Origin of the sequence: Psychrobacter proteolyticus, assembly GCF_038155145.1 — a bacterium.
In the GTDB taxonomy this organism is placed as follows: domain Bacteria; phylum Pseudomonadota; class Gammaproteobacteria; order Pseudomonadales; family Moraxellaceae; genus Psychrobacter; species Psychrobacter proteolyticus_B.
Genome location: NZ_JBAKAY010000008.1, coordinates 57,672 through 158,804, shown reverse-complemented (window position 1 = coordinate 158,804; position 101,133 = coordinate 57,672). Strand labels below are relative to the sequence as shown.

Here is a 101,133-nt window from a genome sequence, read left to right as displayed (position 1 = left end):
CAGGTCGTGGTACTGTAGTAACAGGCCGTGTTGAATCTGGTATCGTTAAAGTTGGCGACGAGATCGAAATCGTTGGTATCCGTGACACTCAAAAAACCACCTGTACTGGTGTAGAGATGTTCCGTAAACTGCTTGACGAAGGTCGTGCAGGCGAAAACTGTGGCGTACTACTACGTGGTACTAAGCGTGAAGACGTACAACGTGGCCAAGTACTAGCTAAGCCAGGTTCAATCACTCCTCACACCAAGTTTGACGCTGAAGTATATGTATTGTCAAAAGAAGAGGGTGGTCGTCATACACCATTCCTAAACGGCTATCGTCCACAGTTCTACTTCCGTACTACTGACGTAACTGGCGCAATCCAATTACAAGACGGTACTGAAATGGTAATGCCTGGTGATAACGTTGAGATGGGCGTAGAGCTTATCCACCCAATCGCTATGGACAAAGGTCTTCGCTTCGCTATTCGTGAAGGCGGCCGTACTGTAGGCGCTGGTGTTGTTGCTAACGTATTGAACTAACCCTTAAGTCTCAGTAATGAGCTTATGAATTAGTCATAAAAAGGCCATCCTATCTAGGGTGGCCTTTTTTTTGTGGGAGAATGTGAATCATTACTAGAAATAGAATAATAGCTTTAGCGAAACAATAACTCACGATATGTGAGATAGAGATAATTATTTGTTAGATAGCATATTGTAATCTACGGCATAGCTTGTTATATTATCGCTGCACTTAACGCTAGCAGTTATTTTAGATTGCGGCAGTGCGAAATCAGGTAAAATTAATAATTTTACCGTCTAGGGCTTGCATTCTATGCTAAATATTGTATAATGCTGTCCTTTACACCCATAGGCGATTGGCTCAATTGGTAGAGCATCGGTCTCCAAAACCGAGGGTTGTAGGTTCGAGTCCTACATCGCCTGCCATCTTCTTATCACATCTTTGTTGTACCCCACCATCTCCGAAGCGAGTTCTTTATGAGCAATGATCAAGATAACCTCGAGACTAAGTTATCTGATGCCAAGGCGGTTGCTGGTGGAATGCTGTCTAAAAATAAGCATGTTTCAGCTAGCGGTACTACTGCTGTTGAAGTGGCTAAGACTGGCTCAATAAAAGATTTGATTTTGTGGCTACTTGCTGCAGCTGTATTAATCGGTGCGACTCTAGTAAATCAATACTTACCAGGCTATTGGCAACCTGCCAACGACGTTTGGGTACGTATTGGTATTATTGTCGCACTTGTTGTATTTGCATTAGTCTGTTTGGCGTTAACGCATCAAGGCCGTGCTTTTAAAATATTATTAAAAGATGCTGCCGTTGAGCTTCGCCGAGTGACATGGCCAGGTAAAGACGAAACCTTTCAATATACATGGCAAGTGATTGTCGTGATTGCGATTGCTGGTTTCTTTATTTGGTTATTGGATAACTTTTTTAATTGGTTCGTTGGTATCTTTATCGGTTAATAGCACGTATTAGTGACTATTAGCCAGACATTTATTCATAACGACTTATTTATAATGATCAGGAGCGTGATATGCGTTGGTATATTGTCCAAGCGTTTTCAGGATATGAAAAACAAGTACAACGTTCATTAACTGATCGTATTAACCGTAGTGACTTCGCTGAGTCATTCGGTGATGTATTGGTTCCTACTGAAGAAGTCGTCGAAATGAAAGACGGCAAAAAACGTAAGAGTGAGCGTAAGTTCTTTCCTGGATATGTATTGATCCAGATGGAGATGAACGATAATACTTGGCACATCGTAAAAGATTGCCCACGTATTATGGGCTTCATCGGTGGTACGCCTGAGATGCCTGCACCGATTACGCAAGTAGAAGCTGATCGCATTTTAAACCGTTTGAACCAGACTGAAACTGACCCACGTCCTAAGACTCTATTTGAGCCAGGCGAAGAGTTATTGGTCATCGATGGTCCATTTACTGACTTTAAAGGGTTGGTAGAAAAAGTGGATTATGAGAAGTCTAAACTACATCTAACGGTAAACGTATTTAATCGACCTACACAGGTTGAGCTTGAATTTAGTAAAGTTGAAAAACTAGACTAAACGAGCAAAAAATTCATCAACCGGGGAGCTGTTAGTCAATTAGGTATATACCACGTTGATTTGGCGCTATTACCCATTTAGGAGAGTATCATGGCTAAGAAGATTGATGGTTACATCAAACTGCAAGTGCCTGCAGGCAAAGCAAATCCTTCACCACCTATTGGTCCAGCTTTGGGTCAAAAAGGCGTGAACATCATGGCGTTCTGTAAAGAATTTAACGCTGCGACCTCAGGCCAAGAGCCAGGTCTACCGATCCCAACTGAGATCACAGTATACAGCGACAAATCTTTTACCTTCATCATGAAGTCACCACCAGCTGCATACTTACTACGTAAGGCTGCTGGTATTGCTAAAGGTTCAGGTACACCGAACACTGCTAAAGTTGGTAAAGTTGACCGTGCACAACTAGAAGACATCGTTAAGACTAAGAATGCAGATTTAACTGCTGCTGATCTTGACGCTGCTGTCCGTACCATCGCTGGTACTGCACGTTCAATGGGTATTACCGTGGAGGGTGTATAATGTCTAAGCTAACCAAACGTCAAAAAGAAATCCAAAGCCGTATTGATAACGAAAAACAGTACACTATTGAAGAAGCGGTTCAAATCCTAAACGATTTGCCAGCGCTAAAATTCAAAGAGTCTATCGATATCGCAGTAAACTTGGGCGTTGACCCACGTAAATCTGATCAAGTAGTTCGTGGTGCAACTAACCTACCTGCTGGTACTGGTAAAACCAAACGCGTTGCTGTATTCGCTCAAGGCGCTGCTGCTGAAGCCGCTAAAGAAGCTGGTGCAGACATCGTTGGTTTTGAAGACCTAGCAGAGCAAATCAAAGCCGGTAACATGGACTTTGATGTTGTTATCGCAGCTCCAGATGCAATGCGTGTTGTTGGTCAATTAGGTACTATCCTAGGCCCACGTGGTCTAATGCCTAACCCTAAAGTTGGTACGGTAACGCCAAACGTTGCTGAAGCTGTGACTAATGCGAAAGCTGGTCAGGCTCAGTACCGTGTTGATAAAGCTGGTATCATCCATGCAACTATCGGCCAAGTTGGTTTCACTGCTGATCAAATCGAGCAAAACGCGCAAGCGATTCTTTCTGATCTAAAGCGTGCTAAGCCTGCTACTTCTAAAGGTACTTTCATTAAGAAAATTACCTTGTCTAGCACGATGGGTCCAGGTCTAACGATCGACGCCGTTCCTTATCGTACTGCTAAATAATTAAAGTTTTTATCTTCAAATATTTTGAGTGATAAACACAAACAGTTTTTAAAGAATTAGGTCAGCGTAGTATTTGCTACGCTGTCTAAGACCGTAGGTAGAGAGTAGTTTATAGTCATAGTTAGCGATCTTCGGATAGTTGCTTATGATAATAAGTCACTTTTGTTAATCGACGACAGATGAAAATCTTAGTTGTCCTACGCAGACGGTGGCCCACACAGTTTAAGACACGAGCGAATAGGGCGATAGGATTATTTATAACCTTCAAACTATTACTCAACGTCATTCTGATAACGGTGCCGTAATCAGTCGTTACCAGTAGATGCTTTTATTATTAATTGAACCCACTGGTAATGTGTCGTATCAAGTCAGTCTTAGCTTACAGTTTGAGCGCATAAAAACCTTGTTTTTGGCACTTTTATTATAAGTCGATTGATAAGATTAAAGGAGTCAACTTATGGCATTAACGCTAGAACAAAAACAACAAGTTGTGGCTGAAGTGTCTGAAGTTGCTGCTAATGCTTACTCAGCAGTAGCTGCCGAATATCACGGTATTGGTGTTGCACAGCTTACTAAGCTGCGCGAACAAGCTCGTGATAAAGGTGTCGTTTTGAAAGTGGTAAAAAATACACTAGCAAAACGCGCTTTTGAAGGCACTAAGTTTGAGAGCATGTCAGACCGTATGACTGGTCCACTACTTTTGGCTTTCTCTATGGAAGATTTGGGATCTGCTGCTCGAGTCGTTTTCGACTTCAGCAAAGATAACAAAGCTTTAGAGACCAAATTAGTATCAGTCGGTGGTGAAGTTTATGGTCCAGAAGAGCTAGAGCGCGTATCGAAGCTACCAACTCGCGACGAAGCAATCTCTATCTTGATGGCTACTATGAATGCACCAGTGACCAAGCTTGTCCAGACTATGAACGCTGTTCCTGGCAAGTTCGTTCGCACTGTAGCGGCAATCAAAGACGCAAAAGAAGCTGCTTAATTGCTTGTTTTAACGTAACTTTAACATCGCTAATTTTGGTTGCACTTTATTGTCACATTAGGCAAGCAATCAAGGCGATATTAGAATCAATTAATTTTTATCAGATAACGGAGAGTTCTCATGGCACTATCTAAAGATGACGTGTTAAATGCAATCGCTGAAATGTCAGTAATGGATATCGTTGAGTTAATCAGCGACATGGAAGAAAAATTCGGCGTAACAGCTGCTGTTGCTGCTGCACCTGCTGCTGCTGGTCCTGCTGCTGCTGCTGCTGAAGAAAAAGACGAGTTTGACGTAGTTCTTGCCAGTTTTGGTGAGAAGAAAGTTGGCGTAATTAAAGCCGTACGTGAAGCTACTGGTCTTGGCCTAAAAGAAGCGAAAGATTTGGTTGAAAGCGCTCCAGCTCCAATCAAAGAAGGCGCATCTAAAGCTGAAGCTGAAGAGTTGAAAAAGAAACTTGAAGAAGCTGGTGCAACTGTTGAACTAAAATAAGTTTAACACTGTACGAAAAAAAGCTGGTAATGCCTTGCATTGCCAGCTTTTTTTTACTATAATTCGTAGCTTGACCTTTTGTGTCTGCCAACATACGTATGCAACATCACGGTGGATACCCATCAAAAGGACAGACGATATACATGCAAGCACACATGCCAGTTTTTGAAATCAGTTAATATGAGCTAAACGTCTGTAGATGTTTGGCATTTTTTTGTGTCTGCATGCTTTCCTATCAACACTATAGTTTATACTGATTCTAAAAGTTATAGTTACCCCGATTATTAATCCTGAAAAAAGCGGTATTCTTAAAAAAGCTGTTGATCATAAGTTGCCTACTTGGTGTGGCATGACTGTCGATATTTAGTCTCATAGACAGTTTGTATGTGTAGGGAACATAGTTCGGTAATAAGTAGTCTAGATGGCAAGTGGTATGGATGCAATCTTAATAGACATTATTTCCCAGCAGTGTATTTGTAAAGTAAGCCGGATAGGCAATGTGTTATAGATTATATAATATTGAATTTTTTGGTTGTAACAGTCATATAGACTGATTCACTTACCATGAATCTAGCAAGCAACGATGAGATTAAGTGAAGTGTGCTAGGTAAGCACTGAAGAGTAAAGTAGTAATTGACAGAAAAGACATGAACTGAACACGAAGACCCGTTTTATATTATCGTTTACGTCGCTACGTTTGCATCGTATTTATGCATACTGGCCACGCTTTTAATTTGTTTCCACGTTTACTGTAAGGACTCTCGATGGCATATTCTTATACTGAAAAAAAGCGTATTCGCAAAAGTTTTGCTGAATTGCCCACTGTAATGGACATTCCCTATTTACTGTCTATTCAAGTAGATTCTTACGAGCAATTTTTGCAAGAGCACAAAAAGCCAAAAGCTCGTGAGAATACTGGTTTGCAAGCTGCGTATTCCTCTATTTTCCCAATTGAGAGTCACTCTGGTAACGCAGAGCTACAATTTGTTGAGTACTATTTAGGCACGCCTGAATTTGATGAGCGTGAGTGTATCTTACGTGGTTCAACGTTTGCTGCGCCTATGCGTGTCAAAATCCGTTTGATCATCAAAGACAAAGACAGCAAAGACAAAGATAGCAAAGCTGCTATCAAAGATATCCGTGAGCAAAGCGTTTACATGGGCGAGATGCCTTTGATGACTGCTAACGGTACTTTTATTATCAATGGTACTGAGCGTGTTATCGTATCTCAGCTACATCGTTCACCTGGTGTGTTCTTTGACCATGATAAAGGTAAGTCGCATTCAAGTGGTAAAGTGCTTTATAACGCACGTATTATCCCTTACCGTGGTTCATGGTTAGACTTTGAATTTGATGCAAAAGATTTAGTATTTGCTCGTATTGACCGTCGCCGTAAGCTACTTGCTTCAATCATTCTACGCGCACTTGGTCTAACAACTTCTGAAATCCTAGATTTATTCTTTGATAAAGTTGCTGTTTATAAAGGCGAAGAGACGTTTGAGATTGATTTAGTTGCTGATCGTCTACGTGGCGAAATGGCTCAGTTCGATATCGTATCACCTGAAGGTGACGTTATCGTCGAGCAGGGCAAACGCATCAACGCACGCCGTATCCGTCAGCTTGAAGAAGCAGGTATGACGAAGATTGCTGTTCCTGATGAGTATCTATATGAGCGTATTTTAGCAGAAGATATTGTCGTTAACGACGAAATCATCGCTAAAGCAAACACGCCAATCGACCACGAGTTATTGGTTAAATTGAACTCATTTGAAGCCAGTGGTGCTATCAAAGAGTTCAGCATTCTATTCACGAACGATATCGACCAAGGTAGTTATATTGCCGATACGCTACGTGCTGATAGTACCTCAAGCCGTGAAGAAGCGTTGATCGAAATCTACAAAGTAATGCGTCCAGGTGAGCCACCAACGGTTGAAACTGCTGAAAAACTGTTTGAGAGCATGTTCTTTAATGCAGATCGTTATGACTTATCAAACGTCGGTCGTATGAAATTCAACCGTCGTCTTGGTTTAGAATTTGATAATACTGATGATCCTGATATCCAGCGCGAACGCAGTGTATTGACTAACGATGATATCGTTAACGTTCTAAAAGAACTTATCGAGATTCGTAATGGTCGCGGTGATGTCGATGATATTGACCATCTTGGTAACCGTCGTATTCGTTCAGTAGGCGAAATGGCAGAAAACCAATTCCGTGTTGGTCTAGTACGTGTTGAGCGTGCCGTAAAAGAGCGTTTAAGCTCAGCAGAATCAGACAACTTGTCACCACAAGATTTGATTAACTCTAAGCCAGTAGCGGCCGCAGTTAAAGAATTCTTTGGTTCAAGCCAGTTGTCACAGTTTATGGATCAGAACAACCCGTTGTCTGAAGTTACCCATAAGCGCCGTGTATCAGCGTTAGGACCTGGTGGTCTAACTCGTGAACGTGCAGGCTTTGAAGTACGTGACGTACATGATACGCATTATGGCCGTGTATGTCCTATTGAGACTCCTGAAGGTCCAAACATTGGTCTGATCAACTCACTAGCAACATTTGCTAAAACCAACAGCTTTGGCTTCTTAGAAACGCCTTATCGCCGTGTGGTTGATGGTAAAGTTACTGACGTTATTGAGTATTTATCAGCAATCGAAGAAGTAGGTACTGTCATTGCACAGGCTGATTCTCCGATGACTGAAGATGGCGCGTTATCTGACGAGATGGTCAGTGTGCGTAGCTATGGTGAATTTGTTCGTATGCCGCCAGAAAAAGTGACGCATATGGATGTATCACCAAGTCAGGTAGTATCGGTTGCAGCAGGTCTGATTCCGTTCCTAGAGCATGATGATGCTAACCGTGCCTTGATGGGCTCGAACATGCAGCGTCAGGCTGTTCCTACGCTACGTGCTGATAAGCCGTTAGTAGGTACTGGTATGGAGCGTCACGTTGCTCGTGACTCTGGTGTTTGTGTTATCGCTAAGCGTGGCGGTGTGATTGAAGATGTTGATGCATCACGTATCGTTGTTCGTGTAAACGAAGACGAGATGACTGCTGGTGAAGCGGGTATCGATATCTATAACTTGATCAAATACACGCGCTCTAACCAAAACACTTGTATCAACCAACGTATCATCGTTAACCAAGGTGACGAGATTGCTTTGGGTGATATCTTGGCTGATGGTCCTTCAACGGATCTTGGTGAGCTAGCATTAGGTCAGAATATCCGCATTGCATTTATGCCGTGGAATGGTTACAACTTCGAAGATTCAATCTTGTTATCTGAAAAAGTAGTTAAAGAAGATCGTTTCACTACTATTCATATCCAAGAATTGACTTGTGTGGCTCGTGATACCAAGCTAGGTACAGAAGAGATCACTGCTGATATTCCAAACGTTGGTGAAGCAGCATTATCAAGTCTTGATGAAGCAGGTATCGTCTATATCGGTGCTGAAGTTGACGCTGGTGATATTCTAGTTGGTAAAGTGACGCCAAAAGGTGAAACGCAACTAACGCCAGAAGAGAAACTACTACGGGCTATCTTTGGCGAAAAAGCGGCTGACGTGAAAGACACCTCACTACGCGTACCAACTTCAAGTAAAGGTACGGTTATTGATGTACAGGTCTTCACCCGTGATGGCGTTGAAAAAGACGCACGCGCAAGAGCGATTGAAAAATCGCAGCTTGATAGCTATCGCAAAGATTTGAAAGAAGAGCTACGTATCTTTGAAGAAGCAGCACGTGGTCGTATTGGTAATCTATTAGATGGCCAAAAAGTCAGCGGCGGTGCTGGTCTAAAAGCTGGTACGGTTATGGCCTTGGCTGATATGAAAGATATGAGCCTTGAGACATTGCTTGATATTCAGCCAGTTGAAGAAGAAATCTCTGAACGTCTAACGCAAATCGCTGATTACTTGGTTGATAAGCAAAAAGACATCGATGTGAAGTTTGCTGAGAAAAAACGCAAATTGACTGCTGGTGATGACTTGCAACATGGCGTACAAAAAATCGTTAAAGTATATCTAGCGGTTAAGCGTCGTATTCAGCCTGGTGATAAGATGGCTGGTCGTCATGGTAACAAAGGTGTTGTATCGCGCATCATGCCAGTTGAAGACATGCCTTATGATGAAAATGGTAATACCGTTGACATCGTATTGAACCCACTTGGTGTACCATCTCGTATGAACATCGGTCAGGTTCTAGAGACGCATTTGGGTATGGCAGCGAAAGGATTGGGCGAGAAGATTGACGGTATGCTCAAATCTCAAGCAGCAATCAAAGAGCTACGTGACTTCTTGGACAAAATCTACAACCAAGTAGGCGGTGAGCAAGTTGATCTTGATAGCTTGAGTGATGATGACATCATGGCGCTAGCAGACAACTTACGTGGCGGTGTACCGATGGGCACAGCAGTATTTGACGGCGCAAGAGAAAGCCAAGTTAAAGACCTGTTAGAGCTTGCTGGTATGGATCGCGATGGTCAACAGACGTTATATGATGGTCGTACAGGTCAGAAGTTTGACCGTAAAGTAACCGTTGGTTACATGTACATGCTCAAGCTTAACCATTTGGTTGATGACAAAATGCATGCGCGTTCAACAGGTTCTTATTCTCTAGTAACGCAGCAGCCATTGGGTGGTAAAGCTCAGTTTGGTGGTCAGCGCTTCGGTGAGATGGAAGTATGGGCACTAGAAGCATACGGCGCGACTTACACGTTGCAAGAAATGCTAACGGTGAAGTCGGATGACGTTGAAGGCCGTACTCGTATGTACAAAAACATCGTTGATGGTGAGCAGTATATGGATCCAGGCATGCCTGAGTCGTTCAACGTACTGACCAAAGAAATCAAATCACTGGGTATTAATATTGAGTTAAAACAAAGCAACTAGCCCGTTGTTTAACTTAGTTGTCCACTAAAGGCAGTCTGCTTTATTGCTGCTGCTTTTAGTGATTTGTCTCAACCCTATTCATTGCCTTCATTCATCTTATCTGCGTCAATGGTACGCTGTCAGATGATTATAAAGATAACGGAGAAGCAACTTGAAAGATTTACTCGATATCATGCAAAGCCCTACCGGCAACGGTAACCAAGAGTTTGATAGCATTCAAATTACTTTAGCCTCACCTGACGTCATTAAGTCATGGTCGCACGGCGAAGTCAAAAAGCCTGAAACCATCAACTATCGCACGTTCAAGCCTGAGCGTGATGGTCTTTTTTGTGCCAAAATCTTTGGCCCGGTAAAAGACTTCGAATGTTTATGTGGTAAATATAAGCGCCGTAAGTTCCAAGGCGTTATTTGTGAAAAATGTGGTGTTGAAGTTACCACTGCTAAAGTTCGTCGTGACCGTATGGGTCATATCGACCTAGCCAGTCCTGTGGCGCATATTTGGTTCCTAAAATCATTACCGAGCCGCATCGGTCTATTGCTAGACATGACGCTCCGTGATATCGAGCGCGTTCTATATTTTGAAAGCTACATCGTTACTGAGCCTGGTCTAACTAGCTTAGAAAAATACCAGTTGCTTGATGACGAAGATTATTACAAAGCGCTTGAAGAGTTTGGTGACGAATTCACAGCCAAGATGGGTGCTGAAGCAGTTCAAGACCTATTAAAAGACATTGATATCGATCTTGAAATTGATGAGCTACGTGAAGCGATTCCACAAACTGGTTCTGAGACTAAGCTTAAGAAGATGTCTAAGCGTCTCAAATTATTAGAAGCATTCCGTGATTCTAATAACAAGCCTGAGTGGATGGTAATGAACATCTTGCCAGTACTACCACCAGATTTGCGTCCTCTAGTACCGCTAGAAGGCGGCCGTTTTGCGACGTCAGATCTAAACGATCTATATCGCCGTGTGATCAACCGTAACAACCGTCTTAAGCGTCTGCTTGAGCTAAGCGCACCTGACATCATCGTGCGTAACGAAAAACGTATGTTGCAAGAGTCAGTAGATGCGTTGCTTGATAACGGTCGTCGCGGTCGTGCCATCACTGGTAGTAACAAGCGTCCATTGAAATCTTTGGCAGATATGATCAAAGGTAAGCAAGGTCGTTTCCGTCAGAACTTACTTGGTAAGCGTGTCGATTACTCTGGTCGTTCGGTTATCGTTGTAGGTCCAACACTACGTCTACATCAGTGTGGTCTACCTAAGAAAATGGCACTAGAATTATTCAAGCCATTTACTTATAACAAATTATTATCTCATGGTTTAGCGACTACGATTAAAGCTGCCAAAAAGATGGTAGAGCGTGAAGAGCCACAAGTGTGGGATATGCTGGCCATGGTTATCCGTGAGCATCCAGTACTTCTTAACCGTGCGCCAACACTTCACCGTTTGGGTCTACAGGCATTTGAGCCAGTACTGATCGAAGGTAAAGCAATCCAGTTGCATCCGCTTGTTTGTACCGCATTCAACGCCGATTTCGATGGTGACCAAATGGCTGTTCACGTGCCATTGACGCTAGAAGCGCAGCTTGAATCACGTGCCTTGATGATGTCTACCAACAACATCTTGTCACCTGCGAACGGTGATCCGATCATCGTACCATCTCAGGATGTTGTACTAGGTCTATATTACATCAGTCGCTCGTCTATTAATGCCAAAGGCGAGAGCATGATTTTTGCTACCGTTAATGAAGCATTGCGTGCAATTGGTTCAAATGATCTACATGTAAACGCCAAGATCAAAGTACGTGTTACTGAGACGCAAATTGACGAAGATGGTAACGAGACCAAAGAAATCAGTATCAAAGATACGGTTGCTGGTCGTCTACTTATCTGGAACATCATGCCTAAAGGTATGACGTTTGATGAGTGTAACCAAGAGATGACGAAGAAAAACATCTCTCGTTTGATCAACTCTTGCTACCGTAAAGTTGGCGTAAAAGAAAGTGTTATGTTTGCTGACCAATTGATGTATCTTGGTTTTGCTCAAGCAACACTATCTGGCGTGTCTATCGGTATCGACGACATGGTCATTCCACCACTTAAAAAGCAAATCATCGAAGTGGCAGAAGGCGAAGTTCGCGAAATCGAAGATCAGTTCGAGCAAGGTTTCGTAACTGCTGGTGAGCGCTATAACAAAGTAGTTGATATCTGGTCACGTACCAATGACAAAGTCGCTAAGGCGATGATGGACAACTTGGCAACAGATAAAGTTATCAATGCACAAGGTGAAGAAGACGAGCAGAAGTCATTCAACTCTATCTTTATCATGTCAGATTCTGGTGCTCGTGGTAGTGCGGCACAGATTCGTCAGTTGGCAGGTATGCGTGGTTTGATGGCGAAACCAGATGGCTCAATTATTGAGACACCGATTAAAGCTAACTTCCGTGAAGGTTTGACCGTACTACAGTACTTCATCTCAACTCACGGTGCACGTAAAGGTCTAGCGGATACAGCACTGAAAACAGCTAACTCGGGTTACCTAACTCGTCGTCTAGTTGATGTGGCACAAGATTTGGTTATCACTAGCGATGATTGTGGTACTGAAGAAGGCTTACTCATGAAACCACATATCCAAGGTGGTGAAATCATTGAGAAGCTAGGTGAGCTAGTACTGGGTCGTGTGACTGCTCGTGACGTTACTTATAATGACGATGCTGATAAAGTATTGATTCCAGCTGGTACATTGATCGATGAGTACTGGGTTAACGTCCTTGATAACAACGCAATCGATGATATCTGGGTACGTTCAGTAATTACGTGTGATATCGAACATGGCGTATGTTCACAGTGTTATGGTCGTGACCTTGCACGTGGTCATAAAGTGAATATCGGCGAATCAGTCGGTGTTATGGCAGCTCAGTCTATCGGTGAGCCAGGTACTCAGTTAACCATGCGTACGTTCCACGTGGGCGGGGCAGCGAGCTCAGCCTCTGTAGACAACAGCATCTCTGTACGTAATGCTGGTCAAGCGCACTTTGAAAACATGAAAACAGTACAGCATACCGATGGTCACTTAGTCATCGTATCGCGTTCAGCTGAAATCGCATTGACCGATGAGCTTGGCCGTGAGCGTGAGCGCTATAAAGTACCGTACGGTTCAAGCGTACTTGTGAAAAACGAAGAGCAGGTTGAAGGCGGTCAAACTATCGCTAAGTGGGATCCACATACGCATCCAATCATCACAGAATTTGCTGGTACAGCACGCTTCAGTGACATCACTGACGGTATGACTGCAACAGTAAAAGTTGATGATGCGACTGGTATGAGCTCATTTGAGATTCTAGCCACTCGTGACCGTTCAAGTTCAGCAAAAGACTTACGTCCTGCGATTATCTTGAACACTGACGAAGGCAAAGAAGTAGTTTACTTCCTACCAGCTGAAACTATCATCCGCGTGAGCGATGGTGAAAAAGTAGCAGCAGGTTCGATTCTAGGCCGTGTACCACAAGCGTCTTCTGGTACGAAAGATATTACCGGTGGTCTACCACGTGTTGCTGACTTGTTCGAAGCACGTCGTCCAAAAGATCACGCCATTATGGCAGAAATGACTGGTGTGGTAAGCTTTGGTAAAGAGACTAAAGGTAAGAACCGCTTCATTATTACTAATGAAGATGGTGAAGTACATGAAGAGCTAATCCCGAAATGGCGTCAAATCAACGTCTTTGAAAACGAGACGGTAGCACGTGGTGAAGTGATCGCTGATGGTCCACAGAACCCACATGATATCTTGCGTTTGAAAGGTCAGACTGCACTTGCTGATTATATCGTCAACGAAGTACAGGACGTTTATCGCTTGCAGGGCGTAAAAATCAACGATAAGCACATCGAAGTTATCATTCGTCAGATGTTGCGTAAAGTTGAAATCACTGATGGTGGCGATTCAAGCCACTTCAAAGGTGATCAGGTCGAGTATGCAGATATCAAAGCATTGAATGCGAAGCTAGAAGCGGAAGATAAATTCCCAGTACAGTTTGAGCGTCAATTACTAGGTATCACCAAAGCAAGTCTGGCAACTGAAAGCTTTATCTCAGCGGCTTCTTTCCAGGAAACAACCCGTGTACTAACTGCGGCTGCTGTGACTGGTAAAGTAGATGAACTACGTGGTCTGAAAGAAAACGTGGTTGTTGGTCGCTTGATTCCTGCAGGTACTGGTCTTGCTTATCATAAAGCACGCAAAGCAAAAGCAGATCAGAAGCTACAAGATAAAGATTTGAATGCAGCGTTTGATATGACTGCAAGCACTGATAGCAAAGACTTTGCAAGCTTCGATGAAGCATTTGCTCAAGAGTTAAATCAAGATAATTAATCGTATTAAGTATTCTGATTCATTCTTAATTTGATAAAAAAGCCAGCCTAAGTTGCTGGCTTTTTTGTGCGTATAAAAAACTAAGAAAGGCATGGTGCTATTATCTAAAAAAATAGTACACTGGAAATAGGCTCTAATTCACTACTTATAAAAGGATAATTAGCAAATGGCAGGTAAAACTCGCGTCGCCAAATATCAAGCAGATCGAACCAATCAAAAGTTATATTTCTGTCGTTTATCTTGCCAATCTGCAGGAAGTACCAATGATAAGCAGTTATACCAAGCACACTGTGAAACTGCTATTTTTCACTTGCATGGTGCTTTATTGGCATTCATTCAGGAGCTCGGTCATTTCTATAGCCTAAATATGACGGCGCCAACTTTGCTCGATATTGAGCAAGGACTGAGCGAGCGAACCCAAATATCTCCTGAGATTCAGCGTTTGCAGCAATTACAGCAGCAAGGTTTTATCGCCAATATAGAACGTGCTTATCATCGTTGTCTTTATGCAGTACCGCCAGATACTATCGTCGATGAAGCGCTAAGCAGTCATTCAGCGTCGCCAGACTTGATTGTCAATGTTGTCACCTTATCCAATCAATGGCTGCCTGATGAGACCACAATACGAGAATGGCGCAATCAGCTTTTAGAGCTGATTGAACAACTGCGTGCAGGTATGGTCGAGTTCTAATAGGAAGTACACTAGCAAATTTATTCTTTGATCGCTATTTATTGAACCACTTGAAAGGATGATTAAGTAGGGTAGATCATAATCTATAACGCATAAAAAAGGCTTATTCAATCATTACTGAATAAGCCTTTTCTTATTAACTAAGAATTGTCTTGTTTGTTACTCTGGCATCGGTGGCATACTTTCAACGGGTGTCACTGTTAATGGGTTTTCCGGTACGCTGTCATCACTACGATTGCTACTTGGTTTCGTTGATGGTGGAGTGCTCGTCTCCTCAGTAGGCTCTGGAACCGAAGGCTTACGCTGCTGGGTTTGAGTCTTGACTGGCTTGGCTGATTTATTTGCATCATCGTTAACTAGGATGCCATCATCAGTCATCTCTATGATGCTTTGCTGTTGTTTTCTGGATTTTGAGCGGTTATTGATGGATACCCACTGGCTTGGCGTGTCTTTCAGCTGTGCTTTCATAAAGTCCATCCAGACTGGCAGCGCTGCCACACCACCATATTCACGGCGGCCCATAGTAGATGGTTGATCGAATCCCATCCATACTACTGTTGCATTGGTAGGATGAAATCCTGCAAACCATGCATCTTTGGCCTGATTGGTGGTACCAGTTTTGCCACCGATATCATCACGTCCTAATGCCTTTGCTCTTACCGCTGTACCGCGTTGGACTACGTCGCGTAGTATATCGGCCATCTCAAAAGCCACTCTAGGTTGCAGTATACGCGGTGCTTGTTTGGCTCTTACATATTGTACGGCAGGTGCTTTCAGGCGGTCTGATTGTGGACCTGCGTTATATACCTTTAAATCAAGCTCTTTATCTGTTGTTTCGCTATCATCATTACTTTTCGATGATGAATTATCAGCGGTTATTTCATTAGAACTATCATCAAGCGCTTCAGTTGACTTCTCATACTCTTCAACTAAGCTGCTATTAACTTTTTCAAGTTTCTCGTTAAAGCATAGTGCACACGCTTGACGTGGATTTGCCTGAAACAACAGCTCGTTTTTATAATTGTAAATTTGTTCAATAAAGTAAGGTTGGACACGATGACCACCATTCGCGAAGGTTGAGTAAGCCGTGGCCATTTGTAATGGTGTGGCTTGTCCTGCTCCAAGTGCTAATGACAAGGTTGTTGGTAGCTTTTCTTTATCAAGACCGAATTCATCTAATAGGTTGCGCGTACTTGAGATACCGATAGCTTGTAACAAGCGAATAGATACGAGGTTACGCGACAAATATAAACCACGACGTAAAGTGATATCACCTAAGAAACGTTCATCAGAGTTTTTAGGTTTCCAGTCACCTACTTGGATAGCTTTATCAGACACTATAGTATCTGGGCGATAACCTTTTTCTAAAGCGGCCGTATAAACAAGCGGTTTAATGGTTGAGCCAGGTTGACGCCAGCCTTGTAGAGCGCGGTTGAATTTACTGTGGTTAAAATCAAAGCCACCAACCAATGCATTTACAGCACCAGTCTCTGGATTCAACGAAACCAAACTGCCTTGGATTTTAGGTATTTGACCTAATTGCCAGTTGCCATTTGAAGTAGGTATTACACGAACGATATCATTTTTCTTAACAACTTGACTGGCATTGCTAGGGTAATAACCAATACGGTCAGCAGAAATATATTTTCGTGCCCATTTCATACTAGACCAATTAACGGTCACTTCTTCACCAGATTGTAGAACTGCGTCAAAACTACGAGAATTGACTTTAGTCACTTTGGCAGGAGACATATTGCTGTAACGTCGGAAGTTTTCGAGAGGCTCATCATTTGCTTCAGCCCCGCGCCAACCATGGCGATGCTCGTAGGCAATTAATCCTGTTACTACTGCTGCTTCTGCATCTGTTTGCGCTTTACTATCTACTGTGAGACGTACGCGCCAGCCACCGTGCATGACTTGATCGCCGTAACGTTCGACTAAAGAAGCTCGCGTCATTTCTGCCAAATAAGGCATATTTACATCGAGCTTTTCTTTATATAGGTTGATACCTATAGGAGAGTTGACCGCTTCATCGTACTGAGCTTTGGTAATATAGCCAAGCTCGTGCATACGTCCAACAATCCAGTTACGGCGAGTCAATGCGCGGCTAGGATTGGCAACAGGGTTATACTTAGAAGGGGCTTTTGGTAGACCTGCTAACATCGCCATTTCAGCAATAGTTAGATTGTCTAATGACTTACTATAATATTTTTTGGCCGCAGCGCGGATGCCATAGGCGCCTTCACCCAGATAGATCTTATTGACATATAGTGTCAAGATGTCATTTTTGCTCAGTTCGTCTTCGATCTTCCGCGCCAAAAACAACTCTGTTAGTTTGCGGTTTAAAGTACGTTCTGGACTTAAGAAATAGTTTTTAGCGACCTGCATCGTAATGGTAGAGCCACCGGTTTGACCATCGTCATCAGTGACTGCTTCGGTGACAGCGCGACCAAGACCTTTAATACTAATTCCGCTATGCTGAAAGAAAGAAGCATCTTCGGCTGCTAAAAAGGCATGAGTTAAATCTTCAGGAATCTCATCAAAACTAACTGGTAACGATAAACGATTGCCATATTGGCCGATTAATTTATCATCACTACTATAAATCTGTAATGGCATTTCTAGTTTGGCTGTTTTAATTTCTTGCGTACTAGGTAGGGTTGGTGACAAATACATTGCCATCCCATAGAAACCAATAGGTACAGCAAGTGCTAGAACAACTGCCAATGCTAGGCAAGCGATAAAAAGTCCCACTAAAAAACGAATGAGACGAGCGGTAGCATTTTTCTTGGCCATAATAAGACTTATTAGTTAGAATTTGTAGCAGACAATATTATTATACCTTGAACAAAATGAGCAGGTAATAATAAATGTGTAAGTTAGCCTTAATATATTTTTAAATGCTTGAATCTATCAATTAAGTAAAGTATTGTATTCAATTATTACAAATAACTATCAGATTGTACACTTAATATAAGGTATAGAGTTTGTGAGGCTATTTACTTCGAAAAGTCGACATTTGATTGGTGTGGATATTTGTGCCACCTCAGTAAAGTTGGTTGACATACAGCGCCAACAAGGCATGTTCCACCTAAAATCTTATGGTATTGAAAGGCTACCAGAAGGTGTCGTCATTGATAAGCTTCTAGCAGATACAGAGGCAGTTGGCAACATTATAACGAGTCTGGCAAAACGTTGCCAGGTATCGGGTAGTAGTGCTGCAACTGCGGTCTCAGGGTCTGCAGTGATCACTAAAATCATTGATATGGATATGGCACTTAGCGATGTTGAGCGTGAGGCTCAGATACGTCTAGATGCTGACCAATATGTGCCTTATCCATTAGAAGATGTCAACTTAGACTTTGAAGTATTAGGACCATCTTTGGTCAGCGAAGATATGGTTCAGGTATTGCTTGCTGCTTCTCGCTCGGAAAATGTTGACCAACGCGTAGATGCTTTAACGTTTGGTGGGATGCAAACAAAAGTCATGGATATCGAATCGCATGCAATTGAGCGTGCGTTTGGATTGATGGTGGATAGTCTCCCAAATGTACCAGAACTGGTGGCTTTGATAGACATAGGTCATAATCAAACTACTTTATATATCGCCAAAAATGGTGAGTTTATCTATAGTCGGGAACAGTTGTTTGGAGGTGTTCAATTAACAGAAGCCATACAAAACCGCTATGGCTTATCGGCACAAGAGGCGACACTGAGTAAGCGCGAGCGCACATTGCCTGATGATTATTATCCTGAAGTACTGACACCCTTTATAGAAAACACTATTCAGCAAATCACTCGCTCTCTACAGTTTTACTTCTCATCAAGCCAATATAGCAGCATCGATCATGTGGTGCTCGCAGGGGGAAGTAGTTCCATTGCAGGTCTCGCTGGTATGGCACAACAAAAGCTAGGTGTAACTGTCAGTGTTGCTAATCCATTTACTAATATGACTATTGCACCAAATATTGATAATGAGCAATTGGCTATTGATGCTCCAAGTTTAATGGCTGCATGCGGTCTTGCGTTGAGGAGCTTTGACTAATGGCTCGTATTAACCTTTTACCTTGGCGACAAGAAGAACGTGAACGTCGCAACAAAGAGTTCATCACTTTAGTAGTTGCAGTTACGTTGCTAACTTTATTGGCAGCCTTTGCTTCATGGAGTTATTTTAACAATGAGCTTGATGAACAGCTTGATGCCAACGCTTTGATCGAACAAGAAAACACTCGCTTAGACACAGCGTTGACTGAAATTGATAGTTTAGAACAGCGTCGTGACGATATTATTTCACGTATGCAAGTCATTCAAGACTTGCAGGGACGACGTCCTGTCCCTGTACGCCTATGGGATGATCTTGCTAAAGCTATTCCACCAGCGCTATATCTAAATAACCTTAAACGTGAAGGCGATGTCTTAACTTTAACAGGTTTAGCAGATAATCCAAATATTGTATCAAGCTTAATCCGTAACCTTGATAGTAGCAAATGGATGGGTAACTCAGCAGTAAGTAACATTCAACAGAATATTACCGCTTATCAAGCTGCACCAGCTCTCAATAATACAGTTGAGACAGGTGAACAGCCACGTCCTGTGTATCCTGAAGACAGTTACGTACAGTTTATAGTGACGACTAAAGTCCAGTCAGAGACACCTAACCCTGATGACGCTGATACTAGTGCTAGTCTTGGAGGTGAGTTATGAAGCTTATCCGTAAAAAAAGCCTCACTAAAACCAAAAAATCTGCTTTAAAACCAAAAAAGCAATTTGATTTAAATGAGTTTCGCCGTAGCTTTGAGTCGTTAGATTCAGAAAATTATGGCAGTTGGCCATTACCAGTAAAAGTGACAGTAATTGGCCTTATTATTATCTTTATCGCAGCTTTGTCATGGGCCTTACCGATTAGCAGCAAAATTGATGCAATTAATGCTGCTGAGGCTCAACAACGAACCTTACTTGATAGCTATCGTGAAAAAGAGTCGCGCGCTCGTCATTTAAAAGCTTATCAGGCGCAAGTGGTTCAAATGGAAACTGAGTTTAATACTTTATTAGATCAGTTGCCAAAAGATACTCGTGTGTCAGAATTGGTAGAAGGCATAAACATGACAGGCGTTGGTAGTAATATCCGTTTTCAAGATATTTCAGTAGAGCCTGAGATTGAAAATGAATTCTTTATTGAGCAACCAATACGTATTGCTGCGTTAGGTGAATATCATCAGTTTGGCAGCTTTATTAGTGGTCTTGCCGCACTTCCTCGAATTATTACGATGCATGATTTTGAAGTCAGTAACCCGCAGCCTACTTTGGATGTTTTACCAGAGCTTAACTTAGTCTTGCAAACTAAGACTTATCGCTCTAAAGAAGCGGCTCCTGAAGGTGATGAAGCCGTTGCTACTGATGCAAACGCAGGAGGCAACTAATGAGTATTCAAAAAATGCCCATGCTATTGGCTTTAAGTATTGCTGTTTTATCTATGACAGGGTGTAGTGACCGTATAGGTATGGCAGAGCAGGCAATGACCGATATCCGTAATCAGCCTGCACAGCCTATTGAGCCGCCACCCAAAGCTGAACTAGTAGAGGATTTTGTTTATAGCGCTAGTTCGCAGCGTAGTCCTTTTTTACCGCCAAGCTTGGTCAGTGTGCAAGGGGCTAGAACCTCTATTGAAGGTGTACGTCCTGATATTAACAGAATAAAAGAACCACTTGAGAAGTACGAACTGTCGCAACTGATTTTTCGAGGTGTAGTAATTTCGCCTGAAGGTCAGCGATATGCGTTAGTACAACGTCCCGACGGTTCAGTTGCCAGTGTTAAAGTAGGCGATTATCTTGGAATGAACGACGGCCGTATTGTTGAAATCACGCCGACCCAGATTAACTTGATTGAAATTGTGCCAGATAGCCGCGCAGGGTTTGTAGAAAAACCCCAGTCGCTGGTATCCCCTATAAGCTAAGTCGGCAGATTTTTTGAGGAATAAATAATGACAGTACGCAATAACAAGGTAATGATGATGAGCAACCGCGTTTCTTCTGCTTTTGCTATTTCAGCACTGGCAGTCAGTATGGTGGCTGTGACTAATAGTGCTTATGCTGCACAGCGCATTGATAGTGTTTCTGTAGTACAGACTGCACCTGCAGTGACTCAAATGCGTTTGGGATTTACAGGATTGCCAGTATTGCCTGCAGCCTATCAGCTTGATGATCCTAGTCGCTTAGTCCTAGATTTCGAACAAGTACAGAATGGGCTTGCTAGCCGCTTCAACGAATATAACGTCGGTGCAATCAATGATGTGACTACGCTAAGTAGCGATAGTACCACACGTCTCATTGTCGGTTTAAAAGAGTCAGGAAACTATACGACAGCGATTGAAGGCAATGATTTATTACTGACAATTACTGATCCTAATCGTCCAGTTATTACTAGCGACCCGATTCAAGATGTACTTAATAACAATAATAGTATGACAACGACCGCAGTCGTTACGCCTATTGTTGAGACCTCTACTGTACCAGTGGCACCTGTACGTACTACGAGCAAGGCAGTAGTAAAAAATGAAGTGCCAGCTGATACGATGGTAGTGAGAGTAAACCCACTATTAAATCCGCAACTCGCTGCTTCACAGGTAAGCAAACAGTATAGCTATGATGGACTAAGTGCAGTCAATTTTTCGGCAGGTAGTGATGGAGGTGGCAATGTAAGTGTTGTACTTGCTAACGAAGCCATCCCAGTAGATGTACAGCGCCAAGGTAAAAAGCTTGTCATACGTTTGACTGGTAGCACAGTTCCGAGAAATTTATTACGTCGTTTGAATATTAATAGTGGTCTTGTTGATAGTGTTGATACTAAGAATCAGGGTCAAAACGGTGTCGTCACCATCAATATGACGGATGACTACGAGTATCAGGCTTATCAATCAGGTAACCAGTTAAATATCAGTATCAAGAAACCTGAATTGTTACGTGAGCCAACGCTTGAAGAAAGAGTCTATAGTGGCGAACCCTTATCGATGGAGTTCCAAGATGTTGAGATCCGTAGTGTCTTAGATATTTTGGCACAGTTTACTGAGATGAATATCGTTGCGAGTGATTCTGTTGCTGGCAACATCACTTTGCGTTTGATCAATGTTCCTTGGGATCAAGCGCTTGATATTATCTTGAAAAGTAAAAATCTTGGCAAACGTGAAAATGGTAATGTGATTTTGGTTGCGCCTTCTACTGAACTTGCTGAGCAAGAGGCTCGCGAGCTTGAAGCGCAGCAAGCTGTTGATTCGTATGCGCCTTTACGCAATGAATATATTCGTCTGAACTACGCGAAAGCACAAGATGTATTGACTCTTATTTCTCAAGGCAGTGGATCATCTAGTAATAGCGGCAATAACTCCAACAGTGCTGACGATAACAATACGTTATTATCTAATCGTGGTACGGTAACGATTGATGAACGCACCAATACTTTGATTATTAAAGACGTGGCTGACAGCATTGAAAATATCCACAAACTAATCAGTAAAATTGATATTCCTGTTCGCCAAGTTATGATCGAAGCACGTATCGTTAGCGCGTCTGATACCTTTAGTAAAGAAATTGGTGTACGTTGGGGTATATTATCAAACGGTGCAGCCAACAACCGTAGTTTATTGGTTGGTGGTAGCGATCAAACCCTATGGGATCTAAAAGATTTCGATGTAGAAACAACGACGGTCAATGGTCAAACAGTTTCTTATCCTTCGTATGACATTAGTCGTCCTGATAACTTAAACGTCGACTTAGGCGTTTCCAACCCAGCAGGTAGTATCGCTTTTGGTTTGCTCAGTATGTCTGATGTAATGCTTGATCTTGAGTTGTCAGCGCTACAAGCGGATAACCGTGGTGAAGTTATTTCTACACCAAAGATTCTGACCGCGGATAAGCAGACAGCGAAGGTTTCTTCTGGTACTCAGATTGCTTATCAAGAAGCCTCAGCAAGTGGTGCAACAACGACTAGCTTCAAAGAGGCTGCGTTAAGTTTAGAGGCTACACCAAATATAACGCCAGATGGTAAAATTGGTTTAAAGTTGGTAATCACAAATGGTACTCCGACTATTATTAATAGTCAGGTTGCAATTTCTCAGGATTCTATTTCAACCAACGTCATTATTGAAGATGGTCAAACTGTCGTGTTAGGTGGAGTTTTCAAGAACCGTACCAATAACGAAGTAACTAAGGTCCCTTTCTTAGGTGATTTGCCTTATATCGGTCGTGCCTTCCGTAAAGATGTACGAAGCAACACTAAAGAAGAGCTACTTATCTTTGTGACTCCAAAGCTTATTAATGATGGTACTAGCCGTATTAACTGATTTAGTTTTTTTAATCTTTCATTGAAAAAGCAAGCCATAGTGCTTGCTTTTTTTATGCGCGAAATTAGTGGTTTTAGCGTTGCAATATTTATGTAGGCACTGATGAATGGTGTGCTCTAAATTTTACTCACAATAATCACGGCTCATTACTAGCCAGAATAACAATGACGTTGTATCATACCTAATTTAGCTGAGTAAGTATTATGGGGCAGGAATTACCGTCGGTGTTTTTAGTGGGTCCGATGGGAGCAGGGAAGACGACAATCGGAAAACTGCTTGCCAAGCAGTTAGGTCGCACTTTTGTAGACAGTGATTGGTATATTGAATCGCAGACGGGTGCCGACATTGCTTGGATATTTGCCAAAGAAGGTGAGGCAGGTTTCCGTGAGCGTGAAACGCGTGCCATTGATGAATTGACCCAAAACTCTCAAATCGTATTAGCGACCGGTGGCGGTGCAGTCATGTGTGCTGAAAACCGAGAGTTCCTAAAACAGCGTGGCATCGTCGTTTATCTTAATGCACCTGTCGAGGTGCAGCTGGCACGTACCTCTAAAGACAAGTCTCGACCATTATTACAGCAGCCTAATCCTAGAAAAATATTGCAAGAGTTATACAGTGCGCGCGATCCACTCTATCGCCAAGTCGCCCATATTATTATGCCTACTGGTCACACGTACCCACGCCATATGGTCAATCAATTGATGCAGCAGCTAGAATCATTCGTCGATTGCACTACGGACTCATCGGCGCACCAAGAAGACGAGTAATAGACTGGCAACTACGATTGATATGCAGACTCAATTACTTTTACCTCATTAGAAATGCTTTAGGAGTATCACATGGTAATGCCGTTTCATGATGGCCTAATAGTTCATACGCAAAGTCATGATTATCCTATTGTCATTACTGAAAAATCTACGACTGAACATAGCAGTATGGCGAAGCAAATCGCGCCTTATGTCAGTGGTCGTCAGGTTTTGATCGTCACTAATGACACTGTGGCACCTTTATACTTAAAAGTATTAGAAGATGAGCTAGCAGAGCAGTTTGTGGTAAAGGTGTGCGTACTGCCAGATGGCGAACAATACAAAAATCAGGCAAGTATTGATCAGATTTATGATGCGCTAATGACAGAACACTTCAATCGTGATGTGACACTTATTGCCCTTGGCGGTGGTGTAATCGGAGATATGACTGGCTTTGCTGCTGCCAGTTTTATGCGCGGTGTCAATTTTATTCAAATTCCAACGACGCTATTGTCACAAGTGGATTCTAGTGTTGGTGGTAAAACAGGTATCAATCATCCGCAAGGTAAGAATATGATTGGTGCTTTTTGGCAGCCGCAAATGGTGCTTGCTGATATGAGTACGCTTAAGACACTACCTGCACGTGAGCTATCGGCTGGAGTAGCTGAGATTATTAAATATGCCCTTATCATGGATGAGGCGTTTCTAACGTGGCTTGAGGCAAACTTGCCTGCAATGATGGCGCTTGATTTGCCAGTACTTGGTGAAGCTGTAAAGCGCTGCTGTCAATACAAAGCCGATGTAGTGGCACAAGACGAAAGAGAGTCAGGTGTGCGCGCGTTATTGAACTTTGGTCATACTTTTGGTCATGTGATTGAAACGCATGAAGGCTATGGCAATTGGTTGCATGGCGAAGCAGTGGCGGCTGGTATGGTACAAGCAGCTGAGCTATCGCAAAAAATTGGCTGGTTAACTGATGATGAAGTTGTACGTATTAAACGTGTTTTAGAATTGGCAAACTTACCTATTACGCCACCAGCTATCGATGTATACACTGCTTTAGATTTAATGGGACACGATAAAAAAGTGAAACACGGACAAATCCGCCTAATTTTGTTAAAATCAATAGGCGATGCGGTAATGACTAATGAGTTTGACGGCGAACTATTGCATGAAGTTTTGTCAAAACATAGCGCGTAATATCTCATAAATTATCGCTTATATATTTATACTAAAATCTCGTACTTATAGCCGACTGGTTAGCTGTACCTCTGTTTGAATAAGCATTTATATCATGCTGTAAAACATGTGTTTACCAAGGACCGCCTCATGGCAACATCAAAAACAAAAACGCGTACTGCTAGCCAATCATACAGTCGTCAAGCACTGATTTGGCTAATAGTGACTCTACTTTTAGGGGTAGTCACAGCGTTAGTATGGATGTTTAGTCAAACGCCAGCCATGGGTGCCAAAATTGAGAATGCACCAATATCAGCGCCAGAGATTTTGAATGAAGAGTTTGAGCAACCACTAAAAGTTGAATCGCTGCATGAGTTAGATACGGATGTGCAACCGATTAATTTTGATGCAACGATTCGAGATTTGCGCGATTATCCGGACGAGTTCAAAGACAAGCGTTATCTGCTAGCTAATAAAGGCAAGTGGACTGTTCAAGTAATGAATGTCGCTGAAAATGATGTGATTGTTAGTTACTTAGAAGGCCGTCAAGATCGTGATAAATTTGCTTATTTCCGTTATCTTGATGATGAAAAACAAGTCCGTTATATGCTGACTTATGGGATTATGAGTAGCCCGCAAGAAGCAGTAGGAGCCGCAAAGCTAATAGACTTTAAGTTACCTACAAACGTACGTGTACTGCCAGAAGAGATTAATCGGTATGTCAGTATCATTGATAATTATGAGCGTCCTGATCCAGTAAAAGATTTGAGTACAAAACGTACACGTGCCGTCGATTTAAAACCTACCAAGCGTGAAGTGCCTGCTCGTTTGCAAGAAGAAGCTGATGACGCCGCTGCTCAAGCAGCTAGTGCTAACAGTAATCGAGGTAACCAAGAAAGCGCTAATGGTAGCAGTCCTCAAGAGAGTATTCGTCAGTCGGTAGATACCTCTGCCACGTTATCTGTTAGCGAAGAGCGTACAGTTGGTGGTGAGACGCAGACAATATCTGAAGCATCGCCAAAAGACGAAAACAACGCAAATAAGCCCGCGCTAGAAAACAAAAAGCCTGCGGCACCGGCGGAGAACGCTACTAGTAAGAAGCCACCAGTCGTGCCAACGCCTAAGCCCCCTAGTAGCATAAACAACAATTCAAATGCTAATGGCAAAAGTGCTAACGCTAATCCTCCCAAAAATAATAGCGACAGTATAAAAGCGCTAATAGAAGACAAGAGTAATTAGTTTTTGTCTGATTAATTTAACCCACTAGCTATTTGGTTAGTGGGTTTTTTTAGCACTATACAAAATAGTTTTATCGTCACAGTAAGCGGCAAGCTACTATTGCTAGGTATTATCAAAGCCTTTTGCTAACTGTCATTTATATGGTTTACATTAAAATTTTAATAGCAGTTTTATTTGTCTTATAACCAATAGTAATAAGTCCTCTTACAATTTATGGCTGATGAATCGATAGAAAAGACTAGATTTTTCGACAATCATTAACTAATATAACTGTGGGCGACGTTCTGTATAGTTATCGTAAAAAATGTCTATTTAACAACTATTTAGTGGTTTTTTCGTAGTTTTTAGGGTTCTTTACTAAATATTATTGTCTCAAGCGCGGTTACTTACTATCCATAATAAGGTTATCGTAAGTGACGCAACCTCTCTTATTGTCACTCTTTTTAGGGTAAACAAAGTGCTTGAATACAGAGCGTCAGATATTCAAGATAAACAAGTGCACCGTTATTAAGTTGTTGTATGCTTAGCTCTAAATGCTAGACATGACAACATAACAAATAATGCTTAAATGAATGGCATTAGATATCACTGATTGAGTAACTGGCATTTAGGGGTGTAGATTCTCCCGTTGCCAAGGGCTGCTACTTACTATCTTTTGATACACGGACCATATGTCAAGACATCAGCTAATGACCAGGAGGGTCAAGGGTTTTACTTTCTCTTAGAGTATGATGTCTATCGAGCATTGCACTATTTGCCAATTCAAACACACGAATATCCACTATCAGCCCGTTCTGCTTACGGGTACCAACTTATACTCCGCATTGGAAATGTAAGTTGCCCGTCTACTTAAAAGGACAAGCTATGTCAATGATTTCCTCACAAACACACCTGGCCACGCCAGATGATTTTTCTGATAATTGCGGTTTTGGCCTAATTGCTCATATTGAGGGTGAAGCGAGCCATGATTTGGTAAAAACTGCCATTCATAGTTTAAGTTGTATGACACATCGCGGCGGTGTTGCTGCTGACGGTAGAACTGGTGATGGTTGTGGCTTACTATTAGCGACGCCTACCGATTTCTTTAAACAGATTGCTGATGAGCAGCAATTTGCCATTACGGACAACTTTGCTGTCGGTATGGTGTTCGTTAATTTAGATAGCGATAAAGCCACGCATAGCCAGCAAGTGTTAAGCGATGAGATTACAGCCCAAGGATTAGAAGTGGCTGGCTGGCGTGATGTACCACTTGACTTGAGTATTGTTGGTGAGATTGGTCGCGAGACATTGCCAGACTTTAAGCAAGTGTTCGTTAATGCGCCAGATGACTTAGCAGCTGATGATTTCAACCGTAAGCTGTTTGTTGCACGTAAAAAAGCAGAGCAGCGTTTGACGGATGATGAGCTATTTTACGTCTGTTCATTGAGTTGTCAGACCATTATTTATAAAGGCTTGGTAATGCCTTCAGACTTACCAGCGTTTTTCTTGGATTTGCAAGATGAGCGTTTGGCCTCACATATCGTAGTCTTCCATCAGCGTTTCTCAACCAATACGTTACCGCGCTGGCCACTGGCACAGCCATTCCGTTATCTTGCGCACAACGGTGAGTTAAATACCATTACAGGAAACCGCAACTGGTCTAAAGCCCGTACGCCAAAGCTAAAATCAGACAAACTGCCTAACTTGAATGAGCTGACACCACTTGTAAATAGTACAGGTTCAGATTCATCTAGCTTAGATAACATGCTCGAAGTGCTTATGTCTGGCGGTATGAACCTGTTCCATGCAATGTCTATCTTGGTACCACCAGCGTGGCAGAATGTTGATAGCATGGATATGGATTTGCGTGCATTCTATGAGTTTTACTCACAGCATATGGAAGCGTGGGACGGTCCAGCAGGTCTAGTCATTCAAGATGGACGCTATGCGGTCTGTATGCTCGATAGAAACGGTCTGCGCCCATCACGTTGGGTAACCACTAAGAACGGCTATATTACTGTTGCATCAGAAGTAGGCGTTTGGGATTACGAGCCGCAAGATGTATTGGCAAAAGGTCGCGTTGGACCTGGTCAAATGCTGGTTATTGATACGTTGACTGGTCAAATTTTAGATACGACAGCTATTGCAACTTTACTAAAAACGGCGCATCCATATCGTAAATGGTTGCGTGAAGAAGCGACGCGTGTCCGTGATGATGAGCGTCTAGAAGAAACGTTGGCGACGCAAGCGTGCCGCGGTGATAAGCTCAAAGCGCTACAAAAGATGTATCACATCACCAATGAAGAGCGCACAGAAATCATTCGCCCTAATGCTGAAAATGGTCAAGAACCAGTCGGCTCAATGGGTGACGATACGCCAATGGCTGTACTGTCGCAGCAAATTCGCCATGTCGGTGACTTCTTCCGTCAGCAGTTTGCACAGGTGACCAATCCGCCAATCGATCCATTACGTGAATCAATCGTGATGTCGTTGCAGACTTGTTTAGGCGCTGAGACTAATGTATTCGCACCATCTGCGAGAGATGCTCATCGTATTATTTTGTCATCGCCAGTATTGTCAGCTAGCAAAATGCAGCAGCTTGAAACTTTGGATGATCCAGCGTTCAAGATGGCACGCATTGATCTGAATTATGACCGTACTCTAGAGCTATCTGATGCTATCGTCGCTATTTGTGAGCAAGTGGCAGATAACATTCGCTCAGGTAATACGTTGATTGTCTTATCTGATAAAGATATCGATGCAGACAAAGTACCAGCCAACGCTATTATGGTGACTGGCGCTGTGCATCATTATCTAATCGCGCAAGGTATCCGTACCGACGCTAATTTAATCATTGAGACAGGTCTTGCCCGTGACTCGCATCAAATAGCAGTATTGATTGGCTTTGGTGCGACTTGTGTGTATCCATATCTGGCATACGATGTCATTGATGATTTGGTTGCGACTGGTGAGCTACTTGGTGATCCGATTCAAGCTCGTGTTAATTTCCGCAAAGGCTTAGATAAAGGTTTATTAAAAATCTTATCAAAAATGGGTATCTCTACCATTGTTTCTTATCGCGGCGCGCAGTTGTTTGAAGCGGTTGGCCTATCAGAAGAAGTGGTCAGTTTATGCTTTAAAGGCGTACAAAGCCGTATTAAAGGCGCTACCTTCGCAGACCTTGCCGCTGATCAAGCCCAATTGGCTGCCAATGCGTTTAAACGACGCGCTCCTCTAGATCAGGGCGGTCTGCTTAAGTTCGTCTTCAACAAAGAATACCATGCCTTTAACCCTGATGTGATTAATAGCCTGCATACTGCGGTACGTACAGGTGATTACGATAATTACCGTAATTATGCCGATCTAGTTAATAGCCGTCCGGTCGCTACTTTGCGTGATTTGTTGCAACTGAAAACTGACAACAGTATCGATGTCAATGAAGTGGAAGATATCTCTGAAATCTTGACGCGTTTTGACTCAGCTGGCATGTCACTAGGCGCGCTATCTCCTGAAGCGCATGAGTCGATTGCGATGGCTATGAATACCATCGGTGGTCGTTCAAACTCTGGTGAAGGCGGTGAAGATCCTGCACGTTATGGCACATTGCGCAACTCAAAGATTAAGCAAGTTGCCTCTGGTCGTTTCGGGGTCACACCTGCCTACCTTCGTTCCGCTGAAGTCATGCAGATTAAAGTAGCCCAAGGGGCCAAGCCTGGTGAAGGTGGACAGCTACCTGGTGGTAAAGTCAACGCGCTGATTGCACGTTTACGTTATTCAGTACCAGGTGTGACCTTGATTTCACCGCCGCCGCATCATGATATTTATTCTATCGAAGATTTGGCACAGCTGATTTTTGATTTAAAACAAGTCAATCCAGATGCATTGGTATCGGTTAAATTGGTCTCACGTCCAGGTGTTGGTACGATCGCGACAGGCGTTGCAAAAGCCTACGCCGACTTGATTACTATCTCAGGTTATGACGGTGGTACAGCAGCGTCTCCGCTATCATCTATCCACCATGCAGGCTCGCCATGGGAGCTAGGTTTGGCTGAGACTCATCAGTCTCTACGAGTGAATGGGTTACGTGATAAGGTACGTGTCCAGACTGACGGTGGTCTAAAAACAGGGCTAGATGTAGTAAAAGCTGCTATCTTAGGTGCAGAGAGCTTTGGCTTTGGTACCACGCCAATGATTGCAGTTGGTTGTAAGTACCTACGTATTTGCCATTTAAACAACTGTCCGACAGGTGTTGCTACTCAAAAAGCCAAGCTGCGTGATGAGCATTTCATTGGTGAAGCAGAAATGTTGATTAACTTCTTTAAGTTTGTCGCAACTGAGACGCGTGAATGGTTGGCAGCGCTAGGTGTTCGTAGTATGGAGGAGCTGGTCGGTCGTACTGACTTGCTCGATATCTTAGAAGGTAATACGGACAAGCAGCGTCATCTTGATTTAACGCCATTGCTATTTAGTCACCCAGCCAGTGTGGGCAAAGCCCAAACTTGTCAGGTTGAGCGTAATGAGCCGTTTGATAAAGGCTTGCTTGCTGAGCAGATGATTAGCGATATGCTTGTGAACATTCGCAAAGGGGCAGGCGGCGATTATAGCTATTTCGTTGGTAACTGTGACCGCTCTATTGGTGCTCGTATTTCTGGTGAGATTGCGCAAGTTTGGGGCAACCTTGGCATGAGCGATATGCCAATTAAGCTTCGTTTAACTGGTACCGCAGGGCAAAGTCTAGGCGTGTGGAACGCTGGCGGCCTAAATATCGAGCTTGAAGGCGACGCCAATGACTATGTAGGCAAAGGTATGGCAGGCGGTGAGATTGTGATTTATCCGCCAAAAGACTCAAACTTTGTAGCACAAGAAACGGCCATCATCGGTAATACCTGTCTCTATGGTGCAACTGGCGGTAAGCTATACGCTGCCGGTACAGCAGGTGAGCGTTTTGGCGTCCGTAACTCTGGCGCACATGCAGTCATCGAAGGCACAGGCGACCATTGCTGTGAATATATGACTGGCGGTATCGTCACGATTCTTGGCCGTACTGGACTTAACTTCGGTGCTGGTATGACGGGTGGTTTTGCGTATGTACTCGATATGGAAGGCGACTTCTTTGACCGTTGCAACCATGAGCTAATCGATCTAAACCGTATTTCAAGCGAGCAGACAGAAGAGCATCGCATTCATTTGCAACAAGTGATTGAAGCTCATGTAGATAAAACAGGCAGTGCATGGGGTCAGACAATTCTGAACGACTTTGAGCACTATGTTCGTAAGTTCTATTTGGTTAAGCCAAAAGCGGCGAACATTGCAAGCCTTCTTAAAACTACCATGGCTGACCCACAATAGCCGATACGTAACTGTCTATCGTATCAATGGAATGCATTGATGGATTGTATTGATGGATCGGCAGTCGCTTTAATCAGGTTAGCCAGCGTTCCGTTTTTAGAGACGTTTTAACTCACAGGTTTTCAGCAGGTACGTGACAGCAGCGATATATGTCTTAAATTTTAGACAAAAAACATCGCTGACTGTCGCCACCCACTGCAAAAGAGCCTTATATAAAAGAGATAGCACCATGGCAAAACGCTTAGAAAATAACTTCCAGTTTTTAGATGTACCGAGATTTGATCCAACCAAAAAAGACATTGCAACACGTTCAACAGAGTTTGTTGAAATTTATAAGCCTTTCGAAAACGAAGCTGTTGCTCAGCAAGCGCATCGTTGTCTTGAGTGTGGTAACCCTTACTGCGAGTGGAAATGTCCAGTACACAACTATATCCCTAACTGGCTAAAACTGGCCACAGAAGGTCAGATATTTCAGGCAGCTGAATTGTGCCACCGTACCAATACCTTGCCTGAAGTATGCGGACGAGTTTGCCCGCAAGATCGTCTGTGTGAAGGCGCCTGTACGTTGAATGATGGTTTTGGTGCAGTGACCATTGGTAATGTCGAAAAATATATCAACGATACCGCGTTTGCACTTGGCTGGCGTCCAGATATGTCGGAAGTCGTTTGGACAGATAAAAAAGTCGCTATCATTGGCGCAGGACCAGCAGGTCTGGGTTGTGCGGATATCTTGGTCAGAAATGGTGTCAAACCAGTCGTCTTTGATAAGCGCCCTGAAATTGGTGGCTTACTGACATTCGGTATCCCTGAGTTCAAAATGGAAAAAGATGTCATGCGCAATCGCCGTGTGATCTTTGAAGACATGGGTATCGAATTCCGTTTAGAGACAGAGATTGGTACAGACGTCACCATTGATGAGCTATTGGCTGACTATGACGCGGTATTTATGGGTATGGGTACTTACACCTATATGCGCGGCGGCTTTGCTGGTGAAGAGCTGACAGGCGTCTATGATGCACTAGATTACCTGATTGCCAACGTGAACCGTTGCAATGACTGGGAAAAAGACGCTGAAGAGTACATCGACTTTAAAGGTAAAAAGGTGGTGGTACTTGGTGGCGGCGATACAGCAATGGACTGTAACCGTACCAGTATCCGTCAAGGCGCCGACAAAGTAGTTTGTGCTTATCGCCGTGACGAAGAAAACATGCCAGGTTCACGCCGTGAAGTGGTCAATGCTCGCGAGGAAGGCGTTGAGTTCTTATTCAATCGTCAGCCAACCGAAATCATCGGCTTAAACGGTAAAGTTAACGGCGTAAAGGTCGTTACTACTCAGCTGGGTGCACCAGACAACCGTGGTCGTCAACGCCCTGAGCCAATTCCTAATTCTGAAGAGATCATCCCATGTGATGCAGTCATCATGGCCTTTGGTTTTAGACCAAGTCCTGCTGATTGGTTCGAGTCTCAGCAAGTGGGGATGGACAGCTCTGGTCGCGTATTAGCAGCCGAAAAGCAAACCTTCAAATTCCAGACTCAAAATCCTAAAATCTTCGCTGGTGGCGATATGGTGCGCGGTTCTGACTTGGTTGTGACCGCGATTTGGGAAGGTCGTGAAGCTGCGGAAGGTATTTTAGACTACCTAGAAGTATAATACGCTAGCGCAATAGACTATTACTCATTAATACTGACGCAGATCTTGATACGTAATTCGATGAGTCATTTGGTTAATAATCTTCAATAGCGTAGATTTCAATATAGTGTGCTAGGATATTTTTTATAACGCCTTTTACCTGTGAATAATAGGTAAAAGGCGTTATTTTTTGCCCGTCATTTTGCTGATAGAATATCAACTTATACTTACCGCTAGTTATTGAGCTTTTTTAATAATCCTTTACTAAAATGTCTCACTTAAATATTCCATCCGAAAAGAGTAGCCTTGCGTGAAATCCACCCTTTATCAGCGTATCACTGCTCCATTTGTCGAACCCTATGTTCGCTACCAACATGCAGATATCCTACATGCCACACGCCTAGGCACGGCTGTGATATTGGCCCTATTGGTCAATAAAATCACCAACCTTCCGCACGGTGAATGGACGACTATTACCGTATTTATCATTCTAGGGTTATTGCAATACCAAGGCGCTATTTATACCAAGGCAAAAGAGCGCGTGATCGGTACTTTGTTAGGTATCGGTACTGCGCTTGGGGTGTTATGGTTTAATCAAAATGCAGGTGCATGGCTATGGGTGGACTATGCGCTTATTGGTCTGCTCAGTGGCATTATTGGCTATCTAGCCGTCAGACAGCTCGGGTATACAGGACTGTTAACGGGTATCACTATGTTGATGATTGTCTCTGATTTAGGTAATAATAGCATTGGTCAAGATGGTATCTACCGCGCATTAAATATCTTACTGGGGACAGGCGTTTCGGTAGCAGTAACGCTGATTTTGCCGCTCAAATCAACGTTGATGTGGCGATTTTTATTGAGTAGCAATCTTGACGCGTGTAGTAGCCTCTACGCTGGCGTAGGTCATCATATTGACGCAACGGATGGAGTAGTGGACGATTCTGTTCAAAAGCTAAACCCAGTGGCTTTTCCTGTTAAGGAAGTACCCGTTGATAGAGCATTAGTCACAGCGTTACAGCAGATCAATAAACGCTTGCTAGCCGTGCGACCCCATATCGCGGCGACAGCCAGTGAGTCAGGTATTGAAAAGGAAACGCTAGAGACGATTCAACGTACCCACCGTAATATTATTGGGACGATTGATCTACTGTTAAGTGCGGCACCGCGCTTGGCAAATATCGAAATTGATGAAGAAAACCATGTTTTATTGGTACATTATCAGCATGAGCTAACCCAAGCGATGCAACACATGGCAGCGGTATTACGTAGTCCAAGTGATGAAGTATTCCGACCTATTACACGTATTGCCGTCTCAGAGTATCCAAGCGTACAGCACCTAGCGTTTGAGTGGCAGGGCTATTTTTGGTTGACACAAACCTTGCAGACTCAGTTGCAGCAGATGAGCGATTTACTACAAACATCGAAGCTGCATTGGTTTGCTGCATCCGGTCTAGGCTATCAACGCCGCGAGCAGCGCCGAATGAAAGAGCAGGGCGGCGAGACGGATTTGCATTTATAACGTAAAAAAACGCTGACCATTTAGGATCAGCGTTTTTATTTTTCAAAGACTACTTTATTTTAAAGTGCTACATCAAAACTATTAACGACCAGTCTTTAGCTTATCCCAGTACTGTTGATACACTTGTAACGCCTCATCGCCTACATCTTCTTGGAACTCAGCTTTTGCTAATACCTCTTTAGAAGGATAAATCGTTGGATTGTTTTGGACGCTCTCATCCATCAGCTCACGCGCTGCTATGTTTGGTGATGCGTAGCCAATCTCTTCGCTGACGATTTTTGCATTTTCAGGACGCAATAAGTAATCAATAAATTTATGTGCTGCATCAACTTGCTTGGCATTTTTTGGAATGACAAAGTTGTCCATCCATAAGATAGCACCTTCGCTTGGATACTTATAAACTAAGCTAGTCAAACCTTCGTCATTGGCCATGACTGCCTCGCCATTCCATGTCATACCAAGCGCAGTCTCACCTTCGATATATGGCATACGCGTCGCATCAGAGTTAAAGGTTTTGACGTTTGGCATCAACGTGGTGAGCTTATCGTAAGCGGCTTCGATTTCGTCAGGATTGCTACTATTACCTGAATAGCCAAGGGTCAGCAGTGCCATACCAAATACTTCACGCACGTCATTGGTCAGCATCACCTGACCTTTATACTTAGGATCCCATAGGTCATTCCAGCTATTGACAGTTTTCGGATCGACACTGTCACCGTTAATGGCTAAACCTGTGCTGCCCCACATATAAGGGATAGAGTATTTGTTATCAGGATCAACTTTGGTATTAGTAAATGAGGTGTCAAGGTTTTTAAAATTGCTCAGTTTTGATTTGTCTAGCTCTTGTAGTAGTCCTTCTTTCGCCATTTTTTCGACATAATAAGTCGATGGAATCGCTAAGTCATACTGACTAGAATCATCCAATAGTTTGAGCTTGGCATACATCGCTTCGTTAGAGTCAAATGTGGTGTAATTAACTGAGATGCCAGTTTCTTCTTCAAAACCATCTAAAATCTCTTGCGGCATATATTCTGACCAGTTGTAAAGGTTCAGCGTCTCATTACTCGCCGCAGCACTGCCATCCGCTGCATTGTCAGAGTTGCTACAACTGGCAAGTACCAAGCCGACAGCCGCTGCTAACAATGCTTTTGGCACTATGCGACTGACACTAGCCGAGGTGTGAGTAGTTGGATGGGACGATGATAAATGGGTCAAAATATCTCTCCTAAATAAAGATAATGCAAATTAGAAAAATTCAATAAAAAAGCCAAAAAGATAAAAGCCTGACATGGCCAATAAAACTATTATGGTCATTAGTTTATACAATTTAAAGGGTTGTTATTAGGGCAATACTTAATAATACTAATAAAAATAGCCAGTTGGGCTAATGAGATGAGTAGCAAAACTAACTTAATGACAGCTAATTTTGGGTAGGATTGCTAGCGAGCTGCTAACGTCGAATCGAAAAAAGATGGTATATAACCATGCTATGATTGGCGCAGACCGAAGTATGACGAACATCATCTAAGCAGATATCAGCCTTTGGCTCTAAGACACCAACCATACCATAATAATAAGGGATACAGCACAATGACCGAAAGTACCTCAACTCAAAACACCTTGAATAAAAACCACTCAGTTATACCAGCATTGCTTAAGGATAAAGTCGCCATAGTCACTGGTGCCAGTCGTGGGCTTGGTGCACAGATTGCACAGCAAATGGCAGAAGCAGGTGCTATCGTTTGCGTCAACTACCTTAACAGTAAACAGGCTGCTGAGGCGGTAGTGGCTGATATCATCGCGACAGGCGGTCAAGCATTTGCTTATCAGGCGGATGTGTCCGAGCTTGAGCAAGTACAAGCAATGGCAACTGAAGTCATCACTCGTCATGGACGTATTGATATACTGGTCAATAATGCCTTGCCAAATTATCAGTTCAATCCAAGCGCTGCGTACACCAGTATTGAGACCGTAAAGTGGACGCATTTTTCACAACAAATGGAAGGTATTGTTAAAGGAGCAGTCAATACAGTACAAGCGGTGTTGCCGCAAATGAAAGCGCAGCAAGTAGGTAAGATCATCAATATCTCGACCAATCTTGTCTACAACCCAGTGGTTACCTATTATGATTACACCACGGCTAAATCAGCGTTGATTGGACTGACTCGCAACCTAGCAAGCGAGCTTGGACAGTATGGTATTCGGGTTAATTTGCTGGCAGGTGGATTATTAAAAACTACCGATGCAAGCAGCTTAACCACTGAAGAGGTATTTGACTATATCGCGACTACGACTCCGCTGCGCCAAGCGACTTCGGTAGCTGACTTTGCCAATTCAGTATTGCTCATGGCATCTGATTTGAGCATGGCTATTACTGGACAATCTATCGCCGTCGATGGTGGATTGACTATGCCTTAACTGATGCCTTAACTGATGCCTTAACGCTATATTAAATTTGTAGAAGAAAAAATGATCGCCAAGGTATTGGAGTCATCACCGCTACAGTTTTTATTTGAGTCGTCTATATAAAATTAGACCATAATAAAAAGCCCTTACTAATCGGTTAGTAAGGGCTTTTTTTAAATGAACGTTAATTAGATGAACATTAATGACTTTATGTGCCTGAACAGTCTTACGACTTCATTGCTAACTGATTAAGCACGGTTTGAATACCATATTCTTCAATCGTTCCAGTAACGAAGTTAGCGCGTTCTATTAAAGCTGGCTGTGCATCTCCCATGGCCACAGCAAACCCAACCAAGTCGAACATTTCTAAGTCATTCATACCATCACCGAATGCCATACATTCGCTTGCATCTACCGCATAGTACTCGCATACATCTTTGATACCGCGCGCTTTTGATGCCTCTGCTGGCAATATATCGGCACCAATCTGATGCCAATGTACCAGCTTTAAATCATACTGAGCAAAGTCGATGTCTTGCATTTTTTCTTGCTGATTGTTAAAAAATACCGAGCACTGATAGACGGTATTTGATTTGTAGTACTCAGGATCAAGGATCGAATTGGGTGTGACCGCATTGAACTCGCGTAAACGTTCATTTTCATCTGACCAAGCGATATGAGTGGCAGAGTCAAACTTATGAATCAAATCACTTTGCTGACACAGGCGTACGATTTTATCTGTCTGTTCAGCCGTTAACGGGTAGTGGCTGATTAGGCCGCTTTTATCAAAACTATATTGTCCATTCATACAAATAATAGCGTCCAATATATCTGCATCAAGCAACGCTAGAATGTCTTCAGGCAATATGGCTTTAGAACGACCAGTCGAAATCACTAGTTTAATATCGGTATCTGCAAGCTGCTCAAGCGTCGCTTTATTGTGTTCAGCGATGATGCCGTTACGGCTCAAGGTATCATCGATGTCAAAAAAGATGATTTTGGGGGTCGAAATCTTAGTAGTTATACTTTCTTTGGCAATCTTATCTTCGATAAACATGATGATCCTATTATTTTTAGTCGTGTAGATACAATGATTCAGATACTACTACAACATACCCAATCAGATAAATACCTATCGAGTAACCTATGATGCTACAAATACGCTTATTGAGACAGTATTTGCATATAGCCTGTAGAACCGCTCATTGCTTGTCCAGAGGATTAACAAAAATGCTAAACGATATGATTAACTTAACCGTGTCTATTTATTATAAAGTTATATTCAATTATCAAAATTAATCTACGAAATAAGAAGGTCTATCCTTATTAATGCATCGGCTACCTAAAGGAACAAGCATGAACTTTTTCACCTTAAAATCGGTTACAGTTTTGGCAACAGTGGCTTTATCTGCTAACGCTTTTGCAATGGATGTTAACTTTAATGATGCTGCTTGGGATGGCAAGAAAATCCCTGAGGGGCAGCAATGTCTAAACTATGACGGTAAAAGTCCAGCCACGCCTAGCATGACTGTCTCAAACATTCCGGCAGGCACGGAGAGCTTGGTGTTCGTCTACAACGATGTAAGCAACAAACGTATGCAACATGGTGGACATGGTATCGTGGAGTTCGCATTACCAGAGGGTGCTACGAGCGCAGAAGTGCCACGAGTATTTGGTCATACTTACGAAGTACCAGTAGGTATTGAGATGGTTGCAGAATACCGTAACCGTAAAGGTGAGGCGGGCGGTGCATATAAGCCGCCTTGCTCTGGCGGCAAGAACCATCTGTATACGGTAGATGTACAAGCATGGCAAGGCGACTCGGTACTTGCTGAAACAACCGTTGAGATGGGACGGTATTGATACGTTAGCTATTCAATTAATATGCAACAATTAGTATGCAACAATTAGTATGCAACAATTAGTATGCAATAAAGTCGTCTATACAAAACTGTTTATACATAGCATAGACGGCTTTTTATTGAAGGTAGGTTGTGTTTTATATACCTATAAATACGCTAACTTAATAAACATGATAGACCCTGATAAATGCTTGTAGAGTTTAGTCTATAAGTAAACATGACTTAGTCGTATAAGTGCGTTGAGGCAGGGCTATAGGAGAATATAGATTAGGCTTGTTAACTATTAGAATAATGCCAAGATACTGAACGTGACAACTTTGTAGTATAATTTTACTACTATGGATATCGGTATGCTATATCATTGAAACTTCTATGTTATAAATCTAAAAAAATCATAGCAAATGATAAAAAACGTTATTAATTATACTTTATCTTAAAGTATACCTTGATTTGAATGAATTTATTATAAATAAGGTTTCTTATGAACATAACGACAAGCCAACCTTCAGAAGATAGAAAAAGGCATGGCGAGCATATTTTTATCCACATGACATATATCGCCAAAAATGTCGATCTAGATTCTGGGATTGAGCTGACTCGCGCACTTGAGTACTGGCGCAGATATTTTGAAGAAAACGATATCGTTTCAGCTTTAGTTATTAGTGAAGGTTATTTCGTTCAAAGTTTTCAAGGAACAAGACCTGCTATCAATACTGCCTTGGAAAAAATACTTGACGAGCATTCCACCATTGTCCCTAATATTGTGAATATAGAGGAAATAGAATCGCGCCAATGGAATGGGTTTTTAGTTAAACATCTAACCTCAAGCGTTGAAGATGAAGAGCATGCCCTAAAGAATTTTTCAGCAGGCTCTGACTACAATCCTTATCTAATGAAAAGCTCTCAGATTGAAAGCTTTTTGAAAGCGGTATTTGAAGATGCTGAATCTAATTAATTTTAAATGAGTGGCATTTATTTCTTGAATATTTGCCTCTTATAGTTGTTAGTAGCACTTGCCCTAGCTAGAATAGAAAAGCCGTCCATACGTTTGTATAGGCGGCTTTTTATTGAAAGCAAGTTAGCAGTATCGGTACAGGATGTTTTCTTAGCAATTGGACAGAATATTGGCGGATGTTCATAAGTGACTATTCATACCTGACTCTTGCAGGATTTAACTACTAAAAATTACCTAGTGATATCTGTTTTTGTCATGTTATTTTAAGGTATGAATGATAAGAAACTGGTCAATTACCAAGAGTTTTATTGATTATACTTTATGATAAAGTGTATATTAATTTATATACCTATTATATAAATGGATTTTCTTATGCAAATAACGACAAGTCAAACTTCAGAAAATAGGAAAAGACATGGCGAGCATCTGCTGATTAGCCTAACGTATATCGGTAAAAATATCGAAATGAAAACAGGTATAGAGTTGACTCGTGCTCTTGAACAGTGGCGAAGATACTTTGAGGAAAGTGGGTTAGTTGCAGCGCTTGTGATCAATGACGGTTACTTTGTTCAAAACATTCAAGGTTCAAGACCAGCGGTCAACGCTGCTCTAGCGAAGATAATTGATGAGCATTTCAAGATTATTCCTAATGTTGTAAAGGTGGAAGAGATAGAAGCGCTTCGGTGGGATGGGTTTGTAACCAAACACCTGACGGAAAGTGCCGAAGATGAGGAGTATGCCTTAAAAAGTTTCTCAGCAGGGTTTGATTTCAATCCTTATCTAATGAAAAGTACTCAGATTGAAAGCTTTTTGACAGCGATATTTGAAGATGGTTAATTCAGAAATTATAAATGCGTAGTATGCGCTCAGTATAAAGGCCATCTGCTCTAACCAGCATAAAAAAGCCGTCTATAAAGTATCTTTTGATTTAGATAATTTTTCATAAATAAGGTTTCTTATGCAGATCACTACCAGCCAACTTTTAGAAGATAGAAAAAGACAGGGTGAGCATATCATGCTCAGCCTAACGTATATTGGCAGAAATAGTGACAGTAATAATGGAATAGGGTTGGCTCGTCTGCTTGAGCAATGGCGAAGAAATAATGAAAAAAGTGGTGTAACCTCAGCGCTTGTCGTGAATGACAATTACTTTATTCAAAACATTGAAGGTCCAAGACCTCTTATCAATGAAATACTAGTAAAATTGATCAGTGAGTACTCTTACCTAGTACCCCATCTCAATGAGATTGAGGAAATAGAAGAACGTAGGTGGGATGGTTTTTTAATAAAATATTTAACATCAAGTGCAGAAGACGAAGCATATACCCTAAAAAGCTTCTCGGCAGGTGCTGACTTTAATCCGTATCTAATGAAAAGCACTCAGATTACAAGCTTCCTAAAAGCGATCTTTGAGGATGCTGTATCTAATAAGTCTTAAATAATTTCTATATTCTGATTGGCGTAAAAAAGCCGCCTACACATTGTGTATGGGCGGCTTTTTGATAGGAGCTGTTTAATTTTATCAGCTAAATTTTGAACTAGGATTTCTAAAATTTAACTAGTCAAACTAGCCAACTTCAACACTCGTCACATTCTGAAAGCCTCTTGGCAACTGACCACCACGATTACCGCGAACACCCGTATAGTTAGCCAAATCATTTGGCTTGAGTGTCACATGGCGTTTGCCAGCAGTGATGACAAGACTGTCTTGCTGACTAAGTGGTGTGATAGCGAGTACCTCTTCACCGTCTTTCAACTTAATAAGTTTGTTCCCTTTACCGCGAGCCTGTTCAGGCAAATCATCAAGAGCAAATATCAGTAGATACCCTGCATTGGTCGCGACAGCAACATGATCAGGTGTCACACGCACATTGCTATTTTCACCTTCGGTATTAGCGGCCGTCTCTACTGGCGCATCGATACGTGCAACAGGGAGCAGTCGACTGTCAGTTGCTAGGTTAATGACGTTTTTACCAGCTTTTTGATTGCTATCGAGGTTGCCAATGGTATTGATAAAACCATAACCTGCTGAACTAGCAAGGATAATACGTTGCTCGTTATCACCCGTTAATAGCTGCTCAAAGCTAGCGCCTGCTGGCGGCTTTAACACACTGGTTAGCGGATCACCTTGACCACGCGCAGACGCTAAATTATGCGCATCGATACTGTAACTGCGTCCAGTGCTGTCGAGCACGTAGATTCGCTCGTTAGATTTGCCGCGCACGTGTGCTTGATAGCTGTCACCTGAGCGGTAACTCATACCAGCAGCATCGACATCATGACCTTTAGCGGCTCGAATCCAACCCGCTTTTGATAGGATGGCAGTGACCGGCTCACTTGGTACGAGATCTGACTCTTTTAATGCCTGTGCTTCTTCACGCTCTGCTAATGGCGATACACGCTCATTGCCATGTTCTTTCATATCGGCGGTAAGCTCATCGATCATCAGATTAGTTAGACTGTTTGGATTATCTAAGTACTCTTGAATGATGGCACGTTCGGCAGCGAGTTCATCTTGCTCGCGGCGTAGCTCAATCTCTTCTAATTTTGCCAACTGACGCAGACGAATATCCAAGATAGCATTGGCCTGAATGTCAGTCAGGTCATAGTCCTGCATCAAGGTCGCTTTTGGATCATCCTCTTCACGAATGATGCGAATCACTTCATCAATATTTAGATAAGCAATCAGCAAGCCTGCCAAAATATGCAAGCGCTTATCGATTTTATCGAGACGATATTGCAAGCGACGTGTGACCACCGAGCGGCGACAGATTAACCATTCTTCCAAGACTTCCTTTAAGTTTTTCACCTGCGGCTTACCATTTAAGCCAATCATATTCATATTGACGCGGTAATTGCTCTCTAGGTCAGTACTGGCAAACAGGTGACTCATGACACGATCGACATCGACTCGTGTTGAGCGCAACTCAAGGACGATACGACAAGCGTTTTCGTGATCTGATTCATCGTGAATATCGGTCACCCAAGGCAGCTTCTTATCGGTCATAAGCTTGGCGATTTGCTCTTGGATTTTGTTGCCTGACACTTGGTAAGGCAGCGCATCGATAATGACGAGGTTTTTTTCTTTAGAGTCAACATGAAAGGTGGCGCGCATCTTATAACTGCCACGTCCAGTCTCGTACATCGCTTGCAAATCTTTTTTACTAGTGATGATTTCCGCTGGTGTCGGTAGATCAGGTGCGGGTATCGATTGGGTAAGTTGCTTAACCGACAACTCTGGGTTTTTGAGCAAACGAATGGCCGCGCGTACCACTTCATTAAGGTTATGCGGTGGAATATCGGTTGCCATACCGACCGCGATACCTGTCGTACCGTTTAATAAAATATTAGGCAGGCGGGCAGGTAAGGTCGTTGGTTCTTGCATCGTACCATCGAAGTTATCTTGCCAATCGACCGTGCCTTGTCCCAATTCTGCAAGCAACGTATTGGCATAAGCTGACATTTTGGCTTCGGTATAACGCATCGCAGCAAAGGATTTTGGATCATCTGGGCTACCCCAGTTACCTTGACCAGTGATGAGCGGATAGCGATAACTGAACGGCTGTGCCATCAGTACCATTGCCTCGTAACAAGCGCTATCACCATGCGGATGATATTTACCCAATACGTCACCGACCGTACGTGCAGATTTCTTCGCCTTAGCAGAAGACTTTAGCCCAAGCTCGCTCATGGCATAGACGATGCGACGTTGGACAGGTTTTAGACCGTCAGCAATATTTGGCAACGCCCGATCCATGATGACGTACATGGCATAGTTGAGATAGGCCTGCTCGGTGAACTCTGCGACTGAACGAGTATCCATCGGCTCATTGGGAATAATTGGGGCGATCGTATGATCAATAACATCAGACATAAAATAGGATTCACTTATCAGTTTTAATAGGTATAGATAATTGGTTCAAGCATACAAATAGGATAGTGCTATCGTAAAGGATATTGCACCAATTAAAAAGACGTATGTCAGAATATACGACATCTCGTGACGTGCTTAAAACAAGCGCTTATAAAGGGCTTTTATAGTATGGTGATTCATAGCTTTTATAGATTAAGTTAAGTATAGTAAATCTAATATTTGTTTTTTATATGGTTAATAAATGTCTTAAGATTGAATCCTTTTTATTTAGGATATCTTGTCTGTCATTAGTCTAAAGAAAGTAGGTACAGAATAGTTTTACTTCAAAATTAATGATTGAAAGTATGACAGCTAATAGACTGAATAAGGCGGCTGATTTGCCTATTTAAATAGCGTTAACCATATATTGACACGGACCAGTCGCTACTGAACTATCTTACAATAAGGAATTTCTGTTATGTCATTTGACCCTTTATCTCAAGTTTCTGCCTCTACAATTCTAAAAAACGAAAGTAAGCACCTAGGGAAAAACGTTACTAGAAATGTGCTGTTGATTACTGCTATAGCCAATCTAGGATTGACAGCCTGTAGCCCTTCACAAATGAGCAAAACGCTACCAGCCGAGACAAGCAGTACAGTCAATCAAGATGCAGCAGTGGTGTCAGAGTCTATCATGGCGTCACCCAGTGTGAGGCCATCAGTCATCAGCGAACAGATGATGATACGTTCTGCGGCGCAGACAGGTATCGTACGCCCATTACCGAGCATCATAGTCACGCCAGAGGCAAAAGACAACTATCAAAAAAACGCAGCCAATCCTGTACATCGAACTACGGATATGGCGGTATCCACTTTGTCTATCGATACCGATACGGGCAGCTACGCCAATGTGCGCCGCTATTTAAACGAAGGTCAACTACCACCTGTTGATGCCGTACGGGTAGAGGAGTTGATTAATTATTTTAACTATCAATTTGATGGTGGCAAACGCTTAGGTAGTGCCCCATTTGTTGTATCAACTGAGGTAGTAGACTCACCTTGGGATAGAGCAGATCAGGATAATAAAATCGTCAAAGTTGGTATCAAGGCCGTTGATAGTAGCTGGTCGCAAAAAGCAGATAAGCAATCTATGCCCCCTGCCAATCTCGTATTTTTGGTAGACGTGTCAGGATCTATGTCGTCACGCGATAAGCTGCCATTGGCACAGTCGTCGCTTAAGCTGTTGACAGAGCAAATGCGCGCTCAAGACAGCATCAGTATCGTGACCTATTCAGGTAGTACTAGTGTGGTATTGCCTGCGACCAGTGGTGACCAAAAAGCAAAAATATTGGCTGCAATCGATGGATTGAATGCCTCAGGCTCAACCAATGGGGAAGATGCTCTTAAATTGGCCTACAGGCAAGCTGAGCAGGGTCTAAAGAAGAATGGTATTAATCGAATCATGATGTTAACGGATGGCGATTTTAACGTTGGTATTAGTGATGTCGATGAGATGCTTGATTTGGTCAAAGCCCATCGCGATCGCGGTATCTCTTTATCTACCGTTGGCTTCGGTCGTGGTAATCTGAATGATCACATGATGGAACAGATGGCGGACAACGGCAATGGTAATTACAGCTATATTGACAGCTTAACTGAAGCAAAAAAAGTTTTTGGGGATGAATTAGCCGCGACATTTAACACCGTCGCTAAAGACGTAAAAGTCCAAGTTGAATTTAATCCTGATGTGGTGAGTGAGTGGCGCTTGATTGGTTATGAAAATCGCGTACTGGCTGAAGAAGACTTCAATAATGACAAAATTGATGCAGGTGAGCTTGGGGCAGGTAAAGCAGTTATCGCTTTGTTTGAAGTGACACCAAAAGGTCAAAAAGGGTTATATAGCGATCGCCGTTATGCTAATAGCAATACTAGTTCAGATAATAAACAGAACTCCAATGAGCTTGGCTATCTAAAAATTCGTTATAAAGCACCGACAGGTGATAGCTCCAAACTGATTAGCCAACCGATTAATAAAGCTAGCCACGCTTTAAACAAAGCCAGTATCGATACTCAGTTTGCGATGGCAGTAGCAGGATTCGGTCAACGCTTGACTCAAAGCGATTATATTAATGAGTGGCAGTACAGTGATAGCACTAAACTTGCCAAAAGTAGTATCGCAGATAGACCAAGTAGCGATACTGATGGTACTCGTCGCAATTTTGTGACGTTGACTGAGCTGGCGAGTGCGCTAAAAAGTAGCCGATAGTGAACAGATATCGTGTCGGGATGGTCATTAGGAAGCAGAAGTCAAGGGTCATATTTTCTAATGGTATGACTGGTATTTTTAATCTAATGTATTGATATGTATGGAGATATCGAGCGTCAAGCCTATTTGAGAACTGGTGTAGCAATCTTTTGTATTGAGTACTATGTATAAAGTGTGTATGTTAATGAACAAAGGGCTATTTACCGCTATATTGTTCGCTCAGCACTATACAAACATGTCGCAGCCTTGCTTTTTATCATAACGATAGGCAAGACTCTGACGTTTTGTATATTTATCACACTGTGATTGGCGTGAGTTGACGGTAATGTATTATTACTAGGAGAGAAAAGATTATGGAAAATCAAGGAAACTTAACCCGTCGTGACGATAAAGTTTGGCTAAAAACGTATGAAGAACTTGGTCTGGAGTATGACATTGAGTTGCCAGCCGACAATACGTCACTTATCGATATTTTCGAAAAAAGCTTCGCTGAAAATGCTGATAAAACTGCTTATATATGCATGGGTTCATCGTTAAGCTTCCAAGAAGTAGATTTATACAGCCGTCAAATGGCCGCTTATCTACAGTCATTAGGATTGGTCAAAGGCGATAAAGTTGCGGTCATGATGCCCAACATTTTGCAGTTACCAATCTCTGTCATCGCTGTACTACGTGCAGGCTTTACTTTAGTCAACGTCAACCCTCTGTACACTACCAGAGAGCTTGAGCATCAATTGACCGATTCAGACGCCAAAGTGCTAATCATGGTCGAAAACTTTGCCAAAACCTATCAAGACATCGGTCGCAATGTGGTCGATAAAGTCGTGATTACGGGTATGGGCGATTTGATGGGTACGCTCAAAGGCTTTATGGTTAATACGGTCGTCCGCCATGTCAAAAAAATGGTACCAGACTACAGTATTTCTAATAGCATCAGCTTCAAAACGGCACTAAAGCAAGTCACGGCTAGCAAGTATAAGCGCCCAACCAATATCACGCTTGATGATATCGCTGTCCTACAGTATACCGGTGGTACGACAGGTGTGGCGAAAGGCGCGATGCTAACGCACAAAAACTTGGTGGCAAACTTAATTCAGTCTAATACCTTTTTGGGCACCGCTTTTGATGATTTCGATCAAAGAGGTGAGCAACCTGTGATTATGACGGCATTGCCGATGTATCATATTTTCTCATTCACCGTATGTGGTATGTTCGGTCTGTATCGCGGTTGTGTTGTATTATTAGTACCAAATCCACGCGATCTTGATAGCTTGTTAAAAGCATATAAAGCCAATCCACCAGCGTTCTTCCCAGCGGTAAACACGTTGTTCAACGCGCTTGCCAATAACGAAGAATTTATCGCGATGGATCATAGCAAGCTGCGTCAATCGATGGGCGGCGGCATGGCAGTATTGAGTCCAACGGCGGAAAAATGGCGTCAAGTCACTGGTAATATTATCATTCAAGGTTACGGCCTGTCTGAAACAGCACCAGTAGCGACCTCTAATCCTAGCAACAGCAAGACATTCACAGGTACCATTGGTGTACCGATGCCAGCAACAGATGTGGCAATTTTGGATGATGCAGGTAATGAAGTAGCACTTGGTGAGCGCGGTGAGATTAGTGTTCGTGGTCCACAGGTCATGAAAGGTTACTGGAACCGTGAAGATGCTACTGCCGAAGTCATGACAGCAGATGGTTTTTTCCGTACTGGTGATATCGGTATCATGGCTGACAACGGATATGTGACCATCGTTGATCGCAAAAAAGATATGATTTTGGTGTCTGGTTTTAACGTTTATCCGAACGAAGTCGAAGAAGTCATGGCTGGCCATCCTAAGATTTTAGAATGTGGCGTCATCGGTATCGAAGATGAGAAAAGTGGTGAGATTCCTAAGATCTATGTTGTCCGTAACGATCCTAGTCTGACTACCGAAGAAGTTCTTGAGTATGGTAAAGAGAACCTAACAGGTTATAAGCGTCCTCGTCGTGTTGAGTTTATTGATGAGCTACCAAAATCGAACGTTGGTAAGATTTTGCGCAAAGATCTACGCGTACTTGAAGAAAAAAACCACGGTTAATTTGCTGATACACGCACCTATATATTTGTTTGATAGATGCGTGTATTAACTAAAAGTACATGTGAAAGTATCGCTCGATTAAATACTGTAGTAACTAAAGTAGTAACCAAAAATGATAAGGCTGCAACCATGCTGTCTTATCATTTTTTTGTCTTTATCGCTTTTGACATTTGCGGATGACAGCTACTATTAATAGAGAATATCTATTAAAACTGCTATAGTGCCCATCGACGTATTCTTGTTTTTATCCAAAAAACCGTACTAGTTTTACTTAAGACAACTAGTGAAATCATGGTAGTAAATATCATTTTCGACTTGGTCGTGCTGAGTGGTAGTATTATTTATCATAGACCCAGTAACACACTTTAATTTGCAAAGCTTATGAATGACAAACCCGATCATACTTATCTATTTCTTATTCATAAGCTTCTGCTGTCAGCAATAATCATAAAAAATGGTGTTTCCATTAACATATTCAATGTTTTTAACAGTAACATTTAGGGAAAATTATGACGGATAATATTAATAAAAAAACGACAGATAATAGCGCTGCAACTGACGATAAAGCCAATACTACTAACGACGCCTATCAAAGCAATGCGTTTCCTACTATGCCAACCATCGACAGTGATAGTCCGTGGCTGAGTGCTTATGAGCGCTATAGCATCGATGCTACTATCGAGATGCCAGAAGACAATACCTCTCTACTTGATGTGTTCGAGCGTAATTTTAGCCGTTATGGTCAAAAACCTGCCTATATCTGCATGGGCTCATCGATTACTTTTAAGCAATTAGATCTATATAGCCGACAGATTGCTAGCTATTTGCAGTCAATAGGACTGGTCGCAGGCGATAAAGTTGGGGTAATGATGCCCAACGTCTTGCAGTATCCAGTGGTTGCTTTGGGTATCATTCGCGCAGGGATGGTCTTGGTCAATGTAAACCCTCTATACACCAGTCGTGAACTGTCACATCAGTTGCATGACAGTGGTGCGAAAGCGCTATTTATCGTTGAAAACTTTGCCAAAACGTATCAAGAGGCCGAAGACAAAGGTCAGGTAGAGCATGTAGTCGTGTGTACCATTGGTGATATGTTAGGTACGATTAAAGGAGCTGTGGTCAACCTCGTGGCTCGTCATGTTAAAAAGATGATTCCTGCTTATAGCATACCGAATAGTGTAAGCTTCAAGCATGCTCTGAATGCTGAGTCAGCCAGCAAATACCAACGCCCTGAATTGAACTTAAGCGATGTGGCGCTACTGCAATATACTGGTGGTACGACAGGAGTCGCGAAAGGCGCGATGCTGTCTCACGGTAATCTAGTCGCAAACATGCTACAGGTCAGTGCGCTGATGAACAGTGCATTTGATGATGATATAGATGGTAGAGATGTGATTTTGACCGCACTGCCGTTGTATCATGTTTTCTCATTTATGGTCTGCGGTATGTGTAGTATGTATCAAGGTTATGCCTCGCTACTCATTCCGAATCCGCGCGATCTTGATGGGCTTATCAAAGAGATGGCCAAGTATAAGCCAGCGTTTATCCCTGCTGTGAATACTTTGTTTAATGGCTTAGTACACAAAGATAACTTTGCTGATTTGGACTTTTCTAATCTAAAAGCGTCTATCGGCGGCGGTATGTCAGTATTACCTAGCGTAGCCAAAGAGTGGCATAAAATCACTGGTCTGCCTATCGTTGAAGGTTATGGCTTGTCTGAGACCTCGCCTGTCGTAGCATTTAATCCGATGACTATTGCGGAATTTACTGGAAAAATCGGTATTCCTGCGCCTAGTACAGATATTGTGCTCATTGATGATGACGAAAATATAGTAGCCATGGGCGATCGCGGTGAAATCTGTGTAAAAGGCCCACAGGTCATGATTGGTTATCAGAATCGTCCGAAAGAAACTGCTGAATCCTTTACAGCTAGTGGTTACTTAAAAACGGGCGATATCGGCATTATGGACGAAAAAGGTTTTATCAAAATTGTCGATCGTAAAAAAGACATGATTTTGGTATCTGGTTTCAACGTCTATCCAAACGAAATCGAAGAAGCGATGAGTGAGCATCCAGCAGTCGTAGAATGCGGTGCTATTGGTGTACCGAACGATGATCGCGGCGAAGAGCCAAAGCTGTTTGTGGTCAAAAAAGGCAATGTGACTGAAAAAGAGCTATTGGAATATGGCAAAAAACAACTGACTGGCTATAAGCGCCCACGTCATATACAGTTCGTTGACGAATTACCAAAGTCGAACGTTGGCAAAATCCTACGTAAGGAATTGCGTAAGATGGAAGGGTTAGAATAGTTTATATCTGACATTCTATTGATAACGGTGGCGTAATGGCAGGTGTGAATCTTGCTATTGCGCCGTTGTCACGTTAGGATATCTTAAGATTTTAGTCGACTACATACCTATCAATGTGTTTGCTAACGACTGATAGGTATTTTTATGACACTGCTTTTATAACATTGTACTAGGAATTTTTATGCGTATTGACAATCGTGAGCTTGACCAACTTCGCTCGATCAGCTTTGAGCGCCATTATACGAAGCATGCTGAAGGGTCAGTATTGGTAAGTTTTGGCGATACCAAGGTACTATGTACTGCCAGTGTAGAATCTGGTGTGCCGCGCTGGCTCAAAGGTAAAGGCAAAGGTTGGATCACAGCTGAGTATGGTATGTTGCCACGTGCGACCAACACGCGCAATCAGCGTGAAGCGGCTCGCGGCAAGCAGTCAGGTCGTACGCAAGAGATTCAGCGTTTGATCGGTCGTAGCTTACGTGCCATGATTGATCTAAGTAAACTTGGTGAAAACACCATCTATCTTGATTGCGATGTGTTGCAAGCGGATGGCGGTACTCGTACGGCGAGTATCACTGGTGCTGCGATTGCGCTTATCGATGCGCTAGAAAGTATCCAAAAGGCCAAGAAACTAAAAGCAGATCCGCTAATCGGATTGGTTGCTGCGGTTTCCGTTGGTATGAAAGATGGCGAAGCATATCTTGATCTGAACTATGAAGAAGACTCTAGCTGCGATACCGACTTGAACGTCGTAATGACTCAAAAAGGCGAGTACATTGAGCTACAAGGTACTGCTGAAGAAAAGCCATTCACTCGTGCTCAAGCAGATGCTATGCTGTCGTTAGCTGAAAAAGGCATTGCTGAATTGATTAAAATGCAACAGACGGCGCTTGGTTGGTAGACTAGCGTTTAAATACAACACACTGTCTTTGTTTTTAGTGTCAATAACTGCCTGTTAGCTGCTAATAGGCAGTTTTTTAATAGAAAATATTCGTACATTACGTAATAGGTAACAACACATGCTAAAGCTGACTGATGATGGCGCCAAAATCACCTTACAAGGGCAATCAAATGCTGCTGATAATGGCATGTTTTGGTTTGGTTCTGCATTATTGGTCGGGGCCGTCGCAGTCGCCATGGCGATGAGCCTATTGCCTGAGCGTCTAGCTATCGGTGCGCTTGCACTGCTTATCATTGGTAGCTTCATTTTTAATAAAAAGCGCCAACAGCATAAAAAAGCCATGAGCGGTATGATTAGCAGTGGCACATTATGGGTAAGGGCTGGCGAGTTGGTCCATGACAATCTAGGTAAGCGTGAGCATATTCATTTAACGGATGGTGATAAGATAACGCTGATTGGCGAGCAATTACAGATTGTCGATAGCAGTGACGTTCGCAAATATCATATTACTGGTTTCGAGAGTGCTCAAGAAGCAAAAGCTGCGAAAGCTATCTTAGAAGGGCAAGCGCTAACGAAACGCCATGTAAATATCAGAATGAAGAGTAATTAGTATCTTTTCTTAATTTCATACTTTACCAAAGTATAGCTATTATCTTCGTGTTATCTAACTTTCTAACTCAAATATCATTTTAAATCTCACTCGACGTATCTCTCCAATATTGTCATCTATCAGTATATTTATACCGTCTATCACCTATCGCAGGCGAATAGTGCTTGCAGATTTGTGCGCAAATGGTTTATAAGTAGGATTATAAAATTTATCCTTCTTATTATTGATACTGTCATTGAGATTTAGTTGACAAGGAGTTAGTCATGCTGCGTTTGTCTATACCGTCAGTCGCCGCGTCGTGCGGTTTTTTACTATTTACCTGCGGCATGGTAGGACAAGCCCATGCAGATAGTATGAGTATGCTTATCGCCCAAAAATCTATTCAACCAACGATGAATACGTCCTATCGTTATCCTGAGGTACAGCGTTCAGCACCTACAGTCTTACCAGCGTTTTTATCAGGCAACTATGACAATGTCGATAGCGAGTATCTACCTCTGCTGAGTAATGCAGAGACGCAGAGTAGTATGGCAGCACGCGAAGTGGTCAGTACCGCACGAAAAATGGCACTTAACGAGCGTACAATTATTCAAGGTGGCTGTTGGGACTATTTAAATGCGGTATTTAATCGGGCAGGGGTATCGCGTAATACCATACACAAAGGCACTTATGCGCAAGGCCCCTATGCTAGTAGCAGCGAGATTGAAGCAGGTGACTGGCTCTATTATATCAATCATGGCTACAATGGCGTCGAGCATAGTGGACTGTTTGTCGGTTGGGTCGATGAGCATGCCAAGCAGGCTTTAATACTGAGCTATGCTGGCGAAAATCGCCGTGAACCAGCTCGTTATCGCGTTTATGACTTAAGCAATGTTTATCAAATTATGCGCCCTAGTGTTTAGTGTTTGATATTTCCAGTTTGACACCATGTTCTATAAGTGAATAAAAAAGCGTCCGCAACTCATTGAAGTTACGGACGCTTTTATTTTGCATGTCTAATTGGTTTTCTTATGCTAAAACGGTTTTACCACGACTAGAATGACGATAATCACTAAGGCGAAGACAGGCACTTCGTTAAACCAGCGCCAGAATTTATGCGTTTTATAGTGTGGATTATCAATTAGCTTCTTACGATAAAAGCCGCAAGCACCATGATAGCCTGACAGTAGCACTACTAATAGCAATTTAACATGTAGCCAGCCTTGGGTTTTATAGACATCCCATCCCAGCCCTAACATCCATAGACCAAAGATCCATGTCGCTATCATCGATGGGGTCATGATACCGCGATATAGCTTGCGCTCCATAATGGCAAAGCGCTCATGGCTGATGCTATCGTCACTCATCGCATGATAGACAAACAGGCGCGGCAAATAGAATATCGCCGCAAACCAGCAGACCATCGAGATAATGTGTGCCGCTTTAATCCAGTTAAAATAATCTGCCATCATAGTTTCTCTTGCTTAACTTGTATTTTTTAGCTTAGGCCTACTCTGCCAACACAACTTGTGTTTGATGACCATTCATCGCATCCATTACAGGCAGTACTTTAGGTGCTCTTGGTGCGGCAAACTGTTTGGTTAGGCCAAGCTCACGCATGAGTCTGTCGTCGCCTGATTGACTTGCGTTACCAGTAGTAAGAAGCTTGTCACCATAAAAGAATGAGTTAGCACCTGCCATAAAGGCTAATGCTTGCTCAGAATCAGATAGACTTTCGCGACCAGCAGATAGGCGCACGTAGCTAGTCGGGCAGCAAATACGAGCGACCGCAATAGTACGAATCCACTCAAGTACAGACAGCTGACCCTCGGCCAATACTTTATCACCAATCGGTGTACCTGCAATAGGCACCAGTAAGTTGACTGGAATTGATTCAGGCACTTTTGGCATTTTTAGCAGCTCAAGTACCCAATCGATGCGGTCATCACGGCTTTCGCCCATACCAACGATATTGCCACTACAGACGTTGATGCCAGAGTTACGCACGTTTTCTATCGTATCTAAACGCTCATCATAGCTGCGCGTGCTGACGACTTGCTCATAGTAGCTACGCGAAGTATCTAGGTTATGGTTGTAGTAATCCAACCCTGCATCGGCCAACTGTGTTGCTTGATTGGTATCGAGCATACCCAGCGTCATACAAGTTTCAAGTCCTAATGCTTTTACTTCTTTGATCAGCTCAACCACATAAGGCATGTCTTTGGCACTTGGATGTTTCCACGCGGCACCCATGCAGAAGCGTGATGAGCCACTGTTTTTGGCACGTTTGGCCGCTGCGATGACTTTATCAACTTCTATGCGTTTTTCTGCTTGTAGTTTGGTGGTGTCGCGATGATGGCCTGACTGTGAGCAATAGCCGCAATCTTCAGGGCAGTTGCCCGTTTTGATAGAGAGTAGCGTGCTAATCTGTACTTCATTAGCAGTAAAATGCTTTCTATGGATGGTTTGTGCTTGTAATAACAAGTCCATTAAAGGTAAATCAAACAGTTGCGCGATTTCTTCACGGCTATATGTCGTAGCTACTTTAATATCAGTTTGAGTCGCGTCTGTGGCTAGATTGGCCAAAAAATCACTGTTGGTCGCATCTGGCTGAGTGGCTAGATCAGTTGGCTGGGTGGCGTCAGGTTCGGAGATGCTAAGCAATCCTGCCATAAGGTAAGTCCTTTTATAAGAATGAGAGGGTATTAAATAAAACCAATGTTTTTATCTATTGTCATTTATAAGGTAACAAAAAAGGTTGCCGTATAGTATACCGCAACCTTTTTAGAAAATCAGAACACTGCTAGACAGTATGTATAACTGTCACAGTAGCGCACATAAATAGTAACTATACGTTTGGCTATTTAGTTCTATATCATCCATTCTACCAATGACTACCGCTCAGTGCACCATTCTTTTTATTTACCAAGTTTATGCTTAGCGATACCAACCCAATGCTCAGCAAATTTCTGTGCTTTATAAGCGTAAGGTTTGGCTTTTTGGATATATGGTTTGCACTCTTCTGGGATAGCTGGAACGATATGCTTAGCAAGTTTATTGAACCACATCATTAGGCTATAGTCGCCTTCGATGCTCAAGTTACCTTCTTGCACAGCAGTCATAAAGGCAGGCAAGCTACCTTTGGTTAGCAGTCTAACGCCAGTCATAGAATCTTTAAAGGTGATGGTCAAATCGGCTTCTTTTGCATGCCCGCTTTGTTGATTGAACTGTCCGTTGTCAAAGCTAAAAGAACGGGCGATATCTGACTCAGTACTAGCAAACTCAATCGTAACTTGACGATCAGCGAACAACGCTTTGACGTCTTCGTTATCGCTATCAGCTAACATAGACAAACGATAGCCAACAACAGCCAATAAAGCATCTAATGGATCAGATTTGATATCTAATACAGGAACAGTAAACATAGCAGAACTCCTAAAGAAATGAGGCATAAAAATAAAGCGTACTTTATACCAGTTTTTATGACAAATATATAACTGGATTATAAACTATCACAGGGTGCCAACTCTTTAGTAGTTAAGTAGAGAGCGTTAAGTATCTTGTAACATTCGATGTCACTGACGTAAGCAAGGTATTGATATAGACAAACAAAGGTATAAATAGGACAGTTTTAACGGAAACGTGGCTGATAGTTATCATCGTAAACAGGAGTATGTTCTATATAGCGTGCGGCTTCTAGCTCACGTTGCTGGCTAACGGTCTGACTCACATCATCATAGCGTAATGCCCGATACAGTACCCAAGCTGCCAACGGTAACCAACTGATGCCCATAGCGATGATATAGCGATGCCATGACGATAGCTCCATCAACATAGGGCGACCTGCTAATATATTTTGAATCAACTCAACGGTGAACCAATAGGCCATCCCGCCAAACAGATATAGCAGTAGCCAACGATATGACGATACGGCAAGCACCACTACTAAACTGGCTAGTAGTCCATAACCCAGCCATGCCGCGCCGTTCCATGCCTCTACACCGATAAAAGAAAATATAGTCATTAACATCATTCATCTCGCTATTCATAAGGTGAATTCCAATGAGACTATTATGAGAGGTTATTGAGTAAAGCTGAAGAGGGTGCAGGCGACTTTGCGACAACCGTTGACGTTTGGTTTTTTGGCTTGTTTTGCGATATCTGATGGCTAGATGTTAGGCTAAGCGCCGTGAGGAGTGGCGCTTGTTTTGAGTGATATGGAAATGGTTTTTCTAGTCTAGGAAGACGTTTATTAGCTAGCAAACCAAGCCAAACTAGAAAGCAGGATTGACAGTTTGCTAAATACTTAGCCTCGATTGGTACGGTTACCCCACCAAGATAATAGCGAAACTAAAATAGCACCGAGTAGCATAAGTCCTACTGTCGTTGACCACTGTGCGCCAGTAGGGTATTGCCATGGCATGACGTTATGAACGGCTTCAGTATTTAGTGAGCCTAGCGCATCTACTTTCCATGGCCAGACTTTTATTAGAGAGCCTGCAATAAAGCCTGTCAGCAATGCCAAAGTAGCCTGATAATAATGTGAGAGTAGCCACTTGAGTGCACGCGTGAATAACAATAACCCAGTCGCCATACCCGCAATCACTGTGAAAATGGCACTCAGATTCATCGTATCGACTGCTTCTAATACCGCATCGTAAGCGCCTAGCAATAGCAAAATAAACGACCCTGATATCCCTGGTAGGATCATGGCACAAATAGCGATTGCCCCTGCAAAAAACAGATACGGTAAGCTAGGGGTGGTCGTGAGTAACGGCATACTACTGATAACCACAGCGACAATAAGCCCAGTCGCAAACAGCGCGACACGTCCTATATTCCAGCGCTTAATTTCACTAAGTAAGATAAATACCGTTGCGACGACCAGTCCAAAAAAGAATGACCAAATAAGCAATGGTTGGTTGTCCAATAAATGCTTAATGATACCGGCTAAGGTCGCAAAGCTAGTGGCAATGCCTAGTAGCAAACACAATAGAAATGTCGCATCTACTTGTCGCCAAATCGCCGCGAATCCTTTGATGCCACCTTCCTGACGAAATATCGTCCAAAGATTGGGGCCGATACTGCCAAGCGCGTTAATCAAGCGTTCGTAAATCCCTGCAATCAACGCAATGGTGCCGCCAGAGACGCCAGGTACGATATCAGCTGCTCCCATGGCCATACCTCTGACATAGATACCTACCAGCTGCTTTGGGCTATCAGTACGTACAGGTACCGTATCTTGCTCTAATGGCGTTGGCGCTGACGGCTGAGTTGGCCGTGGAGATTGTGGTGCCGTCATGGGCATTCCTTTATCATTTAAAAATAAGTGTTATCTAAAAGTAAGTATTAGTTGAAAAAAGGCGTTAGCTAAACATTAGTGTGCATAGCAGATTTTATTAAGGATCGTAACGTACTAGGGCGTGTCTTCCATTCACTTAATAGTCATCTAACTGAGCTAAAAATGGCCAAATTTTACCAAATAGCTGGTTAATATATCGGTACTATCTACCTATCTACCTACGCTATTTCTCTTGTTTAAGCCACGCTCTAAAGCATAAAAGCCAGATTAATGACAAAACATTAACCTAGCTTAGCGGATAATCTAGAATACTTAGCGATTACTCAGTAGGAGCGAGGGCTGGATAGCCAAGAGCGTACAGAGTACCTTCAAGTCCTGTCACGTTGATAGCGGCATCAGCACGTGCTTGAACGATGGGTTTGGCATGATAGGCCACACCCAGATCGGCCAATGCCATCATCGGTAAATCATTAGCACCGTCACCGATACAGACCACCTGTGACATCTCAATGCCTAAGCGCTCAGCAGTATGCTCAACAATAGCGGCTTTTTTGGCACCATTGACAATAGGCCACTGTACATGACCAGTGACTTCACCTTCCTCGATATCTAGAGCGTTGGCATGCACTTCATCGATACCCAACTGCTCAGCGATATAACGGGCAAAATAAGTAAAGCCGCCCGAGACCAGCACCGTATGATAACCCAGTGCTTTTAGCGCACTAATCGTCGTGCGCGCACCAGTCGATAACGTTAAGCGACTACAGATATCATCAAGCACATCGGTAGAAGTACCTTTTAGCAAGGCCACACGCTGAGCAAACGATTCATCAAAATCAATCTCACCGCGCATTGCGGCTTCAGTGATGGCTTCTACTTCCTCGCCAATCCCAGCCGTTTTTGCCAGCTCTACGATGACTTCTTGCTCGATCAAGGTTGAGTCCATATCAAAGCAGGCAAGTTTGTGCGTCCGTAACATATGACCGACAGATAAGATATGACAGTCCACGACGTTTATATTGCCTGTGCTATCTGCATTGCGTGTATTGTTATATTCTTCAGTTAGGTCATGACGCAGGCGAGCGGTCAGCTGATCATCAATAATGTGAGCGGCTGCGGTTTTTTTGCCAGGGTGCATTAGTGTGTCAGTGACTGGCACTAACAGATAACGGTAGACCTGAGTATGGGTAAAGGGTAGGCGCTGTGCGTCCGCTGCTGTAGGCTCTGTATCAGATACCGTGATATTGACGAAACTAGCGTCAGTATCTTCGGCAACGGTCACTAAATGCCAACTTGGCTGTTCATCGACCCACGACTGAACGTATTGATGAATATCTAATGCAGATACCTGAGTCGGCAGTACTACGATGAGCGCAAAAACAGGTAGCGACTGTAGCGCATCAAAGTCTTGCAAATTGGTATCTTCGGGTAATAATGCCGCAATAGAATCAACGGCTTGTTGCCATGCTTTGCTGTCTTTTGGTAACGAATAAGATGTATTTTTTGGCATGGCTCAATTGTCCCTTGTATGCTCATATAAGATTAGGAATAATAACAGTTTTACTGGGCAGCGCCTATAGATGACGCGCAAAGTAACAATGATGCTAAAAAACAGATTTTATGGCGTAAGAAGCCATAGAAAATGCGATAAAGTTATTATGATAAATTTATAAAGCGCTCACGCTATAAGGCTTATTATGGTGATATAGTAGATGAGATAAGCTGGCTGTTTATCTAGGTGCTTTCTTATTAACGATGCCTTCGCAAAAGATTGCAAGGCAAAAGATAGCGAAGCTGGCAACAATATTGATGCTGTTGATAGTCGTTAATAAGCAGGACTGCTTTAACACTATGTGCGCATCACAGTTGGCGCACATCACAATTGTTTAAAAATTAGCCAAAAAATGAGCAGTAGTCTCGTTTTTTAATTTCTTCTCTCCAAAAAAGTTTAACATATCATGACGTATTTAGCGCCGCGGCAAGGGTTGTTTGCCATTATTCTTCTGGTTAGTTTTTGTTTGCAGACGCTGTTATTGGTCATTAGTACTGACCAACAGCTGAGCAATAGTCGTGCGTTAAAAGGCGAGCAGATGGTCGCCCAGCTGATTGATGAAGCAAGGTTGTCTTTAGAAAATAAAGACCGCGTGAGTTTAAGCGTTATTGCCAACCGCTATACCAGCGAGCAAGACGTCACACGGATACTGATTAAGGACAACAACGACGATATCTTGGTGCCAGTAGGCAATGCGCCGATGCAGCAAGGTGACACCATTCGTCAAATCGCCACCAATGGCGATGCAGTCATCGGTAGCGTTGCACTGACCCTAAAAGACGTTAGCAAAGGCGAGATCATCGCCATGCAATGGCCGTTTGTTATCGGCACCATGCTGTTACATTTACTGCTGTGGTTGATTTACGGTTACCTCGCTCGTCCGACCAAAGAGCAAATCAATGCATTAAGTCGAGATATCCAAGAGCTGTATCGTGACCAATACAGACCAGTCGATCAACGCGGCTACGACCGTGAACTTGAGCGCCAGTCAACGGGTCAATCAGCTTCTCACATGTCAGACAGTCAAGTAGCGACGGATAATACGGCTAATGCCACAGATGACGAAGTGACTAATGCCCGCAAGTTTAATGTGCATAATGAAGTGAATGAGTACCTTAGAACCCAGCAAAACCAAGAGACAGGTAGTGATACTGACAATCTAATGAGTGCGAGTGAAGGTGGCGAAAGCGAAATAGCAGATACAGACGGTGTTGCTTCTCAAGTTACCAGCCATACGTCTAGGCTATCTGCCACACGGTCTGTTGATAGCGTCAAAGTCCAAGTTACATTCCATGATGAGTTCAATATGCTTGAACGCCTTGCACCTGCCCAGCGTCTTCCGTATCTAGCACTCTGCACCCAGCTGCTCAATCAGGCCGTGACTGAGCTACTAAGACAGCCATTGCTATTGGGTGTGAGTGCGATGAATGAAGCTCACTTCGAAGACAATGGCGCAAGTGTGGTACTAAAGGCTGATAATAGCCATGCAAAAGTGGCACTCGCAGGCGTGATGCTTGCCAAGCTATACTTAATGCTCAACAAAATTATCCACGATAAGCACATTGAGCTGTCACGTTTTGCTTTGCCAGCGAAAGCGGGCGTGAGTGATGATGCGCAGTCAGAGCCAATGACTCACTTGCTCCAGAGTGTCGGCAAAAAAGAGCAGCTATTGATACTATTGCCAAATGCCGGTCTCAAGCAAATCAGCAATCATGTACAAGTACATAACATCATGCGCCCAACCACTGTCTATGAGCGTGAGTGTGCGATATTTGATGGGGCTAACGACTCATTGATTCAGCGTTTGGCCGATGTGCGCAATGCGGTTCTGATGATTGAAGATGAGGACGAGCTGCACATTTAATGCCGACTGTATTTGGTCATTTATATTACAATTGTCTGTTATATAGCCTACTGGACTATCTTAATCGTAGAGTTGAAATGTACCATATTGCGAAAAAGGATTGACAACATTCAATAGAGACTTTATAAGGCATATATATATTGATGTATTCTTAATACCCTTGCCTAAAAATGATAGGAGTTTGTCATGAGTGACGCTGATATTGACGACGATTTTGATGATGATTTTGTCGACGATGATGATGCAAAGATGGTTGAAGAAGCTGAGACGAGCGTACGTACACGTTTAAGTAGTCTTGAAAAACGTCGGCTAATCGATAATTTGCTAGAAGAAAAGCGTTTGGCTAAAGAGTTAAAAGACGATCTAGACGACATAGACAACTTCGATGAAGACGGCGATGATTGGGATGATGACGATTTTTAATTTGTCAGCATCAGTCGTTTCAGTGGACTAAAGTGCTCTAGTGGCTACTTTAATGACGGTAACTACTTTAACGGCAGTGGCTATTTTAATGACTAAAATCATTTAACCAGTCAAGTTGGTTGCCTGCTGTTTGCTACTTTTCTAACTTTCTATGGTTGCTCGCAACCCATTCATCTCGATAATACTTACCTGATAGAGGTTGCTTGAGTTTCATTAATTAAGCAGCCTTTAGTCTCTACTTAAGTACTCGTCCTCTTTTATTTAACCGATCGCCCACTGCGGTTGATGACCCTTATCTTTCAAGGACTACCAAACCATGAGTAACCAACTAAGTTTTGATGAATTACTAGATTATTTGGATAACCAAGAGAGCCAGTTCGTGCTCGATAGTGTCGCGGCACATGGCTTTTTGACAGCAACGGTCATCGGACGTCCACTGCCTAACTGGATGGATGCCCTGTTCGAAGGTCACGTAAGTGAGATTCCAGAAAACGTCATCGATGGCATTAAACGCTGGCGCGATTCGATCATGGCTGAGTTAAAAAACGAGACGCCGATCGAATTACCATTTGGTGAAGATGCTGGTAACGAAGAAGTGGCGGTTGATTTCTCTGATGAGTCAGACATCGTTGCTTGGTCAATCGGTTTCGTCGATGCCATGTATGGTGATGAGGCAAGCGACTGGTTTGAAGACGAAGAGACGGCAGAAGACGTAGCAGTATTGACTTTGCCAATGATCGTGCTAAGCGGTATCGATGATGAAGATCCAGAGCTGTCTGAGATGCGTAAAGACGAAGACAAAATGGTACAGATGGCCAATAGCATCGAAGGTAATTTGACTGAGCTGTTCTTATTGTTCCATACCAACGATTAATAATGCTAAGAAACAGCGCTGCTACTAGCAGTGCTGTTTCTGTCTGTCTACGCTGTATTACAGTACTTTGGTTTACCATGTATTTTATAAGTCACCGATAAGGTCATCCTATGACTGTGCAACTCTCTAATCTTGAACACTTACCTAACTATCAAATTACTGAACGCCTAGATGTGGTGTACGGTAGTACCGTGCGCTCAAAGCACGTGGGCAAGGATCTGTTCGCTGGGTTAAAAAACATCGTTGGCGGCGAGCTGACGGCCTATACCGAGCTATTAGAAGAGTCACGCCAAGAAGCAATCGATCGCATGATTGTCAAAGCAGAGGCGTTAGGTGCTGATGCGGTGGTCGGTCTGCGTTTTTCGACTTCTAGTATTGCCCAAGGTGCCTCAGAGCTGTTTGTCTATGGTACGGCGGTCAAGGTTGCGCCGATATCACAGCAGCAGTATCAAACCCCGCCAAGCGATGGTTACAACCATTCTAGTCAAAACACAAATACTCAGACCCAAGTCGCACCCGATAATTTACCGCGTTTCAATCCTTTTGGTTAATCCTATAATACTAAAAGCTACAATACCAAATCCTACAATGTTAAAAGCACCGATGCTTTTTATGATGAGAAACGTGCTATGAATGATTCACTCACGCAAGTGCTCATCAATTATGGGCCGTTTGTCTTCTTATTCGCGGCTGGCTGGTTCTTTGGGTCGCGCCATGAGCGTCAGCATTTGGCACAGCTAACAGTAGCAGAGCAAGCATTGGGCGATATCACTGTCTCAAGCGAACGTTTATACCGTCCCAAGTTAGCAGCGGGTAGTGAAGGCGAGCTGGTGCTTGGTAGTGTCGTTATCGCTCAAGATTATTTCAAAATGATCATCGCTCGCGTATTAAGTGTCTTTGGCAAAAACTTAACCACTTATGAGACTTTGCTAGATCGTGCGCGCCGTGAAGCCATCGTTCGTATGCGGACTGAGGCAAAAGCCAAAGGCTACACGCATATCTACGGGTTACGTCTTGAGGTAACCAATGTCAACCAATTAGGCAGTATGGTCGAAGCCATCGCCTACGGTACAGCTGTTATCAGTATCGACCATATTAAACCTACATCTGCTGTAAATCACAAAATCCCCGCTTAAATCATTTCTACTTTATTTTCAAGTGTAAAAACCTATAATTGACTGACGAGTAGTCAGAAAAATCAAAACCATACACTTTTACAACGATATACTGAATTTTGTCGTTCCGTTATTATTTCGGTTCGTAGTAACCAGTTTTATCAAAAATTGTCGGTTTAAAAACACGACTGTATGGAAAAGTGTCATATAAAGAGCTGACAACGTCGGTGGCTTTTACCCAAGATATCAGCAGGATTGGCTGATTGAGCATGACGAGGTTGTCATAAACCTGCCCGTGTAAGGGCTCTATCTACAAGGATGTAGTTATGGAAGGTGTTGAGTTAGTCACGTTTATAAATGCAAAAGTCATTCCCATTAGTATCTTTTTGATTATGATGGGAATGGGATTGTCCTTAGTTACCAATGACTTTAAGAGAGTCGTCAAATACCCTAAAGCAGTCGCCATAGGCTTGACCAATCAGCTAATATTTTTACCGCTCGTAGGTTTTGCCTTGGCAACCTCCATGTCTCTCGAGCCAGAGTATGCCGTTGGGGTCATGTTGCTAGTATTGTGCCCTGGTGGCACGACATCGAATCTATTTACCTATTTAGCCAAAGGTGATGTTGCACTTTCGGTCACCATGACCGCTATTGCCAGTGTCATTACCGTATTTACCATTCCTATCGTCCTCAGTTTTTCGCTCGTATACTTCATGGGAGCGGGTAGTGAGTTTCAGTTGCCAGTGGTCAAGACCATGGTCAGCCTAATTGCTCTGACTATCTTACCCGTCAGTATTGGTATGTTGATCAAACGCTATGCGCCTAACGCGGCAGATAAGGGACAGGTGATGGTGTCTCGTTTTGGCGTGATATTTTTGAGCTTCTTGGTACTTTTCTTAAGCTATGTGCAACGAGACATTATCGTTGAAGCGTTAATCGCTACTGGCCCTGTGGCATTGATACTGAACGTATCGACGATGGCGCTTGGTTATTACACCAGTAAATGGTTCGGTCTAAATCCTGCGCAAAGACGCTCGATTACTATGGAAGTCGGCCTACAAAACAGTACGCTTTCAATGTTTATGGCACTGACGCTATTGGCCAATTATAAGATGTCGATGACGCCAGCCATTTATACACTAATCATGTTCTTGACCGCTGGTATCATGGTCAGAGTATTTACTGCCCAGCACAATAAAGCCAAAAGAACTGAGATAGAAAACAGTGTATTGGCAGCACGTAGAATGTAAGAGGTTTAAAATAACCGTAGTAACGCACTGTTGCGCCAGTTGAGACAATACTTGGCAAAAATCAACAATGTATGATGCAATAAAAAAGCCCATAATCCGCTTTTTATAATCAAGCGTGTTATGGGCTTTTGCGTTTAATGCTCGTTTTAACTCAAACCAGCTTTAGCTTAAATAAGTTTGGCTCAAACCAGTTTTATCTCAAGTCTAGAATCTTCGTCTGTCCATTTTCGCTCTTGCCTCGGCGGCTTGCTCTTTTACTTTTTCAATTTCAAATAAGAACGTACGGTTTTTGAGTACCGCGACGAATACCACACCACCGACTGTATTGCCCACCAATACCACGACTAAAAATACCAAGTAGCGCCAGAGACTGACGGTATTGCCATATAGTAATGCTGAAAATACTTCGATATTGCCCACGATACTATGATGCAAGCCTAAAAACCCAATACTACCAGTGATAAGCGTCACCAATACGATACGGCTAAGTGTGTCACGTGCGGAGGTCACCAGCCATGCAGCCACGCCCATCATCCAGCCTGCTAGCACGGCGCTGCCAAAGATAACCCACCACTCAAAACCTAAGATATGCTCGGCATAAACATCGATAGCATGGTCTGTAAACAGGTGCATATGCAGTCCTAGACCAATCATCAACGCTGCAAAGATACAGCCGCCAACGATATTACCAGCGATGACGATGCCCCACAGCCGCAGGAGCTTGTGTAGCGGTTCAATTTTATTTAAGACAGGTAAGCTCAAGAGGGAAGTCTGCTCAGTAAATAATAACGATTGACCAATCACCACGATAATAAAGCCGATTGGATACAGCAGTGACGACAGTACCATGGCATAGCGACTTGGTATCACGTCATTAAGTAGGGCAAACGCTGATAAAATCATAAAAAAGCTAATACCAATCTCTAGCCCAGCCGTAAAGGCACTGGTAAATAGCGAGCCAAGTGAGCGCTCAAAGGTTTCTTTCGCGTGGATAACTTGCTCGACTAAGATACTGGCGTAGCTTTTTGCTTGGCTTAGATTGTCGTCACTAGCGACCTTTTTGATGGTTTCTTTGTCTTCGTCGCTGATTTCTTCTGGTAGGTCATCATTTTCTAAGTCTTCAGTGGCTTTGATAGGTTCGTCTACGTAGCCATCTGAAGTTTCGTTTGCATGACTGTCTGTAGTGTCGTCTGCGTCCTTGTCTACCTCAATGTCTTTAGAAGAATCGCTGTTTTCTTCTAGCGTATGATTATCTTTAGGCATAGGAGGGGTGGTGTTCACGCTCAGACGCTCGCTGTCTGATAGATTAGCCTGAGAATCATGGTCATGCTCGGTATCTTGGGACACGGTTGGCTCGCTGGTTATAGGCTAATGATTTTGTTGCATAAGTAATCTCTATTATATTTCCCATTCTTCTGATTGCTGTTGTTAATTGATTAACAATTTGAGTAATAAATCACCTTCAGGCTTTATAAATTGCCTTACCATCTAACAAAATCTGCCTATCTGCGTTAAAATCACACTATCAACTATTTTTCCTGTTTTTATAGCGTTTTACGCTATCTCATTTTGACCACATTCATTATCAACAATAAGATCACCCTATTATGAGCAATCCTAATACCGATACCAGCATTGATAGCAATGCGAAGACCAATCTGACCCAGTCGATCCAAGCGGCGTTGAGCCAATTAGAGAGCGCCTATAATCCTGCGGAAGTCGAAGCAGGTATGTATCAAGGCTGGGAAGAAAGCGGCTATTTTCAGCCGACTTTTGACAAAGACGAGTCGTTTTCTATTGCGCTGCCACCGCCAAACGTCACCGGCTCGCTGCATATGGGACATGGTTTTAACAATGCAATCATGGATGCGCTCACGCGTTATCACCGTATGGATGGCGACAATACGCTGTGGCAACCAGGTACGGATCATGCGGGTATCGCCACCCAGATGGTTGTTGAGCGTCGCTTAGAAGCGCAAGGAATCAAACGCCGTGATATGACGCGTGCAGACTTCATCGATAAAGTCTGGGAATGGAAAGAAGAGTCGGGCGGCAATATCACCAGCCAAATTCGCCGTTTGGGTAGCTCGGTTGACTGGTCGCGTGAGCGCTTTACCATGGATGATGGTTTATCTAACGCGGTAAAAGAAGTGTTCGTACGCCTGTTTGACGATGGTTTAATTTATCGTGGTAAGCGTTTGGTCAACTGGGATCCTAAATTCCAAACTGCATTGTCTGACCTAGAAGTCGAAAACCACGATGAAAAAGGCAGCTTGTGGCATTTCCGCTATCATTTCACAGATACAGAGCTACTAACTCAAGATGGTAAAAACTATCTGGTTGTAGCCACCACGCGTCCTGAGACACTCCTTGGTGATACCGCTGTCGCCGTCAATCCTAGCGATGAGCGTTACGCGCACTTGGTCGGTAAAACCATTACCTTGCCAATTACGGGTCGTGTCGTGCCTATCGTCGCTGATGATTATGTCGAAAAAGACTTCGGTACAGGCTGCGTAAAAATTACCCCAGCGCATGATTTTAACGATTATGAATTGGGTCGTCGCCATAGCTTGCCACTGATTAATATCCTTGATGAGCGCGCCAATATCTTGCCAGCGATGGAAGTGTATCCTGATTTGCAGACACGTGAGCCAACGTTAGAGACCACGCCGAGCGAATATGCAGGACTTGAGCGTTTTGCTGCGCGTAAGTTCCTTGTAGAGCAAGCAGGCGAGCAGGGCTGGCTAGAAGAGGTAGAGGACTATGCGCTAAAAGCTCCGCGTGCTGAGCGTGGCGGTACGATCGTTGAACCGTGGTTGACCGATCAGTGGTATGTCGCGGTCAAAGAGCTTGCCAAGCCTGCGATCGACGCGGTAGAAGACGGCAGCATTGAGTTCGTCCCTGCGCAGTACAAAAACATGTATATGGCGTGGATGACGGATCTACAAGACTGGTGCATTAGTCGTCAGCTATGGTGGGGTCATCGTATCCCTGCATGGTATGACGATGCGACAGGTGAAATCTATGTCGCCCGTGACGAAGCTGAAGTACGCACTAAGTACAACTTAAGCGACGATGTAAAACTGCGCCAAGACGATGACGTACTCGATACGTGGTTTAGCTCTGGTCTATGGACATTTAGTACACTTGACTGGGCAGACGTCAACGCCGATCCACGCGTGATGGACACTTTCCATCCAACCAGTGTATTGGTGACAGGTTTTGACATTATTTTCTTTTGGGTTGCCCGCATGATCATGATGACCATGCACTTTGTGAAAAACGAAGACGGCACGCCGCAAGTACCGTTTAAGACCGTCTATGTGCATGGTCTGGTACGTGATGGCAATGGTCAAAAAATGTCAAAATCAAAAGGCAACGTCTTAGATCCGATCGATCTAATCGACGGTATTGAGCTAGAAGCACTGGTCGAAAAACGCACCAGCAATATGATGAACCCAAAAGACGCGGCCAAAATCGAAAAGCAAACGCGTAAAGAGTTCCCAGAAGGTATCCCAGCTTATGGTACCGATGCACTGCGCTTTACCTTTACCTCATTGGCCAGTACTGGTCGCGATATCAACTTTGATCTAAAGCGTGTTGAGGGCTATCGCAACTTCTGTAATAAAATCTGGAACGCCAGCCGTTTTGTACTCATGAACTGTGTCGATGGTGAGGGCAGTGCCAAGCCTATCGACCAAGTGGCAAATCCTGACGTATGGGAATTGCCAGAAAAATGGATCATGAGTCGTCTGAACTCTACCATTACTGATATCCATCAGCATTTTGCTCAGTATCGTCTCGATATGGTCAGCCAAGATATCTATGAGTTTATCTGGAACGAGTACTGTGATTGGTATGTTGAGCTTGCCAAAGCCAGCCTAAATGATGACTCGGTATCGGATGAGCGCAAAGCGCAAATCCGTTATGTACTACTGCATGTGCTAGAGACGGCGCTACGCTTCACTCATCCAATCATGCCGTATCTGACTGAGCAAATCTGGCAGACCATCGCGCCGCTACTGGGTCGTAAAAACACTGACAGCATCGTGGTCGCTGACTATCCAAAAACGGATGATGCACAAATCAGTGAGCAAGTTGAGGCGGATATGGCGTGGCTACAGGAGCTAATCGCTAGCGTCCGTAACATCCGTGGTGAGATGAAACTGGGTAATGCGGTACGCCTGCCAGTGCTACTACAAAACGTCTCTCAAGATGAAGAAGCGCGTCTGTCACGTATCAAAAATCAGTTCAAAGCGCTTGCCAAAGTCGAGAGCCTAGAGATCGTCAAAGAAGGCGATGAGGTGCCATTGTCATCATCAAGTATGGTCGGTCAGCTACGGGTACTCGTACCGATGAAAGGTCTGATCGATCCAACGGCTGAGCTGGCACGTTTAGGTAAGTCATATGATAAGTTGAAAGGACAATCCGAAGGCATCGCGCGTAAGCTCGGTAATGAAGGCTTTGTCAGTAAAGCACCTGTGGAAGTGGTAGAAGCAGAGAAAGCGAAATTGGCTGAGCTAGAAGGGCAGTTGACCGCGATGACGGCGCAGATGGAGCAGTTAAAAGCGTTGTAAGAAAAGTGAAAGCTTAAAAAGCATAGCCTCAGCATCGGAGTCCTTTAATAAGGGGCAAATATGCGATGCGTGAGGCGGTGTTCTTTAAAAGTTTAGCTCGTCCCTCGCGCAAGAGTAGATTTTATGCAGAGATAAGTACGAACACAGTCTTAGAATAGCACTAATATTTCATATTCAGACAAATATAAAAATCATTAAATTTATGGAAAATGGACTTAATTCATGTTATTCAATCAGTCAAATATCACTTCAATAGTTGAAGCTAGCCAAGGTAATAATCTAGTTGTCTTTATTGGAGCAGGGTTCTCAAAATTCTCTCAGTCTGATACTGCAGATTTCCCTTCATGGTTTGAATTGATAGAGGAACTCAAAGAGGAATTAGAAACTAACGAAAATGACTTTCTAAAAGTAGCACAACTATATGAATTAACATTTGGGAAATATAGACTATATCAAAGAGTTAAAAAATCTATTCCATTTCATGCTCTTCCTTCAGAATTTCATAGAGAGATTTTTAAGCTAAATCCAAAATATGTTTTAACAACTAATTGGGATGACTTACTTGAAAAAACAGTCAATGAGAATAATTTAAACTATGATATAGTTAAAAGTGATATAGATTTAGTGAAATCAGCAGGATTAAAGAAGCTAGTAAAGATACATGGGTCGCTAGATTCACATAATATTGTTTTTACAGAAGATGATTACTTAAATTATAGCCTGAATAGCCCACTTATTGAAAATTTCTTAAGACATATACTTTCGACTATGACAGTTTTATTTTTAGGATATTCTTTCAGTGATAACGATTTGAAAATGATCACAAAGTGGATTGAGAAACAGTCCAACATATCTCCTCCTAGATACTTATTACATAACACCAAAGATGAAGCATATAGTAAATATCTCTTAAATCATGGGATAAATGTTATATCTCCGAAAAAAATAACAAGCTTCCCAGATTTATATGATAATTTTTTTAAACAGCTACATGCAGACCCTATAGTTAATAAGATAAGCTCAGAAGGGAAAGATGTAACTGAACTAGATGCTATTGATTTTTTTTATAAAAAATTAAAAGTCCTTTCGGAGTTCAATTCACTATTACCTGAGCAGATCACAGATATATTCAGTAATTGTACAATTGAATATCATGAAGATATTTTCGGATTGTGGTTTCATAAAGACACAATGACTATGGATTATGATAAAGATATTAGGAATATTTATAAGCTATTTTTCAATGTGGTTTCGAGTCCAGAAAAATTAGATAAATTATATAAATTCAATAATATTAATCATAAAATAAATTATATTGCTAATGTATTTCTCTCTGCTAACGTTATTTTTATTAGGTACGATAAACATATTAATATTACTACTATTCTTAAAGAAGAAAACATAAGTGAAAAAAACCAAAAAATAATAGGGGATTTTGAAAAATTTATTAGGTTTGACCCTAAGATGAATTCAGATTTATTCTTACCTATCAAAATTGCTCTTGAGGGTGATGATAAGAAAGAAGAAAACTTAGTTTATAGGAAAGACAGTATCTATCAAATGATTTTAGAGAATAAAAGGAATCAAGACCATGCTAGAGCTATGATAAATCAATTTAATCATAATGTAATAGTCGACAAATTAATACTTACGATGTCATTTGATAAAGAAAAACGTATCGAGGAAAGAATTGATTTGGAAGAGGATTACTTGAAAAGTAGCTTCTTAATAAACACTAAAGAAAAGTTAAATACATTAGTAAAAGCTTTAAACTTTTATTGGGTATATCAATCCTACTTTGATGCTAGCAATGATCATGAAAAATTTAGTAATTTAGCTCTAAATATAAAAAATGGTGGATTTGGCTTCGATAATAAAAAAATGCGCTCAAATGATAGATATATTCAGTTATTGAAATTTTATTCAACTAATAATATTTTGATTGATGATTATATAGAGTTTAAGTCATTAATGCGTCTATATGTAACTAGTAAGATTGAAATACAATCAATTGAAGATAAATATCTTTTAAAAGTACAAGATTTTTTTATAATGATAAAGTATTTCGAATTCGATGATATTCTAAAATTAATACATACTAATATTCTTATAAAGTTTAAAGAAATTGAAAAAGAGGGTATGGGAAGAGAAATATTTTTAATCACAGAATATGAAAAAAATTATCTATTAGAGTCTTTATCTAACTTATCTGAGTATATACAGCAAGCTAAAATATCAGCCTATGAGAATGTTATAACTAAATCTTTTGTCAATATAGTAGTTACAATATCTCTGATAGATTGGAATGAGAAAGAATGGGGGTTGATAGTTAGAACTATTATCGAAGCACTTAATAAGATTCATTTGCCTCATAGATGTTTAAGAGCTATAGATAATCTAATACTAATAAATTATAAGCTATACAAAAAGGATATACCGGAACTACTTAATTTTTTCGATATTATTCTATTAAAAATATATCATAGAAAGCTTAGTTTTATTAATAGTAAAGATGTTGATTTTGATTTTAAAAATATTTATCAATATGGTAGTATCATAGAGTCCAAGTATTCTAATACAGGATTAGTTGAAAAGGTTGTAGATACTTTTAAAATTGATTTTAAAAAAAATAAAGAGCTACAAAGGCAACAGTCAAAGTCAATTCTGTTACCTATAATGCCAATATCTAGTAAAAATGTTAAGCAATTGATAAAGAAATATATTAACAGAATAAGAATAAAAAAATGGGATGATGATTTTTTCGGTAAGTATCAAGAAATTATTTTTGAATTAGATTTTATTCAATATGGATTTAGTAACAGAGAAAATTTTACAAGCTTTCTAAACAGGTGGATTGACAGCTATTTCTGTGAAGATGTTTTTACTGATATTGAATTTCTTAAAGTAGGGGGTGTTGAACAATTTTTGGAGTATTTTTCATTTCTAGGCAAAAGTAAGGGAATTTGCAACTTTAACGTATTACACGATTCATTAAATAAAAAATATAAGTATATTTTGCGAGAACGAGAAGTAAGTAGTGATTAAATTAGATGTCAAATAGTGCTTTTAGGTTTATTAAAGCAACGTGATAATAGGATAGTCATCTTACTAACCAATTTTCCCCTATCCTGCAAAGTCAATTACCCAAGACTTCGTTGTTGCTTTATTTTTGACTAAAAGCTTATGTTAACAAAATCTACTATCTGCTAGATAGCAAAATTACAAATATATGAATCAAACTATCATTAAGTATGATTTATTAAGGAACACCATGAATCATCTCACCGTTGGACAACGCGCGCCTTTAAGCAACCTTGCTATTGATGATACCGCACCCATCACGCTCAAATTTACTCGTCAAAGCCCAATAGAGATGGACATCAGCTGCTTTGCCTTAGACGCAGCAGGCAAACTGATCAATGATGATTACATGGTGTTTTATAATCAGCCAACCTCACCATGCGGGCAAATCAAGCTCACGCATTATGAGTCGCAGCCAACGGCGAATAAAGGCATCCAAGCCGAGTTTGAGGTCAACTTATCCAAACTGGCTGCGAATATAGACAGCTTGTTTTTTGTATTATCAGCCGACACCCCGCTCAATCAAATTCAATCGCTAGAGATTGGCATTTGGCAGCAGTCGCAAAAAGTACAGGCAGAGTATCAAGCAGCAGACTTTGCCCAGCAGCAAGCCAGTATGCTAATGCAGCTTTATCGTAAGAGTGGCGTTTGGCGAGTATCCAACGTCGCGCAAGGCTTTAATGGTGGACTTGCCGCCATCGTACAGCATTTCGGTGGTGACGTAGAAGAGAGTAGCTCTACAGTAGAAGAGACCGCCACGCCAGTTCAAGCAAAACCATCGCTCGAAAAAGTGATGCTAGACAAAGCGCCAAAACTGGTCAATTTGGCCAAAAAAGCCACAATATCGCTTGAAAAACGCCAATTGCAGCAATTAACCGCAAAGGTAGCACTGGTACTAGATGCCTCAGGCTCAATGAACAGACAGTACAAAAAAGGCCGCGTGCAAGAGGTGGTCAACCGCATATTGCCATTGGCAGTGAACTTCGATGACGACCAAGCGCTAGACTGCTGGGCGTTTGCCCGAGATCCGCAGTATTTGGGTGAGATTGGGCTGAGCAACTATGATGGTTTTATTAACAATGCTCATGGCGGTTGGCGCAAATGGGCACTTGGCCCGCGCATCAATAACGAAGCAGAGGTCATGAAAGCCGTGACGGAGTTTTACCAAAAGGACGGTTTAGATGTGCCTATCTACGTGCTATTTATCAGTGATGGCGGGGTGAATGACAATCGCGGTATCACAAGAGTCATGACGGAAGCGGCGAAACTGCCGATATTTTGGCAATTTGTGGGCTTAGGTGGTCGTGGTTATGGCATCCTAAAAAAACTAGACGACATGACAGGGCGCGTGATTGATAATTGCGACTTTTTTGAACTCGATGATTTGGATGATATCAGCGAAGAAGCGTTGTATGAAAACATGCTAGAAGAGTTCCCAATGTGGCTAAAAGAAGCCAAGCAACTTGGTATAGTCAATTCACTATAAAAGTATGACTGCGCTAACCTCACTATTCGATTACAGCTAAATAAAAAACCGCCACAGTAAATGCCATGGCAGTTTTTTGTTATTTAAAATATCTTAACTGCTAAAATCTCTATAGCGCCCACAGCGATTGATACTGCTCATCAGTCAAGGTCACGATATCGATTTCGGCTAGCATCTCACGCAGCTCTTCCCACTTATTTGCATCAGGCTTGATCGGCGTGATCAATTTGCCCAGCGTATTATCAATAATCGCATCCATCAGCGTATCTGCTTCGGTTTTACTGTAGTCGTAATACATACGGTGGGCGGTGGCTGGCTCATTTTTACACAGCTCTGTCATCTGGTTGGTCACTTGAATAAAGGTATTTATCGCGTCTTTTTTTGCACTATAGATATCCTCAGTCGTGAGGATTTCTAACGCTGAAAAGTTCGGATAAGGGGAGAGGTTCTGATCGATAAACGTAAAGTCTAGCCCTTCATGAGTTGCTTCAACGCCCTCAAAATTATAAAAGCATAGCCATGCGCCATCGAGGCTTGGGTCTTCTTGCAGGTTTTTTATATGATAAAAGTCTTCTTGCACAAAGCTCACATTATCACGGCTGATAGTAAAGCCGTTTTTCTTGGCATAACGCGCCAATATCTCAAAGCCAATACGATTGGTTTTTTCCTCAGCGGCAGGGGTGCAGATGCGGATAGGCTGATTGTTTTTTAATTTATCCATACTAGACTGCTGCATCAATATGCCGCCATCGGTCTCAAAAAAGCAGCCCAGTGCACGTAGGTTAGGCGCGTAATGCTCAAACAAGTGGATAGGCTCATTGACATGCAGATCGATACTTTGGTTCTGTAATTCGGCAAAGCCATCATAGTGGTCATCTGGCTCGATAATGGTGATATCAAGCCCTGCCTGCTCATATGCGCCCGTGGTCACACCAGCGATAAAGGGCAGGTGATCAGGGTTTAAAAACCATTCGAGGGTCAGAGTAAGTTTGGTGGTCGGCTGCATGGTTGTTTCCTTTTTAAGTATAGAAAACAATCAGACTGATACGATTAAGGCAAAACAAGGAAGGCCAAATAAGAAAGGTAAAGTCTCGATGCTAACTGTCATATGCTTGGCGTTTGATATGGTTATCATCACCAGTACATCACCTATAGACTGCTCTTATTTATAGACCTCTGAGGGCGTGTCACGCTTGTTTCCTACGTCAGTGCTAACTGCTTCAGGTTCACGGGTGTGTCTCAGCGATGATGTGAGCTGTGTCTACAGCGTTAAATCAAAGCACCCCGACAAGATTGATCGGTATTACATTATTTTTGGTCAGTACTGCTAATGAATCCGTACTGCTAATGGCTATTATCGATAGTTACTGCGTCATCATAGACGACTTACAAGATGGGATGCAAGCGTATCGGGAATGACGATGACAGGTAATGACTGATGTTCGTTAACCGCTTTTTATGACAGATGTTGCTTATCACGGCTTGTCGTAACTTTTTATAAGCGCTTTCAATCGACGTATTAATAAAAGAATGCAGTATTTATCATTGGTACTTACCCAATTACTAACCAAACATACCTATCAATAGCAAAAACCTTATATAAATAGTCTTGTGCACAGACGGGCGATATTGCATGATTAGCCTTCTATGCCACCGCTTATATAATAGGCGCTACTCTAAACAACTGACATTTGGCATAACTGACAACTTACACGACCGACAACTCATATGACCGATAATAAAAAAGCGTTCTATTACCGACCTAAGACTGATCAATCCAACAGCCCAATGCTGCGTTGGACCTTTGTGACGCTTGGTTGGTTGTTTTTTATCTTGGGTATTATCGGTATATTGTTGCCAGTGATGCCCACCGCGCCTTTTATCTTGTTAGCAGCAGGTTGCTGGGCGCGTAGTTCTCGACGCTTTCATTTTTGGCTGATCAATCATAAATACTTTGGTAAATTTGTCCGTGATTGGGAAGCAAATCATGCCGTTCCGCTTTATGCCAAGTGTTTAGCGACGGTTATGATGGCAGCATCAACAATTATGTTATTTTATCGTTTGCCTGCCGATATGATGTGGATGGCATGGGCGGTAGCCGCTGTCTGTAGTGGGGTAGCGATATATTTGTTCCGTTTACCAAATGCCTAAATCCGTTGCAATTTGCGCCAAAATCAGCCAATAAACGGCTCTGGTTACACGAAACATGAGATAAGACTTGCGATACTAGGATGTACCCCTTATAATACGCCCAAGCTTAAGAGCAGTTCTGCACCAAATCATTACCTCGTAGTATTAGTTATAATCCTTCGTTTTAATATTTATCGTTCAGTAGCTATTTGCAAGCGTTACCGGTCACTAGACCATTAATAAATTTAAAAGTAGGATTATACTATGTCAGACGTTCAAAAAGGTACAGTTAAGTGGTTCAACGAAGCTAAAGGCTTTGGTTTTATCGCTCCAGAAACTGGCGCAGACGTTTTTGCTCATTACAGCGAAATCACTGGTTCAGGTTTCAAAACTTTGGCTGAAGGCCAAGAAGTTGAGTTCACTGTAACTCAAGGCCAAAAAGGCCCACAAGCACATAACATCGTTGCTATCTAATTTGTCTTTATAGACAGATAGATGAATAGATGTAGAAAAGCGAACCTTCGGGTTCGTTTTTTTTCGTCTGCTATTTAGTATTTAGAGACTTGGTATTTACAGTATTAGTGTTTAAAGCATTAGTACTTAAGAGATTGGTATCTAAGACACTGGTATTAAAGTTAGTACTAGTCCAAGATTAAAGGTTTTAGCCAATTATATTAGATCAAATAACAGATGCAAAAAGGTCTCCGACTATAAATAGTTGGAGGCCTTTTATATTATGCAATGACATCAGCAGTTAAGAATGGACATTTAGCTTATTATATAAAGCTAATGCCGATATTGATCAGACCGCCGCCCAGTATCAACCAACCAAACATAATAGCACCTAAGATAAGGGGTCTAACGCCAGCTTGTTTGATCGCACTTAGATGCGTGGTCAAACCTAATGCAAACATAGCCATCGTCAGTAACACATCATCTAGCATCACCATATTGTGTACGATATTCTCAGACATCGGCACCCAAGTATGTATCAACACAATGCCGATAAAGATAAACGCAAACCATGGCACTTTAACTTGTTTAACACGAGTCATAAATGACGCTGTCTCGTTTTTATTGCTCTTATCTTCTATAGTCGAAACATCTACGGTGCGATCTTTGGTTAGCGCAAACGATAACACAAGCAGGAAAGGCGCGAGCATCATGACACGTATCATCTTGGTCACGACCGCGGTATCACCAATCTCAGTATTGATTGCATTGCCCGCGACCACGACTTGCGCCACCTCATGGACGGTTGAGCCAGTGTACATGCCGTACTGCTGGGCGCTGAGCCAAGGTTGTAACCAACCCAGATGATATAAAAAAGGATATAGCAGCATCGCAATAGTGCCAAACACCACCACAGTTGCCACGGCGATAGTGACCTTGTGAGCTTGCGCGTTGACGACTGGCTCTGCGGCAATGACGGCAGCAGCACCGCAAATACTCGCGCCTGAGCCAATCAAAATCACCGTTTCTTTATCGACTTTTAACCATCTAGTACCCAACCAATAGGTCAGCAAAAAGGTTGACGTCAATACGAGCGCGTCAGTCATAATCGCTGGCATACCGACGCTCGCAACTTGCGTCATGGTTAGTTTAAACCCATAAAACATAATCGCTAAGCGCAAGATTTGACCTTTGGCAAAGCAAACGCCACCGTTTAAACGTTCAGCGAGTTTAGGATAGATGGTATTGCCCAAGATCATGCCTAGCAAAATCGCTAGCGTTAAAGAGGACAATCCAACGATACGTCCGTTTGACCAGATATCCAAACTACTATCCAACCATAAGCAAAACAAACTACCAATCAGAACGACTACCAATCCCATTAAGTGACGGTGATTGGGGGTATAGTTATGAACGGAGTTGCTGACTGATTGGACGAATGTGTGCATAACGCGGCATCCTATTACTTATATTAAGATAAGCATAAGCTTATGAATAGACAGTATATGCCCGCTGTATTTATAATAAAAACAGATTAATAAGATATAAACTATCGATTTTTTAGGTTAGTATCTATAATAAAAATAGGTATACCGCGCATGAGCATCAAAAAAGACAAACATCACGGATAAAACAGCGCAAAGACTGACATAAGGCAACATCGATAACATGAAAAAATCAGTGCAGACAGTGCCAAAGATTACGCTTAAGCAGCTTGCTGTTTTTGTCAGTATTTATCAAACAGGTAGCACCAGTCGCGCCAGTGAGGAGCTGCACTTATCGCAATCAGCGGTCAGTAACGCGCTGACAGAGCTAGAGTCTAGACTACAGATGCCGCTATTTGAGCGCGTCGGTCGCAGGCTTAATCAACACCCCAATGCTCATCCTATTTATATACAGGCACAGGCTATCTTGGGTCAGTCGCTCACGCTTGAGCATTATCATCAGTATCAAGCAGGACAGATTCATATCGGTGCTAGTACCACTATCGGCAACTACGTGCTGCCGTCATTGCTTGGCAAGCTATATGAAGCGCTGCCCGATGCCAATGTCGATATGTATATTGCCAATACGCAAGAGGTAGTGAGCGAGGTTGAGCAACTAAATATCGATATCGCGCTGGTAGAAGGAATGCCGCGTCCGGTAGATATGAAAGCCATTGAGCAGCGTGAATGGCGCACCGATACACTAGTGATATTTGCCAAGCGTGATAGCAAGTGGCTAAAGAATGTGGCTACCTATAGCGAAGACGAGGACTGCTCTCAGCTGAGTATTAATCAGCTAGCGCAGTTGCCGTTACTGGTGCGTGAGGCAGGGTCAGGCACACGGCAGATTATCGATGAGCAACTGCTTAAGTATCTACCCAATGCAGAAGTGGTAAAGGCGATACATCAGTCTGAGGCCATCAAACACATGGTGAGTGCAGATATTGGTCTTGGTTGTCTATCGCAGCATGTGATTGAGACGGAATTGGCGACAGGTGAGCTGGTACAAGTAAATGTAGCGGGAATTGATTTATCGCGTACATGGTGGCTGGTCTGGCACAAAGCTCGGCACCAGAGCCCCATTTGGCAAACCTTTATAGATATTATTCAACAAGATTAAATGATGAGATTGTATGAACCTAAAATCTATTAGCCATAAAAAAGCGCAGCGTTGTAGTTTACGCTGCGCTTCTTTGTTTAGGATATGCTCTAGATGACATAAGACAATCAAAGCGTATTGTTATGCTGAAACAGGCTTGTCCAGTCGCACTACGAAGCTATCGCAAGGTACATTGGGCAAGATATTATCTGCTGTCGCGCCACTGATCCATGCAGCGATACCAGTACGCTTATGACGTCCGATGACCAATAGATCGACATCGTGTTTATGACAGTAGCTGACGATACCTTCACTGCTAGAAATGGCCGTCGTGACTTCCGACGTTGCTGCATTTAGCTGATTGCGTTCAAGGAATTGCGCCAGCTTTGCACGTGCTTCTTGGCAGCGTTCATCATCAATCTCATCGTATAGGCTAGAGGCAGGCACCAGCTCATAGCCGAAGCCAACCATGGTGTCTTTGACAATATGCAAAACAGATAGCTTAGAGCCTGGACGGTTTTCAACGATGCGCTTGGCCTTTTGGGCGACTATATCTGCATCAGAGAGTAAGTCGGTGACCAGTAAAATATGTTCGTAACTCATAGCGTCTTCCTCATGTCAGATAGTATTTACTATAGCACTACTCTAGGGCGCTGTTAAGTAAAGCTTGTCGTCTTTAGCAGCGGATTGGAGTAATGCCAATTATTCTAATACAGGCTGATCAAGCTTCACCACTAAACTGTCGCAAGGGACATTTGGCAAGATACTATCGGCAGTGGCTCCTACCAACCAAGCAGCAATACCATGGCGCTCATGACGTCCAATGATAAGTAAATCGACGTCTTTTTCACGGCAGTAATTAATGATACCTTTGCTATTAGATATAGCAGCGGTGACCTCAGAGTTGATTGCTTCCAGCTCATTACGTGCCAAAAATTGCGCCAGCTTAGTCCGTGCTTCTTGCCACTTCTCACTATCGACATCACCCGAGAGGCTAGAGGCAGGCACGAGCTCATAACCAAAGCGCACCATATCATCTTTGACTATATGCAAGACGGACAGTCTGGCTTCAGGAGAGCCTGCGAGGATACGCTTGGCTTTTAGCGCCACTTTGTCTGCATCGGACAGAAAATCAGTGACCAGTAAAACGTGTTGGTAGCTCATAAGATACTCCACTCCTGTTAATAGTTAACTTTATAGTAGCAGTGCAAATCACCTTTGTTAAGTGATAAATCCATAATAAAATTGTGGATATTAATGAAATTGCAACTATAAGGCTTTAATAGCTAAAGTTGATAGCCGCGTAGATTATGTGGTGGATTATTGCATGGCTGCTGCCTTGACTTATCCATGTCGCAGCCCCACTAATAGCGCTAAGCCAACTCTTTTTTAGCCAATTTATTACTCTATTTTCCCTGACAGTCAGGGCACTATACGCATGATAAGCGATAAGGATAACTATGACGGACACGCCATTTACTGCTGATTTAACCTTGCATCCAGCATTTGAGCTGATTGAGCATCGCCATATTGAGGCGCTATCGATGGATGTGCTGATCAGTCAGCATGTAAAAACAGGAGCGATGCATTATCATCTGGCACACCCAAGTGATGAGAATGCGTTTTTGGTCGGCTTTCGCACCCAGCCAATGGATTCAAAAGGCGAGGCGCATGTCTTAGAGCACGTGGCGTTATGTGGTTCGAATAAGTTCCCAGTACGTGATCCGTTCTTCTCAATGATTAAACGTTCATTAAACACGTTTATGAATGCGATGACCGCAGCTGATTGGACGGCCTATCCATACGCGACGCAAAACAAAAACGACTATTTTAATTTGCTCGCTGTCTATCTAGATGCCTCGTTTTTCCCAAATATTCATCCGCTCGATTTTGCGCAAGAAGGTATTCGCGTAGAGCTTGATGAAAATGATAAGCCGCAGTTTAAAGGTATCGTTTTTAATGAAATGAAAGGCGCGATGAGTGGCGAGATTGATCAGCTATATCATACGGTTGCTCATCATCTGTTCCCAACGACGACCTATCACTATAATTCAGGCGGCGATCCTGCCGATATCCCTGACTTGACGCACACTGAGCTGACCGAGTTCCACCAGAGCCATTATCATCCGTCAAACAGTGTCATCATGAGCTTCGGTAATATTCCTGTTGCCGAGACGCAAGCGAAAATACACGAAGATGCTTTGATTCAGTTTGAAGCAGGCAAGAAGCATGTATCGCGTCCAGAGCAACGTTTGTCTGCACCAATCAGTGCGGTTGATACTTATACTGCTGACGAAGCCGGCCCAGATCAGACGCATCATGTGGTTGCTTGGTTGCTACCATCGATTACCGATCCTAAGCAGCGTTTGGCATTGCGTCTATTAGAAGGCGTATTGATTGAGCATGCAGGCTCGCCATTGCGTGCTTATCTTGACAGCCATCCACTGGGTAAAGCGCCAAGTCCACTATTGGGTCTTGATGACAGTCATTATGAGATGGTCTTTTATACGGGACTGCGCGGCTCTAACCCTGAACATGCCGAAGCAGTCGAGCAGGGCATTATTGACTTGCTGACCGAAGTGGCCAATTCACCAGTCGATGATGAGACAATCGAAACCATTCTGCATCAGATTGAGATTGATCAGCGTCACATCGGCGGCGATAGCATTCCTTATGGTCTAAACCTCATGCTAGAGGGCTTTAGTACCGCCATTCATGATGGTAATCCTATCGACGTTTGGGAAGTGGATGAGCATCTACAGTGGCTGCGTGAGCAAGTCGTCGATCCGCAGTGGCTACCGAACTTGATTAAAACGCATCTATTGGACAATCAGCATCGCGTACGCGTAACGATGACCCCTGATAGCGAAAAAACAGCCCGTTTGGCAGCAGCTGAGCAGACTCGTTTAGATACTATCGCGATGGATTTGACTGCTGATGACAAGGCTATTTTGAAGCAACAAGCCTTAGATTTGGCTGCACGTCAAGCTGCGCCAGATGATTTAAGCTTATTACCAAAAGTAGGTCTAGAAGACGTACCAACGGATATCAGCTTTAAAGAAGGCACGCAAAAGCAGGTGCGTTTGAGCGGGCAAGACAGCACGCTATTTGAGTATGAAGCGGGCACTAATGGTATTTATTACTATCAAGTGATTGTCCCACTCACTGAAGCAATTGGTAATGCGAGCGCAGATGAGCTACCAGTCAATGATGTAATCAATCATCCATTGTTGCCTATTTATTTAAGTCTATTGTCTGAGCTAGGTACTGACTCGCTTAGTGCTCATGAGATGCAAGCTAAGCAAGCAGCGCATTCTTCTGGTGTGACCGCTCGTATTAGCCAACGTACCAACGTCGATGATAGCCAAGCAATTAGCAGCTACTTTGTCGTGGCAACGCGTGCGCTGAATCGTAAGCCTGAAGCGATTGATTTGCTCAAAGAAGTCATGGAGCACAGTATCTTTTCTGAGCATGACCGTATCAAAGAAATCTTGCAGCAGCGCCAAGCAGGTTGGCAGTCAAATTTAGCGGGATCTGGTCACTCTTATGCCATGCAAACTGCTAGTCGTGGTATGAGTCGCCAAGCACAGCTAGAGTATGTGCGTAGTGGTCTACCAGCATTGAACGCACTTAAAGACTTCCTGACGCATGCTAGTACAGATGATACTCAGTGGGATCAATTGGCTACGAGCTTGATGGATTTACATCAACGTCTGATCAGTTTGCCTAAGCATGCCGTTATTATCTGTGAAGCAGAGCAAACCGAACGCTTGAGTAGCTTAATCGTTGATAGCTGGAAAGACAGCCAAGCGACGACCGCTTCTAATGATCTAACGAACGCAGCAGCAAATATCCCAAGTGAGTTTGCAAACCTGCAATTAGATACTGCGTTAAATGGTGCGACTGATGCGGGTAAAACGTTAGAGAGTGGCGACGATGTTAAAAACGACGTGCTAGATGTTGCAGATTTAGCATGGTTAGTACCAACCAATGTCTATCATAATGCCAGTGCTTATACCGTGCCAGCTGCTGACCATCCTGATACCGCTGCATTAATGGTATTAGCGCCTTACTTACGTAACGGTTATTTGCACAGTGCGATTCGTGAGCGCGGCGGTGCCTATGGTGGCGGTGCAGGTTACGATGCCAACGCTTGTGCCTTTAAATTCTTTAGCTATCGTGATCCACAGTGCGCTGAGACCTTTGCTCACTTTGACGCCAGTATTGAGTGGTTATTAAACGAGCCACAGACCGATGAGCAGTTGGAAGAAGCTATCTTAGGTATTATCTCGGGTATGGATAAGCCGGGCTCTCCTGCAGGCGAAGCAATCAAAGCGTGCTTTGCAAACCTGCATCATCGCGGTGTTGACTGGCAGCGTAAAATGCGTGCGTCGATATTAGCCGTCACGGTTGCTGATTTGCAGCGCGTTGCCAAACAATATCTGCAAGGGCAAAAGCATGTACGCGCGGTGCTAGCGCCTTACGACAAAGAAGAGACGGTAAAAGGTCTTGGTTTTGAAGTTTGTAGAATTAAGAGCTAAGACGATTAGGTTTGTTATTGATTAAAAGTTAAGCACAAAAAAGCCAAGCATCATGCTTGGCTTTTTGCGGTTAGGTAATTGACTAATATCGCTTGATACTCAAATCTTTGCCAATTTTGTCTTGATGAATCGGAAATTCTGACAACTCGTTATACTGCTTACGATCAGCAAAGTAACTCTTTAGAGTACGGCGAATGGCTTCAAACGCCAGTGTATCCCATGGGATATCTTCTTCGCTAAACAGTGCACAGTCGAGACTTTCTGAGCCAATACCATACGCACCATCTTTTAGATCGGCCAGATAGATAGAGTAGATCTGCCCAATATCTGGCAAATCATAAATGCAGTATAGATGCGGATTCAGTACGATGGCATCAGCTTCTTCGTAGCTCTCGCGTGCTGCGCCTTCAGCCATGGTCTCGCCATTTTCCATAAAACCTGCAGGTATCGTCCATAGTCCGTACTGCGGCTCAATAGCACGGCGGCAGAGTAGTACTCTATTTTCATGTACCACCAGCGAGCCACAGATAACTTTTGGGTTTTCGTAGTGGATATAGTGGCAATTGGGGCATACCAAACGCGGCATATTGTCCGTAGGTGGGATTTTTCGTTCTGCTTCATGACCGCATTGGAGGCAATAGCGCATATCAACTACCTTGTTATAAAAGTTATTGTGTATGATGTTTTTTATAGGTTATAAGACCTATATTCTGAAGTGCTGCTGTCATCGTTTCGAGATAAGTTAGATACAAGGACGGTGAGACAAGTACCACAAGCAGTAAACTGAGTGAACCTGACGATAAACCTAACTTAAACGTACCTGACTTATATAAGATATTATTCTAAAGAGCAGCTATCGTCTTAAGATAGCACATATTATCGACGGACAGAATCACGATAACAGTAACGCATCATTTCATAGATAGACTGACTATTATTAGTTAATAGGGCCGTTATTGAGCATTGATAAGCAATGAATCAGTCACATAAATAGCATGCAGCCACTATTATATTACGCTAGTCTAGTGAGTGTTCAGTCGTTATTGATGTTGAGCCGCTAATAAATCGAGCGGTCGAAAACAATAGATAGATTATTGATTTTATTTATTAGTCGCGATTTTAATAATAGAAAATAAGAAAGATGCTGTTGATACCGCTTAGCAACGATAAAAATATAGGGCAATTATAATGTTACTCCCACCGGAGGCTGTAAGCTTCGATAACCTGTCAGTTGCTGTACCTACTTTTATTCGTCATCCGACGCTTCGTCAATTAGCCGAACGAGTGCAACATGAGACCTTAAATGCGCTGACAAGTCCGGCGATGTACGAGGCTCATAACGCCTCTCATAGTAGCCGTGTGTTAGACAGCTTATATCAGACACCGATTGCCGATGCATCAATACTGGTCGCTATTACTCATGAGCGCAGGCCTAAATTATTATTAACACGCCGCGCCGCCCACATGAACAGTCATGCGGGTGAAGTGTCTTGTGTGGGTGGTAAACATGATCGAGGCGATGGTAACAATGTCGTTACCGCATTGCGTGAAGCCTGTGAGGAAACAGCGCTACCGCCCAATAAAGTCCAATTACTTGGTCAGCTACCCATCCAAACGTCCAAAAGTGGTATGAGCGTACGCCCAATCGTAGCGCTTATCGCCCCAGGTCTGGTACTCGTACCTGAAGCGGGAGAAATATCACGTATCTTTTGGGCAGATTTAGAGTCATTAGTTACTCAACCAACGGTAGAGTATGAAATTGAGTATAAGATGCAAGAGCAAATGGCTACCATACTGACGCCGAGCTGGCAGGTCGATGGCGAGACAGTGTGGGGACTAACAGGACGGGTAATTGCTAACCTATTAGAAACAGGGTTTGATCGACAGCTAGAATGGTATTACCGCGTAGAAAACAAACGATGATAAATGTCATCTACTTATAATATAGTCGATTCAATTTAAAAGTAGTACAAGGCAACCGAGTGTAGATGTATATGTGATACTTCAAACGAGGTTAGCACAGTAATGCTTTTATAGTGGGATGACTATAATCATCTACTTATAATAATCATCGTTCTTTTTCAGCCACCAGTTCATATTGTCTTGGCGCTTGGCACGGAATGCTTCTAGCTTATGAGCAACAGACGAATTATGCTGCCGTGCAGTATCGAGCGCAAAAAGAATCGGCACTGAAGATAACACGCCAAAGCGTATCTTTGACTTTGGTAAGTCTAGCCCATCACCTATATCATCACCAACTAAGGTGCGGGTGACACTGGCGTTGACCATTTCGACAAAACGTCCACGGCGATTGTCTTCACCCATCAGCTGACGTGGTAAATCGTGCAATGCTTTTGCCAATGGCTGACCCATCTTAAAATCTAGCTGCTGTATCGATAGGTAGGTATACAGCCATTCCCAGCTAGCCGCCTCATCTTTTGGCAGACGATCTAAATCAACACCCATCCAATAACTGGCAAGGTTCCATAGATGTAAGATACCTTCAGCTTCTTCTGTGCTAATACGTGCGCCTAGCAATCTTAGACCGCGCATAATTAGTAACGAGAACTGTAAGTGGGTGGCAATCATATCGGTTTGATTGATAGGGATGCCCCAATAGTTGGTATTCCAACTGCCGTCAGGGTTGTGATTTTGCTCGGCGTTTGGTATCACGCCTGTAGCAGCATTGCCTTTCCCTTTGAGTAATTTGTGCCGTACCAAAGTATGTATCTGACGTACTTGGATCGACTGTCGCCAGCCCTCAGAGTCAATAGCTAATACTTGCTCAATAGGTTTATTTTGATTGCCTGCACTCATATTAGATGAAGGGTGTTCAGACACAGCCAAGATATAGGCATAAGTACGCATCAGTCGCGGTAGCGCATCGTGCATCAGTGCGCCCGTCTGAATGAGCGGTAACGAGAGAGCAGGAATGCTATAGCCGGCCATCAGGGCAACATTACGCAGTAGCCAAATGAGCATGAGTGGATAGCGCCGATAGGCAACCGCACCTATCTGAGCAAGCTTTGGGTCGAACCAGTCAGGATGGCTGCTAAATTGTTCAGTGAGCGCGCTAAATGATGAACTGGTTGCAAGGTTATTGTTTACAAGATAATTGCTTGCAGGGTTATTGTTTAGACTATTGCCAAGAATAGTATGCTGTAAAGGCTTTGCAAATTTTATGCTTTGAGCGGCTAGCGCGTCTGCAAGCGGATCGCCAATATCGTAACCTGCCACTATCTCATCAAGTAGAGCAGGCGAGATCGTAAAGTCTTTTGGCAATAGATAACGTTTAATGCGTTTTAAAACCTGCAAATCACTATGGTCATCGATAGCAGTGGTACGTCCATGACGCTGATAAGTGTTCGATGATTGAGCATTCGATGACTGACAGTCAGGTTTGTTAGTTGGAGTACTTGCCGTATTGATGATTTTCTTATCCATAGTTATCAAGTACCATTTTCAGAGTGAGGACATGCCTTAGAACGTAAAACTTGCATTGAGATGGCTTCGCATCTCAGTCATTCGTAAAAATTACTGGATTGGTTCAACGAATCTAATTGCTGCTGTGTTGTTCGGATACGGCGTTTGGTATCACGAATCTCATCAGATAGAGATAGCAGCCGTGCACGGGCTTCTTTTTCATTAGCAAAGTCTAGCATTTCACCATTTTCTAACTTATCGAATTCTGATTGATAAGTATCTAAGAGGCGATTATCTTTATCTAACTGACTGTCTAAGGCGTAATAATCTAGCCCTTTTTGATTAGCTACTTGCAACGTATTGGCCATAGTGATCGGGCAAACGTTGTTTAACTGACGACCACGTCTACCAATGTTATAGGCATTATTGATGGTGCAGTACTGTTGCAGACCAAGTTTACGACCGCGTTCCCATGCCTGATAGTCAGGCGCGACGCTAGCTTTTGCACAGGCTTTTGTATGAGATGCTAAGCGGTCTGAATGATAACCTGCCACGCCATCGTTATAGCCGATAGCTTGCCAGTCACCGACGAGACATTCTTGCTTGGAGAGTGTTGCACAGCCTGCTAGCAGATAGATACTACCGAAAACAGATAACCCTAATGCCAGTTGACGCACAGCAGGGTATATAGGTCGGTACATGGTTAGCTCCAATAGCTATGATAATTGTGAACACAAATAAATGATGCAATAAATCACGTTATATAGTCTTGTCATTGATTGTTAGGACACTTATAAATATCCCGATAACGCATATATAAACAAAATAGAGCAGCTTATAAGTGGTGGTGTGTCTTAGTAGTACCACTATAAACTGCCCTACATTTCACAGCATTCATCAATGCGGGCGAGTCAAGTCAACCGATGTACCGCTAGCATTATCTTTCAAGCTCATTTTCAGCATGATGTAACCTGCGATACCAGAGACGATTGAGCCCATGATAATACCCAAGCGCTCATCAAACATAGTAGTGTCGCCAGCGAACGCCAAGCCACCGATGAACAAACTCATGGTGAAACCAACACCGCACAATAGAGCTGCGCCGTAGATTTGCTTATAGTCCATACCTTTTGGCATGGTTGAGATACCAAGTTTAAAGATTAACCAGCACATGAACATGACGCCTAACTGCTTACCAATAAACAAACCAGCGGCAATACCGAGCGGCACTGAGTGGAATAACTCAGCAAAACCTGCGCCTTCGAGCGAGATACCCGAGTTGGCAAAAGCAAAGATTGGCAAAATACCAAAAGCGACGGTATTGTGCAGATCATGCTCTAGCTCTTCAAGCGGAGAGTGCTCAGGATCAGTGCGGTCGAACATCGGGATGAAGAGTGCTAATACCACACCTGCTAATGTTGCATGGATACCAGACTTGAGTACGGCAATCCACATGATCAGACCGATGAGTAGATAGGGCGTAATGTTAGTGACATTACGGCGATTAAGAACATATAAGAACGGCAAACATAAACCAGCTACTGCCAATGATTCTAACGACAGCTCACTGGTATAAAACAAAGCGATAATCAGAATCGCACCAATGTCATCGAAGATAGCAATAGAGACCAAAAATACCTTTAGGGAGTTTGGTACGCGATTACCTAAGAGACTTAAAATACCGAGTGCAAAGGCAATATCTGTAGCCGCAGGAATGGCCCAACCTTTCCAAAACTCAGGCTCGTTGTAGTTAAAGAGCAGATAGACAATCGCTGGCATAATCATACCGCCAAGTGCAGCCCCTGCTGGCAGTATTATCTGTTTGACGTTGGACAGCTCGCCAATCAGTACTTCACGCTTAAGCTCTAATCCAACCAAGAAAAAGAAAACTGCCATCAGACCATCGTTGATCCAGTGATGAGCGTCTTTGGCAATCGCAAACTCACCAATCTGAATGGCGACTGGTGCATGAATAAAACCTTCATACCAAACATTAAGAGGGGAGTTGGCAATGATCATTGCAGCAATGGCAGCCAATGCTAAGACGATACCGCCTGCTGCCTCAAATTCAAAAAATGCCTTAATCCTTCGTATTGCCATATCATCCTCATTCGCTAAATACAATTTACTAAATAACCTCAAATATCCATCAATGTCTGCGCTACCTATAATTTTGAGGTAGCAAATAGACAGAAACAGTTTCTCATACTCTTATCAATATAGACAACAAAATACGTTGAGCCAGTGCCAACGGTCTACTTTTTTATATTCATAATAGCAATATTATAAAGAGGATTTGACGAGCACAATAGTTGTAAGTCGTTACATCTTTTTAATAAGTCGCTATTCGGCTGAGCATATTCGGAACGTTATTAGACAAATTTAGCAGACTTTGTTACGTTTTTGGCTTTTTTTACGGTTTTATCTTTATAATGAGCAGCGCTGTGCAACGTGTCATTATTTCTTTTGCTAGCACTGGTAAGCTATCAGCTTATCGATAACGATAACGATATTTTAGCCTTATCTCAGAACTCCTTTTCTCTTCTTATCATATTTTGCAGGTCAGTGTCATGGACTTAACTTTCTCGTTAGAGATTATTTTAATGCTTACTGCGGTGGCCGCATTGGCAGGATTTATTGATGCTATCGCTGGCGGTGGCGGGTTGTTGACCATCCCTGCCATGTTACTGGCCAACATCCCACCAGTATTAACGCTCGGTACTAATAAACTGCAAGCGGCATCAGGCGCACTAGCGGCGTCTATTACTATGATTAGGAAAGGAGTCGTCAAACCGCAACGTATCAAAGTAGCTATCATCGCCGCTTTTATTGGTTCCGTTATCGGCACCATTGCTGTACAGATGTCACCACCTGACTTGCTTGAAAAGATCATTCCATTTTTGATCGCGGCTATCGGTATCTATACATTATTTGCCCCTAGGCTTGGCGAAGTAGAGGCTGCACCGCGTATCTCAGAGGGCAAATGGCAAAAAGTCGTGGCACCGTTGATCGGTTTTTATGATGGTTATATCGGTCCAGGTACGGGTATGTTTTTTGCGCTTGGCAATGTGGCATTACGTGGTCGTCAAATTATCGAAGCAACAGGCGCGGCAAAAGTATTGAATTTATCGACCAATATTGGCTCGTTAATCTTCTTTATTTTGGGTGGTAACGTATTGTGGAAAGTGGGACTAGCGATGATGGTTGGACAAACCATCGGTGCCTATTTTGGCTCGCATATGGTGGTTAAAGGCGGTAGCAAATTGATTCGTCCAGTGATTGTATTGGTCTGTCTGGCGATGTTGACCAAGTATGTATTTGGCTAATTAGTTGTTGATAGAACCGTATCAACCATTATTATTTACTGATTATTGATCATAAAAAAACCTCAGTCAATTTGACTGAGGTTTTTTTATTTTATTTACTTCTATCTAGCAGGAGTGGGTTAGCGGCGACGATCAACATCATCGTATTCACTACCCATGATGCCATCACTAAAGACTTCAGAGAACTCACGCTCATTGTCTTCATCGATATGACCATCAAATACGTCTTTTGCACCAGCGTTAGGATCGTTGTAAATAGCCAGATCCATTTTGCCTTCTGATTTTGCCACGATAGTAGTAACAGCAGCGTCACCACCGACGTTTACAGCAGTACGTAACATATCAAGGATACGATCCACACCCAAGATTAGACCAATACCTTCGATTGGTAGACCTACTTGAGCAAATACCATCGACAGCATAATCAAACCAACACCAGGCACACCAGCCGTACCAACAGACGCCAGTACTGACATCAAGATAACAGTTAAGTATTCGGTCACACCCAAATCAATGCCGTAAATGTTGGCAATAAAGATGGTCGCAGTACCCTGCATAATGGCCGTACCATCCATATTGATAGTAGCACCAAAAGGAACAGTGAACGACGCAACTGAGTTGTTTACACCCATACGCTTGGTAACCGTACGCAAGGTAATAGGAATCGTCGCGTTTGAGCTAGAGGTACTAAAAGCAAAGATCTGTACTTCACGCATTTTTGCCAAGAACGTCTTGATAGACAAGCCTGAAGATACTTTAAGTACAATCATCATGGTGATAAAGAAGTGGAAGGCCAATGAACCGACCAATACCGCGACATAACCAAGTAGTGACCAAATCAAGTCTAAACCTAGCTCTGCCATTGCTTTGGTCAATAGCGCAAATACACCATATGGTGCAAGGTTCATGATGATCGTGACCATCTTTAAGATAACTTCGTTGATCAGCTCTAGGCTCTGCACTAAGCCTTTGGCAGGTTTACCTACCATCAAGATACTGACACCGATCAAAATAGCAAAGAAGATGATCGATAACATATCGCCATTTGCCATCGCACTGATGGGGTTCGATGGGATGATGTTAGAGAATACGTCAAGTAGAGGCGGCGCTGACGCTGCTTCAAACTCGGCTTCCGTTCCGATATTCATGCCTTTACCGATACCGAATAGCGAGCCAAGACCAATCGCAGTCGCAATAGCGAGTGCAGTGGTTATCATATAAATAATGAACGTTTTGGTACCAATACGTCCAAGTAGGCGAATATCACCAATACCGCATACACCGCAAATCAGTGAGATAAGCACCAAAGGTACGACCAACATTTTTAGCGAGTTGACAAATAGTTTACCAACAATGGCAAGGAAGCCATTGGTGATGTAAGTATTAACAAAGCCACCTTCGCCGTTCAATCCTGAGTAGTTTAGAAATAGGCCCAGTCCAATACCGAGCACCATGGCAACAATGATCTTGCCCGTCAGTCCCAAATTCTTCCACATAATTCATATCCTTTGTGTGCATAACAGCTTTATAGTAAGTGTTCATTAGCCAACATGATTGTACTTATCAGCCTTACTACAAAGCTTGTTATGACTATTAAGTTCCCGTGATTGTCGCTCGATGTCACATTTTCGTGGACAATATAAAAGAATAGCTAAGGGCACTGCAAGATTTTTTTCTGATTTTATTCTAAATGTACATTCCTCGTTACAACTATGTGCCCATAATATAGTCAATATTTATTCTAAACGGTTTGTTTCCCATATGAAACAAAATATTCATGAAAGAGTTTTTAGGGTAAGCAAATATGTCAAACTATTGATATCAAACCGTTGATTTTAAATTATCAAAATGCAAAGGAAGGAATATGATTAATTAAGCTTAAGGTTTTCAATAGACCAAAAAAAGCCAGACTATCGTTTATAGATAATCCGGCTAATAAAAAGTAAAAGTTTTACTATAAATCTAATAATATTTAGTTTCTAATGCTAATGTTAGAAACAGAATAAATTATTAAACCTTATCGTCTTCTTCGCGTGATAGAGGTGATTGGCGCTCTAAAGGTTTGATATCATTATCACTTACTTCAGTATTGATCTCGTCAGGTGGTGCAATATGACGATTATGATTGTTACCCATACGCTCGTTAAGATGTGATTCAGCATCACGATGGCGATGATCGAGCGCCTCTATTTCAGGCTCTGACTCTTCAAAATCTGTCTGCGAATTTACTTCTTTGACAGTATCTTGCTCACTGACCAACTCTACATCGCCATCACTTTCATAACCATGATTAGGATTGGCATCGCCAGTATGGTTTTCTGTATTTGCAGTGCTGTCTAGATCATTAATAGCTGGTTCGTTAGTGGATAGTTCATCAACGGCAGCTGCATCGGTATCTACAGCGATACCGTTTTTACTCTGAGCTTGTCTTTTGAGCTGTGCATAATCAGTCAGTTGGTGAACTGCATTTTCAAGCGCATGCGGATTGTCACGTTCTAGCGCTTCTGATAGATGCTCGTCAAACGTATCGGTCAATAATGAATCAAAACGCATGGCATTATATTGAATCAGAACTTCTGCCTCTTCTTCAGTAATGCCGCCATTTTGACTGGCGTGTACCACATGGTCTTCAAAGGTTAGACCTTCAAAGCTGTCTTGATGCTCTGCCTTTTTGAACTTCTGCCACAATGGTTCGATTTCGACTAAGGTCTGATAAGCATGCTCCATACGACCAGTTACATCGTCTGCATCGGTATTGTAATAAACCATGGTTTTCAGATAATCTCGGAACGGGTTGGCTGCAAAATCATCCATGAAAGTATCGCCCAACTTGCGTTTTAGCTCATCGCTTGCTGGGGTGAAGATACGTCCACTTGGGAAAGTTACAAAGCTAACCACATTGGCTGCCATACGATTCGGGAAATTAGCGAAGAATGACACAAAGGCTTCTTGAATCGTGTACAAGCTGTTTTGTAGCGCAACTTCGGCATGCAACCGTTCAGACTCTGACTTACTACCGTGCTCATAGAATTGCAAAATAGCAGTCGCAATAAATAGATGACTATGAATATCTGCTAAACGACCAGAGAGCATCTCTTTACGTTTTAAGTCTCCTGCTAGTAGTCCTAATGCCATATCAGCAGTTAGGGCAAAGCTCGCACTTAAACGGTTGATATGTTTGTAATAGGGACGGGTAAAGCTATCGGCGAAACTCGGCGCCTTATCGCTACCACCGATGTAACCTGCGACAAAAGCTTTTGCACCACGGTTAAACGTGTAACCCAAATGCTTGAAGAAAAGGGTGTCAAATTTTTCAGTAGCCGCCGCTTTATCTTCGCTTTGTAGTAACTGAAGCTCATCGAATAAATAAGGATGACAACGCATCGCACCTTGACCAAAGATCATGAGTGAGCGGGTCAAAATGTTGGCGCCTTCGACCGTGATAGAGACAGGAATCGCTTGATAAGGTGTCGCTAAGAAATTGCGCGGACCCATCTGTACAGCACGACCACCGACCACATCCATACCGTCGTTGACGACGCTACGCATGGTTTCAGTCGCATAGTATTTGGCCATGGCAGTCATGACAGAGGGCGTGCCACCTTGGTTTAATCCGCAAGTGACCAAATGACGGAACGCTTCTAACATATAAGTGTTACTCGCCATACGGCTAGTAGCATCCTGTACACCTTCAAATTTACCTACGGATATCTTGAACTGTTCGCGAACTTTGGCGAATGCGCCAACAGATAGATAGGTCATTTCACTGGCTGATGTCGATAGAGCTGGCAGAGAAATACCTCGACCAACGCCCAAGCATTCCATTAGCATACGCCAACCACGGCCAGCGTTCTCGACACCGCCAATGATGTAATCTAATGGGATAAAGACGTCTTTGCCATCGACCGTACCATTCATAAATGGTGAGCCAATTGGATTATGACGTGGCCCTGTTACGACACCTTCGTGATTAGCTGGAACGAGGGCACAAGTAATGCCGTAATCGGTTTTTTCAGGATTGCCAAGCAGACCTTCTGGATCATGCATTTTAAATGCTAAACCAACCACAGTGGCGACAGGTGCTAGGGTAATCCAACGCTTGGAGAAGTTCATGCGTAAGCCAAGCACTTGCTCGCCTTCGTGCATACCGTAACAGACCACACCTGTATCAGGAATCGCGCCTGCATCAGAGCCAGCTTCGGGTCCCGTTAAACCAAAGCAAGGTACTTCGTCACCTTTTGCAAGACCTGGCAACCAGCGCTGCTTTTGCTCGTCTGTACCATAGTGCATCAATAGCTCACCAGGGCCGAGCGAGTTGGGAACCATACAAGTCACAGCGGCAGTCGGCGAGCGCGAAGCGATTTTACTCATTACACGACTTTGGGCATAAGAGCTAAATTCTAAGCCACCAAATTCTTTTGGAATGATTAAACCTAAGAAGCCATTACTTTTGATGAATTGCCATGCCTCAGGAGATAAATCTTTATCTTTATGCTGGATTTGCCATTCATCAAGCATGGCACATAAGGTTTCTACTTCATTATCGATGAAACTCTGCTCTGCTTCTGAAAGCTGAGGATAAGGATAATTGGCAAAGGTATCCCAGTTCGGCGCACCCATAAACAGCTCTTTTTCCCACCAGCTAGTACCCGCATCAAGCGCTTCACGCTCCGTATCACTCATACTTGGCATTGCACCGCCTAGCGCCTTATAGACAGGCTTAGTGATTAACGATTGGCGAAGCGGTGCAACGAGTAAGACCAAGCACAGTAGTGCCATTGGTATACCCAAAATGAGCGACCATGGGCTGATAATTGCGGTGACGATAACCGTAATCAGGGCGACGATGCTACCGGTGACCCGGGATAAGGACAACAAAAAGATGGCCAGGACCACGGCTAACTGAATGATGACTGCCAAAATAAACAAGCCAATTGCCATGACTATCTCCTTTAAAGCGCTGAATAAAAGATACGAAAAGTACGTAAATGAAAGAGCTAACTATAATTATTTTTCGTCTTGCCACTTACCGTCTTATAAATATGTCGAATGATTTGTTAATCCATAAATGCTCGGTTCTACGACGTTCTACGGCTTTTAAATACTAGTATTAATAGTCTAGTAAGTAATTGACAAATAAATGACAAGAATGGCTACTAATATGAAACAGTTGTCGATAACTATCAAGAGCCAAAATGCTACGCTCTGTCGATGATATGTATCAAACATAATTGTTTGCAGGTTTTCCAAACAGACACATGGATTACATAGCTAGCTATTATCGAGAACTAGCCAAAGGGCTAACTAAAAGGGGCAAGGCAGCTTTCGGCATAAGACAAAGTGTCGTTACGTCCGACGATGATGTGATCGACAAGCGAGATATCTAACAAGTCACAGGCTTTTTTTAGCTCATAGGTAAGTAAGTTATCTGCCGTCGATGGTTTGGCATTGGTATGAGGATGATTGTGGGCGATGATAAGTTGGCTAGCAGCGTGGCTTAGTGCATGCCGCAGTACGTGCTTGATACAGACAGAACATGATGAGATGCCCCCCGTGAATAATATTTCAAAGTTTAAAAGGTTGAGGGCATTATCCAGACAGAGTACTGCGAATACTTCACGATGCTCACCGCGCAACTGGGTACTGATATAGTCTTTGACCGCTTGTGAGCGTCCTAGTGCTTGTCCAGTTTTGAGTTGGCTATCCAGATAGCGCGTACCCATCTCAAGTGAGGCTAATATTTGGGCGTACTTTGCAGGGCCAATACCATGGCAGGCAAGAACCGTCTTTTGAGGGGCGGCCAATAGCTCGGCTAAGCTACCAAACTGTTCAATCAAATGCCGCGCTAATTCAATCGCTGATTGAGACTGAGTACCCGTACGCAAAAATATGGCCAGTATCTCGGCATCAGACAAATGAGCTGCACCAAATTTTAAAAGTTTTTCGCGTGGCCTGTCATCCTCGTGCCAGTCTTTGATCGCCATTGTCACTCCTTGAAAATGGGTTGATACTCGTTATCTGAGATAGATACGGAAAATCTTACCCAATTTATCTCATAATTGTTACTATAAGCGCAATTTTATCTTTTCACTTTTTTGTTGATGCCACGCTTATGTCCAATATTGTGCTTGCTATTACTGGCGGTATCGCCGCTTATAAATCTGCTATATTTGCCCGCCTTTTAGTCAAGGCAGGCTTTGATGTGCGCGTTATCATGACGACAGGCGCACAAGCATTTATCACACCCCTGACGCTACAAGCGCTAACGGGTAACGAGGTGCATGTCTCGTTGCTCGATGAGCAAGCCGAGGCAGGTATGGGACATATTGAGCTGGCTAAATGGGCCGACTTAATCGTGATTGCACCTGCTTCAGCCAATACGCTTGCGCGTCTGGCTATGGGTATGGCTGATGATCTATTGACCACAGTATGCCTTGCCACTACTGCGCCTGTTATTATTGCGCCTGCCATGAATCAGCAGATGTGGGCACATCCGGCAGTCAACCTAAACGTGCAAACATTGCGCGATATGAATTATCAAATTATCCAGCCAGCTAGTGGTGAGCAAGCGTGCGGTGATGTCGGAGCAGGGCGATTGCCTGAGCCTGAGGAGTTGTTGGATGAGGTGTTACTGTTCATAGCGATGAATACGACGCCGCAATTGCTGGCAGGCAAAAGAGTGGTCATTACCGCAGGTCCAACCGTAGAAGCGATCGACCCTGTGCGTTATTTGTCTAATCACTCTTCAGGAAAAATGGGTTTTGCATTGGCACGTGCCTGCGTGGCTGCTGGTGCAGACGTTGTTTTAATCGCTGGAGGTAAAGTGGCATTGCCCACGCCGCTCAATGTCACACGAATCGATGTGCTGTCTGCCGAAGATATGCTAATAGCGGCGCAGCAATGTGTGGAAGGTACGCATAGCGAGCTGCAATTTGTCCTTGAAGAAGAGCATGACCATTCTCATGAGCATACGCATGACCACTCTCATAACCATTTCCACGAGCATCATCATGGCGACTGTGGTTGCGGTGATGATGATGTAAGCGACCATAATGACCATAATGACTCGCTACAGTCTTATGATGACAACCAATTTGTAAAAGCAGATATTTTTATCGCGACCGCAGCCGTAGCAGATTATCGTACGGAAGAAGCGGCACCGCAAAAAATTAAAAAGACACAAGATGCCATGACGCTCAGTCTGGTTAAAAACCCTGATATTCTAGCGACGATTTCTCTTGCGCATCCAGCATTGTTTGTCGTTGGTTTTGCCGCAGAGACGCAAGATGTTGAACGTTATGCCCGTGGTAAGTTGGTCGCAAAAGATTTGGATATGATTGCTTGCAATGATGTCTCACGTGCAGATATTGGTTTTGCTAGTGATGACAATGCGATGCAGGTGTTTTTCTCTGAGCGCTATGAGCGTGACGCGGTAACACTTGAGAAGACCAGTAAAGATAAAATTGCTGAGCAACTAGCTAGCATCATCGGTCAAGCAATCGGTCAACGTAAAGATAGTTAGAGCTACAGGCGCTAAATCTGATAGCTAGCATGTAGATAGTGTGTAGATACAGACGCTGAGCCTCAAATGGTGTGACCGATATGATGAATATAGCTGGTAACGATAGCACTCAGATGCTAGTGCTGACGATTATTTTTGCGCTTGCCTCACTGCTGCATGGTATTAGCGGACTTGGCGCAACGCTAGTGACGACCACTGCGCTTGCTAGTATGTACCCATTGCGACACGCTATTGTGTTAGTGATTTTTCCCTCGCTAGTTGTCAATGTGATGACCTGGCTAGTAGGCGGTGAGCGCACCATTTGGCAAAACTTTATCTACTACGGCAGACGCTATTGGCTGCTTGCGCTTACTAGCTTACTAGGTAGCATTTTAGGTGCGAAACTATTGCTATGGGTCGATAGCGCTTATATTCTCTTATTGTTGGCCGCGGTCATTGCTTTCTACGTTGTGAGTAGCTTACTCGGCAAACAAATCCGTCTACCAAACACCAAGCCTATGTTAATTGCCGTTGGTTTTGGTGCAGGCGTGATTGGCGGCTCGACCAATGCAATGTCGACCATACTGATGATGTATTTATTGTCTGCCAGTGACGATAAAAACACCATCGCCAAAGTCGGTAACATGTGCTATTTCTTAGGAAAGATTGCTCAAATTATCGTGTTGCGTGAGCCTATCATGGCACTGAGTAGTGGTGAGTGGCAGCTGATTACTTTTTTAAGTGTGCTATCTATAGTGACTCTTTTGGTTGGAATCCGTTTGCGTCGCTATTTACCGCAAGCGCGTTTTCGTCAGCTTATTTTATTGATTTTAATCGTGCTTGGAATACGCGTTGGCTGGCAAGGTATTACCGCATTGTTATAGCTAAAGATATAAGCCTTTTCAGCGATATTTTATTAGACCAATTCCTCAAAAAATATCTGCTGTGCCAAACGAAAGGTATTGCAATGCGCTTCGACCACATCTTCGATATCTTCTGAGTAGCCGCCACCCATCACGATAGCGACAGGGATATTGGCGGCTTTTGCTTGCTGCAGTACATATTCATCACGCGCCTTGCACCCTGCTTGTGTCAAACCAAGTTTGCCGAGCTTATCGGTAGCGAGCACGTCGACTGCAGACTGATAAAAAATCATATCTGGCGCAACTTCAGCGATTAAACGTGGCAGCGTGTCCTCTAATATCTGTAAATACTCAGCATCGCCAGTATCGTTGTCTAGCTCAATGTCTAAGTCTGATACTTGCTTACGAAACGGATAATTCTTTGCACCGTGCATGCTAAAGACAAAAACGCGTGGCTCATCTGCCATGATACTGGCGTTACCATTGCCTTGATGAACGTCCAAATCGATCACTAAAATTTTCTTTGCCTGTCCACGATTTAGCAATAAATTGCTAGCGATACAAACATCATTGAAGACACAAAAGCCTTCTCCATGACCAGCAAAGGAGTGATGGGTGCCGCCTGCGACGTTCATGGCCACGCCATATTGCTGAGCATATAGCGCGCACTCATACGTTGCATGGGCAATATAACGACCGCGCTCCACCAACTGCGGCGTCATCTCAAATCCGATCGCACGAGCAGCCTTGCGCGGCAGTGTTTGGGTTTTAAGCTGATACCAGTACTCTGCGGTATGCGTGGTCAAAATCTCATCTTCGCTTAAGCGAGCAGGAGCAAAGAAGTTATCTTGGCTAATAGTGCCTTCTGCCAGTAGACGCTCAGGAATCATAATGTACTTCTGCATTGGGAAGCGGTGCTTTTCGGGCACGGAGTAGCGAAAGACGTCAGAGTAGGCAATTTTTAGCATAAGATTTCTAGCTTAGTATTGATGGTTTTTTGGATAGAAAAATAAAGGGGCAAGTATCAGCTATCGTCGATTATAGATTGACTGAAAAACGAGTTTATCGAATGAACTTAATTATCGAATGAACTGAGCTATTGAACAAACTGAGTCGGTAAAAAGAACGTGCGCGCGTTTGTCTGTTGACGTAGCTCTACAAGTAGCGTTTGCATGTCTTCAGCAGGGTCTTGATTATTAACCAAGTTGCCAAATAGCTCGTTGGCAACCGTGGTCATCGCAACCACGCTTTGTAGTAAATGCTCAATGATCTCATTATCTATACCAACCGCTTCGACATCGATAGCATTTTTGTAGCGTATCTCACCATCGTTGACATCCATCTCTAGATTACCGATTAGCATGTCATAGTTGATTTGGGTGATGAGTAGCATCGCGGCACTTTGATGACTTTCTGGTATCAAAAATGGCAAGATGCCGTAGATGGCCAATAGTTTGTTTTTTTCTTGCACCCGAAACAGATAGCCACAGTTTATTTGCTTATGACGCATTCTCAAGGATAAGTGATGCGATTTTTGGCTGTCGTTGGTTTTGGGTCGATAATGCGTGTAGTGCCATTGTTTGTCATTGAAGTATTGCTTTAAACAGTCGACGATAGGCGTATCACTTTGGTTTTTAGATTCTGCATTTGTGCTATCGGTTTTGAGTTGAGATGTATCTGCTTGTGCTTGAGCGTTATCCTGTTTGCTGCCCTGATTCGCCTCTAACTCATGAGAGATATCAGAAATATCAGCTGATATATTTTTTGTATTATTAATCTCGCTATCAGCAAGTGATGCATGCCCTTGCTCGCTTGCACCATCAATGACTGACTGCGGTGCGGCAGCAGTCAGTAACCGTTTGATTTTTTGCCACAAGCTGAGTTTATTGCGTTGACTCATAATAGTATGCTGACAAGTAAAGGTTGTAAATTAATCGTGAGTGAATGCCAAGCCTTCTTTAATAGCAGGCTGTGCATAAAACGCTGCTAGCATTTCACGAATATGAGCTGTCAACCAAGGCGTCTCAAGAGCATCGTACACGATAGGCAGTAGTGTAGTGCTACATTGCTTCATGGCAGCTTCGTCAATGTGTAAACTCGCTGCGATGGTCGCCATCGTGTCAGACTGATGATTGGCATACCAAGTGTCAATGCTTGCCGAGGCTAAGCTGTGCAGATATGGTGACAGTCGCAGACGATTATAGCTTTGTTGGATACTGGCTTCGATATGGTCAATGCTACTATTACCAGGCTCATCGCTTAAATAGGTTTGTAGCTCACTGATCGGTTGGTCTTTGATGCGATCCCAGCCCATTACCATCAGGCGTGCCACTTCTTCATTTGATAAGTGTTCCTGCGCATTGGCTTCGGCTTTGCGCGTCAAATCTTTGATATTGCGATGCAGGTAGGTTTGTAGTTTTTCATCGAGGTTTCTGTTGGTTGCCTTTTCAAAAGAGCTGCGCCCAAGCTTCATCAATTTACCAACGCCACCTGCTTTATCGAGCGTGCTTTCCATAAAGTCATTGATAGCGTGATAGAGTGTTTGGGTCAATAAATCTGCAAAGGTTTCGTTACCGACCAGCGTATGAATCAATATGTTACGCTGCTGCTCATGGCTACCGATATAGTTGGCCAGCGTTTCGACTTGGGCATCATCGACCAGCTCAGACAAAGGCACATTGTCATTGACTGGATGATAAATAATGGTATGCAAAATATCACGAATATCTGTACGCATCACCTCAGTCATCGGCTGATTTAACAGCCAGTCTTTCATCAGCTGCTGTAAATGGTCACAGGTAATATATTTGCTTAAAGGCTGCGCACCAAACCATTGCCAAGCTTCCATCGCTAGTGGCTCAGCTTGATTGTGCAACCACTGCT

At 42.9% G+C, this 101,133-nt stretch carries 75 protein-coding genes and 1 tRNA gene (1 of these 76 cut by a window edge); 51 read left to right on the top strand and 25 right to left on the bottom strand.

Going from position 1 to position 101,133, the window contains the following annotated elements:
• From V6252_RS11260 to V6252_RS11210, 11 genes are all read left to right on the top strand, one after another.
• Positions 1-521, top strand: a 521-nt coding sequence (locus V6252_RS11260) for an EF-Tu/IF-2/RF-3 family GTPase (protein ID WP_296243477.1), incomplete at its 5' end; no start/stop codon positions are given.
• 329 nt (positions 522-850) lie between these two features.
• A tRNA-Trp gene (locus V6252_RS11255) sits at positions 851-926 on the top strand.
• A 51-nt stretch (positions 927-977) separates the two neighbouring features.
• Positions 978-1,463: a preprotein translocase subunit SecE gene (gene secE, locus V6252_RS11250; RefSeq protein ID WP_057761731.1), complete on the top strand. Its 486-nt coding sequence runs from the start codon at positions 978-980 to the stop codon at positions 1,461-1,463.
• Between the two features lie 71 nt (positions 1,464-1,534).
• Complete coding sequence (gene nusG / locus V6252_RS11245; protein WP_057761729.1) at positions 1,535-2,065, top strand: transcription termination/antitermination protein NusG; 531 nt, start codon at positions 1,535-1,537, stop codon at positions 2,063-2,065.
• A 90-nt stretch (positions 2,066-2,155) separates the two neighbouring features.
• A complete protein-coding gene (gene rplK / locus V6252_RS11240; RefSeq protein WP_057761727.1) occupies positions 2,156-2,587 on the top strand; it encodes a 50S ribosomal protein L11 in 432 nt (143 codons plus the stop codon).
• Complete coding sequence (rplA, locus tag V6252_RS11235; RefSeq protein ID WP_057761725.1) at positions 2,587-3,288, top strand: 50S ribosomal protein L1; 702 nt, start codon at positions 2,587-2,589, stop codon at positions 3,286-3,288. The genes rplK and rplA overlap by 1 nt, the downstream gene beginning before the upstream one ends.
• Before the next feature lie 457 nt (positions 3,289-3,745).
• Entirely contained in the window at positions 3,746-4,273 is a 528-nt protein-coding gene (gene rplJ / locus V6252_RS11230) for a 50S ribosomal protein L10 (RefSeq protein ID WP_057761724.1), read from the top strand.
• Between the two features lie 120 nt (positions 4,274-4,393).
• Entirely contained in the window at positions 4,394-4,765 is a 372-nt protein-coding gene (gene rplL / locus V6252_RS11225) for a 50S ribosomal protein L7/L12 (RefSeq protein ID WP_057761722.1), read from the top strand.
• Positions 4,766-5,529: 764 nt separating this feature from the next.
• Positions 5,530-9,648, top strand: a complete 4,119-nt coding sequence (gene rpoB / locus V6252_RS11220; protein ID WP_101204292.1) for a DNA-directed RNA polymerase subunit beta — start codon at positions 5,530-5,532, stop codon at positions 9,646-9,648.
• Between the two features lie 151 nt (positions 9,649-9,799).
• Positions 9,800-14,017: a DNA-directed RNA polymerase subunit beta' gene (rpoC, locus tag V6252_RS11215; protein ID WP_341610509.1), complete on the top strand. Its 4,218-nt coding sequence runs from the start codon at positions 9,800-9,802 to the stop codon at positions 14,015-14,017.
• 166 nt (positions 14,018-14,183) lie between these two features.
• Positions 14,184-14,708, top strand: coding sequence for a DUF6586 family protein (locus V6252_RS11210; RefSeq protein ID WP_341610508.1), 525 nt, complete (start codon positions 14,184-14,186; stop codon positions 14,706-14,708).
• Positions 14,709-14,867: 159 nt separating this feature from the next.
• Here V6252_RS11210 and V6252_RS11205 read toward each other — a convergent pair whose 3' ends face one another.
• Positions 14,868-17,504, bottom strand: a complete 2,637-nt coding sequence (locus V6252_RS11205) for a penicillin-binding protein 1A (RefSeq protein ID WP_341610507.1) — start codon at positions 17,502-17,504, stop codon at positions 14,868-14,870.
• A 193-nt stretch (positions 17,505-17,697) separates the two neighbouring features.
• On the opposite strand from V6252_RS11205, the gene pilM reads away from it, so the two are divergent.
• From pilM to V6252_RS11150, 11 genes are all read left to right on the top strand, one after another.
• Positions 17,698-18,753 carry a type IV pilus assembly protein PilM gene (pilM, locus tag V6252_RS11200; RefSeq protein ID WP_341610506.1) on the top strand — a complete coding sequence of 352 codons (1,056 nt, stop codon included), beginning with the start codon at positions 17,698-17,700 and terminating at the stop codon, positions 18,751-18,753.
• Positions 18,753-19,412, top strand: coding sequence for a PilN domain-containing protein (locus tag V6252_RS11195; RefSeq protein ID WP_296208229.1), 660 nt, complete (start codon positions 18,753-18,755; stop codon positions 19,410-19,412). Before pilM ends, V6252_RS11195 begins: the two co-directional genes overlap by 1 nt.
• The gene (locus tag V6252_RS11190) at positions 19,409-20,128 is read left to right on the top strand and encodes a type 4a pilus biogenesis protein PilO (RefSeq protein ID WP_296208228.1); all 720 of its coding nucleotides are present in this window, start codon (positions 19,409-19,411) and stop codon (positions 20,126-20,128) included. Before V6252_RS11195 ends, V6252_RS11190 begins: the two co-directional genes overlap by 4 nt.
• The gene (locus tag V6252_RS11185) at positions 20,128-20,661 is read left to right on the top strand and encodes a pilus assembly protein PilP (RefSeq protein ID WP_341610505.1); all 534 of its coding nucleotides are present in this window, start codon (positions 20,128-20,130) and stop codon (positions 20,659-20,661) included. The genes V6252_RS11190 and V6252_RS11185 overlap by 1 nt, the downstream gene beginning before the upstream one ends.
• Before the next feature lie 27 nt (positions 20,662-20,688).
• Positions 20,689-23,043 (top strand): type IV pilus secretin PilQ, encoded by a 2,355-nt coding sequence (gene pilQ / locus V6252_RS11180; protein WP_296208226.1) that lies wholly within the window; start codon positions 20,689-20,691, stop codon positions 23,041-23,043.
• A gap of 203 nt (positions 23,044-23,246) precedes the next feature.
• Positions 23,247-23,810 carry a shikimate kinase AroK gene (gene aroK, locus V6252_RS11175; RefSeq protein ID WP_341610504.1) on the top strand — a complete coding sequence of 188 codons (564 nt, stop codon included), beginning with the start codon at positions 23,247-23,249 and terminating at the stop codon, positions 23,808-23,810.
• A gap of 72 nt (positions 23,811-23,882) precedes the next feature.
• The gene (aroB, locus tag V6252_RS11170) at positions 23,883-24,989 is read left to right on the top strand and encodes a 3-dehydroquinate synthase (protein WP_341610503.1); all 1,107 of its coding nucleotides are present in this window, start codon (positions 23,883-23,885) and stop codon (positions 24,987-24,989) included.
• 129 nt (positions 24,990-25,118) lie between these two features.
• Entirely contained in the window at positions 25,119-26,207 is a 1,089-nt protein-coding gene (locus V6252_RS11165) for a hypothetical protein (RefSeq protein ID WP_341610502.1), read from the top strand.
• An 864-nt stretch (positions 26,208-27,071) separates the two neighbouring features.
• Positions 27,072-31,535 (top strand): glutamate synthase large subunit, encoded by a 4,464-nt coding sequence (gltB, locus tag V6252_RS11160; RefSeq protein ID WP_191114257.1) that lies wholly within the window; start codon positions 27,072-27,074, stop codon positions 31,533-31,535.
• Positions 31,536-31,764: 229 nt separating this feature from the next.
• Entirely contained in the window at positions 31,765-33,186 is a 1,422-nt protein-coding gene (locus V6252_RS11155) for a glutamate synthase subunit beta (RefSeq protein WP_341610501.1), read from the top strand.
• 289 nt (positions 33,187-33,475) lie between these two features.
• Complete coding sequence (locus tag V6252_RS11150) at positions 33,476-34,687, top strand: FUSC family protein (RefSeq protein WP_341610500.1); 1,212 nt, start codon at positions 33,476-33,478, stop codon at positions 34,685-34,687.
• Positions 34,688-34,768: 81 nt separating this feature from the next.
• Here V6252_RS11150 and V6252_RS11145 read toward each other — a convergent pair whose 3' ends face one another.
• Positions 34,769-35,902 (bottom strand): ABC transporter substrate-binding protein, encoded by a 1,134-nt coding sequence (locus V6252_RS11145; RefSeq protein ID WP_341610499.1) that lies wholly within the window; start codon positions 35,900-35,902, stop codon positions 34,769-34,771.
• A 375-nt stretch (positions 35,903-36,277) separates the two neighbouring features.
• Between V6252_RS11145 and V6252_RS11140 the strand changes: the two genes are divergently transcribed.
• Entirely contained in the window at positions 36,278-37,105 is an 828-nt protein-coding gene (locus V6252_RS11140; RefSeq protein WP_341610498.1) for a 3-oxoacyl-ACP reductase, read from the top strand.
• A gap of 214 nt (positions 37,106-37,319) precedes the next feature.
• Here the strand turns inward: V6252_RS11140 and V6252_RS11135 are convergent, their stop codons facing one another.
• Positions 37,320-38,150: a Cof-type HAD-IIB family hydrolase gene (locus tag V6252_RS11135; protein ID WP_341610497.1), complete on the bottom strand. Its 831-nt coding sequence runs from the start codon at positions 38,148-38,150 to the stop codon at positions 37,320-37,322.
• Positions 38,151-38,449: 299 nt separating this feature from the next.
• Between V6252_RS11135 and V6252_RS11130 the strand changes: the two genes are divergently transcribed.
• The 4 genes from V6252_RS11130 (at position 38,450) to V6252_RS11115 (ending at position 41,348) form a co-directional block, all read left to right on the top strand.
• A complete protein-coding gene (locus V6252_RS11130; protein ID WP_341610496.1) occupies positions 38,450-38,956 on the top strand; it encodes a hypothetical protein in 507 nt (168 codons plus the stop codon).
• A gap of 480 nt (positions 38,957-39,436) precedes the next feature.
• The gene (locus tag V6252_RS11125) at positions 39,437-39,910 is read left to right on the top strand and encodes a BLUF domain-containing protein (protein WP_341610495.1); all 474 of its coding nucleotides are present in this window, start codon (positions 39,437-39,439) and stop codon (positions 39,908-39,910) included.
• Positions 39,911-40,282: 372 nt separating this feature from the next.
• Entirely contained in the window at positions 40,283-40,747 is a 465-nt protein-coding gene (locus V6252_RS11120) for a BLUF domain-containing protein (RefSeq protein WP_341610494.1), read from the top strand.
• Positions 40,748-40,868: 121 nt separating this feature from the next.
• Positions 40,869-41,348, top strand: coding sequence for a BLUF domain-containing protein (locus tag V6252_RS11115; protein WP_341610493.1), 480 nt, complete (start codon positions 40,869-40,871; stop codon positions 41,346-41,348).
• A 129-nt stretch (positions 41,349-41,477) separates the two neighbouring features.
• On the opposite strand, the gene parC is transcribed toward V6252_RS11115, so the two are convergent.
• Entirely contained in the window at positions 41,478-43,784 is a 2,307-nt protein-coding gene (gene parC / locus V6252_RS11110; protein WP_341610492.1) for a DNA topoisomerase IV subunit A, read from the bottom strand.
• A 457-nt stretch (positions 43,785-44,241) separates the two neighbouring features.
• On the opposite strand from parC, the gene V6252_RS11105 reads away from it, so the two are divergent.
• The 6 genes from V6252_RS11105 (at position 44,242) to V6252_RS11080 (ending at position 52,829) form a co-directional block, all read left to right on the top strand.
• Positions 44,242-46,029 (top strand): VWA domain-containing protein, encoded by a 1,788-nt coding sequence (locus V6252_RS11105; RefSeq protein ID WP_341610491.1) that lies wholly within the window; start codon positions 44,242-44,244, stop codon positions 46,027-46,029.
• Positions 46,030-46,382: 353 nt separating this feature from the next.
• The gene (locus tag V6252_RS11100) at positions 46,383-48,110 is read left to right on the top strand and encodes an AMP-binding protein (protein WP_298811233.1); all 1,728 of its coding nucleotides are present in this window, start codon (positions 46,383-46,385) and stop codon (positions 48,108-48,110) included.
• A gap of 509 nt (positions 48,111-48,619) precedes the next feature.
• Positions 48,620-50,419, top strand: coding sequence for an AMP-binding protein (locus tag V6252_RS11095; RefSeq protein ID WP_341610490.1), 1,800 nt, complete (start codon positions 48,620-48,622; stop codon positions 50,417-50,419).
• Between the two features lie 181 nt (positions 50,420-50,600).
• On the top strand, positions 50,601-51,317 hold the full coding sequence (gene rph / locus V6252_RS11090) for a ribonuclease PH (protein ID WP_057761673.1): 717 nt from the start codon (positions 50,601-50,603) through the stop codon (positions 51,315-51,317).
• A 118-nt stretch (positions 51,318-51,435) separates the two neighbouring features.
• Entirely contained in the window at positions 51,436-51,927 is a 492-nt protein-coding gene (locus tag V6252_RS11085; protein WP_296208203.1) for a hypothetical protein, read from the top strand.
• A gap of 263 nt (positions 51,928-52,190) precedes the next feature.
• Entirely contained in the window at positions 52,191-52,829 is a 639-nt protein-coding gene (locus tag V6252_RS11080; protein ID WP_341610489.1) for a hypothetical protein, read from the top strand.
• 111 nt (positions 52,830-52,940) lie between these two features.
• Here V6252_RS11080 and hemJ read toward each other — a convergent pair whose 3' ends face one another.
• The 6 genes from hemJ to serB form a co-directional block, all read right to left on the bottom strand.
• Entirely contained in the window at positions 52,941-53,375 is a 435-nt protein-coding gene (hemJ, locus tag V6252_RS11075; protein WP_057762639.1) for a protoporphyrinogen oxidase HemJ, read from the bottom strand.
• 40 nt (positions 53,376-53,415) lie between these two features.
• Positions 53,416-54,579, bottom strand: coding sequence for a biotin synthase BioB (bioB, locus tag V6252_RS11070; RefSeq protein WP_341610488.1), 1,164 nt, complete (start codon positions 54,577-54,579; stop codon positions 53,416-53,418).
• 245 nt (positions 54,580-54,824) lie between these two features.
• Positions 54,825-55,331, bottom strand: coding sequence for an SCP2 sterol-binding domain-containing protein (locus V6252_RS11065; RefSeq protein WP_296208198.1), 507 nt, complete (start codon positions 55,329-55,331; stop codon positions 54,825-54,827).
• A 206-nt stretch (positions 55,332-55,537) separates the two neighbouring features.
• Positions 55,538-55,930 (bottom strand): AciT family ciprofloxacin tolerance protein, encoded by a 393-nt coding sequence (aciT, locus tag V6252_RS11060; RefSeq protein WP_341610487.1) that lies wholly within the window; start codon positions 55,928-55,930, stop codon positions 55,538-55,540.
• Between the two features lie 282 nt (positions 55,931-56,212).
• Positions 56,213-57,208 carry a DUF368 domain-containing protein gene (locus V6252_RS11055; protein ID WP_341610486.1) on the bottom strand — a complete coding sequence of 332 codons (996 nt, stop codon included), beginning with the start codon at positions 57,206-57,208 and terminating at the stop codon, positions 56,213-56,215.
• A gap of 319 nt (positions 57,209-57,527) precedes the next feature.
• On the bottom strand, positions 57,528-58,718 hold the full coding sequence (gene serB, locus V6252_RS11050; protein ID WP_341610485.1) for a phosphoserine phosphatase SerB: 1,191 nt from the start codon (positions 58,716-58,718) through the stop codon (positions 57,528-57,530).
• Positions 58,719-59,166: 448 nt separating this feature from the next.
• Here serB and V6252_RS11045 point away from each other — a divergent pair, with 448 nt between their 5' ends.
• The 6 genes from V6252_RS11045 to V6252_RS11020 all read left to right on the top strand — a co-directional run bounded on the left by V6252_RS11045 (position 59,167) and on the right by V6252_RS11020 (position 64,286).
• On the top strand, positions 59,167-60,624 hold the full coding sequence (locus tag V6252_RS11045; protein WP_341610484.1) for a hypothetical protein: 1,458 nt from the start codon (positions 59,167-59,169) through the stop codon (positions 60,622-60,624).
• Positions 60,625-60,810: 186 nt separating this feature from the next.
• The gene (locus V6252_RS11040) at positions 60,811-61,047 is read left to right on the top strand and encodes a PA3496 family putative envelope integrity protein (protein ID WP_057761656.1); all 237 of its coding nucleotides are present in this window, start codon (positions 60,811-60,813) and stop codon (positions 61,045-61,047) included.
• A gap of 316 nt (positions 61,048-61,363) precedes the next feature.
• Entirely contained in the window at positions 61,364-61,921 is a 558-nt protein-coding gene (locus V6252_RS11035) for a YecA family protein (protein WP_201568674.1), read from the top strand.
• A 110-nt stretch (positions 61,922-62,031) separates the two neighbouring features.
• Entirely contained in the window at positions 62,032-62,472 is a 441-nt protein-coding gene (locus V6252_RS11030) for a YbjQ family protein (protein ID WP_341610483.1), read from the top strand.
• Positions 62,473-62,550: 78 nt separating this feature from the next.
• Positions 62,551-63,057 (top strand): YbjQ family protein, encoded by a 507-nt coding sequence (locus V6252_RS11025; RefSeq protein ID WP_341610482.1) that lies wholly within the window; start codon positions 62,551-62,553, stop codon positions 63,055-63,057.
• A gap of 305 nt (positions 63,058-63,362) precedes the next feature.
• A complete protein-coding gene (locus V6252_RS11020) occupies positions 63,363-64,286 on the top strand; it encodes a bile acid:sodium symporter family protein (RefSeq protein ID WP_160023516.1) in 924 nt (307 codons plus the stop codon).
• Positions 64,287-64,490: 204 nt separating this feature from the next.
• Here V6252_RS11020 and V6252_RS11015 read toward each other — a convergent pair whose 3' ends face one another.
• The gene (locus tag V6252_RS11015) at positions 64,491-65,633 is read right to left on the bottom strand and encodes a formate/nitrite transporter family protein (protein ID WP_341610481.1); all 1,143 of its coding nucleotides are present in this window, start codon (positions 65,631-65,633) and stop codon (positions 64,491-64,493) included.
• Positions 65,634-65,893: 260 nt separating this feature from the next.
• Here V6252_RS11015 and V6252_RS11010 point away from each other — a divergent pair, with 260 nt between their 5' ends.
• From V6252_RS11010 to V6252_RS11000, 3 genes are all read left to right on the top strand, one after another.
• Positions 65,894-68,863 carry a valine--tRNA ligase gene (locus V6252_RS11010; protein WP_341610480.1) on the top strand — a complete coding sequence of 990 codons (2,970 nt, stop codon included), beginning with the start codon at positions 65,894-65,896 and terminating at the stop codon, positions 68,861-68,863.
• Positions 68,864-69,085: 222 nt separating this feature from the next.
• Positions 69,086-71,908 (top strand): SIR2 family protein, encoded by a 2,823-nt coding sequence (locus V6252_RS11005; protein WP_341610479.1) that lies wholly within the window; start codon positions 69,086-69,088, stop codon positions 71,906-71,908.
• Between the two features lie 226 nt (positions 71,909-72,134).
• Positions 72,135-73,430, top strand: coding sequence for a VWA domain-containing protein (locus tag V6252_RS11000; RefSeq protein ID WP_341610478.1), 1,296 nt, complete (start codon positions 72,135-72,137; stop codon positions 73,428-73,430).
• A gap of 109 nt (positions 73,431-73,539) precedes the next feature.
• On the opposite strand, the gene V6252_RS10995 is transcribed toward V6252_RS11000, so the two are convergent.
• Positions 73,540-74,436: an ABC transporter substrate-binding protein gene (locus tag V6252_RS10995; RefSeq protein WP_341610477.1), complete on the bottom strand. Its 897-nt coding sequence runs from the start codon at positions 74,434-74,436 to the stop codon at positions 73,540-73,542.
• A 251-nt stretch (positions 74,437-74,687) separates the two neighbouring features.
• On the opposite strand from V6252_RS10995, the gene V6252_RS10990 reads away from it, so the two are divergent.
• The 3 genes from V6252_RS10990 to V6252_RS10980 all read left to right on the top strand — a co-directional run bounded on the left by V6252_RS10990 (position 74,688) and on the right by V6252_RS10980 (position 76,034).
• Positions 74,688-74,849, top strand: a complete 162-nt coding sequence (locus V6252_RS10990) for a hypothetical protein (RefSeq protein WP_341610476.1) — start codon at positions 74,688-74,690, stop codon at positions 74,847-74,849.
• 309 nt (positions 74,850-75,158) lie between these two features.
• Positions 75,159-75,581: a YbaN family protein gene (locus tag V6252_RS10985; RefSeq protein ID WP_057761636.1), complete on the top strand. Its 423-nt coding sequence runs from the start codon at positions 75,159-75,161 to the stop codon at positions 75,579-75,581.
• A gap of 243 nt (positions 75,582-75,824) precedes the next feature.
• The gene (locus V6252_RS10980) at positions 75,825-76,034 is read left to right on the top strand and encodes a cold-shock protein (RefSeq protein WP_045453470.1); all 210 of its coding nucleotides are present in this window, start codon (positions 75,825-75,827) and stop codon (positions 76,032-76,034) included.
• A gap of 302 nt (positions 76,035-76,336) precedes the next feature.
• On the opposite strand, the gene V6252_RS10975 is transcribed toward V6252_RS10980, so the two are convergent.
• Positions 76,337-77,461: a YeiH family putative sulfate export transporter gene (locus V6252_RS10975; RefSeq protein ID WP_341610475.1), complete on the bottom strand. Its 1,125-nt coding sequence runs from the start codon at positions 77,459-77,461 to the stop codon at positions 76,337-76,339.
• 220 nt (positions 77,462-77,681) lie between these two features.
• On the opposite strand from V6252_RS10975, the gene V6252_RS10970 reads away from it, so the two are divergent.
• Positions 77,682-78,617, top strand: a complete 936-nt coding sequence (locus tag V6252_RS10970; RefSeq protein ID WP_341610474.1) for a LysR substrate-binding domain-containing protein — start codon at positions 77,682-77,684, stop codon at positions 78,615-78,617.
• Positions 78,618-78,737: 120 nt separating this feature from the next.
• Here V6252_RS10970 and V6252_RS10965 read toward each other — a convergent pair whose 3' ends face one another.
• Complete coding sequence (locus V6252_RS10965) at positions 78,738-79,199, bottom strand: universal stress protein (protein ID WP_057761630.1); 462 nt, start codon at positions 79,197-79,199, stop codon at positions 78,738-78,740.
• A 99-nt stretch (positions 79,200-79,298) separates the two neighbouring features.
• Positions 79,299-79,760 carry a universal stress protein gene (locus V6252_RS10960; protein ID WP_341610473.1) on the bottom strand — a complete coding sequence of 154 codons (462 nt, stop codon included), beginning with the start codon at positions 79,758-79,760 and terminating at the stop codon, positions 79,299-79,301.
• A 296-nt stretch (positions 79,761-80,056) separates the two neighbouring features.
• On the opposite strand from V6252_RS10960, the gene V6252_RS10955 reads away from it, so the two are divergent.
• Complete coding sequence (locus V6252_RS10955; protein WP_341610472.1) at positions 80,057-83,137, top strand: insulinase family protein; 3,081 nt, start codon at positions 80,057-80,059, stop codon at positions 83,135-83,137.
• An 82-nt stretch (positions 83,138-83,219) separates the two neighbouring features.
• Here the strand turns inward: V6252_RS10955 and V6252_RS10950 are convergent, their stop codons facing one another.
• Entirely contained in the window at positions 83,220-83,783 is a 564-nt protein-coding gene (locus V6252_RS10950) for an NUDIX hydrolase (RefSeq protein ID WP_102091805.1), read from the bottom strand.
• Positions 83,784-84,325: 542 nt separating this feature from the next.
• Here V6252_RS10950 and V6252_RS10945 point away from each other — a divergent pair.
• On the top strand, positions 84,326-85,060 hold the full coding sequence (locus V6252_RS10945) for an NUDIX hydrolase (RefSeq protein ID WP_201568688.1): 735 nt from the start codon (positions 84,326-84,328) through the stop codon (positions 85,058-85,060).
• Between the two features lie 132 nt (positions 85,061-85,192).
• On the opposite strand, the gene V6252_RS10940 is transcribed toward V6252_RS10945, so the two are convergent.
• From V6252_RS10940 to nhaA, 3 genes are all read right to left on the bottom strand, one after another.
• Complete coding sequence (locus V6252_RS10940) at positions 85,193-86,581, bottom strand: oxygenase MpaB family protein (RefSeq protein WP_341610471.1); 1,389 nt, start codon at positions 86,579-86,581, stop codon at positions 85,193-85,195.
• 77 nt (positions 86,582-86,658) lie between these two features.
• Positions 86,659-87,261, bottom strand: a complete 603-nt coding sequence (locus V6252_RS10935) for a DUF2799 domain-containing protein (protein ID WP_341610470.1) — start codon at positions 87,259-87,261, stop codon at positions 86,659-86,661.
• A 196-nt stretch (positions 87,262-87,457) separates the two neighbouring features.
• Entirely contained in the window at positions 87,458-88,660 is a 1,203-nt protein-coding gene (nhaA, locus tag V6252_RS10930) for a Na+/H+ antiporter NhaA (RefSeq protein ID WP_102091810.1), read from the bottom strand.
• 470 nt (positions 88,661-89,130) lie between these two features.
• Here nhaA and V6252_RS10925 point away from each other — a divergent pair, with 470 nt between their 5' ends.
• Positions 89,131-89,886, top strand: coding sequence for a TSUP family transporter (locus V6252_RS10925; RefSeq protein ID WP_296208159.1), 756 nt, complete (start codon positions 89,131-89,133; stop codon positions 89,884-89,886).
• A gap of 119 nt (positions 89,887-90,005) precedes the next feature.
• Here the strand turns inward: V6252_RS10925 and V6252_RS10920 are convergent, their stop codons facing one another.
• From V6252_RS10920 to radC, 3 genes are all read right to left on the bottom strand, one after another.
• Complete coding sequence (locus V6252_RS10920) at positions 90,006-91,382, bottom strand: dicarboxylate/amino acid:cation symporter (RefSeq protein WP_101206037.1); 1,377 nt, start codon at positions 91,380-91,382, stop codon at positions 90,006-90,008.
• 514 nt (positions 91,383-91,896) lie between these two features.
• Positions 91,897-94,827 (bottom strand): acyl-CoA dehydrogenase, encoded by a 2,931-nt coding sequence (locus tag V6252_RS10915; protein ID WP_341610469.1) that lies wholly within the window; start codon positions 94,825-94,827, stop codon positions 91,897-91,899.
• 359 nt (positions 94,828-95,186) lie between these two features.
• Positions 95,187-95,870, bottom strand: a complete 684-nt coding sequence (gene radC / locus V6252_RS10910; protein WP_341610468.1) for a RadC family protein — start codon at positions 95,868-95,870, stop codon at positions 95,187-95,189.
• Positions 95,871-95,998: 128 nt separating this feature from the next.
• Between radC and coaBC the strand changes: the two genes are divergently transcribed.
• Positions 95,999-97,408 (top strand): bifunctional phosphopantothenoylcysteine decarboxylase/phosphopantothenate--cysteine ligase CoaBC, encoded by a 1,410-nt coding sequence (gene coaBC / locus V6252_RS10905; RefSeq protein ID WP_341610467.1) that lies wholly within the window; start codon positions 95,999-96,001, stop codon positions 97,406-97,408.
• An 80-nt stretch (positions 97,409-97,488) separates the two neighbouring features.
• A complete protein-coding gene (locus tag V6252_RS10900; protein ID WP_341610466.1) occupies positions 97,489-98,271 on the top strand; it encodes a sulfite exporter TauE/SafE family protein in 783 nt (260 codons plus the stop codon).
• A gap of 32 nt (positions 98,272-98,303) precedes the next feature.
• Here V6252_RS10900 and V6252_RS10895 read toward each other — a convergent pair whose 3' ends face one another.
• The 3 genes from V6252_RS10895 to V6252_RS10885 form a co-directional block, all read right to left on the bottom strand.
• Positions 98,304-99,218, bottom strand: a complete 915-nt coding sequence (locus V6252_RS10895) for a histone deacetylase family protein (RefSeq protein ID WP_341610465.1) — start codon at positions 99,216-99,218, stop codon at positions 98,304-98,306.
• Positions 99,219-99,346: 128 nt separating this feature from the next.
• Positions 99,347-100,150 (bottom strand): YbjN domain-containing protein, encoded by an 804-nt coding sequence (locus tag V6252_RS10890; protein WP_341610463.1) that lies wholly within the window; start codon positions 100,148-100,150, stop codon positions 99,347-99,349.
• A gap of 30 nt (positions 100,151-100,180) precedes the next feature.
• Positions 100,181-101,133, bottom strand: partial view of a hypothetical protein gene (locus V6252_RS10885; protein ID WP_341610461.1) — the 3' portion only. Its footprint extends 151 nt past the window's final position; only the last 953 of its 1,104 coding nucleotides appear in the window; its start codon lies beyond the right edge, outside the window; its stop codon occupies positions 100,181-100,183.

Coding starts and splice junctions, on each gene's coding strand:
- V6252_RS11030 (WP_341610483.1), top strand. CDS start 62,032: ATGACTGTGCAACTCTCTAATCTTGAACACTTACCTAACTATCAAATT.
- V6252_RS11055 (WP_341610486.1), bottom strand. CDS start 57,208: ATGACGGCACCACAATCTCCACGGCCAACTCAGCCGTCAGCGCCAACG.
- V6252_RS11065 (WP_296208198.1), bottom strand. CDS start 55,331: ATGTTTACTGTTCCTGTATTAGATATCAAATCTGATCCATTAGATGCT.
- V6252_RS11100 (WP_298811233.1), top strand. CDS start 46,383: ATGGAAAATCAAGGAAACTTAACCCGTCGTGACGATAAAGTTTGGCTA.
- bioB (WP_341610488.1), bottom strand. CDS start 54,579: ATGGCAGGATTGCTTAGCATCTCCGAACCTGACGCCACCCAGCCAACT.
- serB (WP_341610485.1), bottom strand. CDS start 58,718: ATGCCAAAAAATACATCTTATTCGTTACCAAAAGACAGCAAAGCATGG.
- V6252_RS10965 (WP_057761630.1), bottom strand. CDS start 79,199: ATGAGTTACGAACATATTTTACTGGTCACCGACTTACTCTCTGATGCA.
- aroK (WP_341610504.1), top strand. CDS start 23,247: ATGGGGCAGGAATTACCGTCGGTGTTTTTAGTGGGTCCGATGGGAGCA.
- V6252_RS11115 (WP_341610493.1), top strand. CDS start 40,869: ATGCAGATCACTACCAGCCAACTTTTAGAAGATAGAAAAAGACAGGGT.
- V6252_RS11040 (WP_057761656.1), top strand. CDS start 60,811: ATGAGTGACGCTGATATTGACGACGATTTTGATGATGATTTTGTCGAC.
- nhaA (WP_102091810.1), bottom strand. CDS start 88,660: ATGGCAATACGAAGGATTAAGGCATTTTTTGAATTTGAGGCAGCAGGC.
- V6252_RS10960 (WP_341610473.1), bottom strand. CDS start 79,760: ATGAGCTACCAACACGTTTTACTGGTCACTGATTTTCTGTCCGATGCA.
- rplJ (WP_057761724.1), top strand. CDS start 3,746: ATGGCATTAACGCTAGAACAAAAACAACAAGTTGTGGCTGAAGTGTCT.
- rpoB (WP_101204292.1), top strand. CDS start 5,530: ATGGCATATTCTTATACTGAAAAAAAGCGTATTCGCAAAAGTTTTGCT.
- aciT (WP_341610487.1), bottom strand. CDS start 55,930: ATGACTATATTTTCTTTTATCGGTGTAGAGGCATGGAACGGCGCGGCA.
- V6252_RS10935 (WP_341610470.1), bottom strand. CDS start 87,261: ATGTACCGACCTATATACCCTGCTGTGCGTCAACTGGCATTAGGGTTA.
- V6252_RS10890 (WP_341610463.1), bottom strand. CDS start 100,150: ATGAGTCAACGCAATAAACTCAGCTTGTGGCAAAAAATCAAACGGTTA.
- secE (WP_057761731.1), top strand. CDS start 978: ATGAGCAATGATCAAGATAACCTCGAGACTAAGTTATCTGATGCCAAG.
- V6252_RS11165 (WP_341610502.1), top strand. CDS start 25,119: ATGGCAACATCAAAAACAAAAACGCGTACTGCTAGCCAATCATACAGT.
- V6252_RS11155 (WP_341610501.1), top strand. CDS start 31,765: ATGGCAAAACGCTTAGAAAATAACTTCCAGTTTTTAGATGTACCGAGA.
- rplK (WP_057761727.1), top strand. CDS start 2,156: ATGGCTAAGAAGATTGATGGTTACATCAAACTGCAAGTGCCTGCAGGC.
- V6252_RS10950 (WP_102091805.1), bottom strand. CDS start 83,783: ATGCGCTATTGCCTCCAATGCGGTCATGAAGCAGAACGAAAAATCCCA.
- nusG (WP_057761729.1), top strand. CDS start 1,535: ATGCGTTGGTATATTGTCCAAGCGTTTTCAGGATATGAAAAACAAGTA.
- V6252_RS11080 (WP_341610489.1), top strand. CDS start 52,191: ATGCTGCGTTTGTCTATACCGTCAGTCGCCGCGTCGTGCGGTTTTTTA.
- V6252_RS10945 (WP_201568688.1), top strand. CDS start 84,326: ATGTTACTCCCACCGGAGGCTGTAAGCTTCGATAACCTGTCAGTTGCT.
- V6252_RS11135 (WP_341610497.1), bottom strand. CDS start 38,150: ATGTTTATCGAAGATAAGATTGCCAAAGAAAGTATAACTACTAAGATT.
- V6252_RS10980 (WP_045453470.1), top strand. CDS start 75,825: ATGTCAGACGTTCAAAAAGGTACAGTTAAGTGGTTCAACGAAGCTAAA.
- V6252_RS10900 (WP_341610466.1), top strand. CDS start 97,489: ATGATGAATATAGCTGGTAACGATAGCACTCAGATGCTAGTGCTGACG.
- rplA (WP_057761725.1), top strand. CDS start 2,587: ATGTCTAAGCTAACCAAACGTCAAAAAGAAATCCAAAGCCGTATTGAT.
- V6252_RS11085 (WP_296208203.1), top strand. CDS start 51,436: ATGCTAAAGCTGACTGATGATGGCGCCAAAATCACCTTACAAGGGCAA.
- pilQ (WP_296208226.1), top strand. CDS start 20,689: ATGACAGTACGCAATAACAAGGTAATGATGATGAGCAACCGCGTTTCT.
- V6252_RS11010 (WP_341610480.1), top strand. CDS start 65,894: ATGAGCAATCCTAATACCGATACCAGCATTGATAGCAATGCGAAGACC.
- aroB (WP_341610503.1), top strand. CDS start 23,883: ATGGTAATGCCGTTTCATGATGGCCTAATAGTTCATACGCAAAGTCAT.
- V6252_RS11000 (WP_341610478.1), top strand. CDS start 72,135: ATGAATCATCTCACCGTTGGACAACGCGCGCCTTTAAGCAACCTTGCT.
- V6252_RS11045 (WP_341610484.1), top strand. CDS start 59,167: ATGACGTATTTAGCGCCGCGGCAAGGGTTGTTTGCCATTATTCTTCTG.
- V6252_RS11035 (WP_201568674.1), top strand. CDS start 61,364: ATGAGTAACCAACTAAGTTTTGATGAATTACTAGATTATTTGGATAAC.
- hemJ (WP_057762639.1), bottom strand. CDS start 53,375: ATGGCAGATTATTTTAACTGGATTAAAGCGGCACACATTATCTCGATG.
- V6252_RS10940 (WP_341610471.1), bottom strand. CDS start 86,581: ATGGATAAGAAAATCATCAATACGGCAAGTACTCCAACTAACAAACCT.
- V6252_RS10985 (WP_057761636.1), top strand. CDS start 75,159: ATGACCGATAATAAAAAAGCGTTCTATTACCGACCTAAGACTGATCAA.
- coaBC (WP_341610467.1), top strand. CDS start 95,999: ATGTCCAATATTGTGCTTGCTATTACTGGCGGTATCGCCGCTTATAAA.
- V6252_RS11125 (WP_341610495.1), top strand. CDS start 39,437: ATGAACATAACGACAAGCCAACCTTCAGAAGATAGAAAAAGGCATGGC.
- V6252_RS11025 (WP_341610482.1), top strand. CDS start 62,551: ATGAATGATTCACTCACGCAAGTGCTCATCAATTATGGGCCGTTTGTC.
- V6252_RS10895 (WP_341610465.1), bottom strand. CDS start 99,218: ATGCTAAAAATTGCCTACTCTGACGTCTTTCGCTACTCCGTGCCCGAA.
- V6252_RS11205 (WP_341610507.1), bottom strand. CDS start 17,504: ATGGCCAAGAAAAATGCTACCGCTCGTCTCATTCGTTTTTTAGTGGGA.
- rph (WP_057761673.1), top strand. CDS start 50,601: ATGCGTATTGACAATCGTGAGCTTGACCAACTTCGCTCGATCAGCTTT.
- V6252_RS11190 (WP_296208228.1), top strand. CDS start 19,409: ATGAAGCTTATCCGTAAAAAAAGCCTCACTAAAACCAAAAAATCTGCT.
- V6252_RS11120 (WP_341610494.1), top strand. CDS start 40,283: ATGCAAATAACGACAAGTCAAACTTCAGAAAATAGGAAAAGACATGGC.
- V6252_RS10955 (WP_341610472.1), top strand. CDS start 80,057: ATGACGGACACGCCATTTACTGCTGATTTAACCTTGCATCCAGCATTT.
- V6252_RS11130 (WP_341610496.1), top strand. CDS start 38,450: ATGAACTTTTTCACCTTAAAATCGGTTACAGTTTTGGCAACAGTGGCT.
- parC (WP_341610492.1), bottom strand. CDS start 43,784: ATGTCTGATGTTATTGATCATACGATCGCCCCAATTATTCCCAATGAG.
- V6252_RS11140 (WP_341610498.1), top strand. CDS start 36,278: ATGACCGAAAGTACCTCAACTCAAAACACCTTGAATAAAAACCACTCA.
- V6252_RS10970 (WP_341610474.1), top strand. CDS start 77,682: ATGAAAAAATCAGTGCAGACAGTGCCAAAGATTACGCTTAAGCAGCTT.
- V6252_RS11005 (WP_341610479.1), top strand. CDS start 69,086: ATGTTATTCAATCAGTCAAATATCACTTCAATAGTTGAAGCTAGCCAA.
- V6252_RS10925 (WP_296208159.1), top strand. CDS start 89,131: ATGGACTTAACTTTCTCGTTAGAGATTATTTTAATGCTTACTGCGGTG.
- V6252_RS11185 (WP_341610505.1), top strand. CDS start 20,128: ATGAGTATTCAAAAAATGCCCATGCTATTGGCTTTAAGTATTGCTGTT.
- V6252_RS11210 (WP_341610508.1), top strand. CDS start 14,184: ATGGCAGGTAAAACTCGCGTCGCCAAATATCAAGCAGATCGAACCAAT.
- V6252_RS11105 (WP_341610491.1), top strand. CDS start 44,242: ATGTCATTTGACCCTTTATCTCAAGTTTCTGCCTCTACAATTCTAAAA.
- rplL (WP_057761722.1), top strand. CDS start 4,394: ATGGCACTATCTAAAGATGACGTGTTAAATGCAATCGCTGAAATGTCA.
- V6252_RS11020 (WP_160023516.1), top strand. CDS start 63,363: ATGGAAGGTGTTGAGTTAGTCACGTTTATAAATGCAAAAGTCATTCCC.
- V6252_RS11195 (WP_296208229.1), top strand. CDS start 18,753: ATGGCTCGTATTAACCTTTTACCTTGGCGACAAGAAGAACGTGAACGT.
- V6252_RS11095 (WP_341610490.1), top strand. CDS start 48,620: ATGACGGATAATATTAATAAAAAAACGACAGATAATAGCGCTGCAACT.
- radC (WP_341610468.1), bottom strand. CDS start 95,870: ATGGCGATCAAAGACTGGCACGAGGATGACAGGCCACGCGAAAAACTT.
- V6252_RS10915 (WP_341610469.1), bottom strand. CDS start 94,827: ATGGCAATTGGCTTGTTTATTTTGGCAGTCATCATTCAGTTAGCCGTG.
- V6252_RS10920 (WP_101206037.1), bottom strand. CDS start 91,382: ATGTGGAAGAATTTGGGACTGACGGGCAAGATCATTGTTGCCATGGTG.
- V6252_RS10975 (WP_341610475.1), bottom strand. CDS start 77,461: ATGCACACATTCGTCCAATCAGTCAGCAACTCCGTTCATAACTATACC.
- V6252_RS10995 (WP_341610477.1), bottom strand. CDS start 74,436: ATGCAGCCGACCACCAAACTTACTCTGACCCTCGAATGGTTTTTAAAC.
- gltB (WP_191114257.1), top strand. CDS start 27,072: ATGTCAATGATTTCCTCACAAACACACCTGGCCACGCCAGATGATTTT.